This window comes from Mycobacterium gordonae (genome assembly GCF_001417955.2).
GTDB classification, from domain to species: Bacteria; Actinomycetota; Actinomycetes; order Mycobacteriales; family Mycobacteriaceae; genus Mycobacterium; species Mycobacterium gordonae_B.
In genome coordinates, this window is the sequence record NZ_LKTM01000090.1 from 1 (window position 1) to 86,491 (window position 86,491).

The following is an 86,491-nucleotide window of genomic DNA, read 5'->3' on the forward strand; positions in this document are numbered from 1 at the left end:
CACCGTTGCCCCACAACAGACCACCGGAGCCGCCGGCCTGCCCGGTACCCGCGGCGCCGTCGGCGCCGTTACCGATCAGCGGACGCCCGAGCAAAGCCTGGCTGGGTGCGTTCACGAGGTCCAGCGCAGTGAACGCCTCAGCCGCCGCGTACGACCGCGCGCCTGAGGTGAGTGTCTGCACAAATCGCTCGTGGAACTCGGCCACCTGCGTGTTGAGCGCCTGGTACTCCCGGGCGTGGGTGCCGAAGAACGCCGCGATCGCGCTTGAAACCTCGTCGGCACCCGCGGCCAGCACGACCGAGGTCGAACCCGCGGCCACCGCGTTCGCCGCGTTGACCGAGGCGCCGATACGGGCTAGATCCGCGGCCGCGGCCTCAGCCATCTGTGGTGCAATCCGCACGAAAGACATCGCGACCTCCCAGCAGCCCATTGCGGTGCAATACCGTCGCCGCGATCCTGACCAGGGAAAATACCGAAGTCAACGCCCTGAGGATAAGTAAGACCGGCTACTGGGGACCCGGTCGTGCGGTTGTCTCACCGCGCGAGTTTTACGTGCGGTTATCCGGTTTGTGGACCTTGCGGGCGTCTCACGGCGCGACACATTGATCGGCGACCCGAGCGCCGGAATCCGATTGATATGGGGAATTCAGGGCAACAGCGTCAGCACGGTCCAAGCTGCCACCGCGGACGGCAGAATGCCGTCCAGTCGGTCCATCAGACCGCCGTGGCCGGGCAGCAACCGGCCCATGTCCTTGATCCCCAGATCTCGTTTCACCTGGGATTCGATCAGGTCGCCCAGCGTGGTTGTGAGCACGAACAGCAAACCCAACAGCGCGCCGACCCACCACAATTTGCCGGCCAGGAAGGTTGCCGTCAGGATCGTCGCGGTGATGCCGAAGACCAGCGATCCGCCGAACCCTTCCCAGGACTTCTTCGGGCTGATCATCGGAACCATGGGGTGCTTGCCGAACAAGGCCCCTACGGCGTACCCGCCGGTGTCCGAACACACGACGGCGATCATCATGCAGAACACCCATCCCGGGCCGTGCTTGGGGTCGTAGACGAGCATCGCCGCGAACGACGCGAACAGCGGAACCCAGACGCACAGAAAAACGGTGGCCGAGACGTCGCGCAGGTAGTTCCTCGCCGGCGGCACACCGTCGGCGCCTGCTGACTGATCCTCGCCGGCCGGCTTCTCCTGCATGAAAAGCCGCCAGATCATGCAGACCACGACCATGCCCCCGAAGCCGGCCAGCGCCCCGACGGCACGATACGGCCAGGTCAGCCAGACGGTCGCCTGCCCGCCGATCAACAGCGGAATGACTGGAATCAGATACCCGGACTCGCGCAGCCGCCGCACCACCTCGTGGCTGGCCACCACGGTGGCCAGGGCGCAGTACACCACCCAGACGTGCGGAAACCACAGCAGCGTCGCGATGAGGACGGCGCCGATGCTGGCACCCACCGCGATCGCCGCCGGCAGATCGCGCCCGGCTCTGGACGACTTCTTCACCGGTTGAATGGAGACGTCACCCGGTTCTTCGGACGGGCTGCCGGCATCGGTGGTGGCCACGGACTTCACGGGACTGGCTGCGGGTCGGTCGCTAGACCTCCAGCAGCTCGCCTTCTTTGTGTTTCACCAAGTCGTCGATCTGGGCGACGTACTGGTGGGTGGCCTTCTCCAGGTCTTTCTCCGCACGCCCGACCTCGTCCTCGCCGGCCTCGCCGTCTTTGCGGATGCGGTGCAACTCCTCCATCGCCTTGCGGCGGATGTTGCGCACCGACACCCGGGCGTCCTCGCCCTTGGCCTTGGCCTGCTTCACCAGCTCGCGGCGACGCTCCTCGGTCAGCTGCGGTATGGCGACCCGGATGATCGTGCCGTCGTTGGTGGGGTTCACTCCCAGGTCGGAGTTGCGGATCGCGGCCTCGATGGCATTCAACTGGCCGGCCTCGTACGGCTTGATGACCACCATCCGCGCCTCGGGGACGTTGATGCTGGCCATCTGGGTGATCGGGGTCATCGCGCCGTAGTAGTCGATGGCGATGCGGGAGAACATGCCGGGGTTGGCACGACCGGTCCGGATGGTGGACAGGTCGTCCCGGGCCACCGATACGGCCTTTTCCATCTTCTCCTCGGCATCGAAGAGAGCCTCGTCAATCACGTGCGCCGCTCCTGTCTTGGGCATACACCCACATCGCTGCGTCCTTCCCGTCAGGTGGTGACCAGCGTCCCGATTTTCTCACCTGCCACCGCCCGCGCGATATTGCCGTCGGTCAGTAAGTTGAACACCAGGATCGGCATGCCATTGTCCATACAGAGACTGAAGGCGGTGGCATCGGCCACCCGCAGGCCGCGGTCGATCACTTCCCGGTGGCTGATGGCGGTCAGCAACTCGGCGTCCGGATTCTCCCGCGGGTCCTCGGCGAACACGCCGTCGACCGCCTTGGCCATCAGCACCACGTCCGCACCGATCTCCAGCGCCCGCTGCGCGGCCGTGGTGTCGGTGGAGAAGTAGGGCAGTCCCATACCGGCGCCGAAGATCACGACGCGGCCCTTCTCCAGGTGGCGCACCGCCCGCAGCGGCAGGTACGGCTCGGCCACCTGACCCATCGTGATCGCGGTCTGAACGCGGGTGGCGATGCCTTCCTTCTCCAGGAAGTCCTGCAGCGCAAGGCTGTTCATCACGGTTCCGAGCATGCCCATGTAGTCCGACCGGGTGCGCTCCATGCCGCGCTGTTGCAGCTGTGCACCGCGGAAGAAGTTGCCGCCGCCGATCACCACCGCGACCTGAACGCCGCTGCGGACCACCTCGGCGATCTGCCGGGCTACCAGCGCGACGACATCGGGATCCAACCCGACCTGCCCTCCACCGAACATCTCGCCGCCGAGCTTGAGCAGCACGCGTGAGTACTTCGACGACGAGCCGTTGGCGCTGGTCCTCGGGGCCGCCGAGCCGGCGGCTTGGGGCTCCCTGGACTCCGTCATCAGTCTCCTCGCATGAGAGTGCCATCCCGGTGACCACCCCGGAACGGCGTCTCTCATCCTGCCTCATTGTCCCGCTTCAGCGTGGGCGGGGTGCACAAACCGACCGCTCATGTTTGACCGCCGGACGGTTCGGGAATCCGCAGCACGCGGCGATGAACGAGGTCTTGAGAAGAAGGACCCGCATCGCCATGAAGCCGGCCGGTCGTTTCTTCGATCGGTGAATTCACCGCTGTACACCAACCGTCGCCGACGCGGCGACCAATGAGAGGAACACCATGGCGGACAGCAACTCGGGCCCGGCCGAAGCGGTCAAGGGCATCGTCGAAGACGTCAAGGGCAAGGCCAAGGAGGCCATCGGCACCGTCACCGGTCGCGGTGACCTGGTCAACGAGGGCGAAGCGCAGCAGGACAAGGCGGAGGCCCAGCGCGACGCGGCGAAGAAGGAAGCCCAGGCAGAGGCCGCTCGCGGTGCCGCCGAGGTGGCCGAGGCGCGCCAGAAGTCCAATCAGTAGAGCTTGTCTCAAGGATGGGCCCGGTCTTGTGTGTACACGGACCGGGCCCATCGAACTTTGCGGGGAACTCGCCGTTTCGCGATACCAGCGGTATCAAAAATGGAATAATCGCACGCTGAACGGGGTATTCGACCCTCCGTCGGGTCACATCTCCACCGGAGGTGACGAACGAGCCGGGGTCGGGGGAAAGTCGGTGCACATGTTGGCACCACCCTCAGAAGGTTGGGAGATGGCGGTTGGACGTTCTGCTGCTTACCAATCAGCCCGACTTCCAGTCCGCGCTGCCCGACCTGGACACCTTCGCCCTGACCGTTCGCGCAGCACCCTTGGGCGAGGGCGAGATCACCCTGACCGACGACGCGGATGTCGCGATCATCGATGCCCGTGACGACCTGATCGCCGCCCGTTCGGCCTGTCGGCACCTGACGGCCAACCAACCGGCGCTGGCCGTCGTGGCCGTGGTCGCACCGGCCGACTTCGTCGAGGTGGACGTCGACTGGAACTTCGACGACGTGCTGCTACCTGCTGCCGGGGCCGCCGAGTTGCAGGCGCGGCTTCGCCTGGCCATCACGAGACGGCGCAAAGCCATCGGCGGCACGCTGCAGTTCGGCGACCTGATCCTGCATCCGGCCAGCTACACCGTGTCCCTGAACGGCAAGGATCTGGGTCTCACGCTCACCGAGTTCAGGTTGCTGAATTTCCTCGTGCAGCATGCCGGCCGGGCGTTCAGCCGGACCCGCCTGATGCATGAGGTCTGGGGCTATGAAAGCAATGGCAGGGTGCGCACGGTGGATGTGCATGTGCGACGGCTGCGCGCCAAGCTGGGCACCGAGCACGAGTCGATGGTCGACACCGTCCGAGGCGTGGGGTACATGGCGGTGTCGCCGCCGCAGCCGCGGTGGATCGTCGGCGAGCCGGTGCTCAATCCGGTGTGGTCCGGACTCGACCGCGACTCGATCGCCCAGTAATTCCTCAGCCGAACACCGGGAGGGCCCGCTTGCGGGCCAGCGCGTCCATTCCCCGCTGGATGCTGTCCTCGACCTCGCGATACTTGGCGTCGACGTAGTCTTCGTCCTCGGCGCGCTCGGGGTCGTGATCCAGTTCGATCGGCGGCATGAATCGGGTCCTGATCTTGGCGGGCAACGGCAACTGCGGCAGCGCGGCCGGTGCGATACCCCAGGGCAGTGAGATCGCCACCGGGAACACCTTGAGCCGGAGTAGCTTGTCCAGCCGCAACATTCGCGACAGCCGGTCGCCCCGGATCAGCACCGGCATGGCGTCGGCCCCACCGACGGTGGCGATCGGCACGATGGGCACTCCGGCGCGGATCGCCATCTTCACAAACCCCTTGCGGCCGGCCAGATTAGCGCAGTCGCGCTCCGCCCACGGCCGCAACGAGTCCACTTCTCCCCCGGGCCACAACGCCACATCGCGTCCCTCGGCCAGTGCGGTGGCGATCGCATCCGGTGCGGCGGGCAGCACCCCCATGGAGCGGAAGTACCGTCCGATGCCCGGAATGGCCATCAGCGCGTCGTGCGCGGTGCCGTGCAACGGGCGTTCTGGGCCGAACCGTCGCCACCATTGCAGGCCGACGGTCCATGCGTCCCAGACGAACGGGGCACCCGAATGAATTCCGATCAGCAGCACCGGTGCCTGTCCGACGTTTTCCCAGCCGTCGATCTCCATGCGAAACCAGTAGTCCACCAGCGCGTTCCAGAAGAACTTCTGCCGGTGCATGGTGGCTTCGTCCTGGCCCTCGAGATCCCAGTCGCCGGCACGCTGCGCCACCCAGCCGCTCACTCCGCCGTCCTGCTTGTCGCGTTTCTCCTGCATCGCCTCGCGTGCGTCCTCGGCGAATCGCTGCGCCTGGTCGACAACGTCGCTGGGCCGGTGGTCTGTGCTGTGGGTCATAGCGAGCGCATACCCAGATCGCGTATAGACAACTCATACGGCGCCGGATTGCGCGCCCCAAACAGCAACCTCCCCGCGCCATGGCCGTGACGCGGGGAGGGGGCGATGCTGAACAGCTGTGATTAGCTCTGCTGGACAGGCGCGCTGGGAGCCATACCGGGTGCCGGGTTCGGCTGGCCGGGGTTCGGCTGGCCGGGCATGGTGTTCGGCTGGCCGGGCATGGTGTTCGGCTGGCCGGGCATGGTGTTCGGCTGGCCGGGCATGGTGTTGGGCTGCTGACCCGGAATCGAGTTCGGAGCCGGGGCACCCGCCGGGTTGGTGTCCCACACCAGCACGTCCTGCATGCCGTCGTTGTAGACGACCTCGGTCGGCGCCGCACCCGTCACGTCGAAGTAGACCTTGCCGGTGGAGGTGCCGCCCTGGGTGATCGGGGCGGGGCTGAGGCCCTGCGGGGTGGCCGGCGCGCTGATCACGCGGTAGGTCTGCTCCCCGGCGCGGGCGTTGAAGTTGGACACGACGGGTGTCACCACGCCGCTGTTCGCACGGGCGTTGATGTCGGCCTGCCACAGCTGACCCTGCGGGATGTAACCGGGGATGGTCACGCCGGCGGGCTGCAGGTTGCTGACGGTGTAGTCAGTGACCAGCGGGCCGTCGACCAGGGTCTGGGGGGTACCGAGTCCCTCGGGCACACCGGGGGTGGCCGAGGCGGCCGCGGCACCGAACAGGCTTACCGCCGCTATTCCCGCGGCAGCGATTGCAGTCTTAGCAGTGGTGGTGGTGAACTTCACGCTGAATCCTCTCGTTGGTGTCGTTCGAAGCGGCGGGCGCCCTGCGTTGGGCACTCAACCGCACTCCGGTCGCATTGCCGGTGATACGCGGGCTCAAACACCTCGCATCACGTAAATCGTGCCGAGCGGCCTTTCTAGCTGGGCAAACAGCGCAAATTTGATATGGGCCACACTTCCTGCCGGGCCCACTCGCGTAACTCCAGTCACCCATTTGCCGACACGCAATTCGACATGCGGTTGCGCAATTGGCGAAATAATGCGCATTTGTCGCCGGGCTTTCCGCTGGACCGCGTGTATGTCAATATCCCTGATATGGGTTCGGTCCAGGACGCGCCGCTGGGATATCTGCTGTACCGGGTGACGGTTGCGCTGCGGCCCGAGGTGGCTGCGGCGCTGAGCCCGCTCGGGCTCACACTGCCGGAATTCGTGTGCCTGCGCATTTTGTCCATGACGCCGGGTCTGTCGAGCGCCGAACTCGCCCGCCACGCCGGTGTGACGCCCCAGGCCATGAATACGGTGCTGCGCAAACTCGAGGACCTCGGCGCGGTGGCGCGACCGGCGTCGGTGTCCTCGGGCCGTGCCTTGCCGGCGTCGCTGACCGGCGCCGGGCAGGAATTGCTGCAGCGGGCCGAGGCCGTGGTGCACGCCGCGGACGCCCGCATCCTGGGCAGGCTTACCGAGAGTCAGCAGCGCGAGTTCAAAAGCATGCTGGAGCAACTCGGAGCCGACTGAGCTAGTGGTGAATCCGGGCCCACGGCCGGGCCTCTTCAAGCTCGTAGGCCAATTCCAGGAGCCATGCCTCGCGCCCGGTGTCGGCCGCCAGCATCATGCCCACCGGCAGACCGTCGGCGGACTCAGCCAGCGGCAACGAGATCGCGGGTTCACCGGTCACATTCTGTAGCGGCGTGAACGCGACCCAGTTGATCAGCCGATCGATGACCTGGTCATAGTCGGTGGGCGCCAGGTAACCGACCGAGGGTGTCTCCTCGGCGAGCGTCGGAGTGAGCAGCACGTCGTAGTCGCCGAAGAAGCGGGCACTGCGGCGCCTGAGCCCGCGCAGCCGCGCGATGGCCAGTGGAAGCCGGTGGATGTTGCGCCGGGTATGGCGCGCCAGTCCCAGCGTCAGGTTGTCCAGCCTGGTGCGGTCGAAGCTGTCGCCGAACAGGCGGCGGCCGGTGCCGACCTGGGCGAAGGCAAGGAAACCCCAGTACAGGACGAAGTCGTCGACGAAGCTGGCCGGCACCCAGTCGTTGTCGATGTACTCGACGTGGTGTCCCAGCTCCTCCAGCAGTGCGGCCGACTTCAGGGTCGCGTCCTTGACCTCGGGACTCGCCTCTCTCAGGACCGAGCTGGTCACCGCGGCGATCTTCAGCCGCCGCGTGCCCGGTCCCGTCACATCGCCGATCGGCGGCAGCTTGGGGTTGCGCCACAGCCGCTCGGCCTCGCGGTAGAAGGCCGCGGTGTCCCGCACCGAGCGGGTGAGCACGCCGTTGGCGACGATGCCCACCGGCAGGCGCCGATACTGCGGGTCCAGGGGCATCCGTCCGCGGGACGGCTTGAGGCCCACCAGCCCGTTGCACGCCGCGGGAATCCGGATGGACCCGCCGCCGTCGTTGGCATGCGCGATGGGCACCACGCCCGCGGCGACGAACGCCCCCGAACCCGAGGACGACGCGCCGGCGGTGTGGTCGGTGTTCCACGGGTTGCGGACCGGTCCCAGCCGCGGATGTTCGGCCGCCGCGCTGAACCCGAATTCCGACAGCTGGGTCTTGCCGACCGAGATCAGCCCGGTGTTGAGCACCACCCTGGTGACAGCGCTGTCAGCTCGCGCGGGGCGCGGCTGCCATGCGTCGGTGCCGCTCATCGTCGGCTGTCCGGCGACGTCGATGTTGTCCTTGATCAACGTCGGCACTCCGGCGAAGTAGCCTTCGCCGGAGCGTCCGGTTGCCGCCCTGGCCTCGTCGAATGCCCGGAAGGCCAGGGCGTTCAACTCGGGGTTTACGGCCTCCGCGCGCGCGATGGCGGCCTCGACGGCTTCGGCCCGGTCCACGCGGCCGCTCCGGATCGCGTCGGCGAGGCCGACAGCGTCCAGGTCGCCGAGCGCGTCGTCGCCGAAAGCGTGTACCCGGGCCATGTGTCGGGCTAGGCCTGACCCACCTCGAAGCGCACGAACCGCGTCACCGTGACGCCCGCCTCGTCGAGCAGCGCCTTGACCGACTTCTTGCTGTCGGACACCGACGGCTGCTCGAGCAGCACCGAGTCCTTGAAGAAGCCGTTGAGGCGGCCCTCGACGATCTTGGGCAGCGCCTGCTCCGGCTTGCCCTCGGCCTTGGCGGTCTCCTCGGCGATGCGACGCTCGCTGGCCACCACGTCCTCGGGGACGTCGTCGCGCGACAGGTAGCGCGCCTTGAGCGCGGCGATCTGCAGCGCGACCGAGTGGGCGGCGTCGTTGTCGGTGCCCTCGAACTCGACCAGCACGCCGACGGCCGGCGGCAGGTCGGCGGCGCGCTTGTGCAGGTAGGTTTCGACGTTTCCGTCGAAGTACTGCACCCGGCGCAGCTCCAGCTTCTCGCCGATCTTGGCCGACAGCTCAGCGATGGCCTGCTCGACGGTCTTGTCGCCGATGCTGGCTGCTTTGAGGCTCTCGACGTCGGCGGCCTTGGACTCCAGAGCGGCGTTGACGACCTGGTCGGCCAGTGCCTGGAACTCCGCGTTCTTGGCGACGAAGTCGGTCTCGGAGTTCAGCTCGATCAGCGCACCCTGCTTGGCGGCGACCAGACCTTCGGCCGTCGCGCGCTCGGCGCGCTTGCCGACGTCCTTGGCGCCCTTGATCCGCAGCGCCTCGACCGCCTTATCGAAGTCGCCGTCCGAGTCGGCCAGCGCGTTCTTGCAGTCGAGCATTCCAGCACCGGTCAGCTCCCGAAGTCGTTTGACGTCGGCAGCGGTGAAATTCGCCAATGCTCAGCCTTTCTTAGGATGCGTCTGTAGTGGGTTCGGGGGTGCCGGCCGCTTCGGTCGCGGCGGTGGCGGCAGCGCCGGCGAGCAGCTCCTGCTCCCACTCCGGCAACGGTTCCGCCGCTTCGGCCTCCGGCTTGCCGTCGCCGCGGCCCAGCCCGGCGCGGGCCTGCAGGCCCTCGGCGACCGCGGAGGCGATCACCTTGGTCAGCAGGGCGGCCGAGCGGATCGCGTCGTCGTTACCCGGGATCGGGTAGTCGACCTCGTCGGGGTCGCAGTTGGTGTCCAGGATCGCGATGACCGGGATACCCAGCTTGCGTGCCTCGCCGACGGCGATGTGCTCCTTGTTGGTGTCGACGACCCAGATCGCCGACGGCACCTTGGCCATGTCGCGGATACCACCGAGGCTGCGTTCCAGCTTGTTCTTCTCGCGGGTCAGCATCAGGATTTCTTTCTTGGTGCGACCCTCGAAGCCACCGGTCTGCTCCATCGCCTCGAGTTCCTTGAGGCGCTGCAGCCGCTTGTGCACGGTGGAGAAGTTGGTGAGCATGCCGCCCAGCCAGCGCTGGTTCACGTAGGGCATGCCGACGCGGGTCGCCTCGGCCGCGACGGACTCCTGCGCCTGCTTCTTGGTTCCGACGAACATGACGCTGCCCCCGTGGGCGACGGTCTCTTTGACGAACTCGTACGCCTTGTCGATGTAGGTCAGCGTCTGCTGCAGGTCGATGATGTAGATGCCGTTGCGGTCGGTGAAGATGAACCGCTTCATCTTGGGATTCCAGCGACGGGTCTGGTGCCCGAAGTGGGTGCCGCTGTCAAGCAGCTGTTTCATGGTCACAACAGCCATGGCAATGCCCAGCTTTCAATGTCGGTTGTCGCCCGGAATCGGTTGAGCCCGGGCCCTGGCGTCTGCTGCGTTGCCGAACCCGCGTCCGGTTTTGGACCGGGCTACGGGACCGCTCGGCATGCTGGTGCGGGTCCCTCAAGTACCGGGCCGCGATGCAGGCGCGCGAAGTCAGCCCGCTTTCACGAGCTGCGTTGTGGAGTTTACACCGTTGCGGTGGGTGCTTTTTCCCGCTGCCCACAGGGGGCTCGACCCGTCCACAGTGCCCGGCCGGGCGACTGGCCGGCGCCGGGTGCCGGCGGTGCGATACGCGGGTGCGATGGCTCTTTCTGGTCCTGGCCCTGTTGTGGGTGCTGCACAACGCGCCCCCGGCCGACGCCTCCGGCGGGCGGTTGCAGTGGCCGCTGCGTCCTGCGCCGGCGGTGTTGCGGGCTTTCGACGCGCCGTCGCCCAACTGGCAGGCCGGGCACCGCGGCGTGGACCTGGCGGGCTCTCCGGGCCAGCCGGTGTACGCGGCGGCGGATGCGACGGTGGTGTTCGCCGGCCTGCTGGCCGGCCTGCCGGTGGTGTCGCTGGCGCACCCCGGCGGCCTGCACACCAGCTACCAGCCGGTGCGCGCGAGGGTGCGGGCCGGTCAGGCGGTGGCATCCGGGACGGTCATCGGTGAGCTGCTGGCCGGGCACGCCGGCTGCCCGATAGCGGCGTGTCTGCACTGGGGCGCAATGTGGGGTCCGGCGTCGCGCGCCGACTACGTCGACCCGCTGGGACTGTTGGCGACCACGCCGGTGCGGCTCAAGCCCCTGACGGGTCAGGCCCGCGGGTGCGCCTGGTCATGCACCGACCGCAGCCGGGCGACCGCGACGTGGGTGTAGAGCTGCGTGGTGGCCAGGCTGGAATGACCGAGCAATTCCTGGACCACCCGCAGGTCCGCTCCCCCTTCGAGCAGGTGGGTGGCCGCGCTGTGCCGCAGCCCGTGCGGACCCATGTCCGGTGCGCCGTCCACCGCGGCGACGGTCTGGTGCACCACCGTGCGCGCCTGCCGAACGTCGAGCCGGCGGCCGCGGGCGCCCAGCAGCAGCGCGGGGCCCGATTCGGCGGTGGCCAGCGCCGGACGCCCGTCGCACAGCCAGGCCCGCAGCGCCTCGGCGGCGGGCTGCCCGAACGGCGCGGTGCGCTGCTTGTTGCCCTTTCCGAGCACCCGCACCACCCGGTGCGCGGTGTCGACGTCGTCGACGTCCAGGCCGCACAGTTCGCTGACCCGGATTCCGGTGGCGTACAGCAGTTCCACGATCAGGCGGTCGCGCAGGGCCAGCGGATCGCCCTGTTCTGCTCCGGATTTGGCGGCCGTCATGGCGGCCAGCGCCTGATCCTGGCGCAGCACCGACGGCAGCGTGCGGTGGGCTTTGGGCACTTGCAGCCGGGCGGCGGGATCGGTGGTGAGCAGGCCGCGGCGCAGCGCCCACGCCGTGAAGGCCTTCACCGAGGAGGTGCGGCGGGCCAGGGTCGTGCGGGCCGCCCCCGCGCCGGCGGCGCTGGCCAGCCAGGACCGCAGCACCGGCAGACTCAGCGTCTGCAGGTCCGATCCGCGCTCGGCCAGAAAATCGAACAGTGACCGCAGATCGCCGAGGTAGGCGCGGCGGGTGTGCGCCGAACGGCCGCACTGCAGCTCCAGGTATTCGTCGAATTCGTCGAGGACCGCCTGCACTCTCCCACGCTGACAGATGCGGTGCGGTCTTTCAGATGACGCGCCGCAGCGTGTCCGGGGTGAGATCTTTGAGCGCCGGATAGCCGTCGACGGCCATGGTCAGGTCGGCCTCGGCGAGCAGCATGCGCAGCACGTGGACGACGCCGTCGACCCCGCCCAGAGCCATTCCGTAGGCGTAGGGCCGGCCGACGCCGACCGCGGTGGCGCCCATGGCCAGCGCCTTGACGACGTCGGCGCCACTGCGGATACCGGAGTCGAAGAGCACCGGCAGCCCACCGGCCGCCTCCACGACGCCGGGCAGGCAGTCCAGCGCCGGCAGCCCGCCGTTGGCCTGCCGGCCGCCGTGGGTCGAGCAGTAGATGCCGTCGACACCGCCGTCGATGGCGCGCCGGGCGTCGTCGGGGTGGCAGATGCCCTTGATGATCATCGGCAGGTCGGTCAGCGACCGCAGCCAGGTGAGGTCGTCCCAGCTCAGCGGATTGCCGAAAGTCTGCGCCCAGGCCAGCACAGTGCCCTGCGGGTCTTCTTCCGGCGGCCGTTGCAGGCCGGCGCGGAACACCGGGTCGCTGGTGTAGTTGCTCAGGCAGTGGCCACGCAGTTGGGGGAAGTTGGCCGTGGTGAGGTCGCGCGGGCGCCAGCCGGGGATCCAGGTGTCCAGCGTGACAATGATGGCCTGGTAGCCGGCGGCTTCGGCGCGCTGCACGAGGCTCGCGGCGAGGTCCCGGTCCTTGGGTGTGTAGAGCTGGAAGAACCCGGGGGTGTCACCGAACTGCGCGGCGACGTCCTCCAGCGGGTCGGCGGTCAGGGTCGAGACGACCATCGGCACACCGGTACGGGCCGCCGCGCGTGCGGTCGCCAGGTCGCCGTGGCCGTCTTGGGCGCACAGGCCGATGACTCCGATCGGCGCCATGAACAGCGGCGAGGGCAGCGTCAGGCCGAACATCTGCACCGACAGGTCGCGTTCGGCGGCACCGACGAACATGCGGGGCATCAGGCCCCAGTGGTCGAAGGCCTCGCGATTGGCGCGCTGGGTGCGCTCGTCGCCGGCTCCCCCGGTGACGTAGGACCAGACCGACGGCGGCATCGCCATCTCGGCCCTGGCCTCCAACTCGGCGAAGGACATCGGAAGCGAGGGCGCAACCCCGGCCAGGCCCTGGAAATAGATTTCGAGCTGATAGTCGCCGAATGCCATGACTTAGAGAATGCCAGCCGACGGTATCCGCGGGCGCTACCGCTCCGGGGATTCCGCCTCGGCCAGTTCCTTCTTCCACTGCCGGAACGTCTCTTCGGTGCGGCCGCGCCGCCAGTACCCGGAGATCGACGCCGCCCACTGGGCGTCGACGCCGCGCTCCTTGCGGATGTAGGGCCGCAGGTTGTGCATGACGGCCTGCGCCTCGCCGTGGATGAAGACGTGGACCTGGCCGGGCAGCCAGCGGGCGGTGGTGACCGCCTCGATCAGCGGCGCGTGGTCACCGGCGCGCTCTTCGGGCACCAGGTCCGCCCGCCCGCCGCGGTACACCCAGTTGACCTCGACGCCGTCGGGGGCGGTCAGCGGTATCTCGTCGTCGGGACCCGCCACCTCGATGAATGCCATCCCGACCGCGGAGTCGGGCAGCGCTTCCAGGGCGGCCGCGATGGCCGGCAGCGCGGCCTCGTCGCCGGCGAGCAGATGCCAGTCGGCGGCCGGGTCGGGGCTGTAGGCGCCGCTGGGTCCCATCAGATAGATCGGCTGGCCCGGCTGGGCGGTGGCGGCCCACTGCCCCGCGACCCCGTGCTCGCCGTGCACGGCGATATCCACCGTGATCTGGCCGGCGTCCTCGTCGACGCGGCGAACGGTGATGGTGCGCACCGGCGGGCGCTTTTCCGGCGGCAGCTCGGCGAAGCTGTCGATCGTCAGCGGCTGCGGCAGTGCGGCTACGTCGACGTCCTGGGAGACGAACACCAACTTGACGTAGGAATCGGTGAACTTGCTCGGCACGAACGTGTCGAAGTTGTTGCTGCCCAGCACAACCCGCATCATGTGCGGAGTGAGCTGCTCGGTACTGACCACTTCAAAAGCCTGTACAGGCCGGCCTGCCACTGATCCTCCTGTCGTGATCTGACCCCACGTCGACTATACGAGTCGAGCCTGGCCTCGCCGTTTCCGCACGATCCGCCAGCAACCGTCGCGACACTCGACCAGGCCCGTCAATTCCAGCAATGCCAGCGGCCCCAGCACGTGTTCCGGGGGTAGGCCGGCGGCAACGGCGATCTGGTCGACCGCGGCCGCGCCCCGGCCGGGCAACGCCTCGTAGACCCGCCGCTCGGCCTCGTCCAACCCGTCCAGGGCTGTGGTTGGCCGCGGCTCGTCGGGCGCGAACTCGCCGATGCGGCCGACCAACTCAACGATCTCTTCGTAGCGGGTGACCAGCTCCGCGCCGTTGCGCAGCAGCACATGACAACCCGCCGACGCCGACGACGTCACCGGCCCGGGCACCGCCGCCACGACCCGGCCCAGCGATCGCGCCCAGGCGGCGGTGTTGGCGGCTCCACTGCGCAACCCCGCCTCCACCACCACCGCCGCGCCGGACAGCGCTGCCACCAGGCGGTTGCGGGTCAGAAACCGGAATCGCGCCGGGCGCACGCCCGGCGGGTATTCGGTGCACACCAGACCGTGTTGGCCGATGCGGTGCAGCAGCGCGGAATGCCCCGCCGGGTAGGGAACGTCGAGCCCGCAGGCCAGCACCGCGACGGTGACTCCGTCCGCGGCCAGCGCCGCGCGGTGAGCAGCCCCGTCGATGCCGTAGGCGCCCCCGGACACCACCGCGACATCATGCTGTGCCAGACCGCTGGCCAGTTCGTCGGCGACATGTTCCCCGTATGCCGTCGCGGCCCGGGTACCCACCAGTGCGGCCGCGCGCGTGCTTACCTCATCCAGGCGCGCGGGGCCGGCGGCCCACAACACCATCGGCATCGTGTTCCTGGACCGGATGCCGTCGAACGCGGCGAACGCGAGCACCGGCCACTCGTCGTCGTCGGGAGTGACCAGCCGGCCGCCACGGCGCAGAATCGCGTCGAGGTCTGTTGCGGCCTGGTCGATTTCGCGCCGCGCCGCGGTGAGCCGGCACAGGTCGTCGTCGACCAGGCCGCGACGGACCCGCTCGGCGGCCTCCTGCGGCCCGACGCCTTGGACCAGGTCGGCCAGCTCGGCGCAGGGCGGCTCGGCCACCCGCGACAGGTATGCCCAGGCCCGCATGGTGGCGTTGTCGTTCATCGCCGTGCTCCCATCTGCCGGAAACTCAGTGCGGTCGCGACCTCGGGCAGCCCGGGTGAGGTACGGCCGGCCAGATCGGACAGGCTCCACGCGACCCGCAGCGTGCGGTCCACCCCCCTGATACTGAGCACTCCGTCGTCCAGGGCCTGGTGCAGCGGCTTCATCGCGGCGCTGCTGGGCCGGAACTTGCGGCGCAGTAACGGCCCGCTGACTTCGGCGTTGGTGCTGAAACCGTGCGGGCGCCACCTTTCGGCGGCCGCGTCCCGCGCCCCCGTCACCCGCTGGCGTACCTGCGCCGTCGACTCCCCTGCGGTGACTCCGAACGCGCCCGCCCGCACCGGATTCATCTGCACACGCAGATCAACCCGGTCCAGCAGCGGACCCGAGAGCTTGCCCAGATAGCGGCGCTTGACCGCTCCTGCGCAGATGCAGTCCTGCGGATCGGCCGGCGCACACGGGCACGGGTTGGCGGCCAGCACCAGCTGGAACCGCGCCGGGTAGCAGGCCACGCCGTCCCGGCGGGCGAGGCGAATCTCGCCGTCTTCCAACGGTGTTCGCAGTGCCTCCAACACGCTGACACTGATTTCCGCGCACTCGTCGAGGAACAGCACGCCGCGGTGTGCGCGGCTGACCGCGCCCGGCCGGGCCATTCCCGAGCCGCCCCCGACCAGTGCCGCGACGGTGGAACTGTGGTGGGGTGCGACAAACGGTGGCCTGCGCAGCAGCGGGGTGTCGGCTGACAGCAACCCCGCTACGGAGTGAATCGCGGTCACTTCCAGCGACTCGGTGTCGGACAGCGGCGGCAACAAGCCTGGAAGCCGTTGCGCGAGCATCGTTTTGCCGACCCCGGGCGGACCGGTGAGCAGCAGGTGATGCGCTCCCGCGGCGGCGACCTCGACGGCGAAGCGGGCCTGCGACTGCCCGACCACATCGGCGAGATCCACCGGTGGCTCGTCGAGGGCGGCCGACGGGGTGATCCGTCGCTCCAATTCCGCCGATCCGCTGAGCCAGCCTCGCAGCTGCCGCAGCGTGCGCACGCCCCAGACATCGATGCCGTCGATCAGACTGGCTTCGGCCAGGTTGTCGGCGGGGACGACGACCGACGGCCAGCCGTCTCGCTTGGCGGCGAGCACCGCGGGCAGTACCCCGCGCACCGGCCGCACCCGGCCGTCCAGGGACAACTCCCCCAACAACACCGCCTTCTCCAGCCGGTCCCAGGGCTTTTTCCGCTGCGCGGACAGCACTGCCGCGGCCAGTGCGATGTCGTAGACCGAGCCCATCTTCGGCAAGGTGGCCGGAGACAGCGCCAGCGTCAGCCGCGCCTGCGGCCAGTCGTTGCCGCAGTTGACGACCGCGGCCCGCACCCGGTCGCGGGACTCCTGCAGCGCCGCGTCAGGCAGTCCCACCAGGTGCACACCCGGCAGCCCCGAAGAGATGTCGGCTTCGATTTCCACGGTTTCGCCGTCCAGTCCTCGCACGCCGACGGAGAACGCACGCCCGAGTGCCATCAGCCGATGCCCTGCAGGTGGGTGAGCTCGGGCACCGGCCGTCGACCGATCCGTATCCCGATCATGTCGATGCGGATCACTGCCCAGCGCTCATCCTGACCGGCCAGCCAGAGCCCGGCCAGCCGACGCAACCGGCGTACCTTTGCTCCGGTCACTGCCTCGGCGAGGCCGCCGTACCCGTCTCCGCTGCGGGTTTTGACCTCGACGAAAACCACCGTGCGGCGGACTCTGTCGCACGCAATCAGGTCCAGTTCGCCGTATCGGCAACGCCAGTTGCGGCCGAGGACGGCCAGCCCGAGCCTGGTCAGATGATCGGCGGCCAGTTGTTCGCCCCACGCTCCCAGCTGGGCCCGCGTCATGGTTTTTTCGGTCGTCATGCCGCCTAAGCTGCCCGGGGGCGACGACACGGGCCGGCACACAACAGGCCCGCAGGCGCAAGGGCCTACCGGTTGTCCACAGTTACGCAGCTATCCCCAAGCAAGCCCCGATCACGCGATGGAGAACTCGAAATCTAGGTCTTCTTGCTCGGGATGACGATGACGACGATCAGCGTGAAGATGCTGAAGAACAACCCCAGGATCCCCCAGAACAGGGCGCTGCGTCCCTTCATCGACGCGACCACGGCGCAGATGACGGCCGCGATGACGCTGCCTATCGCGACGAAGATCCCCTTGATACCGCGCAGGATGAAGCCCGCGGCCTCGGGGTTGCTCTGCGCGGCTAACACCATTTCGTGCAGCATGGCCGTCTCCTCACGTGGGTGGTTTCGAGCGGCTACCCGCGCCGGGCGTCACTTAACCCGGTCCGCCCGGCTGTAGACGTTCATCGAGTGCTCCCGCAGGAACGCCACCAGCGTGATCCCCGACTCCTCGGCCAGCGCGACGGCCAGCGATGACGGCGCCGAGACCGCGGCCAGCACCGGAATGCCGGCCATCAGCGCCTTCTGCGTCAATTCGAACGAGGCCCGCCCGCTGACCAGCAGCACCGTCGCGGCCAATGGCACCCGGCCGCGCTCCAGCGCCCATCCGATGACCTTGTCGACCGCGTTGTGCCGGCCGATGTCCTCGCGCACGGTCAGCATGGTCCCGTCCGCCGTGAACAGGGCGGCGGCGTGCAGACCTCCGGTCGCGGCGAAGACCTTCTGGGCGGACCGAAGCTGATCGGGCATCGCCCGCAGTGCGGCCGCGCCGACGGTCACCGGATCGTCGCCGGGCGCGTGCCGGCTGATCAGCCGCACCGCCTCCAGCGACGCCTTGCCACACACCCCGCAGGACGACGTGGTGTAGAAGTTGCGCGTGACATCGAGATTGGGTGCTTCGACGCCGGGCGCCAGCGTCACATCCAGCACGTTGTAGCTGTTGACGCCCTCGTCGTCGCGGCCCTCGCAGTAGCGGATCGCCAGCACGTCGTCGCGCTGCGCGATGATCCCCTCGGTGAGCAGAAACCCTTGCGCGAGTTCGAAATCCGAGCCCGGCGTCCGCATGGTGACGGTGGTCGGCATGCCGTTGAGGCGAATCTCGAGCGGCTCCTCGACAGCCAGGGTCTCCTGACGGGTGGTTTCGTGGGCGCCGGCCAGATGCTTGACCCGCCGCCGCGCGGTCAGGTGCCGCACCGGGTCTTCCCGCCCGACACCGCGGTCTCGGCTGTCACGGCCTCAACGTACCTCGACTGGGATCAGGAGGCCGGCGTCACACCGCTGACGCCAGCGACTCCAGCGCCTCCGCCGACGTGTGCGTCGGGTGCCAGCCGAGGTCGCGCTGGGCCCGGGTGGTGTCCATCACGACCGACGCGCGTGCCACATGCAGCCATTCCAGCAGCGATGGGACGAACGGCAGGTGGGAGATCGCCGCCGAGGCCGCCGAGGCCGCCGCCGCCGGAACCCGCACCGGCCGGCCACCCAGGGCCCTGGCGACATCGCTGATCGTCACCACCCCGTTGCCGGCGATGTTGTACGCACCCGGCGGGGCGGGGGCCACCGCCGCCAGCGCTATGGCGGCGGCGACGTCGTCGTGGTGTACCAGTTGCAGCGGCACACCCGGATCCGGGATCACCGGCTTGAGTTTCTGCAGCACCTTCGACACCGCCCGCAGCGGAGCGGGTAGCTGGTTCCACGGCATCGCATCGGCGAGGGCTGGTGCCTCGGGGCCGGTGACGATGCAGGGCCGCAGCACGAAGACGTCCAGGGGTGAACCCGCGGTGACCTCGGCGAGCACGGCTTCGCACGCCGATTTCTGCGCGGAGTAGTAGTGCTCGTCGGAACCCCGGGTGGGCACGTCCTCGGTCAGCGGCACCGGGTTGTCGGAGTGGTAGCCGTAGGCCGCGACCGAGGAGGTGTAGACCAGACGGCGCGGCTGACCGGATGCCTGCTGCGCGGCCACGGTCGCCTCGAAGACGTTGCGGGTGCCCTGCAGGTTGACCCGTTCGCTCTCCTCGCGCGATCCCATGACGATGAAGGCCAGGTGGACCACGACGTCGGCGTCGGCGACCAGCGCGTCGACGGCCTCCCGGTCCAGGATGTCGCCCTGCAGGTAGGTCGTCTTGGTCCAGCCGCGCGACAGCGGATCGAACGGCCGGCGTGCCATCCCGATGATTGTGCTGACCGCAGGCTCGCGCTCGAGGGCCGTGACGGCCGAGATGCCGATCTCTCCGGTCGGGCCGGTAACGGCGACAGTAATTCCCATTTGAACGAAACTTCCCAGAGCCGTCACCGGCCAAACGGAAAAAGTCGTAGGTCACAGATGTGTGCGAACTGCGGCAGATGGTTATTCATAGCGCGTTCACATCGGGCATCCCGGCGAAAGAGGAACCATGCAGCTGATAGCACCGGCCGACTCCATGTTCCTGGTCGGCGAATCGCGCGAACACCCCATGCACGTGGGCGCTCTGCAGCTGTTCAAGCCACCGGAAGGCGCCGACGACGACTTCGTGACCGAGGCTTACGAGTCCATGCTGCGGTGCACCGACGTCCAACCCACGTTCCGCAAGCACCCGGCGTTTTTCGGGCCCGTCACCAACCTCGCGTGGTCGCATCAGCGCGAGGTCGAACTCGACTACCACTTCCGGCGCTCCGCACTGCCGCGGCCGGGTCGGGTCCGCGAGTTGCTCGAACTGGCGTCGCGGCTGCACGGCAGCCTGCTCGACCGCCACCGGCCGCTGTGGGAGGCGCACCTGGTGGAGGGCCTCAACGACGGGCGCTACGCGGTGTACACCAAGTTCCACCATTCGCTGATGGACGGCGTGTCCGCCTTGCGGTTGATGCAACGCGCTTTCACCGACAATCCGGACGACGACGAGGTGCGGGTGCCCTGGGAGCTCAAGCCACGCCATCGCCCCGGAGGCGGTCAGAAGTCGTCGCCGCTGGACGCGCTGACCGACACCGTGCGATCGACCGCCGCCCTCGCGCCGTCCACCTTGTCACTGGCCCGAGCGGCCCTACTGGAACAGCAGCTGACGTTTCCCTTCCGGGCGCCCAAGACGATGTTCAACGTCCGGATCGGCGGCGCCCGCCGCATCGCCGCCCAGTCGTGGCCGCTGGAACGGATCTTCGCGGTGAAGGATGCGGCAAACGCGTCTTTCAACGACGTCGTGCTGGCCATGTCAGCCGGTGCACTCCGCACCTACCTGATCGAACAGAACGCGCTGCCGGACACGCCACTGATCGCGATGGTTCCGGTGAGCCTGCGCAAGGAAGGCGAAGCCGAAACCGGCGGCAACTCGGTGGGAACCGTGTTGTGCAACCTGAACACCCACATCGAAGACGCGGGCAAGCGCATCCAGGGCATCAGCTCGTCGATGAGCGAGCAGAAAGAGGTGTTCAACCAGCTGCCCAAGGTTCAGCAGCTCGCGCTGTCCGCCTTCATGACCGGTGGTCTGTTCCTCGGACTTATCCCCGGTTTCATTCGCACCGCCCCGCCACCGTTCAACATCGTGATCTCCAACGTGCCCGGTTCCAAAGAGCCGCTGTACTGGCGGGGGGCGCAGATGGTCGGCAACTACCCGCTGTCGATTACCTTGGACGGTCAGGCGATGAACATCACGGTGACCAACAACGCCGAGAATCTCGACTTCGGACTTGTCGGCGCCAGAGGCAGTGTGCCGCACCTGCAACGCATGCTGAGTCACCTGGAGACGTCTCTGAAAGATCTCGAACGCGCCGTCGGCGTGTGAGGCCGCGCGGGGTCCCGCTACTCTACGGCCATAGCAGCGCCGAAGGGAGGAAGCGACGTGGCCGACGAACCCACCGCCGCGAGTGCAGCACCGGGTGCACTCACGGCTGACCCGGCAACGGTTTTCGCCGCCCTTGCCGAGATCATCTACCAGGGTTCGGATGCGACCCAGATGTATGCCGCGATCTGTGTGGCGGCCACCCTGGTGGTCCCGGGTTGTGACCACGCCAGCCTGCTGGTCAAGCGCGACGACCGCTACGTCACCGTCGGCGCCAGTTCGCGGCTCGCCCACCGTGTCGACGACCTCGAACGCCGTTCCGGTGACGGCCCCTGCATCGATGCGATCGAGGAAGAAACGCCGCAGGTCGAGCCGGACCTGACCAAGCCGAACCAGTGGCCACATTTCGCCGCCCGCCTGGTCGAGGAGACACCGGTGCGCGGTGCCATGGGGTTCCGGCTGCTGATCGACAAGCGCAAGGGCGCCGCACTGAACCTGTTCAGCGAAAAGCCCAACGTCTTCGACTCGGAGGCCGCGGGCCGGGCCGCGGTGCTGGCCTCCTTCGCCAGCGTCGCCATCAACGCCATCGCGCACGGCGAGGACGCCACCAGCCTGCGCCGGGGGCTGCTGAGCAACCGGGAGATCGGCAAGGCCGTCGGCATGCTGATGATGCTGCACGACATGAACGAGGACGACGCCTTCGATCTGCTGCGCCGCCACTCGCAGGGCCTGAACATCAAGCTCGCCGACGTCGCCCGCAAGGTCATCGAGTCCCGCGGCAACCTGCCGGACTCCGAAGAGGACGCGTCCTAGCCGGGCCGCTATTCGGGCAGCCGCAATTCGGGCTTCTCGACCTCTTCGATGTTGACGTCTTTGAACGTGACCACCCGCACCTGCTTGACGAAGCGGGCCGGCCGGTACATGTCCCACACCCACGCGTCGGCCAGCCGCAGTTCGAAATACACTTCGCCGTCGGCGTTGCGCGGCACCATCTCCACGCTGTTGGCGAGATAGAAGCGACGCTCGGTCTCCACGACATAGCTGAACTGACCGACGATGTCTTTGTATTCGCGGTACAGCGAGAGCTCCATCTCGGTTTCGTACTTCTCGAGATCCTCTGCACTCATCAGTTCAGACGTCCTTCTCCCGGAGCTGCTGCCCCATCTTCTCTCAACGGAAATCGCCGCCATCGCCCGGGCACTCGGCCACGAACTCGGCCGTGCCGCCGGTCGCGACCCGCCGCACGTTGATGAACGAATACCGGTGCTGCGGGCATGGACCCAGCTGGGCCAGCGCGCGGCTGTGCGCGGGCGTGCTGTAGCCCTTGTGGTCGGCGAAGCCGTAGCCGGGGTGCTCGGCGTCCATGGCGACCATCAACCTGTCCCGGCTGACTTTCGCCAGCACGCTGGCCGCGGCGATACAGGCGGCCGCCGCGTCACCACCGATCACCGGCAGCGACGGGACCGACAGGCCGGGTACCCGGAAGCCGTCGCTCAGGACGTATCCCGGCCGCAACGACAGACCGGCCACCGCGCGCCGCATGCCCTCGATGTTGGCCACGTGCACACCGCGGCGGTCCACCTCGGTCGACGGGATGAACACCACGTGATAGGCCAGCGCGTACCGGCGGATCAGCGGGAACAGCTTCTCCCGGGCCTTTTCGGTCAGCTTCTTCGAATCATCAAGAGCAGCAAGGCTTTCCAGACGTCCAGGGCCCAGCACGCAGGCCGCCACGACCAGCGGCCCGGCGCAGGCCCCGCGGCCCACTTCGTCCACTCCGGCGACGGGGCCCAGACCATTGCGGTAGAGCGCCGATTCCAGGGTGCGCAGCCCTCCGGACTTGCGAATCACCGTGCGGGGCGGCCAGGTGGTGGCCATGGTCACTGACCCTGCTGGGGGTCAATCGAACCCACACCACCCCATCGCTTCGGCGGCCACACGATGAACCTGGCCTTGCCGATGACATTGGCGACCGGCACGGTGCCCGCCGTCGGGTCACCGGTGCACTGCATCGGGCAGTGCGCGCGCGAATCCGCCGAGTGGGTCCGGTTGTCGCCCATTACCCACAGCCGCCCCTCCGGCACCTTGACAGGGCCGAACTCGCTGCCCAGGCAGGGATAGACCGACGGATCGGCCATCATGGTGGACGGGTCCAGGTACGGCTCCTTCACCGGCTTGCCATTGACCGTCAGGCCGGTATCCGCGCGGCAGGCCACCGTCTGCCCACCGACCGCGATCACCCGCTTGACCAGGTCGTTCTCGTCGGGCGGTACGAAACCGATGAAGGACAGCACGTTCTGGGCCCAGCGCAGCGCGGTGTTGGGCGAACGGATCGACTTGTAGCCGATATTCCACGACGGTGGTCCCTTGAAGACGATGACGTCACCCGGTTTCGGAGAGCTGAACCGGTAGGTCAGTTTGTCGACCATGATGCGGTCGCCGACACACGTGGAGCAGCCGTGCAGGGTGGGTTCCATCGACTCGGACGGAATCAGGTACGGACGCGCGACGAACGTCAGCATCACGTAGTAGAGAACGATCGCGACGACCGCGAGCGTGGTCAACTCCCGCAGCGTCGACCGCTTCTCGGGCTTTTCCTTCTTGCCCTTCGGCTTGGGATCCGAGTCGGTCCCGCCCGACGTGTCGGTCTTCGGCACCGTCGACTCCGACTTGCCGGCGTCCGGCTGGCGCTCCGAGGGTGAGTCCTCCGGAGGGGAATCCTCAGTGTCAGTCACGAGATCAGCGTAGCCAGCACAGGGCGTACGGCTGTGGACGCCGGGTCGCGACCGCGGTCAGCGCTTTTCCTTGATCTTGGCCTTCTTGCCGCGGAGCTCACGCAGGTAGTACAGCTTGGCGCGGCGGACGTCGCCACGGGTGACCACCTCGATGTGGTCGATGTTTGGCGAGTGGACCGGGAAGGTCCGCTCGACACCGACGCCATAGCTCTCCTTGCGCACGGTGAACGTCTCGCGGATGCCGCCACCCTGCCGACGGATCACCACGCCCTTGAAGACCTGGATGCGCTCCTTGGCGCCCTCGATCACCTTGACGTGCACGTTGATGGTGTCGCCCGGGTTGAAGGCGGGGATGTCGTCGCGCAGCGACGCCTGGTCGACGAAGTCCAGCCTGTTCATTGGAAAGACACTTCCTCGGGGTCGCGGCTTCGCGAGCCGCGCGCACGCAGGCGTGCGACGGTCACCAAGCCGATGGTTAGGGCTTCTTGGGTGTACCTCTCAGCAGGCGGTAGGCACCCGGCCCGCCGACAACCGCTGAAAGACAACTGGCCAATTGTGCCAGACGGGGCGCATGCAGTGAAAATCACAGGAAACTGTAGTGGTTCGCGCCCGCCCTAAACCGCCTGCAAGTGGTACATATAGCTGGGGTCGAACCGCGCGGATCCGAACCCTTGCCAAGGACCCGCCGAGCCGCATTCCCGGGGCAGCTGACTCGGAAATGCGCCGCGGCCCGCCCCGAACGGATGCCTTGAAGAAGCCCGAGGATGCCGAAGGAGTGCCATGCGAGCCCGGCCGCTGACGTTGCTTTCCGCCCTGGCGGCGGCGGCGTTGGTGGTGGCCGCCGGTTGCGAGGCGACGGTGCACGCGAAGGCGTTCAGCTACTCGACGGACCGGACCGCGGCTCAGCCCCAGCCACAGCCTCAGCAGCAGCTGGTCGAGCTGCTGCTGCGCTCCATCACCCCGACCGGACAGCCGATGGCGCTGCCGACCACCCTGGCCGCGGGCGGGCTGACCGGCGTGCAGGCACGCATCAAGCAGGCCACCGACCAGGCCGCGGCGAGCGGCGCGACCCTCGCGGTGGCCATCCTCGACCGCGCCACACACGAGCTGGTCTCCAACGGCAACAGCCAGATCATCGCCACGGCGTCGGTGGCCAAGCTGTTCATCGCCGATGATCTGCTGCTGCGCGAGGCCGAAGGCAGGTCGGTGCTCTCCCCCGACGACCGCCAGTCGCTGGACGTGATGTTGCAGTCGTCCGATGACGGCGCGGCAGAGCGTTTCTGGGGCCAGGACGGCGGCGACTCCATCATCACGCAGGTGGCGAGCCGGTACGGGCTGACGTCGACGGCGCCGCCCAGCGACGGGCGGTGGTGGAACACCATCAGTTCGGCGCCCGACCTGATCCGCTACTACGAAATGCTGCTCGACGGGTCGGGCGGACTGCCCGTGGAGCGGGCCCGGCTGATCGTCAACGACCTGGCCAAGTCGACCCCGACGGGAGTCGACGGCTACCCTCAGCGGTTCGGCATTCCCGAGGGGCTGTATGCCGAACCGGTTGCGGTGAAGCAAGGTTGGATGTGTTGCATCGGCGCCGACTGGATGCATCTGTCGACCGGCGTGATCGGCAAAGACCGTCGCTACATCATGGTGATCGAGTCGCTGCAGCCCTCCGACGACGCAACGGCACGTGAGACGATCACCCAGGCCGTCAAGACGATCTTCCCCAACGGCCGCATCTAGTTCTGGCGCGAGCAGCCGCAAACTCGCACTGGTTCGGCGGATTTCATGCGAGTTTGCGTCTGCTCGCGAGGGAAATCAGTCCAGCAGTTCGGGGCGGCGGTCGCGGGTGCGCTGCAGCGACACCTCGCGGCGCCAAGCGGCGATTCGGGCGTGGTCGCCCGATAGCAGAATCTCCGGGACATCCAGGCCGCGCCAGCTCGGCGGGCGCGTATAGCTGGGCCCCTCGAGCAGTCGGTCCAGCGCCGGCGAGTGCGAATCATCCTCAGCCGACGCGGGATTGCCCAGTACTCCGGTCATCAGGCGCAGCACGGCCTCAATCATCACCAGGGCCGCCGACTCACCGCCGGGCAACACGTAGTCCCCGATTGACACCTCTTCGACCCGCATCCGGCGGGCGGAGTCCTCGACCACGCGCTGGTCGATGCCCTCGTAGCGGCCGCAGGCGAACACCAGGTGCCGCTCGCAGCTCCACCGCTGGGCGGTGGCCTGGTCGAACAGCACGCCGGCCGGGCTGGGAACCACCAGAAGCGTTTCCTCCGAACAGATTTCGTCCAGCGCCTCACCCCAGACCGGTGCCTTCATCACCATGCCGGGGCCCCCACCGTAGGGCGAGTCGTCCACCGAATGATGCACGTCGTAGGTCCACCGCCGCAGATCGTGCACCTGCAGGTCGACCAGACCCGACGCAATAGCTTTGCCCGGCAACGATTCTCGCAACGGCTGCAGGTACGCCGGGAAGATCGTGACGACGTCGATTCTCATCCCAGGTCCAACAGGCCTTCTGGCGGTTCGATTTCCAGCGTGCCGTCAGCCAGCGACACCGACGTGACGATCGCACTCACGAACGGCACCAGCACTTCCCCGGATTCGCTCTTGACCGACAGCAACTCACCGCCGCTCGTGTGCAGGACTTCGGCGACGACGCCGATCTGCTGGCCCGCCCTGGTGCGGACCCGCAGTCCTTCCAACTGGTGGTCGTAGTAGGTGTCCGGCTCGTCGATCGGTGGCAGCTCTGCGGAATCGATGACGAACAAGCTGCCGCGCATCGCGTCAGCGCCATCCCGGTCATCGACGCCGGCCAGGCGCACCAGCAGCCGGGCCCCGTGCGGCCGTGCACTCTCGACGACGTAGCTGTGCGCGGGACCCGGGTCGCGGGGCTTCCGGGCGCGCAAGGTGGCGCCCGGTGCGAACCGGACGTCGGGATCGTCGGTGCGGACGTCGACGACGAGTTCGCCGGAGATGCCGTGCGCTTTCGCCACGCGCCCGACGATCAGCTCCATGTGAGCGCTGCTACTGGTCGGTGTCCACCACGTCGACGCGGATTCCGCGGCCACCGATGCCGGCGACCAGCGTGCGCAGCGCGGTAGCGGTACGGCCACCCCGACCGATCACCTTGCCCAGGTCGTCAGGATGGACGTGAACCTCGACAGTGCGCCCACGACGGCTGGTCACCAGATCGACCCGGACATCGTCAGGGTTGTCGACGATGCCACGGACCAGGTGTTCGACGGCGTCGACCACGACGGTGCTCATGGCGCCGATCAGCTCTCGGTCTCGGTGGCGGTCTCGGTGCCTTCGGCCGGCGCCTCCGCCGGTGCGTCGGCAGCCGCCTCGTCGCCCTTGGCGGCCTTCTTCGGCGCGGACTTCTTCTTCGGCTTGGCGGCCTCGGTGGTGGGTCCACCGTCGGCGGCTGCCAGCGCGGCATTGAACAGCTCGAGCTTGCTGGGCTTGGCCGGCTTGACCTTCAGACGGCCCTCGGCACCGGGCAGGCCCTTGAACTTCTGCCAGTCACCGGTGATCTTCAGCAGCTTGAGGACGGGCTCGGTGGGCTGGGCGCCGACGCCGAGCCAGTACTGCGCGCGCTCGGAGTCGATCTCGATCAGGCTCGGCTCTTCCTTCGGGTGGTAACGGCCGATGACCTCGATGGAGCGGCCGTCGCGACGGGTGCGCGCGTCGGCGACGGCGATGCGGTACTGGGGATTGCGGATCTTGCCAAGACGGGTGAGCTTGATCTTCACAGCCATGGTTCAGCGACTCTCCTGTGGTGTCACGCTGCAATTCAGCGACCGGGGCGGGTTGCCCGGGTCCGGTTTTGCCTCGCGTGTGTGACCACCCGGCGATCGTGATCGCGGGGCGGACAGCGGCCCATTGTGCCAGAACGGGGTGCCCCGGCGTTAATTGCCGTGGCGATCGCAAGCGCGGCGGAGCCGGGCGCTGCGGGTCGCCACCGTTGGACCCGAAGCGAGAGCGCGGCGCCGCGGCGAGGTGCGACCCGAGGCGAAGCCCGGCTACATGACCTTCTGGAAGGTCTTGGTCTCGACGCGGCGGGTCATCCGCCAACCCTCGGGCGTGCGCGCGAACTCGTCGTCGTACCACAACCCGCAGAACAGAATCTGGTCCTTCTCCCCGCCCAGCACCATCGGGTTGAAGCAGATCACCCGCGACGACGCGGTGTCGCCGTCGATGCGGACCGAGAAGTTGCCCAGCATGTGCGAGTACACCGGGAAGTTCGGCAGCACCTCCGACAGCCACTTCTTGACTTCCGGGTACTCCCCGGCGATTCCTCCCAGGGCCGTGTAGTCGATGTAGGCGTCCGGCGTGAAGACCTTGTCCAGGTCGTCGAACCGGCGCTGGTCGATCGCCGACGAGTAATCGACGAGAAGCTGCTGGATCTCCAGACGGTCGGATATCTCTTCCAGGCTCAACATGTCTCGATTCAACACCGCGGCCGCAGGCGATAAAATCTGCGCCCATGCGAAAGCTCATGGCCATCGCCGCCGCGCTGCTCTGCGTCACCTTCCTCGGCGCGGCCCCGGTTTCCGGCGCCGACACCGACGTTCAGCAGGCAGCAGGTTCGATGCCGATCCCCGACGGCCCCGCCCAGACCTGGATCGTCGCCGACATGGACAGCGGTCAGGTCCTGGCCGGACGCGAGCAGAACGTCGCCCACCCGCCGGCGAGCACCATCAAGGTGCTGCTGGCGCTGGTCGTACTCGATGAGGTGCCGCTGAACACAACGGTGGTCGCGGACCTGACGGACACCGCGGTGGAGTGCAACTGCGTCGGGGTCAAAGTCGGCCACAGTTACACCGCGCGCCAACTGCTGGACGGTCTGCTGCTGGTGTCGGGCAACGACGCCGCCAACACGCTGGCTGACATGCTGGGCGGCCAGGAGGTCGCGGTGGCCAAGATGAATGCCAAGGCCGCCTCGCTGGGGGCGTCGAACACCCATGCGGCGACGCCGTCGGGCCTGGACGGACCCGACGGCTCCGGCTCGTCGACGGCGCACGACCTCGCGGTGATCTTCCGCGCGGCCATGGCCAACCCGACTTTCGCCAACATCACCGCCGAGCCGTCGGCGATGTTTCCCGGCGAGAACGGGGACCAACCGATCCTGAACCAGGATGAGCTGCTGGCCCGGTATCCGGGTGCCATCGGCGGCAAGACCGGATTCACCAACGCCGCGCGCAAGACTTTCGTCGGCGCGGCAGCCCGTGGTGGCCGCCGACTGGTGATCGCCATGATGTACGGGCTGGTCAAAGAGGGCGGGCCGACGTACTGGGATCAGGCGGCCGGCCTGTTCGACTGGGGCTTCGCGCTCGGCCCGCAGGCCGGTATCGGCTCGTTGTAACAGCGGGGCACGCTCCGGTCACAGCAAAGCATCACGCCGCGTTTTCCGGGTCCGCGCGTCCGGCGCCGGCGTACGCTGACCAGCCTTATGGTTAACGCCCTGACGCCACATTTTGACGACGTGCAAGCGCACTACGACCTGTCTGACGAGTTCTTCCAGCTGTTTCTGGACCCGACTCAGACGTACAGCTGCGCGTTCTTCGAGCGCGAAGAAATGACGCTCGAACAGGCGCAGCTCGCCAAGATCGACCTGTCACTGGGCAAACTGGGTCTGCAGCCCGGGATGACGCTTCTGGACGTGGGCTGCGGCTGGGGCGCCACCCTGCGCCGGGCCATCGAACAGTACGACGTCAACGTCGTCGGCCTGACACTGTCGAAGAATCAGGCGGCGTACGTGCAGAAGTCGTTCGACCAGTTGGACAGCCCACGCGCCAGGCGCGTGCTGCTGCAGGGCTGGGAACAGTTCGACGAACCCGTCGACCGCATCGTGTCGATCGGCGCCTTCGAGCACTTCGGTCACGACCGGCACGCCGACTTCTTCGCGAAGGCTCACCGGATCCTGCCCGCCGACGGCGTGCTGATGCTGCACACGATCACCGGCTTCACCAAGCAGCAGATGACCGACCGGGGCCTGCCCCCTGACCCTGCGGGTGATCCGGTTCTTCCACTTCATCAAGACCCAGATCTTTCCGGGCGGCGCCCCGCCGATCGTCGAGATGGTCGAAGAGCATTCCGCCGGTACGGGTTTCACGCTGACCCGCAACCAGTCACTACAGCCGCACTACGCGCGGACTCTCGATCTGTGGGCCGAAGCCCTTGCCGCACACAAGGATCGGGCCGTCGAACTCCAGTCCGAGGAGGTGTACGACCGTTACCTGCACTACCTGACCGGCTGCGCCAAGCTCTTCCGGGACGGCTATATCGACGTCAACCAGTTCACCTTGCAGAAATAGCGCGCCCGGTCCGGCCGCCCACGCGAGCAGACACGAACTCGCACTCAATCGCTTGCGATTGTGCGACTTTGCGTCTGCTCGGCGTCAGGCCGGTGGCCGCCACACCGCGGTCATCAGCTCGCTCAACACCGGAATCCGCCGCTCGGCGATCTCGGGTTGCGGCAATACGCCTTCCACCACGGCCGCACCGTCGAAGACATTGGTCAGCAGTGCCACCAGTACCGGAAGGGTGTCTTCGGGGATGTTCTCCGTCCCGGGCATTGCCCGCGCAGCGTCGTACATCTTCGCCCGGTACTGCCACAACTCATGTTGCAACGTGGCTTTGAGCTTCTCGTCAGTGCGCGCGGCGATCATCAGCTCGTAGAGCACCGCATTGATCGAACCGGAGGTGATGTCGCGCAGGATGGCCAGCGCCGCGTCCAGCGCCGGCCGGTCGGCCGGTATCTCCGCGACCTGCTTGGTGAACGTCTCCAGCTGGCGGCGCAGCACCTCCGACGCCGTTGCCGCCATGAAATCGCCCATCGTTTCGAAGTGGCGGAACAGGGCGCCCACCGACACTCCGGCCCTCTTGGTGATCAGGGCGGCCGAGGCACGGGCATATCCGACCTCGACGATGGTGTCGATACAGGCCTGCAGGAGCCGGCCGACCGTCTCCTCCCGGCGTTGCTGCTGGGTTCGGGCCATGTCAGGCGGACAGGCTCATCGAAGCCGGCCGCCGCTCACCCGCGCGCAGGTAGCGACCGGACTTCAGGGTCTGACCGAAGCCCTCGCGGAACTGCCCGCTGCGGAAGACGACGGCACCGCCCACACCCGTGGCGATCACGGTCGCGTCGTTGCGGTTGACCATGCGCCGCAGGCCGCCGTAGAAGGGCACCGCCTCCTCGTTGTAGGAGTCCACCGAGCTGTCCAGATGAGCGGGGTCGATCACGACGAAGTCGGCGCGGTCACCCTCGCGCAGCGTGCCGGCGTTGATCCCGAACCACTCCGCCACTTCTGCGGTCAGGCGGTATATCGCTCGTTCGGGGGTCAGGAACGGCCGCCCGGCTTGCTGCGCGTCTCGCACACGCTTGAGCAGCCGCAGCGGGAAGTTGTAGAAGGCCATGTTGCGCAGGTGTGCGCCGGCGTCGGAGAAGCCCATGTGGATGCTGGGGTCAGCCGCCAGCTTGTCGAGCTGCCGGGGCCGGTGGTTGGCGACGGTGGTGGTCCACCGCACGTTGCGTTCGCCGTTCTCGACGAGAATATCCAGGAAGGCGTCCAGCGGATGCAGTCCCCGCTCGTCGGCGATGGCGCCGAAACTCTTGCCGATCAACGATTCATCGGGGCACTCCACGATCACCGCGTCGTGGAAATCGCGGTGCCACAGCGACGGCCCGAGCTTGCGGCGGTCGAACTGCCGGCGGAACCGGCGGCGGTACTCCTCGTCGGCCAGCAACTCGTTGCGCTGCAGTTGATCCCGCAGGTGCAGGGCGGCCGTGCCGGCGCCGAACTCCTCGAAGACCGGCAGATCGATTCCGTCGGAATACAATTCGAACGGCACCGGCAGGTGCTGGAAGCGCACGCTGGCGCCCAGCACCTTGTTGAGCAACCGGGTACCCCGTCCGAACAGGTGCACCACCAGCGGCATCGACTTGGCGTCCGCCGACACCAGCATGCTCATCCGCACTCCCTTTTTGCGGTTGAGCAGCCGGCTGCTGGTGAGGAAGAACATCAGCGGCGACACCGGGCTGTTGACGTTGGGAGCGCTCTGCAGGATGCGGCCGCGCTTGCGCAGCACCTTGATCAGCCGGCGCCGTTCGCGCCATGTCGCGAAGGTGGACGGCAGCGCCCGCGAGCGGAAACGGTCGCCGTCCAGCTTGTCGATCGGCGCGTCCATTCCGGACATGCCGAGCATGCCGGCATCCAGCGCCTCGTCGAGCAGCCGGGCCATCTTGTCCAGCTCGGCGTCGGTGGGCCGCACGGTTTCGTCGGTGGCGCGTTCGAGGCCCAGCACCGAGGCCCGCAGGTCCGAGTGGCCCAGCATCGAGCTCACGTTGGGCCCCAGCGGCAGTGCGTCCAGAGCGGCGATGTACTCCGCGGGCGAGGACCAGGTCTTGTTGTCCTGCAGCGTTTTCAAGACGAAGTCGCGCGGCACCGCCTCGACGCGGCTGAACAGGTCGGCGGCGTCCTCGGAGTTGGCGTAAACCGTCGACAGCGAGCAGTTCCCTAGCAGCAACGTGGTGATGCCGTGCCGCACCGATTCCCGCAGGCCCGGGTCGAGCAGGATCTCGGCGTCGTAGTGGGTGTGGACGTCGATGAATCCCGGCGCGATCCACTTCCCCGCCGCGTCGATCACCTCGGGGCAGCCGGTCTCGTCCAGCGGACCGGCCGAGACCGTGGCCACCACGCCATCGCGGATGCCCAGCGTCCGGATCTGGGGTTTGGCACCCGTTCCGTCGAACCACAGGCCGTCGCGGACGATCACGTCGTAAGTCACTGTTCCTCCAAGTCGAATGGGCTTGGCTCGAAGTTAACATAGAGAGTGAACGCTCGCAATCTTTTTATCGGGGTCGTTCAACCGCCCGGCCCCGAGGGGCTTGATGTCGGCGTTTGCGTCGTCGCCGTCGTTGCGGGCGTCGTCGCCGGAGTGACCGTCACGGGGTCGGGCACGTTCACGGCGGGTGGGATGTCACCGTCGCGGCTGGCCACGGTGGGGATGCGGATGAGGCCGCCCAGTTGACTGCATTCATTGCTCTTCACGGTGATGGCCATCTCCCCGACGAGGTCACCCTCCGGTTGCGGCTGCAGCGTGAGCACCTGGATGGTGGTCTGGGCGCTCGCCTGACCGGTGGGACCGACGCAGGAGAATTTTGTGGTCTCCGCCCGGGATCGCCACTGGCCGTCGATGAACTCCAGGAGCAGCGGATGCACGTCCGGCGACTTTTCCCGGGAATGGTCGCCGTCGCTGAGCAGCGTCGCCGCGGCCAGGCAGCGGGTGGGGGTGCACGACGAGCGGATCGCCCACCACGTCTCGACGTCCGGCGGCTGCGGGGTGGGCTTGGTGTCGAAGGTCTGCCGGGAGCGTTGCACCTCGATCCGGTAGGTGCCGTTCAGTGGCAGCGGGGCGGCCGCCGGGGTGCTGCCGGGTGCGGTGCTCGAGGTGGTCACCGGACCGCCGGCCTGCGGGGCAGGTTCGCTGGTTTGGCGCCCGATCGCGATGCCGGCCGCCAACAACCCGACCAGCAACAACAGCGCGACGGCGCCGATCATCAGCCGGCGCGGGCCGAACCTCCTCGGTCCCCGGGAACCGGTCGAGAACGCGTCCAGGCGCCGGGCCGCGGAACCCGCCGCGGACCGCAGCAAGCCCCTCGGGGGGCCGGCGGCCGGTTCGGCGCCGGACGGTTGGGGAATGGCTTCCGGCCAGGCGTAAGCCGGGTAGTCGACGACATACGCGGGCTCGACGGCCGGTTGCGCGACGGGCGCCTCGCGGTCGACGATCCCGGCTCGTTCCGCGAGCGCCGTGGCGAACTCGCGGCAACTGCCGAACCGGTCCGCCGGGTCTTCAGCCAGCGCCCTGGCGAGCACCTCGTCCAGTCGGGCCAGGTCCGGGCGCCCCTCGCTGAGCCTGGGTGGCTTCGGTTGCGCCGGCGGCGCCCCGGTGAACATATGCACCGCGGTGGCGGCCAGCGCGTACTGGTCAGCGCGGCCGTCGATGGCCGCGCCGGCCAACTCTTCCGGGGCGGCATACCCACTCTCGCCCGGCGGGCGCTGTAACCCGAAGTCGGACAACATGATTCGCGGTTCACCCGCGCCCGGGGTAGTCAGCAACAGGTTGGCGGGCCGGACGTCGCGGTGCAGCACGCCCCGCAGATGGGCGAAGTCAAGGCCGGCGGCCGCGGCGGTGATGATCGCGACGACCTCGCTGACCGGCAGCACCGCGGGGAAACGATCGGCCATCAACTGGGCCGCGTCGGTGCCGTCGACGTAATCCATTGCGACCCAGAGTTGTCCGTCGAACTCTCCGCGCTCGTGCACCTCGACGATGTTGAGGTGATAGAGGTTGGCGACGCTGACGTTCTCGCGATGGAACCGGGCGCGGAAGTCGCCGTCCGCCCACAGTGTGAACGGGAGCACCTTCAGCATCCGCCACCCCGGCAGATCCGGGCGCTGGGCCAGGTACAACTCGCCCGTCGCCGACGATCTCAGCATGCGTACGACGGTGTAACCGGCAAAAGTTGCGCCGCTGGCCAACGCCATTTAGCGATGGTAACCATCTCGGTGCGGCCAGGTGCGGCAGCGCACGGCTAACACTGAGCGAAATCTAGGATCGTCCGGGCCGGAACACGGTGCCGCGCAGGATCACCAAGTCCGGCCGATTCAGCACGTCGGGACCCCGGCGGGGATCGTCGGCGTAGCACACCAGGTCGGCCGAAGCGCCGTGGTCCAGACCCGGCCGGCCCAGCCAGCGGCGGGCGTCCCAGCATGCCGCCCCCAGCGCTTCCTCGGCGGTCATGCCGATCCGGCGCAGCGCGTCGACCTCGTCGGCGATGCGCCCGTGCCTGATCATGCCGCCCGCGTCGCTGCCGGCGTAGACCGGGACGCCGGCGTCACGCGCCGCGGCCACCCGCGGATAGCCGCGGTCGTAGAGGTCGCGCATGTGCGCGGCGTACTTCGGGTAGCGGACCGCGGCATCGGCGATACCCGGGAAGTTCTCCAGGTTGATCAAGGTAGGCACCAGCGCGGTGCCGTGTTCGACCATGAGCTCGATCGTCTCGTCGGTGAGACCGGTGCCGTGCTCGATGCAGTCGATCCCGGCTTTGATCAGGCCCGGCAGCGCGTCCTCGCCGAAGACGTGCGCGGTCACGCGGGCACCGTGGGCGTGTGCGGTGTCGATCGCGGCTTTGAGCACGTCGTCGGACCACAGCGGCGCCAGGTCGCCGATCCCCCGGTCGATCCAGTCGCCGACCAGCTTGATCCACCCGTCGCCGCGGCGGGCCTGCTCGGCGACGGCATCCGGCAGCTGCGATTCGTCTTCCATGTCGGCGGCCAGACCGGGGATGTAGCGCTTGGGCCGGGCCAGGTGCCGTCCGGCGCGGATGATGCGGGGCAGGTCGTGGTGGTCGTCGAGGCTGCGGGTGTCGATCGGTGAGCCGCAGTCGCGCAACAACAGTGCCCCGGCGTCACGTTCGGCTTCGGCCTGGGCGATCGCTTCGTCGAGTTCGACGGCGCCGTGCTCACCGAGCCCGACGTGGCAGTGAGCGTCCACCAGCCCCGGCAGGATCCAGCCGCCATCGAAGACGGTGTCGGCGCCGGACACCGGTTCGGCGCTGATGCGGCCGTCGACTATCCACAGTTCGGTGACGACGTCGCCGGGCAGACCCAGCCCCCGCACGTGCAGCCGCACTGCGCGGCTACTTCTGGCCGGGGAACTTCAGCTTGGACAGGTCGAAGTCGGCCAGCCCGGGCGGCAGTTCGTTGAGGCCCTCCGGCATCTGCGACAGGTCCGGGAACCCTGCCGGCATGCCGGGCATGCCCGCGCCGAACGGGCTGCGCGTCTTCGGCGGCGTCGGTCCGCGGGCGCCCTTCTTGCCCTTCTTGCCCTTCGAGCTGCGTGATTTGCGCGTCGCCGATTTACGGCCCAGCCCGGGGATTCCCATGCCGCCCAGCATCGAGGACATCATCTTGCGGGCTTCGAAAAAGCGGTCGACCAACTGGTTGACCTCGGAGACGGTGACACCGGAGCCGTTGGCGATGCGCAGCCGCCGCGAGGCGTTGATGATCTTCGGATCGGCCCGCTCGGCCGGCGTCATGCCGCGGATGATCGCCTGGATGCGGTCGAGGCTCTTGTCGTCGACCTCGGCCAGCGCGTCCTTCATCTGCGCGCCGCCGGGCAGCATGCCGAGCAGGTTGCCGATCGGGCCCATCTTGCGGACGGCCAGCATCTGCTCGAGGAAGTCCTCCAGCGTCAGCTCACCGGCACCGATCTTGGCGGCGGCAGCCTCGGCCTGTTGGGCGTCGAAGACCTGCTCGGCCTGTTCGATCAGGCTCAGCACGTCGCCCATACCCAGGATGCGGCTGGCCATCCGGTCGGGGTGGAAGACGTCGAAGTCCTCGAATTTCTCACCGGTGGAGGCGAAAAGTATTGGCACGCCGGTCACTTCGCGGACCGACAGGGCCGCGCCACCACGGGCGTCGCCGTCCAGCTTGGTCAGCACCACGCCGGTGAAGCCGACGCCTTCGCCGAAGGCCTGGGCGGTGGCGACGGCGTCCTGACCGATCATCGCGTCCAGGACGAAGAGGGTCTCGTCGGGGTTGACGGCGTCGCGGATGGCCGCGGCCTGGGCCATCAACTCCTCGTCGATGCCGAGGCGGCCGGCGGTGTCGACGATGACGAAGTCGAAATGCTTGGCCTTGGCTTCGGCGATACCCGCGGCGGCGACCGCGACCGGGTCGCCAGGGCCGGACTCGGGTGACGCTCCGGGGTGCGGCGCAAATACCGGCACCCCGGCCCGCTGGCCGACGACCTGTAGCTGGTTGACGGCGGCGGGGCGCTGCAGGTCGCAGGCGACCAGCAGCGGCGTGTGGCCCTGGTTCTTGAGCCGGAAGGCCAGTTTGCCCGCCAGCGTCGTCTTACCGGAACCCTGCAGACCGGCGAGCATGATCACCGTCGGGGGGTTCTTGGCGTAGGCGATCTCACGCGTCTCACCACCGAGGATGCCGATCAGTTCCTCGTTGACGATCTTGACGACCTGCTGCGCCGGGTTGAGGGCGCCGGAGACCTCGTGGCCGCGGGCGCGCTCCTTGATCCGGTGGACGAATGCCCGGACGACGGGCAGCGAGACGTCGGCTTCCAGTAGCGCGAGCCGGATTTCGCGGGTGGTGGCCTCGATATCGGCGTCGGTCAGGCGGCCCTTGCCGCGCAACCCCGCCAGGGCACCGGTCAACCGGTCGGAGAGCGATTCAAACACGACCGCCAGCCTAATGGTCGGGGCGCGGACCGGCGCATCCCGTGCTCCCGCGACACTGCAACGAGGCAGCCGACACGCCGGCGCTGCCCTACCTGGTTTCAGTCTCGGCGCAAGCCCGTCGACCCTTTCATTTGAACTTGGCAGGCGTTAGTTTTGCCGCGTGGTCACTGTGCTCGCAGACCTGGCGCCTGCTAAATCGTCTTCGTCTCCGGTGCTGCTGGTGGTCGTGTTGCTGCTGCTCGTGCTGTTAGCGGCCGTCGTGGTTGTCGCGATCCTGGTGCGCCGCTCCCGGCGACCGAAGCCGCCTCCGCCGCAGTGGGGCCCGCCTCCGATGGGTCCCCCGCCGGGGTGGCCGCCGCAACAGCCGCCGCCGCCTCCGCCGGGCCCGCCTACCGGTTGAGGAGCAGCCCGGTGAGCAGCGACGAGGCGTTGGCGCCCACGCTCAGCAGCGCCAGCGTGACCAGTTCACGCCGGACGGCGACCGCCAGCACAACCGCCTCGGCGAGTGTGACCGCGAACTCTGTCAGCGCCAACGCCGGCAGGGTGGGTTCCGGCGCCAATACCCACCACGCCACCGGATGCGTGACGGCGTTGACACCGATCGCCAGCAACAGCGCCCACCACCACCTCAGCCCGACGATGCCCACCAGTCCGCCGACGTACCACAGCGATTCCACCGCGACCGTGGCAACGAAAGCGGTCAGTTGGGACACGCGATGACTTTACGGGTGATCTGGCTGTTCGCCGGGGCCGCGGCGGTGGCTCTGGCCGTCGCGATGAGGGCACCGCTGGCCACTACCGTGCTGGGGCTGATGGCGTTCGGGGTCTTGCACAACGTGCTGGAATTGCGCTACGTCACTGGACGTTTCGCGGCGGTGCTGTCCGGCCGGCTGCTCTGGTGGCTACTGGGTCTGATCACCGTGATCGTGTTGTGCCGGCTGGCGGGCATGGTCGTCGGCGAACCGGCCCGGCTGGCGGAGATCGTCGTCGGTTACGCGGTGCTCGGCGCGGCCTGTGTGGCGGGGCTGCGCGGCCCGGCGCTGATCGCGGCGGCGGCGGTGCTGGCGCTCGCCACGGCCGCCTCGCTGAGCTGGCCCGCGTACCACTTCGTCGTGCTGTCTCATCTGCACAACGTGGTGCCGCTGTTCTTCCTCTGGGAGTGGGCGGCCAGGTTGCCCACCGCGTCGGTACGCCGGTGGTTCCGATCGGTGCAGATCGGGTGGGTTGTGGTCGTGCCCGCGGTACTGCTGTCCGGTGTGCTCGACCACCACCTGGGCGGGACGAGTTCCTCGCTGGCGGGGTTCGCGGGAAATCCGCGGACAATCGTGGCGGCCAGCGCGCCGCCCGCAGCCGTGCTGACCGAGGCCGGTGTGCGGCTGCTCGTCGTGTTCGCCTTCCTGCAGACGATGCACTACTTCGTCTGGGTGGGTTTCTTCCCCCGCTACGCGCCCCACGCGGCCCGGGCGTTCGAGGTCCGCGCTCCGTGGCTGACCGGCGCAAGGGCATGGACGCTGGGAGCCGCCGTCGGTGTGGCCCTGGCCGTGGTGTTCGTCACCGACTACGCCTCCGGCAAAGCCGTGTACTCCGCGTTCGCCAGCTATCACGCCTACCTCGAGTTCCCGGTCGTGCTGGCCATGCTGCTCGGGCTGGGGGCGGCGACGGCAACGAGCCGGAGCGACGCCGTCCCAGTGGGTGCGCGGTAGTGCTGGAAGTCGTCGAGAAGGGTTCGCGCACCGCGCAACCGCTGCTGTTCGTGCACGGCGGCTGGCACGGGGCGTGGTGCTGGGAGAACTTCCTGGACTACTTCGCCGACGCCGGCTATCGCGCGGCGGCGGTGAGCCTGCGCGGCCATGGCGCCAGTCCCGCTCCCAAGGCGCTGCGCCGATGCTCCATGGCCGACTACGTCGACGACGTCCGCGCCGTGGCCGATTCGCTGGGTGGCCAACCCGTGCTGATCGGCCATTCACTGGGCGGTTTCGCCGTGCAGCGGTATCTGGAAACCCGTCGCGCGCCCGCCGCCGTGCTGGTCGGCTCCGTACCCCCGAGGGGCTTTCTCAAACTGGCGATGCGTGTGTGGCGCCGGCACCCGCTGATCGCCCTGCGGGCGTTCGCCGGCGGCACGTTGCTCGAATTCGTCGACACGCCGGCAATGGCGCGCGACTACCTGTTCTGCGCGCAGACGCCAGACGCCGTCGTCGAAGCCTGCAGATCGCAGGCCGGGCCCGAAAGCCTGCGTGCGGCCGCGCTCGACCCGATGATCCGGCGGGTCCGGACGGCACTGGTCACCACCCCGATGCTGGTCCTGGGCGCCGAGCAGGACGGCTTCGTCAGCACCGCGGAAGTGCGGGCGACGGCAGCCGCTTACCGGACCGAACCCGAGTTCTTCGCGATGGGCCACAACATGATGCTCGAACCCGGCTGGCCCGACGTCGCCTCCCGGATACACGACTGGCTACAGACCCGCGACCAGCCAATCTGAGCCTGGGGCCACGTCGTTGCAGCGCCGAAAAGCGTTGCCGTGCTAGATTTCACAGCCACTGCGCCATTGCGCGCGGCCGAGCCGCCGGGCCGGAGTTCGATGGGGGGAATGTGTCGCTGCAGCCGGTCAGCCACTTCCCTGCCGACACCACTCGCTCGTTACGTGGCTGGCAGCGTCGCGCCCTGGTGAAGTACCTGGGAACCGAGCCGCGGGACTTCCTGGCCGTGGCCACACCCGGTGCCGGCAAGACGGCCTTCGCCCTGCGGATCTCCGGCGAGCTGATCGCGCACCGGGCCGTCGAGCAGCTCACCGTCGTCGTGCCCACCGAGCACCTCAAGATCCAGTGGGCGCAGGCCGCCGGACGCCAGGGGCTCTCCCTGGACCCGAAGTTCTCCAACTCCAACCCGCAGACCTCGCCGGAGTACCACGGCGTGGTGGTCACCTACGCCCAGGTGGCTGCCCACCCGACCCTGCACCGGGTACGCACCGAACAGCGCAAGACGCTGGTCATCTTCGACGAGATCCACCACGGCGGCGACGCCAAAACCTGGGGTGACGCGATCCGGGAAGCCTTCGGCGACGCCACCCGCCGGCTCGCCCTGACCGGGACCCCGTTCCGCAGCGACGACAGTCCGATCCCGTTCGTGAACTACGAACCCGACGCCGACGGCCTGATGCGATCCAAGGCCGACCACACCTACGGCTACGCCGAGGCGCTGGCCGACGGCGTGGTGCGCCCGGTGGTGTTCATGGCGTACTCGGGGCAGGCCCGCTGGCGGGACAGCGCCGGCGAGGAGCATGAGGCTCGGCTGGGCGAACCGTTGTCGGCCGAGCAGACCGCGCGGGCCTGGCGCACCGCCCTGGACCCGGCCGGCGAATGGATGCCGGCGGTGATCGCGGCGGCCGACCAGCGGCTGCGCCAGAAGCGTGAGCATGTGCCCGACGCGGGCGGCATGATCATCGCCTCGGACCGGACCGCGGCCCGCGCCTATGCGACCCTGCTCACCAAGTTGACCGGCGAGGCGCCCACCGTCGTCCTGTCCGACGACCCTGGGTCGTCGGCCCGCATCTCGGAGTTCTCGGCCAGCAGCAGCCGGTGGCTGGTCGCCGTGCGGATGGTCTCCGAAGGGGTCGACGTGCCGCGCCTGTCGGTCGGGATCTACGCCACCAGCGCCTCGACGCCGCTGTTCTTCGCCCAGGCGATCGGGCGGTTCGTGCGATCCCGCCGAGCGGGCGAGACGGCGAGCATCTTCTTGCCGTCGGTGCCAAACCTGCTGCAACTGGCCAGCGAGCTGGAGGCACAGCGCAACCACGTCCTGGGCAAACCGCACCGCGAATCCGAGGGCGACCCGCTCGACGAGGACCCGGCCACCAAGACCCAGAACGAACCCGGCGAAGAGAAGGGCTTCACCTCGCTGGGCGCCGACGCCGAGCTGGATCAGGTCATCTTCGACGGTTCCTCATTCGGCACCGCCACCCCCGCCGGCAGCGACGAGGAGGCCGATTACCTGGGCATTCCCGGCCTGCTCGACGCCGAACAGATGCGCGCGCTGCTGCATCGGCGCCAGGACGAGCAGCTGCAGCGACGCGCACAAACCGGTATTCCGGCACCGACGATGACCACCCACGGGCAACTGCGGGAGCTGCGCCGCGAACTCAACGCCCTGGTGTCGGTCGCTCACCACCGCACCGGCAAGCCGCACGGCTGGATCCACAACGAGCTGCGCCGCCGCTGCGGCGGGCCGCCGATCGCCGCGGCGACGCGCGATCAGCTCAAGGCACGCATCGACGCCGTGCGCCAATTCAACGCCGAGCAGAGCTAGTCCCCGACCGGTTCGTCCTCCAGAACGACCGCCGGGGCGCCCAGCACGGCCAGCAGGTGCTTCTCCACCGCGGCCCGCGCGTTGAGTTCGGGCGGCACCGCCACGCAGAACACGTCGGCTGCCGTCGACCCGAACGTGTTGACCTTGGCCCACAGGATGTCGGTCTCGGCGCGCTCCAGCGCCCGGGCCAGCAGGGCCAGCAGACCCACCCGGTCCATGGCGCGGACTTCCAAAATCAGCTGACCGGGGGTGTCGGTGTCCAGCCAGAGGATGCGCGGCGGCGCGGTGGAGCGGGTGACCGGCACTCCCACCTGCACCTCCCCGGCGCGGGCGGTGGCCGACAGGGCGGCCTCGCTGTCCCGCTTCTCGAGCATGGCGCAGACGTCGATGTCGCCGTGCAGGGCGCCGACGAACTGCTGCCGCAACAGGTCCGCGGCGGGCGGGGACCCGAAGAGCGGGGACACCACGAATTCGGTGATCACCACTCCCTCGTGAATGTTCACCGACGCGGAATGCACCCGCAGCGAGTTCAGCGCCAGCACGGCGGCGGCCTTGGACACCAGCCCGCGCTGGTCGGGCGCCACCATCACCGCGCACCGGCGTTCGCCGTCGCCCGGTTGCAGCTCCACGTGCACGCCCTGCCGCTCGGCCAGCGAAAGGTAATGTGGCGCAGTCGGTTCCGCCTGCGGCAGCACCTCCCCCGCCATCGCCATGCGGCAGCGGCGCACCAGGTCCTCGACCAGTGAGGCCTTCCAGTCACTCCATACTCCGGGGCCGGTGGCCTTGGAGTCGGCCTCCGACAGGGCGTGCATGAGCTCGAGCAGTTGCGGGTCACCGCCCAGCGCCTCGGACACCGCCTCGATGGTCTTGGGGTCGTTCAGGTCGCTTCGGGTGGCCGTGATGGGCAGCAGCAGATGGTGACGCACCATCTTGGAGATCGTGTCGACGTCGGCGGGCGACAACCCGAGCCGCTGGCCGATCGGAACCACCAGGTCGGCCCCCAGCACGCAGTGGTCCATCCCGCGGCCTTTTCCGATGTCGTGCAGCAGCGCGCCCAGGGCGAGCAGATCCGGTCGCGCCACATTGGTGGTCAGCGGCGCCGCATGCACGGCGCACTCCACGACGTGACGGTCGACGGTCCACTTGTGCGAGACGTCGCGCGGCGGCAGGTCACGGATCGCGTCCCACTCGGGCAGCAACTGGCCCCACAACCCGGTGCGGTCCAGCGCCTCGATGGTGGCCACCGCGGTGGGACCGGCGAGCAGCACCACCAGCAGGTCGTCCAGCGCCTCGCGCGGCCACGGCGTCGGCAGCGGCGGCGCGCTGTCCAGCCGGCTCAGGGTGGCGGCGCCGATCGGGACGCCGGTATCCGCCGCGGCGGCGGCAACCCGCAACACCAGTCCCGGGTCGCTCTCGGGGCGGGCGTCGCGGGCGAGCACGATCTCCCCGGCGTATTCGACGACGCCTTCGTCCAGCGGTCGCCGCTTGGGCCGTCGCATCAGGGCGGTGAGGCCGCGCTTGGGCAGCGCGTTGACGGCGGTGCGCAGGCCGGTGACCGCATGGAAGCTGATGGTTCGCCCGGCACTGGACAGCATGCGGGCCAGGTCGAACCGGTCACCGACCCCCAGCGCCTCGCTGATCTCGTCGGCGAACTGCGCCAGCAGCTGGTCGCGGCCCCGGCGGGACACCACATGCAGTTCGGTGCGGACGTCGAGCAACGTCAGGTAGGCGTCGTCCAGCGAACCGACCGCGGTGTCCGCCCGAGACATGCCGTGGCGGTCGATGAGTTGCGCCAGGGCCAGTGCGTTGAGCAGCTGCACGTCGCGCAGTCCGCCGCGACCCGACTTCAAGTCCGGCTCGGCACGGTGGGCGATGCGGCCCAGCCGCAACCACCGGGCATGCGTCATCTCGACGAGTTCGTCCATGCGGGAACGGATTCCGCTGCGCCACTGACGTTTGATCCCGTCGATCAGTTCGTTCGACAGGGCCTCGGCGCCGGCGATGTGCCGCGCTTCCAGCATGCCCAGCGCGGCGGTGAGATCGGCGTTGGCGGTGGCTAACGCCTCGCTCACCGTGCGCACGCTGTGATCCAGCCGAATGTTGGCGTCCCACAGCGGATACCACAGCTTGTCCGCGATCGGCCCCAGCACTTCGGGCGGCTTGCCGTCGTGCACGAGGACCAGGTCGAGGTCCGAGTACGGCAGCAGCTCACGCCGGCCCAGACCACCGACCGCTACGATCGCGAAGCCGCTGTCGTCGGTGATGCCGATCTCGGAAGCCTTTGCGGTGAGCCAGGTTTCGTGGAGGTCAAGCACCGCCTGCCGCATCTCGGCAGGCTTCATTCCGCGCAGTCCGTCAGACAACAGTTGGCGCCGTGCGGCAGCCAGATCGACTGCCGCAACGGCGCTTCCTGCTTGCGTTTCTTCTGATTCCGAGGGTGAGGGGTCCGACCGGTTCGGTGTCACACCCGGCCGGCCCGTCTGCCTGACTTCAGCAAGGTCGGTCTACCTCACAGGGCGTCAGAACCGCGCTCACCGGTGCGTACCCGCACGATGGTGTCCACGGGGCTGACCCACACCTTGCCGTCGCCGATCTTGCCCGTTCGCGCCGCCCGGACGATGCTGTCCACGACCTTGTCGACGATGGAGTCGTCGACGACGACCTCGATCCGGACCTTGGGCACGAAGTCGACCGAGTACTCAGCGCCCCGGTAAACCTCGGTGTGGCCCTTCTGCCGCCCATAGCCCTGGATTTCGCTGACCGTCATGCCCAGGACGCCGGCGTCCTCCAGGCTGGTCTTGACGTCGTCGAGGGTGAACGGCTTGACGATCGCGGTGATCAGCTTCATTTCTATTCCGCCTCAACTTTCTCGGCCACTCGTGCCTGCAGGCCGTTCGGGGTGTCCGGCAGGCTGGCACGGGGAAGAACCGAACCGCTGGCGACCGCGAAATCGTAGCCGCTTTCAGCGTGCTCCGACTCATCGATGCCCGCCGATTCCTGCTCTGCTCCCAACCGCAGCCCAATGGTGTACTTCAGGATAAGCGCCAGGATCAGCGTGACGACGCCGGAGTAGGCCAGAACCGCGAATGCGCCCGCTGCCTGGCGTTCCAGCTGGTCGATTCCGCCGCCGTAGAACAATCCCTTGGACACGCCGGTCACGCCGTTGATCGCGACGCTCTCGGGTGCGGCCACCAGACCGACCATCAAGGTGCCGGCCAGACCGCCGACCAGGTGCACGCCGACCACGTCGAGCGAGTCGTCGAAGCCGAGCTTGAACTTCAGCCCCACGGCCAGTGCGCACAGCACACCGGCGACCACACCGATGACCAGCGCGCCCAGCGCGTTCACCGACGAGCAGGACGGCGTGATCGCGACCAGCCCGGCGACGATGCCCGAGGCGGCACCCAGGGTGGTGGCGTGGCCGTCGCGGATGCGCTCGGTGAGGAGCCAGGCGAGCATCGCCGCCGCGGTGGCAATCGTGGTGGTGATGAACGTCGACCCCGCGGCGCCGTTCGAGCTGGTCGCCGATCCGGCGTTGAACCCGTACCAGCCGAACCACAGCAAACCGGCGCCGAGCATCACGAACGGCAGGTTGTGCGGGCGGAACAGCGTCGTCGGCCAGCCCTTGCGCTTGCCCAGGACGAGCGCCAGCATGAGGCCCGCCACACCGGCGTTGATGTGCACCGCGGTGCCGCCTGCGAAGTCGATCGCGTGCAGCTTGTTGGCGATCCAGCCGCCCTTCTCAGAGGCGAACCCGTCGAAGGCGAACACCCAGTGCGCGACCGGGAAGTACACCAAGGTGGCCCACAGGCCGGAGAACACCAGCCAGGCACTGAACTTGAGCCGGTCGGCGACCGCGCCGGAGATCAGGGCGACCGTGATGATCGCGAACATCAACTGGAAGGCCACGAACACGGTGGCCGGCAGGGTGCCTGCCAGCGGGATGTCCGTCGCGGCGACGCCCTTGGACGCATCGGCGGCGACCGAGTTGCCCCCGATGAGCCCCTTCAGGCCCCAGTATTCGGTCGGGCTGCCGACAACGTTGCCGGTGTCGTTGCCGAATGCCATGGAGTAGCCGTAAAGCACCCACAGCACCGTCACGACGCCCATCGCGCTGATGCTCATCATGATCATGTTCAGCACGCTCTTGGCACGAACCATGCCGCCGTAGAAGAACGCCAGGCCCGGCGTCATCAGCAGCACGAGTGCCGAACTCGCCAACATCCAGGCCGTATCGCCGGTATTGGGCTGGCCCATCACAGGGAAACTCACTCGCTATCACCTCCAGTCAGCGTTGGGAGGGCCCCAGAAGATGACTGGTGACCTGACGAGAACCTTGCGCATAAGTTGTTGCGGCAATGGAGCCGCCGTGTTTCGTCAGGATTAACGTAAAAGTTGCTGTGTAAGAGCTTTCAGCCCAGCAGCGCGTCGACGAATGCCGCCGGTTCGAACGGCGCCAGGTCGTCGGCGCCCTCGCCCAGCCCGACCAGCTTCACCGGCACGCCCAGTTCCTGCTGGACGCGGAACACGATGCCGCCCTTGGCCGTTCCGTCCAGCTTGGTCAGTACCGCGCCAGTGATGTCGACAACCTCGGCGAACACCTTGGCCTGAGCCAGCCCGTTCTGCCCGATGGTGGCATCGAGAACGAGCAGCACCTCGTCCACGGCGGCGCGGCGGGTAACCACGCGTTTGACCTTGCCGAGTTCGTCCATCAGGCCGACCTTGGTGTGCAGCCGGCCCGCGGTGTCGATAAGGACGACGTCGGCACCGGCCTGGATGCCCTTGTCGACGGCGTCGAACGCCACCGAGGCCGGGTCCGCGCCCTCGGCGCCGCGCACCACTTCCGCACCGACCCGTGAGGCCCAGGTTTGCAGCTGGTCGGCCGCGGCAGCCCGGAACGTGTCGGCCGCACCGAGGACCACGCGGCGCCCGTCGGCCACCAGCACACGGGCCAGCTTGCCGACCGTGGTGGTCTTTCCGGTGCCGTTGACGCCGACGACCAGCAGCACCGACGGGTGGTCGGCGTGCGGCAGCGCCCGGATGGAACGGTCCATCTCCGGGTGCAGCTCTTTGATCAGCACGTCGCGCAGCACCGCCCGCGCGTCGGCTTCGGTACGGACATTGCTGCTGGCCAGCCGGGTTCGCAGCTGGGATACCACCGCTTCGGTCACCACCGGGCCCAGATCCGCGACCAGCAGCGTGTCCTCGACGTCCTGCCAGGAGTCCTCGTCCAGGTCGCCGCCACCGATCAGGCCCAGCATGCTGCGGCCCAGCGCATTCTGCGACCGGGCCAGCCGGCCGCGCAGCCGCTCCAGTCGTCCTTCCGTGGGCTCGATCGCTTCGATCTGCGGCGCCTCGGGTTCGGGCGCCGGTGTCGGTTCGGGCTCGGGTGTCGGCTCGGGTGTCGGCTCGGGTGCGACCTCTTCGACCGTCGGTTCGGGAAGGTGGACCTCGGCGATGGGACGCTTGGGCGCGTCGCGCGGAATGGTGGCGTCGTCACCGACGGCGGGCAGTCCGGTGGTGTCGATCCGCTCTGGTTGCAGCGTCGGGGTCTGGCTGAAGCTGATGCCGGAGGACGCGGTGTAACCCCCGGAGCGGTCGATGGCGTCGGGCGTGGCTTTCGGCGCCAACTTGATCTGGCGCTTGCGGTAGCGCACCAGGCCGAAGACCAGCGCGGCGATGATGACCAGGGCGGCGATGACCGCGATGGCGATCCAAAGACCTTGCGACACGCTGATGAATCCTTCCCAGAACATGGGGGCGGTAGGGGCTGGCCAACTAGCTAGCCCCACGCTACGGGCAACCTACGAAGAGTTGGCCACCAGCCGGTCCACCTGCTGACCGCGGATGCGCTGCGAGATGACGGCGGTGATCCCGTCGCCCTGCATCGTCACGCCGTACAGCGCGTCGGCCACCTCCATGGTCGGCTTCTGGTGGGTGATGATGATCAGCTGCGACCGGTCCCGCAGCATCTCGAACAGGCTGATCAGCCGGCGCAGGTTGGTGTCGTCGAGCGCCGCCTCAACCTCGTCCATGATGTAGAACGGCGACGGGCGGGCCCGGAAGATGGCGACCAGCATGGCCACCGCGGTCAGCGCCTTCTCGCCGCCGGACAGCAAAGACAACCGGGTGACCTTCTTGCCGGGCGGGCGGGCCTCGACCTCGATCCCGGTGGTGAGCATGTCGTCGGGCTGGGTCAGCCGCAGCCGGCCCTCGCCGCCGGGGAACAGGGCGGTGAACACTATCTGGAATTCCCGCTCGACGTCGACGAATGCCTCGCTGAACACCTGCAGGATCCGGGCGTCGACGTCGGCGACCACGTCCAGCAGATCCTTGCGGGCCGCCTTCACGTCCTCGAGCTGGGTGGACAGGAAGTTGTACCGCTCCTCCAGCGCGGCAAACTCCTCGAGGGCGAGCGGGTTGACCCTGCCGAGCTCGTTGAGCTCACGCTCGGCCCGTTTGGCCCGGCGCTCCTGGGACGTGCGGTCGAACGGCATCGGAGCGGGGGCCACCACCTGCTCCCCCCGCTCCCTGGCCTGCTCGAACTCGGCCATCTCCAGGTCGGTCGGCGGCAGCGGGACGTCCGGGCCGTATTCGGCGATCAGGTCGGCCGGCGCCATCCCGAACTGCTCGAGCACCATCTGCTCGAGCTGCTCGATCCGCAGCGCCGCCTGCGCGTTGGCCACCTCGTCGCGGTGCAGCGAATCGGTGAGTGCGGCCACCCGCGCGCTCAGCAGGTTCGTCTCTTCCCGTACCGCCGTCAGGGCCGTGGACCGCTGCTGCCGCTCGGCAGCCAGCCCGTCACGCATCAGCGAAGCGGCATCGACGACGCGGCTGAGCCGCCGGGCCAGCAGCCGCCCGGACTCGGCCACCGCCGCCGCCACCGCCGCGGCGCGCAGCCGGGCGGCCGCCGCTTGCTCGGCCCTGATCCGCGCCTCGCGCTCGGCCGCCGCCGCGCGGCGCAGCGAATCGGCTCGTCCCCGCACCGCGTTGGCGCGCTCCTCGGCGGTGCGCACGGTCAGCCGGGCCTCGACCTCGAAGCTGCGTGCCGCGTCCGCCGCAGCCGCGATCTCCTGCCGGTCCACCGGCTCGGCCTGCTCGACGTGCTCGGTCTCCTGCGCGTTGCGCAGCCGGGTCTCGAGTTCGACGACCTCCTCGAGTGTCCGGGTCCGGCCGGCTTCCAGCTCCTCGCGCTGGGCCAGCAGCCTGTTCCACTCCTCCTCGGCCGTTCTGGCCTCCTGCCCCAGCCGGCCGAGCTGGTCGTACATCGCCGAGATCGCCGTGTCGGACTCGTTGAGAGCGGCCAGTGCGTGCTCGGCGGCATCCTGGCGGGCGGACTGCTCGGTCAACGCGCCGGACAGCGCGGCACTGAGCTGCGCTACCTGCGACTCCGCGGCCGCCAACTCGTCGCGCGCCTTCTCGATCTCCGAGGCGATCTCCAGCGTCGACACCTTGCGGTCGGAGCCGCCGCTCACCCAGCCCGCACCCACCAGGTCGCCGTCGAGTGTCACCGCCCGCAGCTGAGGATGGTTGGTGACCAGCTCCAGTGCCGCGCCCAGTTCGTCGACGACCGCAACGCCGGAGAGCATGGCCACCATCGCCCCGCGCAACCGCGGCGGCGTCTCGATCAGGTCCAGCGCCCACACCGCGCCACCCGGCAGACCGATCGCCGGGTGCGGCGGCGCCGGCCAGTCGCCCAGCACCAGCGCCGCGCGGCCGCCGTCGGCCTGTTTGAGCGCGGCGACTGCGGTGCGCGCGGCGCCCAGACTGTCGACCGCCAGCCCGTCGGCCGCCGACCCCAGTACCGTCGCCAGCGCAGCCTCATAACCCGGCCGCACCTTGACCAGTTCCGCGACCGAACCGAAAAGCCCTGCGGCGCTGTGGTTCCGGGCGAGCCACGCGGTGCCGTCCTTGCGTTCCAGGCTCACCGACAGCGCGTCGATGCGAGCCCGCAGCGACGCAACCTGGCGTTCGGCGGCACGTTCGGCGGCCTGCAGTTCGGTGACCCGTTCGTCGGTCAGCCGCAGCGCGGCCACCGTCCGCTCGTGGTGCTCGTCGAGGCCGACCTCACCCTGGTCCAGTTCCCCGACCCGGCTCTGCACGCCCTCGAACTCGGCGCGGGTGTGCTCCACCCGGGCGGCGGCGTGTTCGATCCGCTCGGACAACCGCGCCACGCTGTCGTCGATCGACTCGACCCGCGCCCGCATCGTCTCGACCTGACCGGCCAGCCGCGCCAGACCCTCCCGCCGGTCGGCTTCCGCGCGAACCGCCGCCAGGTGCGCCTTGTCGGCCTCCACCGCACGGCGCTCCCGCTCGGCCAGCTCGGCACGGGCGGCATCCAACCGGGTCCGGGCTTCGGCCAGCTCGGCCAGCAGCTGCTCCTCGAAGAGCGCCACCTGCTCGGCCTCGGCTTCCAGCGCATCGGGGTCGGTGTCGCTGGTCCGTGACGGCTCGACGTCGAGATGGTGGGCACGTTCGCTGGCGATGCGCACCGTCGCGCCGACCCGTTCGGCCAGGGCCGACAGCCGGAACCAGGTCTGCTGGACCGCTTCGGCGCGTTGAGACAACTCGGCCAGCGACGCCTCGTGCGCGGCCAGCTCCTCGGACGCCACCGAGAGCCGGGCGGCGGCCTCGTCGTGCTCGCGCCGCATCGTGGTCTCGGTGTCGAAGATCGCCTGCCGCTCGGAGCGGCGGTTGACCAGGTCGTCGGCGGCCAGCCGCAGGCGGGCGTCGCGCAGATCGGCCTGGATGGTCTGGGCCCGGCGAGCCACCTCGGCCTGGCGGCCGAGCGGTTTGAGCTGGCGCCGCAACTCGGTGGTCAGATCGGACAGGCGCGCCAGGTTCGCGGCCATCGCGTCGAGTTTGCGCAGCGCCTTTTCCTTGCGCTTGCGGTGCTTGAGCACGCCGGCGGCCTCTTCGATGAAGGCCCGACGGTCCTCGGGGCGCGACTGCAGGATCTCGTCCAGCTTGCCCTGGCCGACGATCACGTGCATCTCCCGGCCGATGCCGGAGTCGCTCAAGAGCTCCTGCACATCCATCAAACGGCAACTGCTGCCGTTGATTTCGTACTCGCTGGCGCCGTCGCGGAACATCCGGCGGGTGATCGAGACCTCGGAGTAGTCGATCGGCAGCGCGTTGTCGGAGTTGTCGATGGTGACGGTGACCTCGGCGCGGCCCAGCGGCGCGCGCGAGGAGGTCCCGGCGAAGATGACGTCTTCCATCTTCCCGCCGCGCAGGGTCTTGGCCCCCTGCTCCCCCATCACCCAGGCCAGCGCGTCGACCACGTTGGACTTGCCCGATCCGTTGGGCCCGACGACGGCGGTGATGCCCGGCTCGAAACGCAGAGTCGTTGGCGCGGCGAAGGACTTGAAGCCCTTCAGCGTCAGACTCTTGAGGTACACGAGGGGCCAGATTACCGCTGCGCGCCCGCGGCCCTGCTCGCTCGGGGCGTGTCAGCGGTGGGTGATCGGGCCACTTTCACACCGCTGGCCCATCGAGTCGCTCTGACACCATGGGCACCAGCCCGGCTATCGCTCGACGAAACCGCTGAACTGCTCCGTCGGCTCCGACCAGTCGGCAACCACCTTGTCGACCCGGCCCGGCGTGCTGTCACCGCGCAGTAGCTCGAGGAGCCGCTCGCCGCCCTCGCGCGGGCCGTTGGCCACCACCAGCACGCGGCCGTCCGCCTGGTTGGCCGCGTATCCGGTCAGGCCCTGCTCCAGCGCCCGGCAGCGGGTCCACCAGCGAAATCCCACGCCCTGGACATGGCCGTGCACCCAGGCGGTCAACCGCACCTCAGGCATCGACCACCTCGAATGTCACGGTGGTGCCCGATTTCAGCGTGCGCCCGACGGTGCAGACCGCGTCGATGGCCCGGTTGACGACGGTGACCAGGCGCTCCTTCTCCTGCTCGGTGAGACCCGAGAGATCCAGTTCGAGCTTCTCCTCGAGCAGGGGGTAGGTCTCGTTGTCCCGGTCAGCGGCACCGGACACTTTGACCACCGCCCGGTAGTCGTCGCCGAGGCGGCGGGCCAGCGGCTGATCGCTGGACATGCCGCTGCAGGCGGCCAGTGCGATCTTCATCAGCTCCCCGGGAGTGAACACGCCGTCGACGTCCTCGCTGCCGACCAGTACCTGTGCTCCTCGCGAGCTGTGCCCGGTGTACCGGCGTGTGCCCGTGCGCTCCACCCACAGTTCCGTCATGGCTCCCTTTTTACTGGGTGATGTGGTTTGACCCGTCGCGAGCGTCCGCGAAATGCCGGCCGCAGCGGCGTGTCTGCGGCAACACGCGCACGCTCACCGCGCTGAAGGGCGGCGGCCGGGCCGCTCCCTAACGCCGCGGCCTCGGCTGGCACCGCGGACAGTAGAACGACGAGCGGTTCATGAACTTCTCCCGGCGCATCACCGCTCCGCACCGCCGGCAGTTCTCGCCCTCGCGGCCGTAAGCGTCCAGCGAACGGTCGAAGTAGCCCGATTCGCCGTTGACATTGACGTACAGCGAATCGAACGATGTACCGCCCTTTGCCAGCGCCTCGCGCATCACCTCGGCGGCGGCATCGAGCACGGACGTCAGCTTGGGGCGGGACAGTGTGGCGGCGACCCGCGCGCCGTTGACCTTGGCCCGCCACAGCGCCTCATCGGCGTATATGTTGCCGATTCCCGACACCACCTGCTGGTCCAGCAGCTGCCGTTTGATCTCGGAATACTTGCGCCGCAACACCTCGACCACCGCTTGGGCGTCGAACCGCGGATCGAGCGGATCCCGGGCCAGGTGCGCGACGGGTTCTGGAACCACGCTGCCGTCCACGGTCACCAGGTCGGCCAGCATCCATCCGCCGAACGTCCGCTGATCGGCGAAACTCAGCACCGTGCCGTCGTCGAGCAACGCAGAGATCCGGACGTGCTCGGCCCGCGGCACCGCACCCAGCAACATCTGGCCGCTCATGCCCAGGTGGACGACCAGCGCGGTGTCCGGCTCGGCCTCGCCCGTGTCCGGGGTGCTCAGCGTCAGCCACAGGTACTTACCGCGCCGGTCGGTTCCGGTGATGCGGGCGTCGAGCAGGCGCCCGGTGAGGTCCGAGGGCCCGGCTTCGTGCCGGCGGACGGCGCGGGGGTGGTGGACCCGGACGCCCGTGATCGTCTTGCCCACCACATGGGTCTGCAGGCCGCGCCGCACCACCTCGACTTCAGGTAGTTCGGGCATCGCACCTCACGCGGACGACTTCCCCGCAGAGTCCAGTGCCTCCAAAGCCTCCAGCGCCTTGTACGCCGCCGAGGCCGCCTTCTGCTCGGCTTCTTTCTTGGAGCGCCCCACCCCGGACCCGTACTCGGTCTCCATCACCACCACGACGGCGGTGAACTCCTTGTCGTGGTCCGGGCCGGTGGAGGTCACCACGTACGACGGCGGACCCAGCGCACGCGCCGCGGTCAGCTCCTGCAGGCTGGTCTTCCAGTCCAGGCCGGCGCCCAGCGTCGGAGCGGCGTCCAGCAGCGGGCCGAACAACCGCAGGATGGTCTCGCGCGCCACCTCGATGCCGTGCTCCAGGTAAATCGCACCCAGCAGCGATTCCATCCCGTCGGCCAGGATGCTGGACTTGTCGGCGCCACCGGTGTTCGCCTCACCGCGGCCCAGCAGCACGTGTGCGCCCAGTCCCTCGTCGGTGAGGCTGCGCGCGACGTCGGCGAGCGCATGCGTGTTCACGACGCTGGCCCGAAGTTTGGCCAGGTCGCCCTCGGAACGGTCCGGATGCCGGTGGTACAGCTCGTCGGTGACGGTCAGCCCCAGCACCGCGTCGCCCAGGAACTCCAAGCGCTCGTTGGTGGGCAGCCCGCCGTTCTCGTAGGCGTAGCTGCGGTGCGTCAACGCCAGCGAAAGCAGTTCCTCGGGCAGGTCGACACCGAGCGCATCAAGCAGTGTCTGTGGCGACGGGCTCACGGCTCACCCCGCTCTTCGGTGTCCCCGTCGTTCTGTTCCGGCAGCATCCCGGCCAGCTTGGCCCACCTCGGGTCGATCTGCTCATGCCGGTGTCCGGGCTCGGCAGAAAGGGAAACCCCGCACTGCGGACACAACCCCGGGCAATCCGGCGAACACACCGGAGAGAAGGGCAATTCGAGCCCGACGGCGTCGATGATGGGCTGCTCGAGGTTGACCATCTGATCGACGACGTGACCCACCTCGTCTTCCTCGGTGGTGGCCTCGGTGGCACTGTCCGGATAGGCGAACAGCTCCGTCAGCCCCACCTGCACCCGGCCCTTGATCGGTGACAGGCAGCGGGAGCACTCGCCTTCGGTCGGCGCTTCCACCGTGCCCGTCACCAGCACGCCTTCGGACACCGATTCCACCCGCAGATCCAGGTCCAGCGGCGCGCCGGGCTGGATGGCGATCAACTCCACCCCGATGCGCGACGGACTGTCCACGGTGTCATGGATCTCGAACATGGAACCCGGCCGTCGTCCCAACCGGGCGACGTCGATGGTCAACGGGGTGAGAGCGCGTCGCTGCGCCGTGTGGCCGTGCTGCCTTGCCATACGGGAATCCTACGGCGCGCAGCCCGCAGGTCTACTGCTTATGGCGCCGCGGACTACCGGGTTACGTAGTCGTGCGTGCCCGCTGCGGTGCGCAGCTGGTGACGGCCCCGACCGACCGAGCGCAGCGTGCCGTTGAGGAACTCCTCGAATTCGGCCAGCTTGTTGTCGACGTAGATGTCGCATTCGCCGCGCAACCGGTCGGCCTCGGCGTGTGCCGTGTCGATGAGCCGGGTGGATTCGGCATGGGCGGCCTGAACCACCTCGTTCTGCGATATCAACCGCTGCTGTTCCTTGATGCCTTCCTGCACGGCCTTCTCATAGGAGATGTTGCCGTTCTCGATCAGCCGGTCGCATTCGGTCTTGGCGCGGCTGACGCTGGCCTCGTACTCCCGCTTCGCCGAGGCCGCGATGCGCATGGCCTCTTCGCGCGCCTCGCCGACCATCCGCTCACTGTGCTGACGCGCCTCACTGACCATCCGGTCGGCTTGGGCCTTCGCGTCGGACAGCAACCGGTCGGCCTCGGCGCGGGCATGGTTGATCATCGACTCGGACTCGGTCGTCGCCGAGGACACCATCGAGTCGGCGTGCGACTTCGCGTCGTGCAGCATCGAATCACGCGCGTCCAGCACGTCCTGGGCATCGTCGAGTTCGCCGGGGATCGCGTCCTTGATGTCGTCGATCAGCTCCAGCACATCGCCGCGTGGCACAACGCAGCCCGCCGTCATGGGCACGCCACGGGCTTCTTCGACAATGGCGCTCAACTCGTCCAGCGCTTCAAAGACTCGGTACACGGCCATACCCTCCTGGCGTTATTTGTTGTTACCAGTGTGCCTGGTGTTACGTCTGTGACAGTGGTGATGACGCCGGTGTGTCGGCCTCAATTTTCGCCGACCCGGCCCCGCCGGCCGCAGACGCTCCGTATTCACATGGTTTGCCCACCAGACTATCGCCGCAGGCCCGGGCGGGGCAGGGCATTGGCGAGGGTCGGCCTCGTCCCGGTCGCCGCGAAAGCGATCCGCTTGTTTCCGAAGCCACGCTATGCTGGCGCGGTGCACGGGAGTTCGGCCAACACCGACAAAGGTGAGAATTCCGACAAACCCACGCTGTATATCTTCCCGCACGCCGGTGGGACCGCGAAGGATTACGTTCCGTTCTCCCGCGAATTTTCGGGCAATATCAAACGCATCGCCGTTCAGTATCCCGGCCAACGGGACGGAGCGGGACTGCCACCGCTGTCCAGTATTCCCGGCCTCGCCGACGAAATTTTCGCGATGATGAAGCCGGCCGCCCGGCCCGATGTTCCGGTCGCCTTCTTCGGACACAGCATGGGTGGAATGTTGGCATTCGAGGTCGCGTTGCGCTTCCAGTCGGCCGGCTATAACGTGCTCGCTTTTTTTGTGTCGGCCTGTTCGGCGCCCGGACACATTCGCTACAAACAGATCAAAGGGATGTCCGATAGCGAGATGTTGAACCTGGTCGCGCAGATGACCGGGATGAATCCGGAATTCTTCAACGACGAGGAGTTTCTGGTTGGCGTGCTGCCGACCCTGCGGGCGGCACGTGCCATCGCCGGTTACGACAGCCCACCGGAGACGAGGCTGGCGTGTCCCATCTACGCATACATCGGGGACAAGGACTGGATCGCGACCCGGGACGACATGGCGCCGTGGGGCGACCGAACCACCTCCGAGTTCGCCTTGCGAGTGTTAACTGGCGATCACTTCTACCTGAACAACAATTTGCCGGAACTGGTCAACGACATCGAGACCAGGACCCTGGAGTGGGCTGACTGAGTTTCGCCGGTTGCCGGCGTCGGCCGGCGCTGACGCTGGTCCCGGCACGGCCGGTCCGCCGGCGGCAAAGTCCGCACGGTGTGGCAGCAATCATTGAATCGGCCCGGCGTGCTGGTTCGGCGACCGGGTGGACCCACCGTCCGCGCGCAAGGATCGGAAAAACGTCGCCGGGCACCTGCGCCAGTGGTGTTACTCTCGTCACAACGGGACGCTGGTCCCAGAAAACGGGCGGGCGTGGCCTCGGGAACTTCAGGCTCACGTCTCGCGACGCCAACATCCGCCACCCGCGTATCACATGTCACATCAACCACAGCGCCAGGCAGGAGTGAATAAGATTCAGCGCAGTTCAGCCACCTGCGCTATCAAAGCTGCGACCTCTGTGAGACCTGTGGGTAGCGTGTGGATTTTCCGATAATGCCCCCACCCGTACCGAGAGATGATTACCGTTGCACACGCGACTAGTTGTAAGGGGAGCGGAATTAGTCCAGGGGCGATCATCCGGCGGCACACAGAGGTGCTTCGGTGGGGAAGCAAATAATCGTCAGCTCGGGCTACGCAACTCGTACGTGCCGCTCAACGGCACTGGTCGCACCGCTATGCGGCCTCGCTTGGATTGCAGCGAGGCCGCAATAGTGCACAAGGGCAAATGTTCGAACGGGAGTGTAAAGCGATGCCGGTGACTGACGGGTCCCTACCCGCTTTGCTGAAACAGCGGGCCCATCAACAGGCCGATACCGCGGCGTACACGTTTGTCGATTACGGATTGGATCCCAACGGCTTTGCTGAGACGCTGACCTGGTCGCAGGTCTACGGCCGGGCCTGCGTCATCGCCGACGAACTCACGCTGTGCGGCGCACCCGGTGACCGGGTGGCTATTCTGGCCCCGCAGGGCCTGGAATACGTGATCGCATTCCTCGGTGCGCTGCAGGCCGGATTCATCGCCGTTCCGCTGTCGACACCGCAGTACGGCATCCACGACGACCGCGTCTCCGCGGTCTTGCGGGACTCCCGGCCGGTCGCCATTCTCACCACCTCGTCCGTGGCGAGTGACGTGTCGAAATATGCAACCGCGCAAAACGGACAGGCCGCGCCCTTCATCATTGAAGTCGATCTGCTGGATTTGGACTCGCCGCGGGAACCATCAATGGTCACCCGGCCAGCCAGCGGGGCGGCCTATCTGCAATACACATCCGGATCCACTCGCACACCGGCCGGCGTGATCGTGTCGCACAAAAACGTGATCGCGAATGTGACACAGAGCCTCTACGGCTATTTCGGCGACCTGGCCAAGATTCCCAACGGAACCGTCGTATCGTGGTTGCCGCTATTTCACGATATGGGCCTGATTCTCGGAATCTGCGCACCGATGGTCGCCGAACGCAGTGCGGTGTTGCTGAGCCCAATGGCCTTTCTGCGCCGCCCGGCCTGCTGGATGCAACTGCTGGCCACGAATCCGTCACCCTTTTCCGCCGCACCGAATTTCGCCTTCGAATTGGCCGTGCGCCGAACGTCGGACGACGACATGGCCGGTCTCGACCTGGGCGACGTCGTCGGCATCGTCAGCGGGAGCGAACGGATCCATGTGGCGACCGTCAAGCGCTTCACCGAGCGGTTTGCCAAATACAACCTGAGCCCCACCGCGGTCCGGCCGTCCTACGGACTCGCCGAAGCCACGCTGTACGTAGCCGCACCCGAACCTGGAACGGCGCCCACGACGGTGCGGTTCGACTACGAGCACTTGTCCGCCGGTCAGGCCAAGCGCTGTGGCCCGGAAGGCACCGTCGGCACCGAACTCATCAGCTACGGGTGCCCCGACCCGTCCGCGGTGCGCATCGTCGACCCGGAGACCATGGTCGAGAACATGTCCGGCGACGTCGGCGAGATCTGGGTGCACGGCGACCATGTGGCACTGGGCTACTGGCAGAAGCCCGAGCAGACCCACCGCATCTTCAACGCCCACATCGTCGACCCGGCCCCGGGTACGCCGGAAGGACCGTGGCTGCGCACCGGCGATCTCGGCGTCCTGTCCGAGGGTGAGCTGTTCATCATGGGCCGCATCAAGGACCTGCTCATCGTCGACGGCCGCAACCACTACCCCGACGACATCGAGGCGACGATCCAGGAGATCACCGGCGGCCGGGTTGCGGCGATCTCGGTTCCGGATGACATCACCGAGCAGTTGGTGGCCATCATCGAGCTGAAACGCCGCGGCGCGTCGGCCGAGGACGCCATGCTCAAGCTCCGCTCGGTCAAGCGTGAAGTCACCTCGGCGATCTCGCGGTCACACAGCCTGCGGGTCGCAGACCTGGTCCTGGTGTCTCCGGGCTCCATTCCCATCACCACCAGCGGCAAGATCCGGCGTTCCGCCTGCGTCGAGCGCTATCGGAGCGACGGCTTCAAGCGGCTGGACGTGAGCGTATGACGGCGAGCATCAGCGGGGAGGCCGACCTCCGCCACTGGCTCGTCGACTATCTGGTCACCAACATCGGATGCAGACCGGACGAGGTCGACCCCGACCTGTCGCTGGCCGACCTCGGCGTGAGCTCGCGCGATGCCGTCGTGCTGTCCGGCGAACTGACCGAATTGCTCAGCAGGACGGTCTCACCCATCGACTTCTGGGAGCATCCGACGATCAACGACCTGGCCGCCCACCTCACCGCCCCCGAACCGGAGCCCGAAGCGGCCGCGCTCAACCGTCCGGGCCGCAATTCACTGGAAGAACCGATCGCGGTGATCGGCATGGGGTGCCGCTTTCCCGGCGGGATTTCCGGGCCGGATGCGTTGTGGGACTTCCTGTGTGAGCGGCGTTCCTCCATCGGCAAGGTCCCTGACCAGCGTTGGGAACTCTTCGATGACGGTTCCGCGGAAGTCAGAGCCGTGTTGGCCCGCACCACCCGGTGGGGTTCCTTTCTGCCCGACATCGACGCGTTCGACGCGGAGTTCTTCGAGATCTCACCCAGCGAAGCCGACAAGATGGACCCGCAGCAGCGGCTGCTGCTGGAAGTGGCCTGGGAAGCGTTAGAGCACGCCGGGATTCCGCCCAACTCCCTGCGCCGCTCGCAGACGGGCGTGTTCGCCGGATCGTGCTTGAGCGAATACGGGGCCATCGCCGCCACCGACCTTCAGCAGATCGACGGGTGGAGCAACACCGGCGGTGCCATGAGCATCATCGCCAACCGCCTGTCGTATTTCCTTGACCTGCGCGGGCCGTCGGTGGCGGTGGACACCGCGTGCTCTTCGTCCTTGGTGGCCATTCACCTGGCCTGTCAGAGCCTGCGCACCCAGGACTCACAGCTGGCGATCGCGGCGGGCGTCAATTTGTTGCTGTCCCCGGCCGTTTTTCGCGGTTTCGATCAGGTTGGCGCGTTGTCGCCGACCGGTCACTGCCGCGCCTTCGACGCCGCCGCCGACGGGTTCGTCCGGGGCGAGGGCGCCGGGGTGGTGGTGCTCAAGCGGTTGACGGATGCCCAGCGCGACGGCGACCGCGTGCTCGCGGTCATCTGCGGCTCGGCGGTCAACCAGGACGGCCGGTCCAACGGATTGATGGCGCCCAACCCGGCCGCGCAGATGGCCGTGTTGCGCGCCGCGTACGCGAATGCCGGCATGCGGCCCACCGAAGTGGACTACGTCGAGGCACACGGCACCGGCACCCTGCTCGGCGACCCGATCGAGGCCCGGGCCCTGGGCACCGTACTGGGTCGCGGGCGACCCGCCGAGGCTCCCCTGCTGCTGGGCGCCGTCAAGACCAATCTCGGTCACACCGAGGCCGCGGCCGGGATCGCCGGCTTCATCAAGGCCGTCCTCGCGGTGCAGCGCGGCCAGATCCCACCGAACCAGCGCTTCGAAAGCCCCAACCCGCACATCCCGTTCGCCGATCTGCGGATGAAAGTGGTTGACAGTCAGACTGATTGGCCGGAAACGGGACATCCGCGCCGAGCCGGCGTGTCGTCGTTCGGCTTCGGCGGGACCAACGCACACGTCGTGATCGAGCAGGGGCAGGAGGTCGCCGCACCGCCTGAGCAAGACCCGGAACCCGCCGTCTCGACGCTGATCGTGGCCGGCAAGACCCCGCAACGCGTGGCCGCGACCGCCGCGGTGCTCGCGGATTGGATGGAAGGCGCCGGAGCCGGCGTCTCCCTGGCCGACGTCGCCCACACCGTCAATCACCACCGGTCGCGGCAGGCCAAATTCGGCACCGTGGTGGCCCGGGACCGCGCGCAGGCTATCTCGGGTTTGCGCGCACTGGCCACCGGGCAGCACCTACCCGGCGTGGTCGGCCCCCAGAACGGCGCATCGGGTCCCGGCACGGTGTTCGTCTACTCCGGGCGGGGCTCGCAGTGGGCCGGCATGGGCCGCCGATTGCTGTCCGACGAACCGGCATTCGCCGCGGCCGTGGCCGAACTGGAGCCCGTCTTCGTTGAGCAGGCCGGGTTCTCGCTGCAGGACGTGCTCACCGAGGGCCGGGAACTGGTGGGCATCGAGCAGATCCAGTTGGGTCTGATCGGCATCCAGTTGGCGCTGACCGCGTTGTGGCGTTCCTACGGGGTGGAGCCCGACCTGGTGATCGGGCATTCCATGGGCGAGGTGGCCGCCGCCGTGGTCGCCGGAGCCCTCACCCCCGCCGAAGGGTTGCGGGTGACGGCGACTCGCGCCCGGTTGATGGCGCCGTTGTCCGGGCAGGGCGCCATGGCGCTGCTCGAACTCGACGCCGCGGCCACCGAGGCGCTGATCGCCGACTATCCGCAGGTGACGCTGGGCATCTACAACTCACCCCGCCAGACCGTGATCTCCGGGCCCACCGAACAGATCGACGAGTTGATCGAGCAGGCGCGCGCCCGGGACCGCTTCGCCAGCCGGGTCAATATCGAAGTGGCCCCGCACAATCCGGCCATGGACGCGCTGCAGCCGGCGATGCGCGCCGAACTGGCCGACCTGCAACCGCGCACCCCGAGCATGCCGATCATCTCCACCACCTACGAAAGCACCGACACCACCGCCCTTTTCGATGCCGAGCACTGGGCCGTCAACATGCGCAACCCGGTGCACTTCCAGCAGGGCATCGCGCTGGCCGGCGAGCAGCATCACACCTTCATCGAGGTCAGCGCCCACCCGCTGCTCACCCAGGCGGTCATCGACACCCTGCACACCGCTCAGCACGGCACCCGGTACACCAGCATCGGCACGCTGCAGCGCGACACCGACGACACCATCACCTTCCGCACCAACGTCAACACGGCGCACACCGCCCACCCACCGCACACTCCGCACCCCTCGGAACCGCACCCGCCGCTGCCCAGCACGCCGTGGCAGCATTCCCGGCACTGGATCGACCCAAGACGTGCCGCCGGCTCCGTGATCGCGGCGCCGTCGCCCGGAACGCTGCTCGGCCAGCACAGCACGGTCACGGCCGTGTCCGGTGGCCCGCCGTCGCACCTGTGGCAAGCCCGCCTGGCCCCCGAGGCCAAGCCGTACCGCGGCCGGCACCGGTTCCACGGTGTCGAGGTGGTTCCGGCCTCGATCGTCCTGCGCACACTGCTCTGCGCGGCAGACGAACTGGGGTACCCGGCGCTGTCCGCGGTGCGGTTCGACCAGCCCGTCTTCGCCGATCAGCCCCGGCTGATCCAGGTGGTGGCCGACGACCGGTCGATCAGCCTGGCCTCGCGCCCCGCCGACAACGACCGCTGGACGCGTCATGTGACGGCACGGCTGTCGGCGGCGGTGCCGGAGCCGGCACCGGTTGTCGCGCCGCGGCCCCAGCCGCTCCTCGATGATGACCTGCCCGACATCACCGAACAACTCGCGCTGCGCGGTGTGGACGGGCTGCCGTTCACCTGGACCCTCGACGCCTGGGAGAACACCGCGAATGGCGTGCGCGCCGCGATCCAACTACCGGACGCCCTGCCGGACGGTTCCACCGGGCCGCTGCTGGACGCCGCCGTGATCGTCGGCGCGCTGTCCGAGGTCGACGACGCCCGCCTGTACGTTCCGGCGAGTATCGAACGAGTTTGGCTGCGCGGCAACGACTCCGAAACTCGCGCCTCAGTTCTGCTCACCCACACCGGCCGCGACGCCGAGGGAATCACGGTCGACATCACCGCCGGGCTGCACGGCGAAACGCCGTTCCTGTCAGTGCAGTCGCTGCGTTATCGGGCGCTGGACCTCGCCGCCACGCCGGCCACCGAGAATGCCGACGCACGGACGTTCGCGCACACGCTGGACTGGCAGCCGCGCGTAGATCCCACCGAGGCGCTGGGTCCCGGAAACCTCGCGGTCCTCGGCGACGCGGGCGCTATTCGGGATGGCCTGGCGCAGTATGGTTTCGGGCCGGGCGGCGTCGCCGACGCGCGGTACGTGCTGTACGTCGCGGAATCCCAGACCGACGCCGCCGAGACCGACGTCGACTTCGCGGTCCGGGTGTGCGCGGAAGTCAGCGCTGCGGTCCGCACGCTGGCGCAGCGCACCGACCCTGTCACGCTGTGGATCGTCACGCGCGGGGTGTACGAGTCGGCGAGCCCGTCGGCGTTGCGTCAGAGTTTCCTGTGGGGCCTGGCCGGGGTGATCGCCGCCGAGCACCCCGAGTTGTGGGGTGGACTGGTCGATCTGGCCGAGGCGGCGGTGCCCGACGACTCCGCACTCGCTGACCTGATCCAGCGTCCGAGCAAATCCGTGCTGGTGCTGCGGGACAACACCGTCCTGGCACCCGCATTGGCGGCGTTGCGCGGCGAACCGGTGCGCAAGCCGGTGCGGTGCCGGCCCGACGCGGCGTACCTGATCACCGGAGGGATGGGCGCGCTCGGCCTGCTGATGGCGGGCTGGCTGGCCGACCGCGGCGCCCGGCGGCTGGTGTTGACCGGCCGTACCCCGTTGCCGCCGAGACGGGACTGGGAACTGGACACCCTGGACGCGGGACTGCGGCACAAGATCGACGCGATCCGCGCCCTGGAAATGCGCGGCGTCGCAATCGAAGCCGTCACCCTGGACATCGGCTGTGGTGACCAGTTGCGTGCCCTGCTGCAACGGCGGGACACCGACGGCGCCGCACCGATCCGCGGGATCATCCACGCGGCGGGTGTCACCAACGACCAACTGGTGACCACCATGACCGGTGACGCCGTGCGCGAGGTGGCGTGGTCCAAGATCGGCGGCAGCCAGGTGCTGCACCACGCCTTCCCGCCCGGCAGCGTCGACTTTTTCTTCCTGACCTCCTCGGCCGCAACGATATTCGGAATCCCCGGGCAAGGTTCCTACGCCGCGGCAAACGCCTACCTGGACGCATTGGCACGGTCACGGCACCAACAGGGTTGCCACACGGTGAGTCTGGACTGGGTGGCCTGGCGCGGGCTCGGGTTCGCCGCCGACGCGCGGATCGTCAGCGACGAACTGGCCCGCCTGGGGTCCCGCGACATCACGCCGGAGGAGGCGTTCACCGCGTGGGAGCACATCGACGGCTACGACGTCGCGCAGGCGGTCGTGCTGCCGGTGCCCTCGACCTCGGACGGGTCGGCCATCCAGGACAGCTACCTGATCCCGGCCCGCGACTGGTCGGGGCTCTCCGCCCCGGAGATACGCCACCAGTTCGAGAGCGGGCTGCGCGGCATCATCGCCCGCGAGCTCCGGCTGCCCGAATCCGACCTCGACAGCGACCGTCCGTTCGCCGAACTCGGGCTCAATTCGCTGATGGCGATGGCGATTCGGCGCGAGGCCGAGCAGTTGGTGGGCATCGAACTGTCGGCCACCATGCTGTTCAACCATCCGACCGTGGCGGCGCTGGCGAACTACCTGGCCAATCGGGTTGCTCCCGAGCAGGATTCGGGCGAGGACGAGATGGCGGCGCTTTCCGCGTCGGCCGGCAGTGTGCTGGACAGCCTTTTCGACCGCATCGAGTCGACGTCGTCCGAGGCTGAAAGGCCTTCGTGATGCGAACGGCCTTCAGCCGGATCTCCGGTATGAGCGCGCAGCAGCGCGCCGCCCTGTCGAACGAGTTCGAGAAGATCTCCCGGATCGCGGTCGCCGAGCCGATCGCGGTGGTCGGCATCGGCTGCCGGTTCCCCGGTGATGTCGTGGGGCCGGACAGCTTCTGGGAACTGCTGGTGGAAGGCCGCAACGCCATCTCACCGGTGCCCACCGACCGTTGGGACGCCGACGCGTTCTACGACCCCGACCCGTTGACGCCGGGGCACATGACCACCAAGTGGGGCGGCTTCGTACCCGACATCGCCGGCTTCGACGCGGAGTTCTTCGGCATCACGCCGCGCGAGGCCGCGGCGATGGATCCTCAGCAGCGGATGCTGCTGGAGGTGGCCTGGGAAGCTCTCGAACATGCCGGGATACCGACGGATTCGCTGTCCGGCACCCGTGCCGGGGTCATGATGGGCGTGTACTTCAACGAGTACCAGTCCATGCTGGCCGCCAACCCCGACACGGTGGACGCCTACACCGGAACCGGGAATGCGCACAGCATCACCGTGGGCCGCATCTCGTACCTGCTGGGGCTGCGCGGCCCCGCGGTGGCGGTGGACACGGCGTGCTCGTCGTCGCTGGTGGCGGTGCACCTGGCCTGCCAGAGCCTGCGACTGCGGGAGACCGATGTGGCGCTGGCCGGCGGGGTGAGTGTCACGCTGCGCCCGGAAACCCAGATCGCCATCTCGGCATGGGGATTGCTGTCCCCTCAGGGCCGCTGTGCCAGCTTCGATGCGGCCGCCGACGGTTTCGTGCGCGGTGAGGGCGCCGGCGTGGTGGTGCTCAAGCGGCTGACCGACGCGGTGCGCGACGGCGACCGGGTGCTGGCGGTGGTCCGCGGCTCCGCGGTCAACCAGGACGGCCGCTCGAACGGTGTCACCGCACCCAGCACGGCCGCGCAGTGCGATGTGATCGCGGACGCGCTGCGGTCCAGCGATGTGGCGCCCGAGAGCGTCAGCTACGTCGAGGCGCACGGAACCGGAACGGTGCTCGGCGACCCGATCGAATTCGAGGCGCTGGCAGCGACTTACGGCCAGGTCAAGGATCAGAGCCAGGGCGCGTGCGCGCTGGGCGCCGTCAAGACCAATCTCGGCCACCTCGAGGCCGCGGCCGGGATCGCCGGTTTCATCAAGGCTGTGCTGGCCGTCCAGCACGGCCAGATCCCACCGAATCTGCATTTCTCACAATGGAATCCGGCGATCAACGCCGCGGCGACCCGATTCTTCGTGCCGACCGAGAACACCTTCTGGCCCGGCGCCGCGGGTCCGCGCCGGGCGGCGGTGTCCTCGTTCGGGTTGGGTGGCACCAACGCGCACGTCGTCATCGAGCAGGGCCCCGACCTCTCGCCGGTGACCGGGTCGGACGCCGGGGTGTCCACGCTGTTGGTGTCGGGCAAGTCGCCGCAGCGGGTGGCCGCCACGGCCGGGGCGCTGGCCGACTGGCTGGAGGTCGCCGAGGTTGCCGTCGCCGACGTCGCCCATACGCTCAACCACCACCGCACCCGGCAGGGCAAGGTCGCGACCGTGGTGGCCCGCGACCGTAAGCAGGCGGTCGACGGCTTGCGCGCCCTGGCGGCAGGACAGCATGCCCAGGGCGTTGTGCCCTGCCAGGATTCGCCCGGACCGGGCGTGGTGTTCGTGTACTCCGGGCGCGGCTCGCAGTGGGCCGGCATGGGTCGCCGATTGCTCGCTGAGGAAACGGCTTTCGCGGACGCGGTGGCCGAGTTGGAACCGGTCTTCGTACAGCAGGCCGGCTTCTCCCTGCGCGACGTGCTGGCCGACGGCCGGGAACTGGTCGGCATCGAGCAGATCCAGCTGGGCCTGATCGGCATGCAACTCGCGTTGACCGAACTGTGGCGCTCCCACGGCGTGCGGCCCGACCTGGTGATCGGGCACTCGATGGGTGAGGTGGCGGCCGCGGTGGTGGCCGGCGCGCTCACGCCCGCGGAGGGCCTGCGGGTCACCGCCACCCGGTCCCGGCTGATGGCGCCGCTGTCGGGGCAGGGCGGGATGGCCATTCTGGGCCTCGACGCCGAGGCCACCGAGTTGCTGATCACCGACTACCCGCAGGTGACACTGGGCATCTACAACTCACCCAGCCAAACGGTGATCTCCGGTCCCACCGAACAGATCGACGAGCTGATCGCCGCGGCGCGTGCCCGGAACCGCTTCGCCGGCCGGGTGAATATCGAAGTGGCTCCGCACAATCCGGCGATGGACGCACTGCAGCCGGCGATGCGTGCGGAGCTGGCGGACCTGGCGCCGCGCCGCCCGTCGCTGCCGATCATCTCGACCACGTACGAAAGCCTGCACGGCACACCGGCATTCGATGCCGAGCACTGGGCCGTGAACATGCGCAACCCGGTGCGCTTCCAGCAGGCCATCACCGCAGCGGCCGAACAGCACCACACTTTTATCGAGATCAGCGCACACCCGCTGCTCACCCAGGCCATCACCGAGACGCTGGCCGGACCAGGCTACCGCACCGTCGGCACTCTGCAGCGCGACAGCGACGACACCGTCACCTTCCGCGCCAACCTCTACACGGTGCGCCCGGCGGATCCCCCGCACGCGCCCGAGCCGCACCCGGCCATACCCACCACGCCGTGGCAGCACACCCACCACTGGATCGACATGGACGTGGTAAGCCCGGAACGTCCTATTCGCAACCGGATTCAGCCTCCCGGCGACACCGTCGAAGCCTGGATCCACCAGCTGGACTGGCCCGTGAGCCCCGCGCCCGCCGCCGAGATCGCCGGGGGCGCCTCCTGGCTGGTGGTAGCCGAGCCCGCACTGGCCGACGCCATGGCCCAGGCCGCCGACGCCCGGGTGATTACCGAAGGCGCCGTTGACATTCCGCTGGACGGCGTGGACAACGTGCTCTACGCACCGCCGGTCGCCGGTGAGTCGTTCGACATCGCCGCGGCCTACCAAATTTTCGACACCGCCCGCGCGCTGGCCACCGCCATGGTCGCCGGCGGTTCGCCGCAGAAACTGTTCGTCATGACCCGCAACGCACAGCCGGTCGCCGAAGGCGAACGGGCCAACCCCGTTCACGCGGTGTTGTGGGGCCTGGGACGCTCGCTGGCGCTGGAGCATCCCGACATCTGGGGCGGACTGATCGACGTCGACGACACGATGCCCGCGGAGCTCGCCGCACAGCACGTGCTGGCTGCCGCCGAACTCGCCGACGGTGAGGACCAGGTGGTGTACCGGTCGGGGGTTCGCCACGTCCCCCGGTTGCACTGGCGACCGCAGGACGCGGGCACCCCGGCGTTGCAGCTCGGCGGCGACACCAGTCAGCTGGTCATCGGCGCCACCGGCAACATCGGGCCGCACCTGATCCGCCAGCTCGCCCGGATGGGTGCCACCACCGTCGTCGCGGTGGCCCGCAGACCCGGCGCGCTGCAGCAGCTGGCCGACGAATTGCGGACGGCCGGAACAGAACTCGTCGAGGTGGCCGCCGACGCCACCGACCCCGCGGCGATGGGCGCGTTGTTCGACCGGTTCGGCGCCGACCTACCTCCGCTGGAAGGGATCTATCTCGCGGCCTTCGCCGGTGGGCCGGTACTGCTCAGTGAGATGTCGGGGGACGACGTCACCGCCATGTTCCGGCCCAAACTCGACGCCGCGGCGCTGCTGCACCGGCTGTCGCTGCGCCATCTGACCGACCACCCGGTGCGCCACTTCGTCCTGTTCTCCTCCGTCTCCGGCCTGCTCGGCTCCCGGTGGCTCGCCCACTACACCGCGACCAGCACCTTCCTGGACACCTTCGCCTATGCGCGGCGCACCATGGGCCTGCCGGCGACCGTCGTCGACTGGGGACTGTGGAAGTCGCTGGCCGACGCGCAGCGGGACGCCAGCCAGGTCAGCGCCGAATCCGGGCTGACGCCCATGGACGACGAAACCGCCATCGGTGCACTGTCTTCCGTGCTGGCCCCGGGGGCCGCGGTGCGCACCGCGATCGTCGCCGCCGACTGGCCGTTGCTGGCGGCGGCCTTCCGCACCCGTGGATCGCTGCGCATCGTCGATGACCTGCTGCCGGCGCAGACAGGCGTAGCGCTGCCGGAAAGCGAGTTCCGCAAAGCGCTGCGGGCCGCCGACGCGCACCGTCGCCACGACATGCTGCTCGACCAGGTCGGACTGCTGGCCGCGACGGTGATGGGTATGCCGGCCACCGAGATCCTCGATCCGTCCACCGGATTCTTCCAGTTGGGCATGGACTCGCTGATGAGCGTGACGCTGCAGCGGGCGCTGTCGGACACCCTCGGCGAATACCTGCCCGCCTCGGTGGTTTTCGACTATCCGACGGTGTACGGGTTGACCGATTACCTGGCCACCGTGCTGCCGGAGTTCGCCGAGTTGGCCCTGGCGGCCGAGGAAGCGGCCGAGGAACCACCCGACGACTACGAGGACCTGAGCGAAGACGAGTTGCTGCGGCAACTTTCGGAGAGGCTGACCTGACCGCTGTGACTAGTCAGAGTGCCCCCACACCGGACCGCCGGGCGATCATCACCGAGGCGCTGCGCAAGATCGACGATCTCACCGCACGCCTCGAGATCGCCGAAGCGGCCAACAGCGAGCCGATCGCCGTCATCGGCATCGGCTGCCGCTTCCCCGGCGGTGTGAGCAACCCGGACGAGTTCTGGGACCTGTTGCGCGACGGCCGCAGTGGCATCGTCCGGGTGCCCGGTGAGCGCTGGGACGCCGACGCCTTCTACACCGACGACCACACCGTGCCCGGCACCATCTGCAGTCGCGAGGGCGGCTTCCTCACCGGCTGGCAACCGGAGGAGTTCGACGCCGAGTTCTTCGCCATCTCCCCGCGCGAAGCCGCGGCGATGGACCCGCAGCAGCGGTTGCTCCTCGAAGTGGCGTGGGAGTCGCTGGAGAACTCCGGCGTTGCGCCGCACACCATTCGGGGCACCCAGACGTCCGTCTTCGTCGGCGTCACCTCGTACGACTACATGGTCACCCTGGCCGGCCAGTTGCGGCCCGAGGACCTCGACGCCTACATCCCGACCGGCAACGCGCTGAACTTCACCGCCGGCCGGCTGGCGTATTTCCTCGGCGCACAGGGGCCCGCGGTCGTCATCGACACCGCCTGTTCGTCCTCGCTGGTGGCGATTCACCTGGCCTCGCAGAGTCTGCGGTCCCGGGAGAGCGACATGGCGCTGGTCGGCGGCACCAACCTGCTGCTGAGCCCGGGACCGAGCATCGCCTGCTCACGGTGGGGCATGTTGTCCCCGGAGGGCCAGTGCAAGACCTTCGACGCCGCCGCCGACGGCTACGTGCGCAGCGAGGGCGCCGGGATGGTGGTGCTCAAACGGCTGGCCGACGCGCAGCGTGACGGCAACCGGATCCTGGCCGTGGTCCGCGGTTCGGCGGTCAACCAGGACGGCGCCAGCAGCGGCGTGACGGTGCCCAACGGCCCCGCGCAGCAGGCGCTGCTGCGCAAAGCGCTGACCTCGGCCAAGCTCGCACCCGCCGACATCGACTACGTCGAGGCGCACGGCACCGGGACGCCGCTGGGCGACCCGATCGAACTCGACTCGCTGAGCAAGGTTTTCAGCGACCGCGACGGCAGGCAACCGCTGGTGTTGGGCTCGGTGAAAACCAACCTGGGCCACCTCGAGGCGGCGGCCGGCATCGCCGGATTCATCAAAACCGTGCTGGCGCTGGGCCACCGGCACATCCCGCGGCACCTGAACTTCCGGCAGCTGACACCGCACGTCAGCGACGGGGTGTCCCGGCTCGCCATCGCCGCCGAGGGCATGGACTGGCCGGGGACCGAGCGCCCGCGCCGGGCCGGGGTGTCCTCGTTCGGTGTCAGTGGCACCAACGCGCATGTGGTGCTCGAGCAGGCTCCCGATTCGGTTGCGCCGCAACCTACTCCGCAGCCGACCGTCTCCACCCTCGTGGTCTCGGGCAAGACCCCGCAGCGGGTCGCGGCCACCGCGGCGGCCCTGGCGGACTGGTGGGAAGGGCCGGGCGCCGACTTGACGCCGGCCGACGTCGCGCACACCCTCAACCACCACCGCGCGCGGCAGGTCAGGTTCGGCACCGTGGTGGCCCGGGACCGGGCGCAGGCCATTACGGGATTGCGGGCACTGGCGGCCGACCCGGTCTGCAACGACGGATCCGTCGGGCCGGGCACCGTGTTCGTCTACTCCGGTCAGGGTTCACAGTGGATCGGCATGGGCCGCCAACTGCTGGCCGACGAGCCCGCATTCGCCGCCGCCGTCGCCGACCTGGAGCCGGATTTCTCTGCGCAGGTTGGTTTTTCGCTGCAGCAGACCCTGGCCGGCAGCCGCGAAGTGGTGGGTATCGAGAACATCCAGCCGGTGCTGGTCGGCATTCAGCTCGCGCTCACCGCGCTGTGGCGGCAGTACGGGGTGAAACCCGACGCGGTGATCGGGCACTCGATGGGTGAGGTGTCGGCAGCCGTGGTGGCCGGCGCGCTCTCCCCCGCCGACGGGCTGAAGGTGATCGCGACCCGCTCGCGGCTGATGGCGGCACTGGCCGGACAGGGCGCGATGGCGCTGCTGGAACTCGACGCCTCCGACACCGCGGCCGCGATCGCCGACCATCCGGCGCTGACCCTGGCGGTGCACGCCTCACCGCGCCAGTCGGTGATCGCCGGACCCCCGGATCAGGTCGATGCGGTGATCGCCGCGGTCGCGGCCAAGGACCTGCTGGCACGGCGCATCGACGTCGACGTCGCCTCCCACCACCCCATCATCGACCCGATTCTGCCCGAATTGCGTTGCGCGCTGGCCGGTCTGGCACCTGAAGCGCCGGTGATCCCGATGCTGACGACCGCCGTCCAGGGACCGACGCCGGCGCTGCTGGACGCCGACTACTGGGCCGCCAACCTGCGCAACCCGGTTCGGTTTCACCAGGCCATCAGCCTGGCCGCGCAGCACCAGCACACCTTCATCGAAGTCAGCCCGCACCCGCTGCTCACCTACGCCATCACCGACACCCTTGGCGAATCGGGCACGCGCGTGTTGGGCACCCTGCAGCGCGACACCGACGACACCGTCACTTTCCACAGCAACCTCAACGCCACGCACGGCACCCGCCCGCCCGACACACCGCATCCGCCCGAACCGCACCCGCTGCTGCCGGGCACGCCCTGGCAGCACACCCGGCACTGGATCGACGCCGGCTCGACCACCGATACCCACGGCCATCCCCTACTTGGCGTCGGCGTGCACGACCCCACCAACGGCACCCGCGTGTGGGAGTGCGCGATCAGCCCCGATCTGCTCTGGCTGGGCGACCACTGCGTGGACGACGTGTGCGTGCTTCCCGGGGCCGCGTATGCGGACATCGCGCTGGCCGCGGCGACCGACACCTTCGCCGGCGCGCCCTGGATGATCCGCGAACTCACCCTCGATCAGCTGATGCACGTCACCGACAGCACGGTGATCGCCACCACGCTCACCGGCGACGAACAGTCCTGCCGGGTCGAAATCCGCACTCGCAGCGCCAATTCCGGATGGATCAAACACGCCTCCGCCACGTTGGTACCCGCAGAGCCGGCCCAGCCGGAGGCGCCGGAATCCGCCGAAGGCGCGACCGCGCTCGATCCCGGGGAGCTGTATCAACGGCTGCGTGCCGCCGGGCAACAGCACGGTCCCGCGTTCCAGGGCATCGTCGGATTGTCGGTATCGCCGTCCGGCGCCGCTCACGCGCGGGTGCAATTGCCGGCGAGGGCGAAGGCCGGCGCCCGAAAGTTCCTGCTGCATCCGGTGATGATGGACATCGCGATGCAAGCGCTCGGCGCCACCGCGCCCGCCACCGAGCTGACCACCGGTGCGCAGCAGGCCATCGTGCTTCCGGTGGGCTTCGCCGGGGTCCGGGTGCACGGCGACGTCGTGAACGGCGCGACCGCGGTCGCATCCCTCACCCCGACCGACAGGCCGGACCGGTTGGCCGGCCGGGTCCTGTTGCTCGACGCCGAGGAACGCCCCGTCCTGGAGATCGACCGCGTCGAGATGGCGGTGCTGCGATCGCCCAGCGGTGCAAGGGAACTCGGCAATCGCCTGTTCTCGGTGGAATGGCGGCCCGCGGCGCTGGAGGATCACTCCGATGCGCCCGCGGCGCTGTTGCTGGTCGGCTCCGACGACCTGACCGCCGGGCTGCGCGCCGAACTCGCCGCGCGAATCGGCCGGTGCGACGCGGTTTCCGATGACGAAGCCATGCGGGCCGCGATCGGTCAGCGCGACACCACGTGGGACGGCATCGTGCTGGTCTGCCCGCCCCGCGGGTCCGACGAAGCCGAGCCCATCCAGACCCAACTCGACCTGGCGCGCACCCGCACGCTGCGCGTCGCAGACATCGTCCGGGCGGTGTCGCGCGTGGGTGCCCGCAACAGCCCCCGGTTGTGGATAGTCACGCGCGGGGCGCAACAACTGGACCCCACCGAGTCGGTCACCCTGGCACAGACGCAACTTCGCGGCATCGCCCGCGTGCTGAATTTCGAGCACCCCGAGCTGAAGACCACGTTGGTCGACGTCGACCCGGACGGCATGCAACCGCTCACGGGTCTGGTCGACGAACTGCTGGCGGGCTCAGATCAGGACGAGGTCGCGCTGCGCGCCGGGCAACGGCATGTGAGCCGCCTGGTGCCCACGCCGCTGCTATCCGGTGAGCTGATCCCGGAAAATCGTTTCACCACAGTCGATCTCGATTCCGGCGGCGCGTTCACGCTCGACGGCGACCTGCAGGCGCACGCGGCCGGGCGCACCGAACGGGCCGACGGCCAGGCAGAGGTCCGCGTTCTCACCGCTCTGCTGAACGACGGCGGCGACGTCGCCGAATGCGTCGGGGTGGTGGTTCGCGGGCCGGAGACCGGCCGGCGCGTCATCGCTTTCGGATCCACCGCAACCGGCTCCTACCTGACCACCGGCGCCGACCTCGTGGTACCCGTGCCCGAGGTCCTGTCGGATGCGCAGGCGGCCGGCTTCGGACTGCCCTATCTCACGGCATGGCATGCGCTGTGCACGGTCGGGCAGGTTGCGGACGGCGAGAAGGTGCTGATCCACCGCAGCGGTGACGGTGTAAACCTGGCGGCCGCCGCCATCGCCACCATGATGGGCGCCCAGGTGTTCACCGCCGCGCCTGAGGAATCCGTGGACATCGTTCTCAATTCGCTTCCCGGAGAGGCGATTCGGACGGGCCTGCGGCTGCTCGCCCCGGGTGGTCGGTTCCTCCAGCTGGGCCGGGCCGACACCGCGATCGATCTGAGCGGGCTGGCCCGCGACGCCTCCTTCGCGGTCGTGCGGCCGCAGCCCGCGCGCTACCGCGGCTACCTCGAAGAGATCCTGCGGCATGCCGTCACAGGCCGATTGGCGCCGCTGCCGGTCACCGAGTTTGCCCTCGATCACGCGGACCAGGCATTGCGACTGCTGAGGTCGGGCGACCACGCCGGCCGGGTCGCCATCTCGATACCCCAGAGCGGCAGCATCCCGGCCCTCGCGCCACGGCCGGCCCAGCCCCTGGTCCGGCCGGACGGCGGGTATGTGGTCGTCGGCGGCTTGGGCGGTCTCGGCTTCGTCACCGCCCGCTGGCTCGCCGAGCAGGGCGCGGGACTCGTTGTGCTGAACGGACGTTCGGCGCCCGGCGCAGAAGTGCAGGCCGTGATCGACGACCTCAACGACGCGGGCGCCCGCGTCGAGGTGGTGACCGGCGATCTCGCCGACCCCGAAACCTCGCGGCGCCTGGTGGCCGCGGTCGGCGACGCCGGCTTCCGGCTGGCCGGCGTGGTGCACAGCGCGATGGTGCTGGCCGACGAGATCGTGCTCAACATCTCCGACTCGGCGTCGGCGCGGGTGTTCGCCCCCAAGGTGGCCGGCGGCTGGTGGCTGCACGAGGCGACCAAGCATGCCGACCTGGACTGGTGGGTGTCGTTCTCGTCGGTCTCCGCACTGGTCGGCGCGCCCGGTCAGGGCTCCTACGCCTCAGCGAACTCCTGGATCGACGGCCTGGTCGCCTACCGCCGGTCGTTGGGGCTGCCCGCGACCGGAATCAACTGGGGCCCTTGGGCCGAAGTGGGCCGGGCTCAGTTCTTCGCCGACCTGGGCGTCTCGATGATCACCCCGGCGCAGGGGCTGGCCGCGATGGAGCTGGTGGTGTCGGCGGACCGGGCCCGCACCGGTGTGTTCGCGCTCGACGCGCGGCAGTGGTTCCAATCCTTCCCCGCCGCAGCGGGATCCTCACTGTTCGCCACCCTGCAGGAGTCGATCACCCTCGAGCAGCGCACCGGCGGTGGCCGCGTCCGCGCCGAACTGGACGCGACCGATCCCGCCGAGCGCCCGGCCCGGCTCGCGACGGCGATCGCCGACGAGATCCGGGCCGTGCTGCGCTCGACCGACCCGATCGACCACGACCGGCCGATGGAGTCGCTGGGTCTGGACTCCCTGATGGCCCTGGAACTGCGCAACCGGCTGGAGGCGAGCCTGGGCACCACCCTGCCGGTGGCCCTGGTCTGGGCCTACCCGACCATCACCGACCTGGCCGGCGCCCTGTGCGAGCGGCTGGGTTACGAGTCGGAAGCCACCGACGCCGGGAGCGCCGAGGAAGAGCCCGAATTATCGGACGAGGAACTGGATCTGCTGTCTGACCTGGTTGCGGCCAGTGAGCTGGAAGCAGCGACGGAAGGCGCGGAGTAATGACGAGTCTGGCCGAACGCGCCGCCCAAATGTCACCCAAGGCCCGCGAAGTCCTCGCGCGTGAACTGGTGCGTGCGGGCACGGCATTCCCCACCGACGTCGCCGAGCCCATCGCGGTGATCGGCATGGGCTGCCGGCTGCCCGGCAATGTCAATGGGCCGCAAGACTTCTGGCAACTGCTGCTGGACGGCCGGGACACCATCCGGGAGGTACCCGCCGACCGCTGGGACGGCGACGCCTTCTACGACCCCGACCCGGAGACCCCGGGCAAGATGACCACCAAGTGGGGCGGGTTCATCGACGACGTCGCGGGATTCGACGCCGACTTCTTCGGCATCACTCCGCGCGAGGCCGCCGCGATGGACCCGCAGCACCGGGTCCTGCTCGAGGTGGCCTGGGAGTCGCTGGAACACGCCGGACTGGCACCGGATTCGCTCAGCGGCAGCCGGACCGCCGCGATCATGGGGCTCTCGACGTGGGACTACACCATCGTCAACATCGAGCGTCGCGCCGAGATCGACGCCTACCTGTCCACCGGCACTCCGCACGCCGCCGCCGTGGGCCGCATCGCCTACCTGCTCGGGCTGCGCGGCCCGGCGGTCGCGGTGGACACCGCATGTTCCTCCTCGCTGGTGGCGGTGCACCTGGCCTGCCAATCGCTGCGGCTGCGGGAAAGCGATGTGGCACTGGCCGGCGGGGTGCAGCTGGCGCTGTCACCGTTCGCCGCGATCGCGGTGTCGAAGTGGTCGGCGCTGTCGCCGACCGGACGCTCAAAGGCCTTCGACGCCATGGCCGATGGCTTCACCCGCGGCGAAGGCTGCGGCGTGGTGGTGCTCAAACGGTTGTCCGACGCCACCCGTGACGGCGACCGGGTACTGGCGCTGATCCGCGGATCGGCGATCAACCAGGACGGCCGGTCCAACGGCATGACCGCGCCGAACGCCCTGGCCCAGCGCGACGTCATCACCACCGCGCTGAAGCAGGCCGAGGTGACCGCCGAGAGCGTGCACTACGTCGAAGCGCACGGCACCGGCACCATTCTGGGCGACCCGATCGAGTTCGAGTCGCTTTCGGCCACCTATGGACGAGGCGAGGGCCGCTGCGCGCTCGGGGCGGTGAAGACCAACCTGGGCCACCTGGAAGCGGCAGCCGGTGTCGCCGGGCTGATCAAGGCGATCCTGGCCGTCGAGCACGGCTACATTCCGCGCAACCTGCACTTCACCCGGTGGAACCCGGCCATCGACGCGTCCTCGACCCGGCTGTTCGTGCCGACCGAGGGCACGCCGTGGCCCGATGCCTCCGGCCCGCGCCGCGCCGCCGTGTCCTCGTTCGGGCTCAGCGGAACCAACTCGCATGTGGTGATCGAGGAGGCGCCGAAAGTCGTTGCGCCCCCAGCGGACAACGATCCCGAGGTGTCGACGCTGGTGGTATCCGGAAAGACGCCGCAGCGGGTGGCCGCCGCGGCGGGCGCGCTGGCGGACTGGATGGACGGCGCTGACGTGTCCCTTGCCGACGTCGCGCACACCCTCAGCCACCACCGGGCCAGGCACGCGCGGTTCGGCGCCGTGGTGGCCCGCGAGCGCGCCCAGGCCGTCGCCGGGCTGCGCGCGCTGGCCGCCGGCAAACCGGCGCCGGGCGTGGTCGGTCCGCAAACCGGATCCCCCGGCGCGGGAACCGTGTTCGTCTACTCCGGGCGGGGCTCGCAGTGGGCCGGCATGGGCCGCCGATTGCTGGCCGACGAGCCGGGTTTCGCCGCGGCCGTGGCCGAACTGGAGCCGGTCTTCGTTGAGCAGGCCGGGTTCTCGCTGCAGGACGTGTTGGCCGAGGGCCGGGAACTGGTGGGGATCGAGCAGATCCAGTTGGGCCTGATCGGCATCCAGTTGGCGCTGACCGCGTTGTGGCGTTCCTACGGGGTGGAGCCCGACCTGGTGATCGGGCATTCCATGGGCGAGGTGGCCGCCGCCGTGGTCGCCGGAGCCCTCACCCCCGCCGAAGGGTTGCGGGTGACGGCGACTCGCGCCCGGTTGATGGCGCCGTTGTCCGGGCAGGGCGCCATGGCGCTGCTCGAACTCGACGCCGCGGCCACCGAGGCGCTGATCGCCGACTATCCGCAGGTGACGCTGGGCATCTACAACTCACCCCGCCAGACCGTGATCTCCGGGCCCACCGAACAGATCGACGAGTTGATCGAGCAGGCGCGCGCCCGGGACCGCTTCGCCAGCCGGGTCAATATCGAAGTGGCCCCGCACAATCCGGCCATGGACGCGCTGCAGCCGGCGATGCGCGCCGAACTGGCCGACCTGCAACCGCGCACCCCGAGCATGCCGATCATCTCCACCACCTACGAAAGCACCGACACCACCGCCCTTTTCGATGCCGAGCACTGGGCCGTCAACATGCGCAACCCGGTGCACTTCCAGCAGGGCATCGCGCTGGCCGGCGAGCAGCATCACACCTTCATCGAGGTCAGCGCCCACCCGCTGCTGACGCATGCGATCACCGAAACCCTCGACAGCCCTGGTTACCGCGCGATCGGCACCCTGGCGCGCGACGCCGACGACACGGTCACCTTCCGCACCCAGCTTGCGCAGGTCGCCAAGAACCCGCCGATCAGTACCGGCGGCCGGCTGGCCGATATCCCCACCACGGCCTGGCAGCACGAGCAGTTCTGGGTACAGGACCGTTCGTCGATGGCCGACCTGGTGCTGCATCACCCGCTGCTGGGTCTGCACGTCGAGGTGCCGTCCAGCCGCGACCACGTGTGGCAGGCCGACGTCGGCACCGACGTCTCCGGCTGGCTCGCCGACCACCGCGTGTTCGGACAGCCCATCATGCCGGCCGCCGGGTACGCCGAGATCGCGCTGGCCGCGGCTAGCGACGGGTTGGGAGTACCCGTCGAAAGCCTGGCGGTCAACCAGCTCGAGGTTGAGCAGATGCTCACCCTGGACAAGCACACCCAGCTGACCACGCAGTTGATCCGCAACGGCGACAGCAAGATTCGCATCGAAATCCATTCGCGCACATCCGGTGGTGACTGGACCCGGCACGCCCTGGCCAAGGTGGAGCCGACGCAGGCCGGCCCCGGACCGGTGCCCGCCACCGGACAATCCCAGACCTCGGTGGCACCGGCCGACTTCTACGCGCTGCTGCGCCAGGCGGGACTGCACTATGGCCCGGCCTTCGCCGGTCTGACCCGGATCGACCGGTTGTCGGACGGCTCGGTGGAAACCGAGATCACCCTGCCCGACCAGGCGCCCCGACACCCTGGTTACCGCATCCATCCCGCTCTGCTGGACGCCGCGTTGCAGAGCCTTGCCGCGGCGATGCCGGCGGATGAGGCCGGCAGCGCATCCACCTACTTGCCGGTCTCTTTCGAGAGCCTGCGGGTATACGGCAACCCCGGGCGCTACGCCCGCTGCCGCGCGACCCTCACCAGCCTCGACGCGGGCGGCACCGGCAAGCTCGGCCGGATCGTGCTGATGGACGCCGCCGGCAACGTGACCGCGGAGGTCAACGACATCTTCCTGCGGTCGGTGGAGCGACGCAGCGTGCCACTTCCGCTGGGGCAGAAGATCTTTGAAGCCGCATGGGTGGAACAGCCGCTCGGGGACGAAGCCGCCACGCCGGCACCGGGCAGTTGGCTGCTGCTGGCCACCGACGCGACCCGGGCCCGCGCCGAGGAATTCGCCGCCGCTTGGCGGTCCGAACAGCATCGGGTGCTCACCGCGGATCTCGACGACGAGCCCGCGATGCTGGCCGCATTCGCCGAAACCGCGGGCAACCCCGTACACCCACCCGCCGGTGTCGTCGTCTTCGTCGAGGACGCCGCCGACGTGACCGGGGCTCGCGATCTGGTCTGGTCGATCAGCACCGTGGTCCGCGCGATCGTCGGCGGCTGGCACGGCGAACCGCCACGGCTGTGGCTGGTCAGCCGCGGCGGCCTGGTGGTCACGGACGGTGAAGCCGGGCAACCCGCGGTCGGCGCGCTGAAAGGCCTGATCCGGGTGTTGGCCTACGAGCATCCCGAATTGAGCGCCACGCTCATCGATCTGGACCAGAACGGAAACGCGTTAACCGCCGAACTCAGCGCGCCCGACACCGGCCTTCTCACCACCGTCATCGCGCACCGCGGTGAGCACCGCTACGTCGAACAGCTCACCCGGGCCACCCTCGATGGCGCCCAGGGCAATCCGGTCGTGCGACCGGGTGCCAGTTACATCATCACCGGCGGCCTCGGCGGCCTGGGCCTGGTGGTGGCGCGCTGGCTGGTCGACGGGGGCGCGGGCCGGGTCGTCCTCAACGGCCGCAGCGAGCCCGGCGAGGAACAACGCAAGGTCCTGGCCGAACTGGAGGGCCGCGCCGAAATCGTGGTCGTCCTCGGCGATGTCGCGACGCCCGGGGTGGCGGAACAACTTGTCGCGGCGGCCGGGGACGGCCACCGGGAGCTGCGCGGCATCCTGCACTCGGCAGCCGTCATCGACGACGCCCTGGTGTACTCCATGACCAAGGACAGCCTGGACCGGGTCTGGGCGCCGAAAGCCATTGGCGCACAACGGCTGCACCAGGCCAGCACCGGCCGCCCGCTGGACTGGTGGGTCGGTTTCTCCTCGACCGCGTCGCTGCTCGGTGCGCCCGGTCAGGGCGCCTATGCGTGCGCGAACGCGTGGCTGGACGCCCTGGTCGCCGCGCGCAAGGCGGCCGGACTGCCGGCCGCGGTGATCAACTGGGGTCCGTGGTCGGATGTCGGCATGGCCCGCACCCTGGCCGGCAGCGTGCTGGACCCGATCACGCCGGCCGAGGGACTCGCGGCCATGGAATCGTTACTGGCCAGCGACCGCAGCCACACCGGTGTCGCACGCCTGCGCGCGGACCGGGCACTGATCGCCTTTCCCGAAATCCGCAACCACGACTTCTTCTCGGCCGTGGTGCGGGAACTGGAAGCCGCCGGAGGCGGGGACGATTGGGCCGGACCCGACTCGCTGCGCGAGCTGGACCCGGCCGAGGCGGCCCGCGTGATGACCGACCTACTGCGGTCCCGGATCGCGGCGGTGATGGGGTACGCGGACAAATCCGCCGTCGACCCCGGCCTGCCGTTGCTCGATCTCGGCATGGATTCGCTGATGGCCGTGCGGATCCGCAACACCGCCCGCGCCGACTTTGGCGCCGAGCCGCCGGTGGCGTTGCTGCTGCAGGGTGCCACGCTGCACGACCTGACCGCCGACCTGATGCGCCAACTCGGGCTGTCGAGCCCCGAACCGGCCACCGAAACGAGTACCACCGTCCGCGACCGCGCTCAGCAGCGCGCGGCGGCGCGACAAACAGCCGCACAGCGGCGACAAGTTCGATCCGGAAAGCTTGGAGGAGTTTAGTGAGCAGTCCCGACAACGCGATCGCGGTGGTCGGCATGGCCGGCCGGTTCCCGGGCGCCAATAACGTGTCGGCGTTCTGGGACAACCTGCGGCGCGGCAAGGAATCCATCGTCACCCTGTCCGAGCAGCAACTGCGCGACGCCGGCATCAGCGATAAGGCATTGGCGAACCCGTCTTACGTCCGGCGCGCGCCGATCGTCGACGGCGTCGACGAGTTCGACGCCGACTTCTTCGGCTTCCCGCCGCTGGTCGCCCGGTCCCTGGACCCGCAGCACAGGCTGTTCCTGCAGTGCGCCTGGCACGCACTCGAAGACGCCGGCGTCGACCCGGCCCGCTACGACGGGTCGATCGGCGTGTACGGGACCAGCTCTCCCAGTGGCTATCTGCTGCACAACCTGCTGTCGCACCAGGACCCGAACGCCGTGCTGGCCGAGGGCTTGAACTGGGACCAGCTCAGCATGTTCCTGCAGAACGACAAGGACTTTCTGGCCACCCGGATCTCGCACCAGTTCAACCTGCGCGGGCCCAGCCTCGCGGTGCAGACGGCGTGCTCGTCGTCGCTGGTGGCGGTGCACCTGGCCTGCATGAGCCTGCTGTCCGGTGAATGCGACATGGCGCTGGCGGGTGGCGTATCCCTCTGCGTCCCACACGATGTCGGGTACTGGCATTCGCCGGGCCAGATGCTCTCCGCGGTCGGGCACTGCCGGCCCTTCGACGTGCGCGCCGACGGCACCGTCTTCGGCAGCGGTGTCGGCCTGGTGGTACTCAAGCCACTGCAGGCCGCCCTCGACGCCGGCGACCGGATCCACGCCGTCATCCGCGGATCGGCGATCAACAACGACGGCTCGGCGAAAATGGGCTTCGCGGCACCCAGCGCGTCGGCTCAGGCCGACTGCATCGCCGAGGCCCACGCCGTCTCCGACGTCGACGCCTCGACCATCAGCTACGTCGAAACCCATGGCACCGGAACGCCGTTGGGCGACCCCATTGAAATCCAGGGATTACGGACGGCATTCGAGGCGTCCGAGGAACCGCGGTCGGCACCGTGTGTGATCGGCTCGGTCAAGTCCAACATCGGCCACCTCGAAGTCGCCGCCGGAATCGCGGCGCTGATCAAGACCATCCTGTGCCTGAAGAACAAGGCGATCCCGGCGACCCTGCACTACACCAGCCCCAACCCGGAACTGCACCTCGACGAGACACCGTTCACCGTGCAAAGCCGCTACGGCGCTTGGGAATCCGACGGTATCCGCCGGGCCGGGGTGAGCTCGTTCGGCATCGGCGGCACCAACGCCCACCTGGTGGTCGAGGAGGCGCCGGAGGTCGCGGCGCAGGCCGCGCCCGAGGGGCCGCAGGTGTTGCTGCTCTCGGCGCGCACCGCCGAAGCCCTCAGCGAGGCGCGGACGGCCCTGGCCACCGCGCTGGAGCGCCCGAACGCCCCGGGGATGGCCCCAGGGATGGCAAACGTCGCCCACACGCTGGCCGGCCGCCGCAGACACCACGTCACCATGGCCGCCGTCGCGGCCGACCGGGCCCAGGCGGTCGCCCTGCTGCGCGCCGCCGAGCACGACAACGTCTTCGTCGGCGAGTCCCCCGCCGACAGGGCAACCACCGATCAGGTCGTCTTCCTGTTCCCCGGCCAGGGCGCCCAGCACCCCGGCATGGCCAAGGGGCTGTACGACACCGAACCCGTCTTCGCCGAACACTTCGACGCCTGCGCCACGGCCTTCCAGGCGGAGTTGGGCCTGGACCTGCGCGAGACGATATTCGCCGGCACCGCAGCCGAGTTGATCGTCTACGGGCGCAACCACTCCCCCGACGACATCGAGGCGACCATCCAGGAGATCACCCGTGGCCGGTGTGCGGCCATCGCGGTGCCGGGCGAGCGCAGCACCGAGAAACTGGTCGCCATCATCGAACTGCGCAAGCGCGGTGAATCCGATCGGGAGGTGATGGACCGGCTGGGCGAGATCAAGCGGGAAGTCAACTCGGCGTTGTCGAATTCGCATGGTCTGAGCGCCGCGGATCTGGTCCTGGTGCCGCCGGGCTCAATCCCGATCACCACCAGCGGCAAGGTCAGACGGGCGGCCTGTGTCGAGCAGTATCGGCAGGACAAGTTCGCCCGCTTGGACGTTTAGCATCATCGTGTCGAGGCGGCTCACCAAGCTTGTCGTCGTCCTGGCGTGGGTCGCGGTGGCGGTGGCCGCGAACGTCATCACGCTCGCCATGGCCGGCCCTTCGTCACCGCCGTCCGACGGGCCGATTGCCACCGCCGACAGCCGTATCGCGCAAGCGTTTCCAGGTACCGGCACCGACGCGATCGCCTACCTGGTGCTGGACGGCCGTGATCCGCTGGGCGACGCCGACCGGCAGTACTACGACGATGCCGTGCGCGCCCTGCGCGCCGACACCGCCCATGTGGGATCGGTCCTGGACTGGTGGTCGGACCCGTTGATGGCTCCGTTGGGAACCGGTCCCGACGGGCGGTCGGGGTCCGCGGTGATCTGGTTGCGGGGCCAGGCCGGTACCGCCAAGGCCGCCGAATCTCTCGATGCGGCGCGCTCGTTGGTGCGCAAGTTGCCGCCGAACGCGGGACTACGCGCCCGCGTCACGGTGCCCGCCGCCGCGCGCGGCACCGGGCTGCGGCTGGCGCCGTGGCAGGCGGCGCTGATCGTGGCTGCGGCCCTGCTGGTCGCCGCGCTGTTCCTGCTGCGGTCAGGGCTTTCGTCGGTTGCGATCGTGACGCTGACCGCCGCGTTGTCTGTGGCGGTTGCATGGCCGTTGGCGGCGTTGTTCGGGCTGTTCTGCTGGACGGTGGCCGCGGTGCTGATGACCGGGGCGATAGCCGCGGCCGCGCTGCTGCTCACCACTGTCGCGCGGGACGGCTACCGCGCGATGCTGCCCGTATTGGCGGCGCCGGCGGCGGGCGTCACGCTGCTCACCGCCCCACTGCTGCTCGCGCAGACCCCGGGGGTGCACGCCGTCGGCCTGGCCGCGCTGGGTGTCGTTGTCGCACTTGCTGCTTCATTGACGTTGCTGCCGGCATTGCTGACGAAGTCCGCAGCGCCGCCGGCCCGTTCGTGGGTGCTGCCGGCGCCGGTGCGCCGCGCGGTCCGCAATCCGGTCGTCGCCGTCGCGCTGGTATCGGCCGTCTGCGCCTTGCCTGTCCTCGGAATGCATTGGGGCGTAGGCGATGTCCCGGCCCGGGCCGGCAAGCAGTTCACGGCGGACAACCGCCTGCCCGATGTCGTCGTGGTCAGATCCAGCCACGACCTGCGCGACCCGGCCGGGCTCATCGCCATCGACGCCGTCAGCCGCCGGCTGATGGAGATTCCCGGTGTCCGCAAGGTGCAGTCGGCGGCCTGGCCGGCCGGCGTTCCGTGGACGGACGCCTCGCTGAGTTCGGCAGCGGGCAGGCTCAGCGACCAACTGGATCGTCAGGCCGCCTCGTTCGTGCCGCAGGTCACCGCGGTCAAGACCCTGGGTTCGGTGCTGGACCAGGTCTCGGGTTCGGTCAATGAGCTTGAAGCGAGCGTGAGCGCAGGCGTGGGCGGGCTCGCCCAGTTGCAGCAGGCCATCAACTCGGTGGTGTCCGGCACCCGGAACATCAAGGACACCGCCGCCGAGGTCTCCGGCTACCTCGACCCGGTGCGCGGCTGGATGGGCGGCGTTCAGGATTGTGCCGCGGACATGCTGTGCTCGGCCGCCCGGAAGGCGATCGACCCGTTCGATCGGGTGATCGCCGACGTCACGGTGCTTTCCGACGGCGCTACCCGATTGGCGGCGGGGTCGGCGCGCACGACCAACGCCCTGGCCGGGACGCCACGCGCGGTGGCCGAGATGCGGTCGGCGCTCACTCAGCTGCGCTCGTTCGTTCCGACCCTGCAGACGACCATCGAGACCACCATCCCTCAGGTCGTTCAGTTGTCAGCGTTCCTGAAGAACCTCAGCATCGACTTCGCCGACACCGGTGCGGGTGGCTTCTACCTGCCGCGCAAGGCGCTGGCCGATCCGTCCTACCAGCACGTGCGTCAGACCATGTTCTCCGCCGACGGCACCGCCGCCCGGCTGCTGGTGTATTCCGACCAGACCGGTCTGGACCTGTCCGCGGCGTCGCGCGTGAACCAGATCGAAAGCGCGGTCGGTAACGCGACCAAGTACGGCAGCCTGGTCGACAGCGAGGTCGCCGTGGCCGGGAGCGCCGCGATGGCCGCCGCCGTTCGGGCCGCGCTGGAGCACGACGCGATTCTGCTCGCCTTGACGGTCGTGACGGTTGCGGCCCTGGCCGGCATGTGGCGCGGGGTGGGCGCCGGATTGGCGGTCGTGCTGGGGTTGTCGGGTTCCGCACTGGCCGGCCTCGGCGTGACCGTTGCGGTGTGGCAGTACCTGTTGCACGGTTCGGTGGACGCCTCCGGCGTGCCGGCGGCATTCGCCGTTCTGGTGGCGTGCGGCGCGCCGTGTCTGGTCGCCGCGCTGGTGCCGATCCGGCGCGTCATGGCACCGCTCGCGGCGGCCGGCGGGGTTTTCGGCGCCGCTCTGATGCTGCTCGGTTCGTCGTGGGCGGTGGCTCAGATCGGCACTGTTGTCCTGGTGGGACTGGTGCTGCTGACGGCGATGGCGCGGTTAATCGACGTTGACCGGCTCGTTCCACTTGGACAGGGTGACCTGAACCGAGCCTGATCCCAGGTCGACGCTCGCCCGGACCAGGCGGTGCGATCCGTCCTGCGCGATCCACACGGTCGCCGGCCTGGACTGCCTGGCACCGGGATCGATGATCTTGACGGTGTCGGCCGGCAGAGTTCCGTTGATCTTGTTGGTGTTGATTCCGTCGATCACCTCGGTGCCCTGCGCTTGCAGATTGGTGACGCCGGAGAGCATCTTCGCCACGCCGTTGGCGGGATCCAGCAGTCGGGTGGCCGACAGGTCCGACACGGAGCCGAGGTTCGTCCAGTCGTCGAAGAGCTTGACCGAGATGGCGTCGTCCTTGATCCGGAACGGGACGTCGGCCTGGCCGTTGTAGGTACACGAACCTTTGGCGGTGAGCGGGTTGGCGCGGACGTCGACGTCGGCGTTGGTGATGCCGAGCATGCTGTCGACCTGACCATTGGTGCGGACCGACAGATGCGCGCTGGTCAAGGCCTTGGTCGCGTCCACCGACTGCCGGATTTCGGCCATCTGTGGCGAATCGGTGGTCGTGCCGGTGGTGGCCGGGCCCTCGGATTCCTTTGGGGCAGAGGCGCATCCGGCCAGCGAGAGCACGGTGACCGTCAGCATCACAGCCGATGCCGCAGACAACTTCACGCGAAATTTCATCTTTTCCTCGTCTCAGCTGCGCCGGTGTGCGAAGCCCCGCTCCCAGCGCACGAACCGCCAAGCTTAGTGGCCTGCGCCGACCCGGAGGCCGGAAGCCGGGATTCTGCCTCCCGCTTACGATTGACACATACCCCCTTGGGGTATATGTTCCGGGTACTGAACCGAAGGATCGGAGTTCTTCATGGCAGACAACGCGCTCGGCGCCCTCGGGCATGCCCTGGCCCTGACCGGTTCGATGACGTGGGAGATCCTGTGGGCGCTGATCCTGGGATTCGCACTGTCCGCGGTCGTACAGGCGGTGGTGCGTCGCTCGACGATCGTCGGACTGCTGGGCGACGACCGGCCCCGGACCTTGGCCATCGCGGCCGGACTCGGCGCGGCGTCGTCGTCGTGCTCCTATGCCGCGGTGGCGCTCGCCAGGTCGCTGTTTCGCAAGGGCGCCAACTTCACCGCCGCCATGGCGTTCGAGATCGGCTCCACCAACCTGGTGGTGGAGTTGGGCATCATCTTGGCGCTGTTGATGGGCTGGCAGTTCACCGCTGCCGAGTTCGTCGGCGGGCCGTTGATGATCATCGTCCTGGCGCTGCTGTTCCGGCTGTTCGTGCGCCAGCGGCTGATCAACGCCGCGCGCGAGGAAGCCGAGAAAGGCGTGGCCGGCTCGATGGAAGGCCATGCGGCCATGGACATGTCGATCCAGGGTGACGGTTCGTTCTGGAGCCGGCTGATCTCCGGGCGGGGGTTCACGTCGGTGTCGCACGTGTTCGTCATGGAGTGGCTGGCGATTCTGCGTGACCTGGTCATCGGGTTGCTCATCGCGGGCGCGATCGCGGCGTGGGTGCCCGAAACCTTCTGGCAGGACTTCTTTTTGACCAATCACCCGACCTGGTCAGTGGTGTGGGGGCCGATCGTCGGGCCGTTCGTGGCGATCGTGTCGTTTGTCTGCTCGATCGGCAACGTGCCGCTCGCCGCGGTGTTGTGGAACGGCGGCATCAGTTTCGGCGGGGTCATTGCGTTCATCTTCGCCGACCTGCTGATCCTGCCGATTCTGAACATCTACCGTAAGTACTACGGCACCAGGATGATGCTGACGCTGCTCGCCACCTTTTACGCCGCGATGGTGGTAGCCGGGTATCTGGTCGAATTGATCTTCGGCACAGCGGGTCTCATTCCCAGTCAGCGCAATGCCATGGTGATGTCGTCCGGGATCAGCTGGAACTACACGACCTGGCTGAACATCATCTTCCTGGTGATCGCCGCTGTGCTGGTGGCCCGGTTCTTCACCTCGGGCGGGATGCCCATGCTGCGCATGATGGGTGGGTCGCCCGAGGCCGAGCATGAGCACGGCGGGCACGGCGGGCACGGGGCGGGGTGCCACTGAGTCAGCCCGCCTCGGGTGACTGAGTCCGTTCCCAGGTGTCACATCTGTAACTTGAGATGAGTGGCACCAGGTTCCGAAAAGTGATATCGCCCGTGATATCAACACCTTTCGGCCTTCGCGGCGATCCGGACTTGTCAGTGGCCCTCCATAGAATTGGGGTATGACATCGAGTACGCGCGAGGAGATCATCGAGGTCTTCAACACACTCGACGCCGCTGTTGATCGCCTGTGTGACTTGACGTTCGACGCGCTCACCACCCCAGAGTTCCTGCGCGGCATGGAGCGCCTGGAAAAGGTGCACCGCCGGATGCGCACACCCCAGCACACGTTGATCAACCACCTCAAAACCCAGGCCACCGAGGAAGAACTCGGCGGCAAACTCCCCGCGGCGCTGGCCGAGCGCCTGCGGATCACCAAAGCCGACGCCAACCGGCGCATCGCCGAAGCCGACGACCTCGGCCAGCGCCGGGCGTTGACAGGCGAACCATTAGGGCCACTGTTGGGCGCGACCGCCGCCGCCCAACGCGAAGGTCTGATCGGTGA

General features: G+C 68.7%; 66 protein-coding genes and 2 pseudogenes. 23 read left to right on the plus strand and 45 right to left on the minus strand.

Annotation, left to right across the window (positions count from 1 at the left end):
• The 4 genes from AO501_RS09795 to pyrH form a co-directional block, all read right to left on the minus strand.
• Positions 1–409, minus strand: a 409-nt coding sequence (locus AO501_RS09795; RefSeq protein ID WP_156452444.1) for a PE family protein, incomplete at its 3' end; no start/stop codon positions are given.
• 237 nt (positions 410–646) lie between these two features.
• Positions 647–1,573 (minus strand): phosphatidate cytidylyltransferase, encoded by a 927-nt coding sequence (locus AO501_RS09800; protein WP_055577585.1) that lies wholly within the window; start codon positions 1,571–1,573, stop codon positions 647–649.
• Positions 1,574–1,604: 31 nt separating this feature from the next.
• A complete protein-coding gene (gene frr / locus AO501_RS09805; RefSeq protein WP_055577586.1) occupies positions 1,605–2,162 on the minus strand; it encodes a ribosome recycling factor in 558 nt (185 codons plus the stop codon).
• Positions 2,163–2,212: 50 nt separating this feature from the next.
• Positions 2,213–2,986 carry a UMP kinase gene (pyrH, locus tag AO501_RS09810; protein WP_055577535.1) on the minus strand — a complete coding sequence of 258 codons (774 nt, stop codon included), beginning with the start codon at positions 2,984–2,986 and terminating at the stop codon, positions 2,213–2,215.
• A gap of 275 nt (positions 2,987–3,261) precedes the next feature.
• Here pyrH and AO501_RS09815 point away from each other — a divergent pair, with 275 nt between their 5' ends.
• Entirely contained in the window at positions 3,262–3,498 is a 237-nt protein-coding gene (locus AO501_RS09815; RefSeq protein WP_055577536.1) for a CsbD family protein, read from the plus strand.
• A gap of 236 nt (positions 3,499–3,734) precedes the next feature.
• Positions 3,735–4,466: a winged helix-turn-helix domain-containing protein gene (locus AO501_RS09820; RefSeq protein ID WP_055577537.1), complete on the plus strand. Its 732-nt coding sequence runs from the start codon at positions 3,735–3,737 to the stop codon at positions 4,464–4,466.
• A 4-nt stretch (positions 4,467–4,470) separates the two neighbouring features.
• Here the strand turns inward: AO501_RS09820 and AO501_RS09825 are convergent, their stop codons facing one another.
• Together AO501_RS09825 and AO501_RS09830 are read right to left on the minus strand one after the other, a co-directional pair.
• Positions 4,471–5,409, minus strand: coding sequence for a lysophospholipid acyltransferase family protein (locus AO501_RS09825; RefSeq protein WP_055577538.1), 939 nt, complete (start codon positions 5,407–5,409; stop codon positions 4,471–4,473).
• A 122-nt stretch (positions 5,410–5,531) separates the two neighbouring features.
• Positions 5,532–6,197 (minus strand): MPT63 family protein, encoded by a 666-nt coding sequence (locus tag AO501_RS09830; protein ID WP_055577539.1) that lies wholly within the window; start codon positions 6,195–6,197, stop codon positions 5,532–5,534.
• A gap of 312 nt (positions 6,198–6,509) precedes the next feature.
• On the opposite strand from AO501_RS09830, the gene AO501_RS09835 reads away from it, so the two are divergent.
• Positions 6,510–6,929, plus strand: coding sequence for a MarR family winged helix-turn-helix transcriptional regulator (locus tag AO501_RS09835; protein ID WP_055577587.1), 420 nt, complete (start codon positions 6,510–6,512; stop codon positions 6,927–6,929).
• A 1-nt stretch (position 6,930) separates the two neighbouring features.
• Here the strand turns inward: AO501_RS09835 and AO501_RS09840 are convergent, their stop codons facing one another.
• From AO501_RS09840 to rpsB, 3 genes are read right to left on the minus strand one after another with little or no spacing between them, the layout of a single operon-like run.
• Entirely contained in the window at positions 6,931–8,331 is a 1,401-nt protein-coding gene (locus AO501_RS09840) for an amidase (protein WP_055577540.1), read from the minus strand.
• A gap of 8 nt (positions 8,332–8,339) precedes the next feature.
• Positions 8,340–9,155: a translation elongation factor Ts gene (gene tsf / locus AO501_RS09845; protein ID WP_055577541.1), complete on the minus strand. Its 816-nt coding sequence runs from the start codon at positions 9,153–9,155 to the stop codon at positions 8,340–8,342.
• 13 nt (positions 9,156–9,168) lie between these two features.
• Positions 9,169–9,999, minus strand: coding sequence for a 30S ribosomal protein S2 (gene rpsB, locus AO501_RS09850; protein WP_055577542.1), 831 nt, complete (start codon positions 9,997–9,999; stop codon positions 9,169–9,171).
• A gap of 311 nt (positions 10,000–10,310) precedes the next feature.
• On the opposite strand from rpsB, the gene AO501_RS09855 reads away from it, so the two are divergent.
• A complete protein-coding gene (locus AO501_RS09855) occupies positions 10,311–10,868 on the plus strand; it encodes a M23 family metallopeptidase (RefSeq protein ID WP_082658521.1) in 558 nt (185 codons plus the stop codon).
• Here AO501_RS09855 and AO501_RS09860 read toward each other — a convergent pair.
• The 9 genes from AO501_RS09860 to AO501_RS09900 form a co-directional block, all read right to left on the minus strand.
• Positions 10,805–11,701 (minus strand): tyrosine recombinase XerC, encoded by an 897-nt coding sequence (locus AO501_RS09860; protein WP_055577543.1) that lies wholly within the window; start codon positions 11,699–11,701, stop codon positions 10,805–10,807. The two genes, AO501_RS09855 and AO501_RS09860, sit on opposite strands and share 64 nt — an antisense overlap.
• A 31-nt stretch (positions 11,702–11,732) precedes the next feature.
• Positions 11,733–12,893, minus strand: a complete 1,161-nt coding sequence (locus AO501_RS09865; RefSeq protein ID WP_055577544.1) for a lactate 2-monooxygenase — start codon at positions 12,891–12,893, stop codon at positions 11,733–11,735.
• Positions 12,894–12,929: 36 nt separating this feature from the next.
• Positions 12,930–13,781 (minus strand): siderophore-interacting protein, encoded by an 852-nt coding sequence (locus tag AO501_RS09870; RefSeq protein WP_055577545.1) that lies wholly within the window; start codon positions 13,779–13,781, stop codon positions 12,930–12,932.
• A 33-nt stretch (positions 13,782–13,814) separates the two neighbouring features.
• The gene (gene dprA / locus AO501_RS09875; RefSeq protein ID WP_055577546.1) at positions 13,815–14,954 is read right to left on the minus strand and encodes a DNA-processing protein DprA; all 1,140 of its coding nucleotides are present in this window, start codon (positions 14,952–14,954) and stop codon (positions 13,815–13,817) included.
• Positions 14,951–16,462 (minus strand): YifB family Mg chelatase-like AAA ATPase, encoded by a 1,512-nt coding sequence (locus tag AO501_RS09880; RefSeq protein ID WP_055577547.1) that lies wholly within the window; start codon positions 16,460–16,462, stop codon positions 14,951–14,953. Before AO501_RS09880 ends, dprA begins: the two co-directional genes overlap by 4 nt.
• Complete coding sequence (locus tag AO501_RS09885; RefSeq protein ID WP_055577548.1) at positions 16,462–16,839, minus strand: YraN family protein; 378 nt, start codon at positions 16,837–16,839, stop codon at positions 16,462–16,464. Before AO501_RS09885 ends, AO501_RS09880 begins: the two co-directional genes overlap by 1 nt.
• Positions 16,840–16,973: 134 nt before the next feature.
• On the minus strand, positions 16,974–17,204 hold the full coding sequence (locus AO501_RS09890) for a hypothetical protein (protein WP_055577549.1): 231 nt from the start codon (positions 17,202–17,204) through the stop codon (positions 16,974–16,976).
• A gap of 48 nt (positions 17,205–17,252) precedes the next feature.
• Positions 17,253–18,074, minus strand: coding sequence for a formate dehydrogenase accessory sulfurtransferase FdhD (fdhD, locus tag AO501_RS09895; RefSeq protein WP_055577550.1), 822 nt, complete (start codon positions 18,072–18,074; stop codon positions 17,253–17,255).
• A gap of 76 nt (positions 18,075–18,150) precedes the next feature.
• Positions 18,151–19,143, minus strand: coding sequence for an NAD-dependent epimerase/dehydratase family protein (locus AO501_RS09900; protein WP_055577551.1), 993 nt, complete (start codon positions 19,141–19,143; stop codon positions 18,151–18,153).
• 127 nt (positions 19,144–19,270) lie between these two features.
• On the opposite strand from AO501_RS09900, the gene AO501_RS09905 reads away from it, so the two are divergent.
• Positions 19,271–20,629: a WS/DGAT/MGAT family O-acyltransferase gene (locus AO501_RS09905; protein ID WP_055577552.1), complete on the plus strand. Its 1,359-nt coding sequence runs from the start codon at positions 19,271–19,273 to the stop codon at positions 20,627–20,629.
• A 57-nt stretch (positions 20,630–20,686) separates the two neighbouring features.
• Positions 20,687–21,439, plus strand: a complete 753-nt coding sequence (locus AO501_RS09910; protein WP_055577553.1) for a GAF and ANTAR domain-containing protein — start codon at positions 20,687–20,689, stop codon at positions 21,437–21,439.
• An 8-nt stretch (positions 21,440–21,447) separates the two neighbouring features.
• Here the strand turns inward: AO501_RS09910 and AO501_RS09915 are convergent, their stop codons facing one another.
• From AO501_RS09915 to rplS, 4 genes and pseudogenes are all read right to left on the minus strand, one after another.
• Entirely contained in the window at positions 21,448–21,753 is a 306-nt protein-coding gene (locus tag AO501_RS09915) for a DUF2469 domain-containing protein (protein ID WP_012393608.1), read from the minus strand.
• Positions 21,753–22,504, minus strand: a pseudogene (locus AO501_RS09920) (ribonuclease HII). The gene AO501_RS09915 and the pseudogene AO501_RS09920 overlap by 1 nt, the downstream one beginning before the upstream one ends.
• A 2-nt stretch (positions 22,505–22,506) precedes the next feature.
• Positions 22,507–23,361 carry a signal peptidase I gene (lepB, locus tag AO501_RS09925; RefSeq protein WP_055577555.1) on the minus strand — a complete coding sequence of 285 codons (855 nt, stop codon included), beginning with the start codon at positions 23,359–23,361 and terminating at the stop codon, positions 22,507–22,509.
• A gap of 57 nt (positions 23,362–23,418) precedes the next feature.
• The gene (gene rplS, locus AO501_RS09930) at positions 23,419–23,760 is read right to left on the minus strand and encodes a 50S ribosomal protein L19 (protein WP_044510756.1); all 342 of its coding nucleotides are present in this window, start codon (positions 23,758–23,760) and stop codon (positions 23,419–23,421) included.
• Positions 23,761–24,141: 381 nt separating this feature from the next.
• Here rplS and AO501_RS09935 point away from each other — a divergent pair, with 381 nt between their 5' ends.
• The gene (locus tag AO501_RS09935; RefSeq protein WP_055577556.1) at positions 24,142–25,101 is read left to right on the plus strand and encodes a hypothetical protein; all 960 of its coding nucleotides are present in this window, start codon (positions 24,142–24,144) and stop codon (positions 25,099–25,101) included.
• 75 nt (positions 25,102–25,176) lie between these two features.
• Here AO501_RS09935 and trmD read toward each other — a convergent pair whose 3' ends face one another.
• The 5 genes from trmD to AO501_RS09960 form a co-directional block, all read right to left on the minus strand.
• Entirely contained in the window at positions 25,177–25,863 is a 687-nt protein-coding gene (gene trmD / locus AO501_RS09940; RefSeq protein ID WP_055577557.1) for a tRNA (guanosine(37)-N1)-methyltransferase TrmD, read from the minus strand.
• Positions 25,860–26,381 (minus strand): ribosome maturation factor RimM, encoded by a 522-nt coding sequence (rimM, locus tag AO501_RS09945; RefSeq protein ID WP_055577558.1) that lies wholly within the window; start codon positions 26,379–26,381, stop codon positions 25,860–25,862. The genes trmD and rimM overlap by 4 nt, the downstream gene beginning before the upstream one ends.
• Positions 26,382–26,391: 10 nt before the next feature.
• Complete coding sequence (locus tag AO501_RS09950) at positions 26,392–26,634, minus strand: RNA-binding protein (protein ID WP_036354608.1); 243 nt, start codon at positions 26,632–26,634, stop codon at positions 26,392–26,394.
• 8 nt (positions 26,635–26,642) lie between these two features.
• Complete coding sequence (rpsP, locus tag AO501_RS09955) at positions 26,643–27,125, minus strand: 30S ribosomal protein S16 (RefSeq protein WP_055577559.1); 483 nt, start codon at positions 27,123–27,125, stop codon at positions 26,643–26,645.
• Between the two features lie 264 nt (positions 27,126–27,389).
• Positions 27,390–27,809 (minus strand): nuclear transport factor 2 family protein, encoded by a 420-nt coding sequence (locus AO501_RS09960; RefSeq protein WP_055577560.1) that lies wholly within the window; start codon positions 27,807–27,809, stop codon positions 27,390–27,392.
• A gap of 44 nt (positions 27,810–27,853) precedes the next feature.
• Here AO501_RS09960 and AO501_RS09965 point away from each other — a divergent pair, with 44 nt between their 5' ends.
• Together AO501_RS09965 and mmaA2 are read left to right on the plus strand one after the other, a co-directional pair.
• Positions 27,854–28,732: a D-alanyl-D-alanine carboxypeptidase family protein gene (locus AO501_RS09965; protein ID WP_055577561.1), complete on the plus strand. Its 879-nt coding sequence runs from the start codon at positions 27,854–27,856 to the stop codon at positions 28,730–28,732.
• 87 nt (positions 28,733–28,819) lie between these two features.
• Positions 28,820–29,684 (plus strand): annotated as a pseudogene (mmaA2, locus tag AO501_RS09970) (cyclopropane mycolic acid synthase MmaA2).
• 84 nt (positions 29,685–29,768) lie between these two features.
• Here the strand turns inward: mmaA2 and AO501_RS09975 are convergent.
• The 5 genes from AO501_RS09975 to ffh form a co-directional block, all read right to left on the minus strand.
• Complete coding sequence (locus AO501_RS09975) at positions 29,769–30,368, minus strand: TetR/AcrR family transcriptional regulator (protein WP_055577562.1); 600 nt, start codon at positions 30,366–30,368, stop codon at positions 29,769–29,771.
• 1 nt (position 30,369) lies between these two features.
• Positions 30,370–32,175, minus strand: coding sequence for an N-acyl-D-amino-acid deacylase family protein (locus tag AO501_RS09980; RefSeq protein ID WP_197419813.1), 1,806 nt, complete (start codon positions 32,173–32,175; stop codon positions 30,370–30,372).
• A 59-nt stretch (positions 32,176–32,234) separates the two neighbouring features.
• Positions 32,235–33,917 carry a serine/threonine protein kinase gene (locus tag AO501_RS09985; RefSeq protein ID WP_055577564.1) on the minus strand — a complete coding sequence of 561 codons (1,683 nt, stop codon included), beginning with the start codon at positions 33,915–33,917 and terminating at the stop codon, positions 32,235–32,237.
• 64 nt (positions 33,918–33,981) lie between these two features.
• A complete protein-coding gene (locus AO501_RS09990) occupies positions 33,982–35,064 on the minus strand; it encodes a metal-dependent hydrolase family protein (RefSeq protein WP_055577565.1) in 1,083 nt (360 codons plus the stop codon).
• 7 nt (positions 35,065–35,071) lie between these two features.
• Positions 35,072–36,628 (minus strand): signal recognition particle protein, encoded by a 1,557-nt coding sequence (gene ffh, locus AO501_RS09995; RefSeq protein ID WP_055577566.1) that lies wholly within the window; start codon positions 36,626–36,628, stop codon positions 35,072–35,074.
• Between the two features lie 160 nt (positions 36,629–36,788).
• On the opposite strand from ffh, the gene AO501_RS35390 reads away from it, so the two are divergent.
• On the plus strand, positions 36,789–37,028 hold the full coding sequence (locus AO501_RS35390) for a hypothetical protein (protein WP_156452446.1): 240 nt from the start codon (positions 36,789–36,791) through the stop codon (positions 37,026–37,028).
• Here AO501_RS35390 and AO501_RS10000 read toward each other — a convergent pair.
• Positions 37,018–37,341: a hypothetical protein gene (locus AO501_RS10000; protein ID WP_055577567.1), complete on the minus strand. Its 324-nt coding sequence runs from the start codon at positions 37,339–37,341 to the stop codon at positions 37,018–37,020. The genes AO501_RS35390 and AO501_RS10000 overlap by 11 nt on opposite strands.
• A 3-nt stretch (positions 37,342–37,344) precedes the next feature.
• Between AO501_RS10000 and AO501_RS10005 the strand changes: the two genes are divergently transcribed.
• The 3 genes from AO501_RS10005 (at position 37,345) to AO501_RS10015 (ending at position 40,930) form a co-directional block, all read left to right on the plus strand.
• A complete protein-coding gene (locus AO501_RS10005; RefSeq protein WP_156452447.1) occupies positions 37,345–38,331 on the plus strand; it encodes a hypothetical protein in 987 nt (328 codons plus the stop codon).
• The gene (locus AO501_RS10010; protein ID WP_055577569.1) at positions 38,331–39,107 is read left to right on the plus strand and encodes an alpha/beta hydrolase; all 777 of its coding nucleotides are present in this window, start codon (positions 38,331–38,333) and stop codon (positions 39,105–39,107) included. The genes AO501_RS10005 and AO501_RS10010 overlap by 1 nt, the downstream gene beginning before the upstream one ends.
• Positions 39,108–39,223: 116 nt before the next feature.
• A complete protein-coding gene (locus AO501_RS10015) occupies positions 39,224–40,930 on the plus strand; it encodes a DEAD/DEAH box helicase (RefSeq protein WP_055577588.1) in 1,707 nt (568 codons plus the stop codon).
• On the opposite strand, the gene AO501_RS10020 is transcribed toward AO501_RS10015, so the two are convergent.
• From AO501_RS10020 to sepIVA, 11 genes are all read right to left on the minus strand, one after another.
• Entirely contained in the window at positions 40,927–43,395 is a 2,469-nt protein-coding gene (locus AO501_RS10020) for a [protein-PII] uridylyltransferase (protein ID WP_082658523.1), read from the minus strand. The genes AO501_RS10015 and AO501_RS10020 overlap by 4 nt on opposite strands.
• 44 nt (positions 43,396–43,439) lie before the next feature.
• Entirely contained in the window at positions 43,440–43,778 is a 339-nt protein-coding gene (gene glnB, locus AO501_RS10025; protein ID WP_055577570.1) for a nitrogen regulatory protein P-II, read from the minus strand.
• Between the two features lie 2 nt (positions 43,779–43,780).
• The gene (locus AO501_RS10030) at positions 43,781–45,187 is read right to left on the minus strand and encodes an ammonium transporter (RefSeq protein WP_055577571.1); all 1,407 of its coding nucleotides are present in this window, start codon (positions 45,185–45,187) and stop codon (positions 43,781–43,783) included.
• 155 nt (positions 45,188–45,342) lie between these two features.
• Complete coding sequence (gene ftsY / locus AO501_RS10035; RefSeq protein WP_055577590.1) at positions 45,343–46,662, minus strand: signal recognition particle-docking protein FtsY; 1,320 nt, start codon at positions 46,660–46,662, stop codon at positions 45,343–45,345.
• A 72-nt stretch (positions 46,663–46,734) separates the two neighbouring features.
• Positions 46,735–50,331 carry a chromosome segregation protein SMC gene (gene smc / locus AO501_RS10040; RefSeq protein ID WP_055577572.1) on the minus strand — a complete coding sequence of 1,199 codons (3,597 nt, stop codon included), beginning with the start codon at positions 50,329–50,331 and terminating at the stop codon, positions 46,735–46,737.
• 126 nt (positions 50,332–50,457) lie between these two features.
• Positions 50,458–50,733: an acylphosphatase gene (locus AO501_RS10045; protein WP_055577573.1), complete on the minus strand. Its 276-nt coding sequence runs from the start codon at positions 50,731–50,733 to the stop codon at positions 50,458–50,460.
• On the minus strand, positions 50,726–51,133 hold the full coding sequence (locus tag AO501_RS10050) for an OsmC family protein (protein WP_055577574.1): 408 nt from the start codon (positions 51,131–51,133) through the stop codon (positions 50,726–50,728). The genes AO501_RS10045 and AO501_RS10050 overlap by 8 nt, the downstream gene beginning before the upstream one ends.
• 127 nt (positions 51,134–51,260) lie before the next feature.
• Positions 51,261–52,133, minus strand: a complete 873-nt coding sequence (mutM, locus tag AO501_RS10055) for a DNA-formamidopyrimidine glycosylase (RefSeq protein ID WP_055577575.1) — start codon at positions 52,131–52,133, stop codon at positions 51,261–51,263.
• Positions 52,134–52,139: 6 nt separating this feature from the next.
• Positions 52,140–52,865: a ribonuclease III gene (gene rnc / locus AO501_RS10060; protein WP_055577576.1), complete on the minus strand. Its 726-nt coding sequence runs from the start codon at positions 52,863–52,865 to the stop codon at positions 52,140–52,142.
• Entirely contained in the window at positions 52,862–53,458 is a 597-nt protein-coding gene (locus AO501_RS10065; protein WP_082658524.1) for a YceD family protein, read from the minus strand. Before AO501_RS10065 ends, rnc begins: the two co-directional genes overlap by 4 nt.
• Before the next feature lie 53 nt (positions 53,459–53,511).
• Entirely contained in the window at positions 53,512–54,249 is a 738-nt protein-coding gene (gene sepIVA, locus AO501_RS10070; RefSeq protein WP_055577592.1) for a cell division protein SepIVA, read from the minus strand.
• 222 nt (positions 54,250–54,471) lie between these two features.
• Here sepIVA and AO501_RS10075 point away from each other — a divergent pair, with 222 nt between their 5' ends.
• The 8 genes from AO501_RS10075 to AO501_RS10110 all read left to right on the plus strand — a co-directional run bounded on the left by AO501_RS10075 (position 54,472) and on the right by AO501_RS10110 (position 83,937).
• Positions 54,472–55,251, plus strand: a complete 780-nt coding sequence (locus tag AO501_RS10075; protein ID WP_231752428.1) for a thioesterase II family protein — start codon at positions 54,472–54,474, stop codon at positions 55,249–55,251.
• 670 nt (positions 55,252–55,921) lie between these two features.
• Positions 55,922–57,673 (plus strand): long-chain-fatty-acid--AMP ligase FAAL26/FadD26, encoded by a 1,752-nt coding sequence (gene fadD26, locus AO501_RS10080; RefSeq protein WP_055577577.1) that lies wholly within the window; start codon positions 55,922–55,924, stop codon positions 57,671–57,673.
• A complete protein-coding gene (locus tag AO501_RS10085) occupies positions 57,670–63,168 on the plus strand; it encodes a type I polyketide synthase (RefSeq protein ID WP_055577578.1) in 5,499 nt (1,832 codons plus the stop codon). The genes fadD26 and AO501_RS10085 overlap by 4 nt, the downstream gene beginning before the upstream one ends.
• A complete protein-coding gene (locus AO501_RS10090) occupies positions 63,165–67,673 on the plus strand; it encodes a type I polyketide synthase (RefSeq protein ID WP_156452448.1) in 4,509 nt (1,502 codons plus the stop codon). Before AO501_RS10085 ends, AO501_RS10090 begins: the two co-directional genes overlap by 4 nt.
• Positions 67,674–67,678: 5 nt before the next feature.
• On the plus strand, positions 67,679–73,888 hold the full coding sequence (locus AO501_RS10095; protein ID WP_055577580.1) for a type I polyketide synthase: 6,210 nt from the start codon (positions 67,679–67,681) through the stop codon (positions 73,886–73,888).
• On the plus strand, positions 73,888–79,257 hold the full coding sequence (locus AO501_RS10100; protein ID WP_055577581.1) for a type I polyketide synthase: 5,370 nt from the start codon (positions 73,888–73,890) through the stop codon (positions 79,255–79,257). Before AO501_RS10095 ends, AO501_RS10100 begins: the two co-directional genes overlap by 1 nt.
• Complete coding sequence (locus AO501_RS10105) at positions 79,257–81,395, plus strand: type I polyketide synthase (RefSeq protein ID WP_231752426.1); 2,139 nt, start codon at positions 79,257–79,259, stop codon at positions 81,393–81,395. The genes AO501_RS10100 and AO501_RS10105 overlap by 1 nt, the downstream gene beginning before the upstream one ends.
• 7 nt (positions 81,396–81,402) lie before the next feature.
• The gene (locus AO501_RS10110; protein ID WP_055577582.1) at positions 81,403–83,937 is read left to right on the plus strand and encodes an MMPL family transporter; all 2,535 of its coding nucleotides are present in this window, start codon (positions 81,403–81,405) and stop codon (positions 83,935–83,937) included.
• Here the strand turns inward: AO501_RS10110 and AO501_RS10115 are convergent.
• The gene (locus AO501_RS10115) at positions 83,881–84,570 is read right to left on the minus strand and encodes an LppX_LprAFG lipoprotein (protein ID WP_055577583.1); all 690 of its coding nucleotides are present in this window, start codon (positions 84,568–84,570) and stop codon (positions 83,881–83,883) included. The two genes, AO501_RS10110 and AO501_RS10115, sit on opposite strands and share 57 nt — an antisense overlap.
• 181 nt (positions 84,571–84,751) lie before the next feature.
• Between AO501_RS10115 and AO501_RS10120 the strand changes: the two genes are divergently transcribed.
• Positions 84,752–85,948, plus strand: coding sequence for a permease (locus AO501_RS10120; protein WP_055577584.1), 1,197 nt, complete (start codon positions 84,752–84,754; stop codon positions 85,946–85,948).
• A 160-nt stretch (positions 85,949–86,108) separates the two neighbouring features.
• The coding region (locus AO501_RS10125) for a DUF222 domain-containing protein (RefSeq protein ID WP_156452449.1) at positions 86,109–86,491 on the plus strand (383 nt) is incomplete at its 3' end.

Coding starts and splice junctions, on each gene's coding strand:
- AO501_RS09915 (WP_012393608.1), bottom strand. CDS start 21,753: ATGAGTGCAGAGGATCTCGAGAAGTACGAAACCGAGATGGAGCTCTCG.
- AO501_RS10120 (WP_055577584.1), top strand. CDS start 84,752: ATGGCAGACAACGCGCTCGGCGCCCTCGGGCATGCCCTGGCCCTGACC.
- AO501_RS09835 (WP_055577587.1), top strand. CDS start 6,510: ATGGGTTCGGTCCAGGACGCGCCGCTGGGATATCTGCTGTACCGGGTG.
- AO501_RS09985 (WP_055577564.1), bottom strand. CDS start 33,917: ATGGCGTTGGCCAGCGGCGCAACTTTTGCCGGTTACACCGTCGTACGC.
- AO501_RS09825 (WP_055577538.1), bottom strand. CDS start 5,409: ATGACCCACAGCACAGACCACCGGCCCAGCGACGTTGTCGACCAGGCG.
- rpsB (WP_055577542.1), bottom strand. CDS start 9,999: ATGGCTGTTGTGACCATGAAACAGCTGCTTGACAGCGGCACCCACTTC.
- AO501_RS09865 (WP_055577544.1), bottom strand. CDS start 12,893: ATGGCATTCGGCGACTATCAGCTCGAAATCTATTTCCAGGGCCTGGCC.
- AO501_RS09905 (WP_055577552.1), top strand. CDS start 19,271: ATGCAGCTGATAGCACCGGCCGACTCCATGTTCCTGGTCGGCGAATCG.
- AO501_RS10050 (WP_055577574.1), bottom strand. CDS start 51,133: ATGACGGAACTGTGGGTGGAGCGCACGGGCACACGCCGGTACACCGGG.
- AO501_RS09935 (WP_055577556.1), top strand. CDS start 24,142: ATGCGAGCCCGGCCGCTGACGTTGCTTTCCGCCCTGGCGGCGGCGGCG.
- AO501_RS09885 (WP_055577548.1), bottom strand. CDS start 16,839: ATGACGACCGAAAAAACCATGACGCGGGCCCAGCTGGGAGCGTGGGGC.
- AO501_RS10085 (WP_055577578.1), top strand. CDS start 57,670: ATGACGGCGAGCATCAGCGGGGAGGCCGACCTCCGCCACTGGCTCGTC.
- AO501_RS10045 (WP_055577573.1), bottom strand. CDS start 50,733: ATGCCTGAGGTGCGGTTGACCGCCTGGGTGCACGGCCATGTCCAGGGC.
- AO501_RS10100 (WP_055577581.1), top strand. CDS start 73,888: ATGACGAGTCTGGCCGAACGCGCCGCCCAAATGTCACCCAAGGCCCGC.
- AO501_RS09815 (WP_055577536.1), top strand. CDS start 3,262: ATGGCGGACAGCAACTCGGGCCCGGCCGAAGCGGTCAAGGGCATCGTC.
- AO501_RS09965 (WP_055577561.1), top strand. CDS start 27,854: ATGCGAAAGCTCATGGCCATCGCCGCCGCGCTGCTCTGCGTCACCTTC.
- AO501_RS09950 (WP_036354608.1), bottom strand. CDS start 26,634: ATGAGCACCGTCGTGGTCGACGCCGTCGAACACCTGGTCCGTGGCATC.
- AO501_RS09900 (WP_055577551.1), bottom strand. CDS start 19,143: ATGGGAATTACTGTCGCCGTTACCGGCCCGACCGGAGAGATCGGCATC.
- glnB (WP_055577570.1), bottom strand. CDS start 43,778: ATGAAGCTGATCACCGCGATCGTCAAGCCGTTCACCCTCGACGACGTC.
- AO501_RS10005 (WP_156452447.1), top strand. CDS start 37,345: ATGACTTTACGGGTGATCTGGCTGTTCGCCGGGGCCGCGGCGGTGGCT.
- AO501_RS09975 (WP_055577562.1), bottom strand. CDS start 30,368: ATGGCCCGAACCCAGCAGCAACGCCGGGAGGAGACGGTCGGCCGGCTC.
- AO501_RS09960 (WP_055577560.1), bottom strand. CDS start 27,809: ATGTTGAGCCTGGAAGAGATATCCGACCGTCTGGAGATCCAGCAGCTT.
- trmD (WP_055577557.1), bottom strand. CDS start 25,863: ATGAGAATCGACGTCGTCACGATCTTCCCGGCGTACCTGCAGCCGTTG.
- AO501_RS10115 (WP_055577583.1), bottom strand. CDS start 84,570: ATGAAATTTCGCGTGAAGTTGTCTGCGGCATCGGCTGTGATGCTGACG.
- fadD26 (WP_055577577.1), top strand. CDS start 55,922: ATGCCGGTGACTGACGGGTCCCTACCCGCTTTGCTGAAACAGCGGGCC.
- AO501_RS10030 (WP_055577571.1), bottom strand. CDS start 45,187: ATGGGCCAGCCCAATACCGGCGATACGGCCTGGATGTTGGCGAGTTCG.
- rplS (WP_044510756.1), bottom strand. CDS start 23,760: ATGAACAGGCTGGACTTCGTCGACCAGGCGTCGCTGCGCGACGACATC.
- rpsP (WP_055577559.1), bottom strand. CDS start 27,125: ATGGCTGTGAAGATCAAGCTCACCCGTCTTGGCAAGATCCGCAATCCC.
- AO501_RS09840 (WP_055577540.1), bottom strand. CDS start 8,331: ATGGCCCGGGTACACGCTTTCGGCGACGACGCGCTCGGCGACCTGGAC.
- pyrH (WP_055577535.1), bottom strand. CDS start 2,986: ATGACGGAGTCCAGGGAGCCCCAAGCCGCCGGCTCGGCGGCCCCGAGG.
- mutM (WP_055577575.1), bottom strand. CDS start 52,133: ATGCCCGAACTACCTGAAGTCGAGGTGGTGCGGCGCGGCCTGCAGACC.
- rimM (WP_055577558.1), bottom strand. CDS start 26,381: ATGGAGCTGATCGTCGGGCGCGTGGCGAAAGCGCACGGCATCTCCGGC.
- AO501_RS10065 (WP_082658524.1), bottom strand. CDS start 53,458: ATGGCAAGGCAGCACGGCCACACGGCGCAGCGACGCGCTCTCACCCCG.
- AO501_RS09880 (WP_055577547.1), bottom strand. CDS start 16,462: ATGGCACTCGGGCGTGCGTTCTCCGTCGGCGTGCGAGGACTGGACGGC.
- dprA (WP_055577546.1), bottom strand. CDS start 14,954: ATGAACGACAACGCCACCATGCGGGCCTGGGCATACCTGTCGCGGGTG.
- AO501_RS09890 (WP_055577549.1), bottom strand. CDS start 17,204: ATGCTGCACGAAATGGTGTTAGCCGCGCAGAGCAACCCCGAGGCCGCG.